We start from the raw sequence: 115,343 nt of genomic DNA on the forward strand, positions 1-115,343 counted from the left end.
ATAACTGCCATCCTTTGCTAAGGTTTGTTGTGCATGATGTGACCATTGTGATGCCACTGTTTGTAGACCAAGCTGACGGCAAAGCTGTTCAATACGCTCATACTGTAAATTCATTAAGAAACCTCCAGTAATTCATCATAGATTGATAAGGGGTGTTGAACACTCTCATGAGGTATGAGTGATGATGGGCTAACATCATCAATTACAGATTTTTTAGAACCATCATTAAATAAAGGTAATGAAGAAAAATATTGTTGTTCTTCAAGCAAACGAGTACTTGGTTTTTCTTTAGTTGTTGCATGAATGCGTTGATTTGCTGTTTCACTAAGCCATCGACCAATATAGGCATTTGCCATATCAACATCTAAGCTAAGGTCAACCACCTTTAAACTTGCTTTTAATGGCACGATAAAACTTGATTTCAAATAACTATTAAAGCGTTCTACTTTACCTTTTGTTTGCGCACGATATGGCTTACAAACACGTGGTCGGAAGTTATATTTCTTAGCACAATCAAGTAATTTAGCATTCCAGCGATGTTGACCATCTTGATAAGCATCACGTTCAATCATAATGGCCTTAGCATTATCAAATAATACATCTTTAGGAACACCACCAAAGAACTGAAAAGCACTTTCTAAGCCATCAATCCATGCATCAGAACGTTCATGATCATAAAACTTAACAAAGGTTGCTCTAGAGTATCCCAAAGTTGCAACAAATGCTTTTAATGTGGTGTGATGACGTCGAATTTTTGTGAAATCAACCTGCATTTGTTGACCTGGTTGAGTCTCAAATCGCTTAATCGGCTCTGGTTGTTTAGTTGGCTTTAATGTATTGAGATAATTTTGTAGTGTTCTAATTTTCCCCGTGTAGCCTTTTTGCAAGATTTCTTGATACAACACTGCAGCCGGTATCCATTCTGGATCGGCGGCATTTACACGTTTGATTAAATACGGTTTATAAGGCTCAAGAATACTCACTTTAGATTGTGTTCGTTGATATTTAGGTGTTACTTGAGATCGTAAATATTTACGCACAGTATTTCTAGAAATACCGAGTTCGCGGCTAATTGCCTTAATAGATTGACCTTGTTGATGAAGTATTTGGATTGTCACTGCTTGCTCCAAAGTTAACATGTTGAGCAGTCCAAAAAGACCACTATATTAACCAAGGGGGTCAATTTTCAAATGCTGTTGGGGGGTCATTTTTACATTGCCGCTAACAGCAACAGCGGGTGCTGCATGCAGATGAAACACCGGTCACCATCATGCGGATGGGTGAGAATGAGAAAAAACCGAAGAAAGGTTATGTCTGGGCCTATGCCACCACACAGTACAATCCAGTTCAGGCGGTGATCTATGACTTTCAGGATAGTCGTTCAGGCCAGCATGCTGCAGAGTTCTTGAAAGGCTGGCAGGGCAATCTAGTCTGTGATGATTACAGTGGTTATAAAGCACGCTTTAAATCAGGCCAGGTCATAGAGGTCGGCTGCATGGCCCATGCACGTCGTAAATTCCATGAACTGCATGTGACCGGGAAAAGTCAGGTCGCTGAACAGGCATTGGTGCTGATTCAGAAACTGTATGCGATAGAAGCAGAACTCAGGAAAAAGACCGATGGTACAGCGGAAGACCGCCGCGAATACCGACAACAGCATAGTCAACCAGTGATGCAACAACTATATGAATGGCTCAACCAACATCATCTGACAGTGCCATCGAGTTCTCCCACCGCCAAGGCCATCAATTACACTCTGAAGCGTTGGCCAGCCTTAAGCCGCTATCTGGATGATGGCAATCTACCGATATGCAACAATTGGGTAGAGAATCAGATGCGTCCCTGGGCGTTGGGGCGCAAGAACTGGCTGTTTGCAGGTTCGCTGCGCAGTGGTCAGCGAGCGGCAAACATCATGACTTTAATCCAGTCAGCAAAGCTGAATGGGCTGGATCCGTATGCCTATTTAAGTGATGTGCTGAAAAGGTTACCGACACATAAAGTGACCCAGATTGAAGAGTTACTGCCGCACTGCTGGAAACCTAAATCGAATTAAAAAATAGGTATGGGATTCAGCGGACGCTTACGCATAACCTCCATATTTTCTTTTAAGATCTTCTATTATTGAATCATATTAAAAATCAAAAACGGTTAAATAATGTCTTATCCTGTATACATAAGTTGAATCTTATTTAGAGCTTATTTAACTTTATACTTAACCTTAAATTTATAAAATTCAATAGATTAAATCAAAGCTAGTCTGCTTTAGTTCAAATTTTATTGTTTTTAAAATGTAAAATTTTTATTTTATAAAAGTCGACAAAAAGATTTTTTATGTAAAATTAAAGAGTTAATGAAGGTTGAAAATTTAAAACTTTGGAAAATTAAAAGTTATTTATCGACCTTAATGATTGTTGTAGGTTAATATTTCTCAAGAAAAGAAAAAACGACTGATGCGTAAACAAACCTGCGTGTGTCTGTCGTTTTTTTTCATGTATGCTGTCCTTAGTTCAAGAGTTGATTTGAAATGCACTGTGATATTTATAGATCGAGCAAAAAAGATGAAATGTATATTTATATTGCTCGTCCAAACTATCCTGATGAGACGGAGCAAGCCGATCCGTTTGAAAAAGTTCCAGAAGCTGTTTTACAAGCCTTTGGTCGCGCAACGTTTGTCATGCATTTAGAATTGGCTCCAACACGTAAATTAGCGCGTGTAAATGTTTTACATGTTCTAGACTCATTACAAACAAAAGGCTTCTTTATTCAGATGCCGCCAGAAGGGTTAATTAACCCAAATGCAGTTGAACCAGAGGGCTTACGTGGTGCGTGAAGATCAAGCTGGAATTTTAAATCAATTACTTTCTTCTCTCGATGCAATTCCTGAAGAGATTATTGCTTTAACAGCTTATGGCGTTGGCGCTATTATTGCCTTGTGGTGCTGGTGGCGTTTAATGCGCCGCTTACCTACCACTTTGGGCGCAATAAGCTGGTTAGTTGTTTTTGCTATTTTGGTGACACCGACTGTTTCGGAAGGGCCTAATGCATCTGTAGCGCCAGCTATTTTTGGACTACTATTTGGTGTTTTAACTAAAGACAGTCCTTTAATCTGGTCAAATTTATCCTTAATTCTGTTTGTAATCGGTCTAGGTTTGGTTATTGGCTATTGTTGGTCAAAATATATAACAAACAAAAGCATGCGTTCCATCTAACCATTGAAATAGAAAAATAAGGTCTCTACATGTCTGCTGATACCCAACATTTTACCGGTACAGATCAATATATCGCGACTGATAGTCTTAAACTTGCTGTAAAAGCAGCTCGTGCTTTGCAAAAGCCTTTATTGGTTAAAGGTGAGCCGGGTACAGGTAAGACTTTACTTGCCGAGCAAGTGGCAGAAAGTCTTGGTTTAAAACTCATTACTTGGCACATCAAGTCAACGACTAAGGCACAGCAAGGCTTATATGAATACGATGCTGTGTCTCGTTTGCGTGATAGCCAACTTGGTGATGATCGTGTTTACGATATTAAGAACTATATTAAGCCCGGTAAATTGTGGGAAGCTTTCACCAGTGAAGAGCGCTGTGTGCTTTTAATTGATGAAATTGATAAGGCAGACATTGAATTTCCAAATGACCTGTTACATGAACTTGATAAAATGTCTTTTTATGTTTATGAAACAGGCGAAACAATTACGGCTACTCAACGTCCAATCGTAATTATTACTTCAAATAATGAAAAAGAATTACCAGATGCTTTCTTGCGTCGCTGTTTCTTCCATTACATTGAGTTCCCAGATGAAGCAACGATGCGCGAAATTATCTCGGTACATTTCCCGAATATCTCTGCAACTTTGGTAAATGAAGCGCTTCAAGTTTTCTTCAAGCTCCGTGAAATTCCTAACTTGAAGAAACCACCATCTACATCTGAACTGATCGATTGGTTGAGTCTGCTTATGGCAGATGATATGCCTGAAGATGTACTACGTAATCGAGATACATCAAAAGCTATTCCACCTTTGTATGGCGCACTCATTAAAAACGAACAAGATGTGCAACTGCTTGAACGTTTGGCTTTCATGTCGCGACGTTAAAGGAGGGAATAACCCATGTTTGTGCGGTTATTTTACACCTTACGAAAATATGGTGTTCCAGTCACGACTCGTGAACTGATTGACTTAAATCGTGCAGTAAGCGAAGGGCTAGTTTTTGCCGATCAAGAAGATTTCTATCAACTTGCTAAAACCATTTTAGTTAAAGATGAACGTTTTTTTGATAAGTTCGATCGTGCCATGAAAGATTACTTTGATGGCATAGAAACCTTTGATATTGATGAGTTACTCAAGCAAGTCCATAAACTTCCAAAAGACTGGTTCGACTTAGAACTTCTAGAAAAGCATTTAACACCAGAGCAAAGAGCTGAACTTCAAAAAGCAGGTTCTTTAGAAGAACTGATGAAAATGCTAGAAGAGCGTTTACGTGAACAGCATAAAAAACATCAAGGTGGTAACCGTATGGTTGGCACGGGTGGAACTTCACCTTTTGGTGCTTTTGGTGACCATCCGGAAGGCGTCAGAATTGGTGGGCCGGGCCGTAAACGTTCAGCGGTTAAAGTTTGGGAACAGCGTAAATACCAAAATCTAGATGATGACCAAGTTCTTGGTACCCGCCAAATGCAAATTGCTTTACGACGTTTACGTAAATTTGCAAGACAAGGTGCTGCCGAAGAGTTAGACGTTGACGGTACAATCCGTGAAACGGCCAAGCAGGGTATTCTTGACGTCCAAATGGTGCCAGAGCGTCGAAATCGAATCAAAGTGCTCATGTTGTTTGATGTAGGCGGTTCGATGGATGCACACATTGCCCAATGTGAAAAGTTATTTAGCGCAGCTAAAACAGAATTTAAAACGCTTGAATACTTTTATTTTCATAACTGTCTTTATGACTATGTTTGGAAAGATAATTACCGAAGAACAGCGACCCGCATGAATACGTGGGATTTGTTTCATACTTACGGACGTGACTATCGTGTAATTGTCGTAGGTGATGCCAGTATGGCACCGTATGAGCTGAAATCGGTAGGTGGCTCGGTTGAATATATGAATGATGAAACAGGTGAGGTTTGGTTGCGTCGCCTACGTCAACATTTTGATAAAACAGCATGGTTAAACCCTGAAACTGAAGGGTATTGGCATTACACTCAAACTATTGGTTGGATTAAAGAGATTTTTGAAAACCACATGTATCCAATGACTCTAAAAGGCATTGAGGATTTGACGCGTTACCTTTCTCGATAAACTTGATAACTTTAATAATTTAAAAAGAGGGATAATATGCAACATCAAATTAATGGTATTGCTTTACCAAATGAACAAGGATTTTTTGGTGAGTATGGAGGTCAGTTTATTCCTCCGCATTTAAAAGAAGCAATGGATGAAATTAATATTGCTTATGAAGAAATTCGCCATACACCAGAATTTCAAAATGAATTAGCAGACCTCTTTGCAAATTATGTCGGCCGTCCAAGTCCTTTATTTCATGCAAAACGCCTTTCAGAACAGTTAGGTGGCGCGCAAATTTATTTAAAACGTGAAGACTTAAATCATACCGGTGCCCATAAAATTAATCACTGTTTAGGTGAGGCTCTACTTGCTAAATATATGGGCAAAAAGAAAGTTATCGCCGAGACTGGTGCGGGTCAACATGGGGTTGCTTTAGCAACTGCTTGTGCTCTAGTGGGTATTCCATGTGAGATCCACATGGGTCAAGTTGATATTGAAAAAGAACATCCAAATGTGGTCAAAATGAAAATTTTGGGCGCTCATTTGGTGTCAGTAACTCGCGGTACAGCAACCTTAAAAGATGCGGTTGATAGCGCGTTTGAAGAATATTTAAAAGATCCTAAAAATTTTATTTATGCGATTGGTTCTGTGGTTGGTCCACATCCATTTCCTAAAATGGTTCGAGATTTTCAATTAATTATTGGTAAGGAAATTAAAGAGCAGACGCATCAACGATTTGGTAAAAACCCAGATTATGTTGTCGCATGTGTCGGTGGCGGTTCAAATGCAATCGGTGCGTTTACAGCTTTTTTAAACGATTCAGATGTGAAACTTGTAGGAGTTGAACCTGCTGGGCATGGGCTAGATACAAATATGCATTCGGCAACCCTAACATTAGGTAAACCGAGCCAAATTCATGGTATGGCATGTTATGTTCTTGAAAATGAGGCTGGTGAACCTTTACCTGTGCATTCTATCGCTTCAGGATTGGACTATCCTGGTGTTGGGCCACAACATAGTTTCTTAAAAGATTTAGGCCGTGTGGAATATAGCACTGCAACTGACCAAGAATGTTTAGATGCGTTTATGACCTTATCACGAGTTGAAGGTATTGTTCCTGCGCTTGAAAGCTCACATGCTGTCGCATGGGCAATACGTGAAGCGCCAAAACTGCCGAAAGAAACCATGATCGTGGTGAATCTGTCGGGTCGTGGCGATAAAGATTCTGATTATGTGGCAGAAAAACTTAAGCTTTAAACTAAATATACTTAAAGAGCGGCCCATTTTAAAAGGCCGTTTTTTTATTTTATAGGCTAAGTTTCACCCTACTTAAAAGTTCATTATTTCTTAATTAAAACAAAGTATTTTGTTTTTGAGGCGTGACTGTTCAAGATAGATATGTAAAACACTGGTTCACAAGGCAAAGCGTTGCTTTGCACTACCTCACTCAGTAGAATAGTCACTTTGCAAAATTTGCCTTTGGAGACGCCTAAGTGGAGCGACCGACGATTAGCCCTGAACATTTACAGGAAGCTGCTGAAAATTTATCAACAATTCGAGATTTTATTCGTTTTGGGGTGTCAGCATTACGTCAATATGATGCACATTTAGGACAAGGTACTGAAGATTATTTCGCAGAAAGCTCTGCATTAGTTTTACAAACCTTATCTCTTGAATGGTCTGCAGATTCAGAGATTTTAGATGCGAAGCTTTTACCAAGTGAAAAAGCAGAATTCTTAAGCTTGTTGGAGCGCCGTATTAATGAGCGTATTCCGACTTCTTATTTATTAAATTTAGCTTATTTCTTTAATAAGCCATTTTATGTGGATGAGCGCGTACTTATTCCTCGCTCACCAATTGCAGAGTTAATTGAGCAACGTTTTGCGCCCTATTGTTTAGATGAAAATGGCCAAATGCGTGAAGCGCTTAATAACTTACCAGAAAATACCAAGCCTAAAACTCCACAACGTATTTTAGATATGTGTACAGGTTCTGGCTGTATTGCGGTAGCTTTAGCTTATGCTTATCCAGATGCAGAAGTAGATGCAACAGACATCTCTAAAGAAGCTTTAGAAGTAGCATCAATTAACGTTGAACATCACAATAAACAATACCAAGTTGCATTACTTGAGTCGGATTTATTTGAAAAAATTCCAGCTGAAAACCAGTACGATTTAATTGTAAGTAACCCTCCGTATGTTGATGCCGAAGACATGGCTGACTTGCCGGAAGAGTTTTTACATGAACCTGAACTTGCATTAGCAGCAGGTCAGGATGGTTTAGACTTGGTTCGTAAAATGCTTGCTCAAGCGGCAGATTACTTAACGGAAGATGGTCTTATAGTTATTGAAGTCGGTAACTCTGAATGGGCTATGCGCCAAAACTTTAATACAGTTGATTTCAATTGGCTTACTTTCCAAAAAGGTGGTTCAGGTATTTTTGCTTTGACTGCTGAACAATGTCGTCGTTATAGAAAATTATTTGAAGAACAAGTTTAAGGAGTTGTACATATGGCAGGGAACAGTATTGGACAACTCTTTCGTGTGACTACATGCGGTGAATCGCATGGGGTTGGTTTAATGGCAATTGTTGATGGGGTGCCACCAGGCCTTGCATTAACCGAAGAAGATTTGCAAAAAGATCTGGATCGCCGTAAGCCGGGAACCTCGAAATTTGCGACGCAGCGTAAAGAGCCTGATCAGGTTGAAATCATTTCTGGTGTGTTTGAGGGTAAAACTACTGGTACGCCAATTGGTTTACTCATTCGCAATACAGACCAAAAATCGAAAGATTATGGAAATATTGCACAAACTTTTAGACCGGGTCACGCAGATTACACTTATACGCAAAAATATGGTTTTCGCGACTATCGTGGCGGTGGCCGTTCCAGTGCTCGTGAAACTGCTATGCGTGTTGCAGCGGGTGCTATTGCGAAGAAATATCTAGCAGAAAAATTTGGTGTTTTGATTCGCGGTCATGTGACTCAAATTGGTAATGAAGTTGCTGAAAAACTGGATTGGAATGAAGTTCCAAATAATCCATTTTTCTGTGGCGATGTAGATGCTGTTCCTCGTTTTGAAGCATTAGTTACATCTTTACGTGAGCAAGGTACAAGTTGCGGTGCTAAGTTAGAAATTTTAGCCGAAAAAGTTCCTGTAGGTTGGGGTGAGCCTGTCTTTGATCGTTTAGATGCTGATATTGCACATGCAATGATGAGTATTAATGCGGTTAAAGGTGTTGAAATTGGCGATGGTTTTGCTGTAGCAGGACAGTTCGGACATGAAACACGTGACGAATTGACTAGTCATGGCTTCTTGGCAAATCATGCTGGTGGTATTTTAGGTGGTATTTCAAGTGGCCAGACCATTCGTGTGGCGATTGCACTAAAACCAACAGCAAGTATTACTACTCCGGGTAAAACGATTAACTTAAATCGTGAAGATACTGATGTGTTAACTAAAGGCCGTCATGACCCGTGCGTGGGCGTTCGAGCAACTCCAATTGCGGAAGCAATGTTGGCAATTGTACTAATGGATCATTTCTTACGCCACCGTGCTCAAAACGCGGATGTTGTTCCTCCATTTGCGCCAATTGAACCATAGTTAGTTCTAATCAGCGTATTAAAAAAGCCACATAATCAAAATTATGTGGCTTTTCTATTTTTATTGAAATCACATGATTACCTTAAAAATAAATCATTAAGTTAGATCTACAATTTGTTCTTCATTCAAAGCAATTTGATATTGGTTGCGGCCATTTGTTTTTGCCTGATAGAGCGCATGATCAGCACGACTAACAAAAGCAGAAATTGAATCATTTAAACGTGGAATTGTGGTCGCCACGCCAACACTAATAGTTACGTATGGTGAAACACTACTACATGGATGAACAATAGCAATTTTCTTAATTGCATTCATTAATCTTTCGGCCTGAATTTTAGCTTGTTGTGCATTTGTCATCGGGAACAAAAGTAAGAATTCTTCACCGCCATAACGGGCAACCAAATCGCCACTACGAGCAGCGATTGAGGAAATTGCAGTCGCAATATCTTTTAAACACTGATCACCCTTGAGATGGCCTAAGCTATCGTTATATGGTTTAAAGAAGTCTATATCAACCATCATAATAGTAAGAGGGGTCTCATGGCGTAATGCGCGTCGCCATTCATTATCAAGTGTTTCATCAAGATAACGTCGGTTAGCAAGCCCGGTTAAAGCATCTTGTTGAGAAAGCAGTGAGAGTTGTTGAGCTTGTTGCATGAGTTCAATACGGTTGAGCTCAATCATACAGTTTTGTAAATAGTTTTCACGGTGCTGACGATCCGTAGCATAGGCAAGGGTCATGCCTAAGAAACTACTAAACGTATAGGTACGGTTTAAGAAGGTCCAGTCTATGTCTCCGTTCAAATAGGTACTTACCAAAATACCAATAAGACCGCCGACCCATCCTGCAATAATGGCAGTATAAAAACGCATGCCTACCGCACCATAGATAATCACAATGGCATACATCATTGCTGCATGAAAAAGTACATTATCTTGGCCATTTTCTAAAACGTTAATTAAAATAAATGTTATGGCAACGGCAGCGGAAGAACCAATTCCGACATAATAATCAAACCACTGATTTAATTTTTTAATAAATGATAAAATCCAGGCGATTAAAACAATTATGCCTACCCAAGAATAATAGCTTAACCAGGATAAAACTTGTTCGGTTGGTAAAACTTGGTATATACCAAAGCTTAAAAATAAATATAATATTAAAATAATAGGTGCTCTATAGCGAAACTCATAGGCTGCACCATTTTGATATTGAAAACGATATATCGTTTCAAGTTGCTTTGGAAACCATACGAAATTTAATCCGCGTGTGGTTAATAAATCTATTTGTTCCTGTCCCAATATATTGGAACCTTGCAACTTCATAATTAATGCTCTCTATATTGGAAGTTGGCATAAAATGAGACTAGTTTTATTAAAGTTCCATCTAAAAGTATTGGTTATATAATGTGTGGTTTATTTAAAATAATAATACAGATTTTTTAAAAAAGTAATGATTTTTACACCCCCTAATTGTGATAAAAATCACGACATTTCAATGATTGGCGTCACAATTATCTAAAGATTCGAAACCTTTGAGAAAAAATTACAAATGGTCGATTAAAGATTGTATCTTTATCATTTTCGGATAGACTTATAGCCGTGAAGTACAGATGATTGCTGTCATATAAATAGGAAAATTAGCAATGACTGCTCTAAATCAATATGGAATGAGTTTAGAAATTACGCCGCATAATGGATGGTCTCAGCGGTTTTGGGAGGATCTTTTACCAGTGAAGGAGCGGGTGAGTAAACATCCGTTTTTTACTGAAATGGCCAATGGGGGATTGAGCCTAGAAAGTTTCCGTTATGCTTTACTTAATTTCTATCCATTAGTAGCGCATTTCCCGTCATATATGGCTGGTGCGTTAGCTAAAGCAACTGCTTTTGCAGAACCTGGCGTTACTGAAACAAGAGATTGGTTAATTCAAAATATTAAGGTCGAAGAGCGCCATTTACAGTGGTATCGGGATTGGGCTAGAGGTTTTGGATTAACGGTAGAACAACTCGATAGTGTTCGCCCACCAGCTTCGATGAATGCGGTGAATCATTTTCTTTGGAATATGAGTCACCGTGGCAACTTGGCTGAATGTTTAGCTGCGACCAATTTGGCAATTGAATGGGCGACAGGTGACTGGTCTATTCAAGTCTATAAAGGCATACATGCTTATACGGATCATCCGGAAGTTACCATTGATAAGCGTTCTTTAGCCTGGTTACGTGCACATGCTCATTATGATGATTTACATCCTTATGAAGCCATGGAGCTGATTAAACGTTTGTGTAATGAACGTCCTGATTGGCAGCAAAAAGCATTTCATGCGGCGGAAGAAGGGCTGCGGTATTATGAATTAGCTTTAGACGATTGCTATAGAGTACAGCTTCAAGCCTCTGCTTGATCTCATCTTAAAAAGGGAGAATATTCTACATATTCTCCCTTTTATTTTATTCAAGCAATTTTAAGAGCTTTGCCCGATAAGGTGTTTCTTCAGGCAGAAGCTCAAGTAAGCGTTCAACGGCATCAACACGGTCGGGAACACGGCTAACCACACGTAATAGTTGGTCTACATCATCAATTTGATAAATCACATGACTCAAGCGGGCATCAAAGCAATCTCTCCAAGCACACAAAAATGGACTTTCTGACTTGGCTAAAAAACTACCTCTATACAGTGTTAAAGTGGTTGCAGTAAAACCTAAGTTTAGTGCTTGCTCAGCCATGAGAAAGTCACATTGAATTTCACAGTTAAGTCTATATGGTCGTGACTCGATCACATCGGGAATCAGGTTTCGAAGCTGTGAGAGCTCAGCTTTTAGTGTAGTGGTACTCACTGGTCGATCGCCATATAAGGCATAGTGAAGCTCTTCTAAGTTTATGCCTTCCGGACATAAAGCAAGAATACATAAAATTTCGATTTGGCGCTGCGTGAGTGTCAAGCCATGTTGATTGTATTGAACTTTAGGCGTGCCTAGCGCCTTAATATATAAAATGTTCTTTTGATGAAGTTGAATGGCTTGTTTTACAATATCGGCGCAGCGTTCAACAGCTAAAATTCCAAGTGAATTATGCTTTTGATATTTAGTTGATAAGTTCATAATGCCATAAAACTGGCCTGTATTTGCGTCAGTGATTGGGGCTGCATAACATACCCAGTCTCTAACGCTGTTCATCTGGTTTTCATGTGAATAAACACAGCTTGCAGAATGTGTATTTAGGGCAAGACCAATTGCATTTTGACCAACCGCTTGAGTTGACCATTGCCCACCTTCAACAAAATGGACTTGTTCAGCAGATGAACGCATAGGTGTACTACTCCATGTCCAGAGTAAAGTACCGTGAGGGTCAGTCACCCCAATTGCCATATCTGCATCTTCAGCAATGTGCATCAAATTTCTATGGCACTCTTGGATTGAACGACCAAATAAGGAATGTTGCCATTCATGATCTAGATCAAATATAGGAGCCGCATCTAGATCGAGTGACGGCTTTTTTCCTAAACAAGGGGTTTCAGAGATTGTTTCCGGTCTAAAGAAAGACGGAAGGTTGTCTGTAGAAGGCAATAATAATTGTTTTGACATATCCATATCGAAGTTCCTTTATCGTTGAAATGGCGTATCCGTGGCCGCTCAACAGGTTTAGCTTTCTTATTGTGACTATTTCCTCGTTATTTCATTTACCTTAAATAATTTTAAACGGTTTGACTATTATCCTATTGGGTAAGTTTTGTTATTTCGCCTCGCCCTATGACAAAACATCCTCTCTTGAAAATGGCTTTGGGGCAGGTTCTCCGAAATATTGCCGATCGGCAAAATAGCTAGAACGGACCATCGGCGCACTCCAGATATTTTTAAAGCCTAAACGCTGACCATGCTGAGTGTATCTTTCAAATTCTTGTAAATTCACAAACCGGTGAATAGGGGCATGTGATTTAGAGGGCTGTAAATATTGTCCAATAGTCACTAAATCTACATCATGATCTTTTAAATCGTTGAGTAGAGCAATAACCTCAGCTTCAATTTCTCCTAGCCCTACCATTAGACCGCATTTAGTTTTGATATCAGGACAGTATTTTTTAAAACGTTTTAATAAATTTAATGAATGCTGATAGTCAGAACCGGGACGCATTGCTTTATATAAACGCGGTACTGTCTCAATATTATGATTAAATACATCGGGTGGTGATAAGCTTAATGTAGAGAGTGCTGTTTCTAAACGGCCACGAAAGTCCGGAACTAAAATTTCAATTAGCGTATCTGGACAACGGTTTCTGATTTCTTCAATACACTTCACAAAATGTGCTGCGCCCCCATCATGTAGATCATCACGGTCTACAGAGGTAATGACTACATATTTTAAGTTTAGGTTAGCGACCGTCTCAGCTAGATGTTTAGGTTCATTTTCATCTAAAGGCATTGGACGACCATGTGCTACATCGCAGAAAGGGCAACGTCTTGTACAAATATCTCCCATAATCATAAATGTTGCCGTACCACCACCAAAACATTCAGGTAGATTTGGACATGCAGCTTCTTCGCAAACACTATGTAACTTTTGTTGGCGTAATAAATTTTTGATACGTTGAATTTCTTCGAAATCAGTTATTTTTGCTCGAATCCATTCAGGTTTTTTAGGTAGTTCTTCGGTAGGTAAAATTTTAATAGGAATACGAGAAACTTTATCTATTCCTCTTAACTTAATACCTGTCTCTATTTGCCTTTTTAAGTCCATATATAAAATTCCATTTTATATTAAATAAATTTGCAACTAGACTAGTTATAATAAAAAACCTTATTTCTATAAATAAGAAATAAAGAATTTATTAATGCGTATAGTGCACAGCAAATATTATAAATTAATAAAGGTTGGTTAAAGGTTTGTTTTACAAGTATATGAAATGAATTAAAATTTTTTAATTTTATTTTTGTGGCGTAAGTTTGTGAAAAATAAAAATTAATAGCTAAAAAACTTATTTTAAACTTTTTAGTCTAATAGCATATTAAATTAAATTGAGCTTTATTATTTATAGCGAAATATATAAAACTCGCTGAAACTTGGTTGATTTTTAATAATCAAGATAATAAAGGAAAAGGATATGCAATTAACGGAAGAGCAATTACTCGCAGCATATAAACGCATGCGTGATATTCGTGAATTTGAAGATCGACTTCATGAAGAAAATACCAATGGTGATATTCCAGGCTTTATTCACTTATATAGCGGAGAAGAAGCTGTAGCAGTCGGGATTTGCGAAAACTTAACCGACAAAGACTATATCACTTCAACACACCGTGGACATGGACACTGTATTGCAAAAGGCTGTGATATTCACGCCATGATGCTGGAAATTTTCGGTAAAGATGACGGACTATGCCGTGGAAAAGGCGGTTCTATGCATATTGCCGATTTAGATAAAGGTATGCTCGGTGCCAACGGGATTGTGGGTGGTGGGCCTCCTTTAGCAATTGGTGCAGCGTTGACAGCGAAAACCTTAAAGACTGGTGGCGTCGGACTGTCTTTTACAGGTGATGGTGGTTCAAACCAAGGCCTTACTTTTGAAGCGATGAACATGGCTGTTGTTCTTAAACTTCCAGTAATTTTCGTTTTTGAAAATAACGGCTTTGGCGAAGGTACTGGTCATGATTACGCAGTAGGAAGTAAAGACATTGCTGGTCGTGCAGCAGGCTTTGGTTTACCGGCAGTTAAAGTTGATGGTACAGACTTCTTTGCCGTCTATGAAGCCGCTCAAACTGCCATTGAACGCGCGCGCCGTGGTGAAGGTCCAAGTGTGATTGAAACCATCACAAACCGTTTTTATGGCCACTTCGAAGGTGATCCTGGCTTGATTCGTTCTAAAGAAGAAGTCGAGTTCATCAAAGAAAATAAAGATCCTTTGAAAATTTTCCGTGAGAAAGTCAAAGGCAAAATTGATGAAGCCAAACTAGACGAGATTGATGCAGCTTCAAAGGCAAATGTTGATGATGCCGTTGCTAAAGCCCGTGCTGCGGCATATCCGAAACCAGAACAACTCCTTACTGACGTCTATGTCTCTTACTAAAGGAATAGTAAAGATGCCAAATAAAAGTTTTCGTAATGCAATTAAAGAAGCCATTGGATCAGAAATGCGCCGTGATCCAACCGTATTTGTTGTTGGTGAAGATGTTCGCGGTGGGCACGGCGGTAAAAACACTGAAGAAAACCAATTAGAAGGTTTCGGTGGTGTATTGGGCGTAACCAAAGGTTTATGGACAGAATTTGGTTCGGAACGTGTTATTGATACGCCAATTACCGAGTCTGCAATTATCGGTATGGCTGCGGGTGCTGCAGCAACAGGTTTACGTCCTGTTGCCGATTTAATGTTTATGGATTTCTATGGCGTGTGTCATGACATGCTCTATAACCAAGCCGCTAAATTCCGTTATATGTTTGGCGGAAAAGCAAAAGCACCCATGGTTGTACGTGGCATGATTGGCGCAGGTTTCTCTGCGGCAGCTCAGCATTCTCAGTCACCATATAACGTATTTGCTGCAGTTCCGGGCTTAAAAGTTGTAGTTCCATCTAGCCCATATGATGTCAAAGGGCTGTTAATTCAGGCTATTAGAGATGATGACCCTGTAGTGTTCTGTGAACATAAAATGCTTTATGACATTAAAGGCGAAGTTCCAGATGATGCATATACCATTCCTTTTGGTGTAGCAAATTACACCCGTGAAGGGACAGACGTGACCATTATTGCTTTAGGTTTGATGGTACACCGTGCCAATGAAGTGGCAGACAAACTTGCAAAAGATGGTATTTCAGTTGAAGTGGTCGACCCTCGAACAATTTCACCTCTTGATGAAGAAGGAATTTTAGAGTCTGTTGCATCGACTGGGCGTGTGGTTATTGTGGATGAATCAGCAGCACGCTGTGGCTTTGGTCATGATGTGGCTGCACTGATCGCGCAAAAAGGTTTCCACTATTTGAAAGCACCCGTTGAACTCGTAACGCCACCACATACGCCTGTTCCATTCTCTCCAGTTTTAGAAAAAGAATGGATTCCAAGTGTAGAGCGTATTGAGCAAGCTGTGCGAAAAACATTGGAGGCTTAGGATGAGCGAAATTAAAACGTTGGAGATCCCGAAATGGGGATTATCCATGGAAGAAGGCACGATCGCCCAATGGTTGATTAAAGAGGGTGATAGCTTTAATAAGGGCGATGAAATTTGTGAAATTGAAACCACAAAAATCGTCAATGTGTTAGAAGCGCCTTTTGCTGGAACGCTCCGTAAAATTTTAGCGAAAGATGGTGATACTTTACCTGTTGGTGGTCTTATTGCCGTATGTGCTGATAGTGAAGTTTCTGATGCAGAAATTGAAAGGTTTATCGCATCACTAGGTGGTTCAGCAGCTCAAGCACCTGAAGCACCTTCGGAGCAAAGTAAAGCGGAAACATCTGCACCTGTTGCTGAAAAAGCAGAACAACCACAGACTGTAGCAGTTAGTGCTTCAGCTCCTGTAAAGGTAGCGAAAGATGACTACGCTGTACCAGAGTCATTACAAGGCTATCAAACATCTGATGAGTTGTTTGCAACGCCGCATGCCTTGAAGCTTGCAGAAAAACACAATGTAAACTTGGCAAAAGTCACAGGTTCTGGTCGTGAAGGACGTATTAGTGTTCAAGACATTCAGAAGGCTGTACAGGTTGCTGGTGGTCAATGGCCTGATGTTAAGCAGCAAACTCAAGCTAAAGTAGTTAAATCTACGGCCGATGATAGCCAAGTTTTAGCAACGCCTGTAGCACGTCGTTTAGCAAAGCAATGGGGCATTAACCTAAATGACTGCCGTGTTTCAGGCACTCGTGGCCGTGTCTGTAAAGAAGATGTTGAGGCAGTTTACTATCGTAATAACCCAACGTCGGTAAATGAACAATCTGCTCAATGTGCTGTTGCTCAACCACAATCAACCGTTACGACTGTGGCGATGAATGGTATGCGTAAAGCGATTGCTTCACGGTTACAGGCTGCAAAACGTAATGCACCGCATTTCCGCTTAGTGGTCGATCTCAACGTAGAGGCTTTGCAAAAACTACGTAAGCAGATTAATGAGACTGTTCCCCAAGTGAAACTTTCTATTAATGACATGCTAATTAAAGCAGCTGCCGCCGCGCTGATTAAAGTACCTGAGGTGAATGTTCAATTTGATGAGGCGACTCAATCAATTTTACAGTTCTCTCAAGCGGATATTTCGGTGGCCGTAGCGATTCCAAACGGTTTAATTACACCCATTGTAAAAGCAGCAAATCAGAAGTCTTTAGCACAAATTTCCGATGACATGCGTGATTTGGCAACGCGTGCTAAAACTGGCAAGTTACAACCTGACGAGTTTCAGGGAGGCAGCTTTAGCATTTCAAATTTAGGAATGTTAGGCATTAAACAGTTCGACGCCATTATTAACCCACCGCAAGGTGCAATTATGGCATTAGGTGCTTCGGAATCTCGCGCTGTTGTTGAAAATGGCAATGTAGTGGTTCGTGAGATTGTCACAGCGACGTTGTCATGCGATCACCGAGTTATTGATGGCGCAGTTGGGGCGAAATTCTTGGCTAGCTTTAAGCAGTTTGTTGAAAACCCTGCTTTAATTTTGGTGTAGGAGAACCCGCATGTCAGAAGCTCAATTTGATTTAATTGTGATTGGCGCGGGACCGGGTGGGTATGTGGCTGCAATTCGTGCAGCCCAGCTCGGGTTAAAAACCGCAATTGTAGAAGAGCGACATTTAGGCGGAATTTGTCTAAATTGGGGCTGTATTCCAACCAAAGCTTTGCTTGCAGGGGCAGAGCTCGCAACCCAGTTTAAACATGCCGGACAGTTTGGTTTTCAGGTATCGCAACTCGATTTTGATATTCAAAAGCTTGTGCAACATAGCCGACAAGTGTCAGCTCAATTAGTACAAGGCATCGATTACTTACTGAAAAAGAATCAGGTGACGGTTTTTAATGGTCGTGCTCAGCTTACGGCAAAAGAAAAACTTGAAGTGACAGATGCTCAAGGTAATAGTCAGGCTTTGAGTGCACCACATATCATTTTGGCAACTGGAGCTAAAGCTCGACATGTTCCTCAACTTCCTGTCGATGGAACATATGTCTGGAGCTATAAAGAAGCGCTTGTTCCAGAGCAGTTACCGAAAAGTTTGCTGGTTGTAGGTTCTGGTGCAATTGGTAGCGAGTTTGCTAGCCTTTATCAAGACTTGGGTTGTCAGGTGACATTAATTGATTTAGCCAAGCAGATTTTACCAACTGAAGATGCGGAAGTTGCCCAATTTGTCAGAAAACAATTTGAACAAAAAGGTATGAAAGTCTTAACCGATGCTGTCGTTCAAAGTATTCAGATTGAAAATGAGCAAGTCCACTGTGTGGTTGAAACGGCAAATGATGTTCAAACTCTTGTTTTTGACCGCGTGCTTTCGGCAATTGGTGTACAGCCGAATACCACGGGGCTAGGACTAGAACGTTTAGGTGTAGAACTCAACCCACAAGGTTTTGTGGCAATTGATGACTATTGTAAAACCAACGTAGCAGGGCTTTATGCGATTGGTGATGTGGCTGGAGCACCGTGTCTTGCCCATAAAGCAAGCCATGAAGCCATGATATGTGTTGAGAAAATTGCTGGTGTGGCAAACGTCCATTCACTCGACCGTAGCCAGATACCCGGTTGTATTTTTACACATCCACAAGTGGCGAGTATTGGTTTAACAGAAAACGCAGCAAAAGCTAAGAATCTACCTATACGTATTGGTAAGTTTTCTTTAACTGCAAATGGTAAAGCTTTGGCAATTGGAGATGCGTCAGGTTTCGTTAAAGCGGTGGTACATGCAGAAACGGGTGAGTTACTTGGTGCACATATGGTCGGCCATGAAGTGACCGAACATATCCAAGGATTTGCCATTGCGAAATATCTAGAAGCAACTGATGAAAGTTTAGCTCAAGTGATTTTCCCACATCCAACATTATCAGAAGCCATGCATGAATCTATTTTGGCTTCAATGCAACGAGCGATTCATATGTAGAAATTCTACATTTACAGGAGTTGAACATGGTTAAGGGATTAAAAAATAAAGTCGCTTTAGTGACTGGGGCAGCCCAAGGCATTGGCCGTGGGATTGCCCTGCGCTTGGCGCAAGAAGGGGCACATATTGCATTAGTTGATATGAAACAAGATCGACTGAACGATGTGCAGCAGGAAATTCAAGCTTTAGGTGTAAATGCGAGCACATTTATTGCTGATGTAAGTGACCGCGAGCAAGTGTATGCTGCTATAAATCATGCTGAGCAGACACTTGGTGGGTTTGATGTCATGATCAATAACGCTGGAATTGCACAAGTTCAAGCGATTGCTGATATCACACCTGATGAATTCCAAAAAATTGTTGATATTAATATTGGTGGAGTGCTGTGGGGAATACAGGCTGCTGCTGCAAAATTTAAACAACGCGAACATAAAGGTAAAATCATTAATGCTTGCTCAATTGCAGGCCACGACGGGTTTGCTTTACTCGGTATTTACTCGGCAACCAAATTTGCGGTACGAGCACTTACCCAAGCTGCGGCAAAAGAATATGCCAGTCACGGTATTACGGTAAATGGATATTGCCCCGGAATTGTCGGAACGGACATGTGGGTTGAAATTGATAAACGTTTTGCTGAAATTACCGGTGCCGCTATAGGTGAAACTTATAAAAAATATGTGGAAGGCATTGCTTTAGGTAGAGCCCAAACACCAGATGATGTAGCTGCATTAGTTGCTTTTCTGGCAAGTGAAGATTCGGACTATATTACGGGTCAATCCATTTTAACGGACGGCGGCATTGTCTATCGCTAAAACAACATCCTGATTTGAGGGAGATAATAATGAAAGCAGCACGTTTTTATGACAGAGGCGATATTCGTATTGAAGATATCCCTGAACCAGAAGTCACTCCCGGCACTGTAGGCATTAAGGTAGCTTGGTGTGGAATCTGTGGTACAGATTTGCACGAATTTATGGAAGGACCAATTTTTATTCCACCGTGTGGACATCCGCACCCTATTTCAGGTGAATCTGCACCGATTACCATGGGACATGAATTTTCAGGTGTGGTTTATGCCGTAGGTGAAGGTGTTGATGATATTGAAATTGGCCAGCATGTAGTCGTAGAGCCTTATATTGTGGCGGATGATGTACCGACTGGACCGGGCGATAATTATCATCTTTCCAAAAATATGAACTTCATTGGTTTAGGCGGTCGTGGCGGTGGTTTGTCGGAGAAAATTGCGGTTAAACGCCGTTGGGTGCATCCAATTTCCAATAAAATCCCACTCGATCAGGCAGCCTTAATTGAACCGTTATCGGTGGGTCACCATGCTTTCGTACGTAGTGGTGCAAAGGCTGGTGATATTGCACTGGTTGGCGGTGCGGGGCCAATTGGTTTATTGCTTTCGGCAATTTTAAAAGCGAAAGGGCTTAAGGTCATCATTACCGAACTAAGTGCCAAACGTAAAGAAAAAGCCAAAGAGTCGGGTGTTGCAGATTATATTTTAGACCCGTCTGAAGTTGATGTTGTTTCTGAGGTCATGAAAATTACTAATGGCGATGGTGTTGATGTTGCATTTGAATGTAGTAGCGTTAACAAGGTATTAGATACTTTGGTTGCGGCAGTGAAACCAACAGGCGTTATAGTTATTGTTTCGATTTGGAGCCATCCAGCATCAATTAATGTGCATAGTGTGGTGATGAAAGAGCTTGATGTACGAGGCACAATTGCCTATGTAAATGACCATCAAGAAACTATTAAACTGGTCGAAGAAGGTAAAATAAATCTGGAACCTTTTATTACGCAGCGCATTCAACTTGATGATTTGATTTCACAAGGTTTTGAAACCTTAATTCATAACAATGAATCAGCCGTTAAGATTATCGTACATCCCTAAATAGACACTCAAGCCTTAAAAAAGAGCGATGATTCGCTCTTTTTTATTAAAGTAAGTTGTTGTTTTGAGCTTCAATAATAGGGGGTAATGGCTGTCCTAAAGAACTTAGAGACTCACGTTCAATCAAACGCACAATAGAATCGAGCGGTAAATCATTTTCTTGCAAACCAAAAGGTTCTTCAATTTGAGCGCTTAAGGCATCTAAACCTAAAAACATATAAGCGATTAAGCCGACAATAAGCGGTGTCCAAATACCTAAAGCTGCTTCAAGGCTAAATGGTAGAATGAAACAGAAACAGTAAACGGCGCGGTGCAAAAGTACTGAATATGAGTAGGGTAAAGGTGTCCCAGCAATACGGTCACAACCCGCTTGAATATTACCTAGCTCAACAATATGGCGTGTCAGAGTGCCATAGATAATGTCACTAATTTCGCCGTCTTTTAGAGCTTTGACTAAATCTTTTTGAATATTTTCGAGTACAAATTGAGGTGCATTAATATGCTCATTTAAATAATTAAGTGAAGAGTTATTTAAATAGGCATGCTCAAGAAATTTGGTGGGTTCGACTGTTTGTTGACGTAGTCGATCACGCAACAAGTTACTAAAAATTAAGACCTGATGAATTAAATGTTCACGTTGTTCATTAGATAAAACATGGCTATCTCTAACAATATGTCTGGCATTGGCAATTAAAGCACCCCAGAGCTTGCGGCCTTCCCACCAACGGTCATAACATGCGTTATTTCTAAAGCCTGTACAAATGGACAGAATCACACCAAAGATGGTAAATCCGATCGCGGGTACGGTAGGAATTTGAATCCAATGATAATAAGAGAGCCAGACCACACATGCTGAAATAAAGACAACAAAACTCAGTGCTGGCAAGACCTTCGGTAAAATTGTTCCTTTCCAAGCAAATAAGAGTTTAAATACATTGCTTTTATCACGAACAATCATATAAAGCCTTTGAACTAACGAACCTAACCAAGTGCAATATGATACGCCTTAGATGAGCTAAATACCTAGCTAAAGCTTATGCTTTTGTCTATATCGCCAAAGCGTGGTGCGGCTAATTCCAAAAATATTCGCGACCATATTCAAATTATGGTTATATTTTTCTAAAGCAGCTTGTACATTTTCAGGGGTAAGCTCTGTATTTGACTCCGGTAATTTAACGTAATCTTCAGCATTTAAGAGTTCATTTGGTAAGTCTTCGATTTCAATTTCATCTTTACCATTTGCCATGGTTAAAGCATAAAGCAGAGTGTTTTTAAGCTCACGAACATTTCCTGGCCAGTCATAATTCAATAAAACTTGCATGGCTTTTTGATTGACATGACGGGGCATTGTGTCGAGTTGAGTTGAGCTTTCTTTTAAAATCTGATCGACAATGAGTGGAATATCGACTTTTCTCTCTCTGAGTGGTGGTATGAAAATTGGAATTACGCGTAGACGGTAGAGTAGATCATGACGGAAACGCCCAGCCTTAGCCTCTTCGCGTAAAGCTTTATGTGTTGCTGTAATAATGCGGATATTGGCCTGAATCGGTTTTTCACCACCAACTGGCGTAAATTCACCTGTTTCTAACACCCGTAATAATTTAGATTGAAGCTCTAAAGGAATCTCGGCAATTTCATCCAGAAACAGCGTTCCGCCTGCGGCACGTTCAAACACGCCTTTATGGTCGCGAATTGCTCCGGTGAAAGCACCTTTCACATGCCCAAATAGTTCACTTTCTAGAATATTGGCATTGAGGGCCGCACAGTTAATCGCTACAAAAATCTTATTTTTACGTTGGCTATAATCATGAATTGCTTGTGCCACCAGTTCTTTACCGCTACCAGATTCACCGCGTACGAGCACTGGAAACTCAGTAATTGCCACTCGTTGAATAATTGAAAACATACGAGTCATTTCTGGTGAACAACTATTGAAAACTTTAGCCAAGTCTTGCAATTGTTCTGTTAGCTCTACTTCATCAACAATATCATTCTCTATGCTAACGGGCTGTAGAATATGCAATTTCCCGATAATTCGATGCTCTGCGATGTAAATATCATGTTCTTGATAGATAAATCGCTTTCTCATTTTAGGAGTATTGATCTCAAGATATTGATTGTGATGGTCTTGAGTAAGCGCTGCTATGTTCTCTACAGAAATGTCATCTGTATTAAATTTATAGTGAATTGCTTGAGTCGTTGTGTCTGCTAAAAACAGGCTCGCATTTGGGAAGAGAGCCTTAAGCTGCTCAAATAAAATATAAAAATTCTGTTCTGACTCAAAATTTAGCTTTGCCATTTTATATGTTTCACAATCGTTTCATTGAAACATACTTGAGTTTCATAGGAACATCAAGCTGAGTTCATTTTCTAAGTTTAGTTTTACTTATTATTTTAAGTTTTTGATTTTTATATTTATTATTTAATTTTGAATAATTGGCATCTTATTTGCAAAATATAGGAAAGAAATAAATTATTAGGGTATAAATCATGTTCTTTAAGCAGTTTTTTGAAAAAGAAAGTTCGACTTATACATATATGCTTGGATGTGAAGAAACACGAGAGGCTGTTTTAATTGATCCAGTCGCATCAGATTTAGAGATTTATGCAAAAGAATTAGAGCAGCATCAATTTACGCTCATCTATACCTTAGATACTCATGTTCATGCAGACCATATTACCGCTGCAAATTTACTTCGTGAACGGTTTCATTGCAAATCAGTTTTACACAGAAACTCAGAAGTAAATTGCGGAGATATTTTAATTACTGATGGTTGCATACTTAAAGTTGGCAACCTCAGTATTGAAGCACGTTATACACCAGGTCATACCAATGCTTGTACGAGTTATCTAGTTGGAAACATGGTTTTCACTGGTGATGCATTATTAATTGATGGCTGCGGTCGAACTGACTTCCAGCAAGGTAATGCAGGTACACTTTATGACAGTATTCATAAACAACTTTTTAGCTTACCTGACAACACTATTGTATATCCGGGACACGATTATAAAGGTCGTTTCTCTTCAACAATTGGTTATGAACGCTTAAATAATTCACGTCTAGGTCAGAATCGCTCGCGTGAAGATTTTATTGAATTAATGAATAACTTAAATCTGCCATATCCAAAACAAATTGATAAAGCACTTCCTGCTAATCAGGCTTGCGGCTCAATTTCACAATTATAAGGTGGCAATATGGAACTTAAACGAGTTAATCAAGATTTTTATGTTGCTGGCCAGATTACTGCCAACGATATTGTAAAAATTGCAGACCAAGGAATAAAAACTCTGATATGTAACCGTCCAGATGGGGAAGGTGCAGATCAACCCAATGTGATTGAAATTGAAGAAGCAGCTCAGCGACATGGCCTAAACGTAATCTATCAGCCTGTTATCAGTGGTAAAATTAGCGATCAACAAGTTACCGAGTTTAAGCAGCTTTATCAGAATGCTCAGAAGCCCGTTTTAGCATATTGTCGCTCTGGTATGCGTGCAATCAGTTTGTGGGCTTTGGCTGAAGTTGCTCCACAAGATGCAGCACTGTTAGTTGAGTCGGGTAATAAGCTTGGGTTTAACTTAAAAGGCTTGGTGCCACGTATTTTAAAACGTGATCATGAACCAGCCACAATTCCTTGTTATAGCGTTGTGATTGTTGGCGCTGGGGCAGCAGGAATTTCTGTAGCGTCGAGTCTTTTATGTCGTGAACCTCATTTAGATATTGTCATTATTGATCCCGCAGATACACATTATTATCAACCGGGCTGGACCATGGTCGGTGGTGGTATTTTCAAACCACAAGTAACCGCACGCTCAATGACAAGTGTGATACCTTCAAAAGTAAAATGGATGAAAGCTGCGGTTGCTGGATTCGACCCTGAGCATAATCAGGTTATTTTGGAAGGATGCCAACCTATTCAATATAAAGCTTTGGTCGTGTGTCCCGGTTTAAAACTGAATTGGCATGGCATTGAAGGTTTAGTCGAAACCTTAGGAAAAAATGGGGTGACGTCTAACTATCGTTATGATCTAGCGCCGTATACATGGGAACTGGTGCAACAATTAAACGGTGGAAAGGCGATCTTTACCCAACCGCCTATGCCGATTAAATGTGCAGGTGCTCCTCAAAAAGCGATGTACCTTTCAGCCGATTACTGGTTAAAGCAAGGCCAACTTAAAGATATCTCTATTCATTTTTATAACACTGGCGCTGTTTTATTTGGTGTTAAAGAATATGTACCTGCACTAATACAATACGTTGAAAAATATGGCACTGAACTTCATTTTAACCATCAACTTGTCAAAGTAGACGGGCCTGCAAAGAAAGCATGGTTCAAAGTGGTGAATGATGAAAATGCAGCATTGGTCGAAACAGATTTCGATATGTTGCATGTTGTTCCACCGCAACAAGCGCCTGATTTTATTCGTGCAAGTACTCTTACTGATGAAGCCGGCTGGGTGAGTGTGAATCCTCAAACCCTACAACACACACAGCACGCCAATATTTTTGCTTTAGGTGATGTGATGAATGCGCCTAATGCCAAAACTGCTGCTGCGGCACGGGCACAAGCTCCGATTGTTGCTGTAAATGTTCTCGCACAACTGAACGGTGAGCAAAACTTCTGCGAGTACAACGGCTATGGCTCATGTCCACTCACTGTCGAGCGTGGAAAAATTGTTCTGGCTGAGTTTGGCTACGGCGGCAAATTACTTCCAAGTTTTCCAAAATGGGTAATTGATGGGCAAAAACCTTCCCGTTTGGCTTGGCTGCTTAAAGAGCAGATTTTACCGCCAATTTACTGGCAAGGCATGCTCAAGGGCCGTGAGTGGATGGTCAAACCTGAGCGAGGATAAACAAAGCAACGCTTTGTCCTGAGAAGCGACTAAAGCTTCGCAAGAAGACGAGATCAACTCACTCATTAACCAGCAGTCTACTGCAAACGATGTATATGCAATTTTAGGCTTTTAATATGTTATTACTTGTCGTTGAAGGCATTGTGATTGGCTTTTTACTTGGTCTTACCGGTGCGGGTGGTGGCATTCTTGCTGTACCCGCGCTTATGACCAGTCAAGGCTGGAGCGTGGCGCAAGCTGCACCGATTGGGTTGTTGGCGGTTGCGCTATCTACTCTCATTGGAACCATTGAAGGCTTATTTAAAAAGATTGTTCGTTATCGCGCTGCGATCTGGATTGCCTTAATTGGTGCTCCTATGGCACATATCGGTATTTTAATAGCTAACACAATTTCACCTATTTGGCTCATGTTAATGTTTAGCTTGGTCATGTTTACAGTGGGCTATCGACTTATCAGTAACCGAGTTTCGGATTTTCATAACCCGCCGTGTCAGGTCAACCCAAGTACGGGACGCTTTATCTGGAATTTTAAAACTGGTGGTGTGCTTGCAAGCATCGGGATTATTGCTGGACTTTTAACTGGTATGTTAGGGGTTGGAGGCGGCTTTGTAATTGTACCCGCGCTTAGAAAAGTCACAAATTTGGATATGCATAGCATTGTTGCAACCTCACTTATGATTATTTTCCTTATTAGTGGCATGAGTATTGTGATGCATATTGCAGAGGGCTTTCACTATCCAGTCGCCATTACTAGTGCGTTTGCACTCGCATGTGCATTCGGTATGTTATTAGGACGCCGAGCTATTCGGTTTATTCCGTCTGCAATTGTACAAAAGGTCTTTGCTTTAATGGTTTTTGCTGTCGCAATTTATATGGTTATTAAGATTGTTAATCTAACAAATATCTGAGCGATATAGTATTTTAACCTTCTCTATAAGTAGCAATTTTTCCAAGATGAGATATTAAAATTATCTTTGGAAAATTGATTTAAACCATTTAAATTTTTGAGAAAGTGAAATGAAGCGAATTAATGTGGCAATTTGTGGTTTCGGACGGATTGGGCAACAAATTGCAGAGCTTCTTTTAAATCGATCGACATACTATAAACAAAAATATCAAATTGATGCCCGTTTAGTGGGTGTCTGTAACTCATCATCAGGCTTAATTGATCAAGAAGGTTTACAAGCTTCAAAGTGGCTAGATAAAACACAATATCAAGCAGGCCTAACTGAGCAAAAGTTTTTAGAACAGGTTCAAGCAGATGTCATTATTGAAACTGGACCAAGTGATTATGTGACAGGTGGGAAAGGCCTATTTTATTTAAATTATGCTTTAACACATAGCATGCATGCGATTGCGGTATCTAAAGGTGCTTTAGTCGTAGAAGGTAAAAAACTAATTAACTTGGCGCATCAGCACAATAAAAAACTATTTTTTAGCGGTGCCACTGCTGCAGCTTTACCGACTGTTGATTTGTTTGAATATAACTTGGCTGGTTGCCAAATTTTAGAAATAGAAGGTGTGTTTACAGGTACCACAAATTTTATTTTAAATGATATGTTGCAACACGAATGCGCATTTACAGAATCTCTTGAAAAAGCTCAAGCAAAAGGTATTGCTGAACCGAATAGTTCTTTCGATGTAGATGGATGGGATACTGCTGCAAAAATTACGATACTAGTCAATACTGTTTTGGGAGCTGATATAAAAATTCAGGATATTCCAAGACAAGGAATCAGTCATGTAACTGCCGATCATATTCGTGATTGGAAAAAAGAAAATGTAATTCCTCGTCTGGTCGGTTTTATCCATATTAAAAATCAGCAAATTCAAACAGGTGTTGAATTAAGGTTAGTCCCAGCAAATCATCCGTTTGCTCATCTGCAAGGTTCTAATAAATGTATTCGGGTGTTAACGCAAGAAATGGGGGAATTTGTTGTCAGTGGAGGGGCATCTGCGCCATTAGCCACAGCCGCTGCAGCTTTAAAAGATTTCGAGTTGATACTAAAAACGGGCTGCTAAAATTAATTATGATTTATAAAAAAGCAGGCTTTTATGCCTGCTTCTCACAATTTTTTTGACTGCTAAATAACTTCTTTCCAATTTCAAACTTACTAAACATTAAGTAGTTACCAAGTAAGATGAGTAAAATTCCAAATACAGCATTTAAAGTCCACTCATATCCTTCAAAGAAAGTAGAAACTGTTAAAGCAACTAAAGGAAAGAGCAACGTGCTATAGGCTGCTTTGGCTGCGCCAATTCGTCCGACTAGAGAAAAATAAGCAGAGAATCCAATAACCGTACCAAATACAGCTAAGTATAGTACCGAGCTTAAGAATGGGAAATTCATCGGCGGCATTAAATCTTGTCCTGTAAATAAAGCCAGAATTAACATCACCAATGCGCCGTAAGTCATGGCATAACAGTTTGTTGAAAAGATATTTAGACCACGTTTTTGGTGTCTAACACTAATCATGTTCCCTAAAGAAAAGCCGTAAGTGCCTATTGCACATAGCCCAATACCCATTAATAGCTGCGCATTAAACTGGCTATTAATCAGATCGTGCCAAAATAGTAAAACAATACCACTTAGGCCCAAAAGTGCAGCTGGCGCAAAGTTTGGGGAAGGTTTCTGCTTAAAAAAGATAAGTGCATTAATGGCATTAAAGAAAACCGCCATCGAAAAAATGACAGACTCTAAACCGCTATTTACATATTTAACCGCAGTATAAAAACAAATAAAGTTTAGGCCAAAAACACAAAGTCCTTGCAGCATACAGAACAAGTGATCTTTTAAAGCAATTCGCTGTAATTTTCCTGAAAATAGTAAAACAACCCAAAGTAATAAGGCTGAAATAGCAAAACGCCATAAAATTGCGACAACGGGTGTTGCATAATGGCTTTGAACGGCAATTCCAATCCATGTTGTTCCCCAAATCAACACCACCGCAACATAGAGTAAAATATTCATAACTTCATCCTCGATTACCAAGCTTAAGTATCTAGGAATCCTTAATTTTTCACGTATATATTCTTGTGTTGTACATGCAAGATCTTGCGTTTTTTATAGATCTAAACTAGCTGAATTTTGCTGAATATGGTTAACTTAAGCTCAATCATATTCGTTTTAATTTTGCATGGCTTATCAAACTTTAGAACAGCTACAGCAGTCTAAAGCCAAGCTTCACGAAACTGTGGTGCTTGATGAAAATATGCAACTTGCATTTTGGTCTAATCAGCAAGATCGTGTAAGTGTCTGTAGCGATCACCACACTTTAAGTCTTTATATTCAAGATGGCTATGAAAGCTATCAAAAAACACCTGCGGGCTGGAAAAACGGCGGTGGGCCGGGTCGTTTTTGTTTGTTGCCTGAACATCAGGAGTCTACTTGGGACATACGTGGTGGGCTTAAATTTGTCCACTTGTACTACACCGATCAACATTTGCGTGATGTTGCTGAAAAAATATGGGACAAAGAACCGAATCAAATTGAACTAAACGAAGTTGTTTTTAACGATGACGAAAAGATTCGAGCGCTTTATCAATTCTTCTTGTTAGATTGCGATTGGCAAGATTCTTCAAATCATTTGCAAATGAGTACAACGGCAAGTTTATTGTTGAATCACTTAATTCGAAAATATAGCAGTGTTCAATGGCAACAGCCTACTATCAAGGGTGGGCTGGCACCTCATAAACTCAAATATATTCAGGAATGGATTGAAGATCATCTAGATCAGGCACTCACTTTGTCTGATTTGGCAAATATTGTGAATTTAAGCGAATACCATTTTGCTCATATGTTTAAACAGTCCATGAATATGGCGCCTCACCAATATGTCATGCAAAGACGCTTAACTAAGGCCAAAGGACTAATTCAGTCATCTCAGCTTTCTTTGCAAGATATTGCCCTAGTATGTGGGTTTAGTTCAGCAAGTCATTTAAGTCATCGCTTTAAACAATTTTATGGCATGAGTCCTTCGCAGTTACGTTAAGTGTCTAATGTAATTGGTTTCTCCTGAGCTGCATCAAATGCAGCTCTTGCCGCATCAATATCCGCAATATGCTGCTGAGCCCATTGGCCTAAAGCAATTACAGGCTCTGTAAGTGAATGGCCCAATGGAGTTAATTCATATTCAACATGAGGTGGAACTACAGGATAAACCGTACGTTTAACCAACCCATCTCGTTCTAAACCACGCAAACATAAGGTAAGCATACGCTGCGATATTCCATTGATACGTCTCTTTATTTCAGAAAAGCGATGAGGATGTGATGCAAGTGTCATTACAATGAGTATACTCCATTTCTCTCCAACTCTAGCCAACACTTGACTGACTCTTTGGCAATCTGAACTCTGAATATCATGAGGTATGGTTACAGTCATATTACTTGGTTCCCTAAATGTGCCTTCTTGTGCATAAGAATAATAGTAGTAACATAATTAGCTCAAGTAACAATTTTATACTGTAGGTATAAGCGATGAAACTACTTCAAATTGACACAAGTATTTTAGGTGAGCAGTCTGTTAGCCGCCAACTCACCTCATCTGTTATTCGTCAGCTCAGCACAGCTTATCCAGATGCAGAAATTATTCATCACGATTTTGCTTTAGAGCCAATTCCTCATTTGTCTGATGCTGAGTTTTTAGCATGGCAAGGTGTTGAACCTAATAATGAAACAGCGCAACAACGTGTTGCAAGAAACACCCAATATTTGGATGAGTTCTTATCGTCAGATATCGTTGTAATTGGCGCACCTATGTATAACTTTAGCTTCCCATCACAGTTAAAAGCGTGGCTTGACCGCCTATCTGTTGCTGGAAAAACATTCCGTTACACGGAAAACGGCCCTCAAGGTTTAGTAGAAGGTAAACGTGTTATTATTGCTTCTTCGCGTGGCGGTGTGTATTCAGAAGGTTCACCAGCCGAAGCTTTAGACTATCAAGAAACTTATATCAAAGCGTTTTTCAATTTTATTGGGGTGACTGATATCACTTTTGTGCGAGCGGAAGGGATCGCTTTTGGACCAGAAGCACGTCAAGCTGCCTTAGATAATGCAGCAGCGCAAATTGCCCAGTTAGCGGGTTAAAAATATAAATAGCCGAACAGTAAAGGAACTGTTCGGCCTTATTGAGATTATGATTTTGAAAAATCAATTCAATCAGTAAATAACTAGAAGCTAGAAGAAAGTGACTGCGAGCCCAACCAGTGCCGAAGCAAAAATGACATACAGCACGTTAATGTTAAATCGGAATAAAGCAATAAATGCAGCAACAGTAATGAGGGCCGCGACAATATCAAAATGGCCTGAAAAACCCTGTGGCCATAATACGTGATAACTAAAAAATAGTGCTAAATTTAAAATGACACCGACCACAGCCGCGGTAATTGCAGTGAGGGGGGCAGTAAATTTAATTTCGTTATGTGTAGATTCAATAATCGGTGCACCCGCAAAAATAAAGACAAATGAAAATAGAAAGGTAAACCAAGTCACAATGACTGCACCGAGTGCTCCAGCAAAAAATAAATGCTCAGAGCCAAGTAATGAATGATTGACGCCTCCTAAAAAGCCAACAAAGGCAACGACCATAATTAGTGGACCGGGTGTAGTTTCACCAAGTGCCAATCCATCAATCATTTGTGTAGGTGAAAGCCATCCAAAATGATTGACAGCCCCTTGATAGACATAAGGTAAAACCGCGTAAGCGCCCCCAAACGTAAGCAGCGCAGCTTTAGTGAAAAACCAAGCCATTTGGGTATAGGAATGATGCCATCCAAAATATGCGCCTAAAGCTAAAATTGGCAATAGCCATAAAGCGATTGCCACAAAAATAAGTTTAGCTAACCGCAACCAATGGAATTTAGCATGCTCTGGTGTCGGGGTATCATCATCAATATATGCCGGACCATAATCTTTTTGACTGGCTTTATGTCCAGCCGCTGAGGAAAATAGTTCTGGGTACTTTTTACTCGCTAAATAGCCAGTAATACCAGCTGATAAAACGATAAGCGGGAAAGGAAGCTTTAAGACAAAAATGGCAAAAAACGCTGCAATTGCGACGACCCATAAAAACTTATTTTTAAGCGAACGACTACCTATACGGTAAGTTGCATGAAAGACAATTGCAGTGACGGCAGGCTTTATCCCGTAAAAAATACCTGCAATAACAGGCACATCTCCAAATTTTATATAAACCCAAGATAGCCCAATTAAAATAAATAAAGAGGGTAATACAAATAGAATACCTGCAACCAATCCTCCCGCAGTTCTATGCATAAGCCAACCAATGTAGGTTGCTAACTGCTGTGCTTCAGGACCGGGTAACAACATGCAGTAGTTCAGTGCATGTAAAAATCTTTTTTCGGATATCCAGCGCTTTTGCTCAACGAGTTCCTGATGCATCACAGCGATTTGTCCAGCTGGCCCCCCAAAGCTAATAAAACCAAGCTTGAGCCAAAATAAGAAGGCTTGCCAGAAGGTGACTTGTTCCACTGAATCATCAGGGGTATTTAATTGTTTTTGTTGCATATTATCCCCTAAAAAATAATATTAATTTTTACGTTTATGGCATAACGGAGTATGTTTTATAGCATAACAAACACAAATGTATTTTTTATGATAACCATTCAACTTTTATAGATAACTATTTATTAATTTATTGATATTAAATGAAATTATTTTTTTAACTAAAGTTATCGCTTTAAATTATTTCCAAAGCTGAAACATTTTAAACATTATTTGCTCAAGTTGTTATAACAGGTTGTGAGCCGTGAGCCAGCTACCCCAAGATCCCAAAAATCACAAGCCTCTTTACGATCAATTAAGGGAACTCATCCTTAACAAAATTGTAAATGGTGAATATGCCGTACTGAGCCAAATTCCATCTGAAAACGAGTTTGCTGAAGAATTTGGTGTAAGTCGAATTACAGTTCGGCAAGCGCTCAACCAATTACAGTTGGAAGGCTATATTTTTAAGGTGCCAGGTAAAGGGACCTTTGTAAGCAAGCCAAAAACGTTCCAGAACATCTCAAGTTTGCAAGGTTTTGCAGAAGCAATGTCATCTGCTGGTCACGAAATTTTAAACCGTGTCATCTCCGCCGAGCTTAAGCAGATCCCGATGCACGTTGTGCCCAAATTAAAGTTACCTGTTAAAGCCAATGTGTATGAAATTCAACGTGTCCGTTTACTCAACCGTCAGCCAGTGTCGTATGAGTTGACTTATTTGCCTGAACATATTGGTTTGAAGCTTAAAGAGAAAGCGATTGATTTACGTACAACCGATATTTTCAAGGCATTAGAACAAGAGTGCGATATTCCTTTGGGACATGCGGATTTAAGCATTGATGCCACGGTAGCAGATGAAGAGTTAGCGGCTTTGTTGCAAGTCGAAATCGGAACTCCGGTATTACGGGTCGAACGTTTGACTCATGACGCAAATGGCCAACCAATTGACTATGAATATCTCTATTTCTCGGGCGATACCTTCCAGTACCGTTTACGTATTCATCGTTAATAACTCAAATAAAAATAAGGAATATTCAATGGAAACTAAATATCTTGAGTTTGATATTGTGGTGATTGGTGGTGGAACTGCAGGGCCAATGGCTGCGATTAAAGCCAAGCAAGAAAACCCGAATTTAAAAGTCTTGCTCATTGAAAAAGCGAATGTAAAGCGCAGTGGGGCGATTTCAATGGGAATGGATGGGCTGAATAATGCTGTCATTCCGGGCTATGCAACACCTGAGCAATACACCAAAGAAATTACCATTGCTAATGATGGGGTAGTTAACCAAACCACTGTATATGCATATGCAAAGCATAGTTTTACAACCATTCAACAACTCGATCAATGGGGTATTAAGTTTGAAAAAGATGAGACAGGCGAATTTGCAGTAAAAAAAGTACATCACATGGGTGCATATGTTTTACCAATGCCCGAAGGTCATGATGTTAAAAAAGTTTTATATCGTCAGTTAAAGCGTGCTCAAGTCAAAATTAATAATCGCATTGTCACCACAAAGCTTTTAAAAAATGAACAAGGTGCAATCAATGGTGTACTCGGTTTTGATTGTCGTAGTGGTGACTTTTATGTCATTAAAACGAAAGCTGCCATTTTATGTTGTGGTGCCGCAGGGCGTTTAGGTTTGCCAGCTTCCGGCTATTTAATGGGCACTTATGAAAACCCAACCAATGCAGGTGACGGCTATGCAATGGCATACCATGCAGGTGCTGAGCTTGCTAACTTAGAATGCTTCCAGATTAATCCATTGATTAAAGACTATAACGGTCCGGCTTGTGCCTATGTGACTGGTCCTTTAGGAGGTTATACCGCTAACAGTAAAGGTGAACGTTTCATTGAATGTGACTACTGGAGTGGTCAAATGATGTGGGAGTTTTACCAAGAACTGGAAAGTGGTAATGGTCCTGTTTATTTAAAAGTAGATCATCTGGCCGAAGAAACCATTCAAACCATCGAAGAAATCTTGCATACCAATGAGCGCCCAAGCCGTGGACGTTTTCATGAGGGCCGAGGAACCAATTACCGTCAAGATATGGTGGAAATGCATATTTCAGAAATTGGTTTCTGTAGCGGGCACAGCGCTTCTGGCGTATGGGTCAATGAAAAAGCTGAGACTTCAGTTAAAGGATTATACAGTGCTGGCGATATGGCGGCTGTACCTCATAACTATATGCTTGGTGCATTTACCTACGGATGGTTTGCGGGTGTAAATGCCGCGCAATATGTGAATGCAATTGAAGATAGCGAATTAAACCAAAGTGAAATAGAAGCAGAAAAAGCTCGAATATTTGCGCCACTGGATTGCTCAGAAGGTTTACCTCCAGAACAAGTGGAATATAAGCTGCGCCGTTTTGTAAATGACTATTTGCAACCGCCTAAAACTCGCCAAAAAATGGAAATTGGGCTCAAGCGCTTTGAAGAAATCAAACAAGATATTAAGAGAATTTCAGCAAGAAACCCTCATGAGCTGATGCGTGCCGCTGAAGTTTCTTTTATTCGAGACTGTGCTGAAATGGCAGCAAGAGCTTCATTGTTTAGAGAAGAAAGTCGCTGGGGACTGTACCACTATAGAGCTGATTTCCCTCAAAAAAATAACTCGGATTGGTTCTGTCACACGCATTTGAAAAAAGATGAATACGGGAACATGGTCAGTTTCAAAAAGCCAATCGAGCCTTATGTGGTTCCGATTAATCAAGATGAAGCTGTGTCGTATGACCGTTTACGCATTCAAAAAGATGTTGCTCTAGCAGACTAAATAAATCAGGAATTCAAATCATGGCTTTTATTTTTAAAGAAGTACAGCACCGTACTGCCGCACCCGTCATTATCGATGAAGATAAATGTATTGCTGATAAAGGATGCACTGTCTGTGTAGATGTTTGTCCAATGGATTTATTGGCAATCGATCCAACAACTCAAAAAGCTTATATGCAATTTGATGAATGTTGGTATTGCATGCCTTGTGAAAAGGACTGCCCAACAAATGCAGTCAAAGTAAATATCCCATACCTACTCAAATAATTAATTTGGAATACGTAACATGAGACAAAATAAATTGATCAATAAAAAACTATTACTCAGTAGCTTAATTGGTGCCATGGTACTCGGCACTTTGGGGTGCGGCAGTAAAACAGAAACTGTGCGTGTCGCCATTGGTACACAAGACACGACCATTAACTGTGCAACAGGTGGGTTGCTGATTCGTGAATTGAATTTATTACCAAAATATTTACCCAAAGATGGTGAATACAAGAATGTTAAATATGACATTCAATGGAAAAATTTTACCTCTGGTGCACCACTTACCAGTGAGATGGTGGCTGGACGTCTAGATTTGGGAGCAATGGCAGACTTTCCTGCTGTTAATAATTTAGCAGCATTTAAAAAAGCTGGGAAAGAAAGCATATTTTTAGCCCCTTTGTCAGGCAGTATTAATGGTAGTGGGAATGCGATTGTTGTTCCAATTGACTCAAAAGTAACATCACTCAAAGAACTAAAAGGACAAACCATTTCCGTACCTTTTGCTTCAACTGCTCATGGACTTTTGCTACGAGCAATTCAGGCAGAAGGCTGGCAACTTGATAAAGATATTAAAGTGATTGCTCAGGCGCCAGAAGTGGCGGGACCTGCATTAAAAAGTCATAAGATTGCTGCACATGCTGACTTCGTACCATTCGGAGAGTTATTTGCTTACCAAGGTTTTGCTAAAAAAATCTATGATGGTTCACAAGCAAAATCACCTACATTTCATGGATCACTTGCGAGCAAGGATTATGCACAGCAGCATCCAGAAGTTATAAAAGCCTATTTACAAGCAACTATTGAAGCGAATCGTCTAATTCAGGAACAGCCAGAAAAATATAGTGAACTTATTGCTGAAAAAACAGGTATTCCTGCCGAAGTTGTTTATCTATTTCATGGCCCTTTAGGTCTGCAAACTCGTGACTTAACGTGGAAACCTGAATATCGAAAAGCGACTCAAATTGCGATAGATACCTTAAAAGTTTTAGGAAAAAACGACGGTACGCTTGATGTAAATAAATTTATTGATGACCAATATATTAAGGACGCATTTCAAGCATCTGGACTTAATTACAGCCAGCAATTGGCTGACTATACAAAATCACCTTTGGTTGCCAATGACGCTTTAACTGGCCAACCCATCAAAACATTTGATCGGGTGACTCAAATTTGGGTAACGGGTGAAGAAAAAGTTCGTAGCTACGAAACGCCTGAGCATGCTTTTTCTGATTTAAAGAAAATACAAGCCGATGGAAAAACGGTGCGTGTGGTTTATAGCCAAGATCATCAGTCCGACATTAAGTTACTTGCTAATTTAGCATGGTATGCCACAGACAAAGCAGGACAAATTCAAGCCTTTTTATTAAAAGATGATGCTGAAAAATGGGCTAAACAACAGGGCGGAAAAGTATATGACTTTAAAGCTATTCAGCTTGTAACACAGAGCTGATGTGTTGTCTTACCTAATGATCAGGAGGTGACAAATGAGTAGTTTAGCCCAGACAAAACCTAATAACCAAAGTACATTTTTGACTAAATTTTTTCAGCAGTTGAGATCATATCCGGCGCGTTTAAAAAGCTACGTGATTGCTTTTACATCCATAGCTTTTTGGATAGTCATTTGGCAAGGACTTGCTCAGTTTAAAGTAAATTTAGGCTTTGTGAACTTTAGCAATGTCCCGACACCTTTAGATGTCATTCATGCGCTATGGGCTTTTTTTCAACTCAGCGCTGCATTTGAACATGTTGAATCTAGTGTGTTTCGTGTAGTGATTGGTTTTGTGCTTGCGGCTCTAATTGGTGTAGGTATTGGTTTGTTGGCAGGACGTTACCAAAAACTGGCTGCCTTTCTAATGCCACCATTAGAAGTATTACGTCCAATACCAGCAGTTGCATGGATTCCTTTAGCAATTCTGATTTTTCCATCCTCAGAAGCTTCCATGATTTTTATTACCTTTATTGGGGCTTTATTTCCAATTTTATTAAACACCGTACATGGCGTTGGTGCAGTTGACCCAAGGCTCGTTGCGTCAGCGAAAAGTCTGGGTGCTTCTGATCTTGCCATTATTCATGAAGTCATTATTCCGGGCGCATTACCGAACATTATTACGGGTTTATCTATTGGAATGGGCACTTGTTGGTTCTGTTTAGTGACTGCGGAAATGATTTCTGGACAACACGGAATTGGATATTTCACATGGGAGTCTTTCACCTTGCAAAACTATAGCAATATCGTGGTTGGCATGGTGCTGATCGGAGCGTTAGGTATGTTTAGCAGTACATTGGTGCGTGTGATTGGAAACCGATTTACTCCATGGTATCAACTAAGGAAGTCTTAAAATGTCAATTACACAAGGCCATGTACGTATTCAAAATCTATCTCTACATTTAGGGCAAGCTAAAAATCGTTTTCAGGCATTAGATCGGGTTAATTTCGAAATACAACCGGGCGAGTTTATATGTCTACTTGGCCCGTCGGGTTGCGGTAAATCAACATTATTAGGTGCTTTGGCAGGGCATTTACCGATTAGTTCCGGGTCTTTAACGGTCGATGATGAATCGATATTTGAACCGCATCCAGATAGAGGTTTGGTGTTTCAGCAACATACCTTATTTCCTTGGAAAAGCGTGCTCGAAAATATTGCCTTTGGTTTAAAAATGAAAGGCATCGCCAAGCAAAAGCGTATTGAACAAGCTCAGAAAATGATTGATCTGGTCGGACTTAAAGGTTTTGAACATAAATTTCCAGCCGAACTTTCTGGTGGCATGCAGCAACGAGTTGAAATTGCGAGAGTATTGATTAATCAACCTCGCATTTTATTAATGGATGAGCCTTTTGGTGCCTTAGATGCTCAAACTCGTTTGAAAATGCAAATGCTATTACTCGAAATTTGGCAAGAAATCCAAACGTCGGTTTTATTTATTACCCACGATATTGATGAGGCACTTTTTTTAGCCGATCGAGTGTTGATTATGAGCCATCGACCAGGGCGAATTATTGAAGAAATTCCACTTAAGTTTGAACGTCCACGGGATGTTGAGCTTGTAACGAGTAGTGAATTTACAGCCATTAAAAAACATTGCATCCAAACGTTAAAAGAAGCCACTCAACAAGAAGAGTTAAGCCGTTTAAATCCATTAGGGCTTGGAAAGAAATCACAAATTAAGGAATACGAATGAGTTTTTATTATCAAGCTTTAGATGATATCGATGAATATAATCAGGAATTTCTTGCGCAGCTCAATCATGCAGATGAAAAGATACGCTTTGTCGCTTTAATGAATATTGGTGATGAAGAAAATCCGAGTTTACTTCCGTGGCTGCATGCAGCACTACAACACGACTCTTCAGCTTTAGTTCGTGAAGAAGCGGCAAAAAAACTAGAAAGCTGGGAAGACCCAACCAGTTTGCAAGTATTGGCTCAAGCCTTATTTGATGTTGATCTGAATGTGAGACAAGCTGCCAGCCAGAGTTTAAGTGAAGTCAAAAATGCGGCATCGGCCCAGATACTGGCACCGTATTTAAAGCATACGGATACTTTTGCTCTTGGTGCAATTCTGCGTGCTTTAAAAACTTTACGACCACAGCAATTATTTGAAGAGATATCTGCTTTGGTACACCACGAAGATGCATTTGTACGCCGTGAGGCAGTCAGTGCATTAAGTTGGTTACAACAAGACCAAGCAATTACGATATTGGCAAAAATTGCCGAAACAGATACAGATGATGAAGTCCGCCGTATTGCAACAGGTGGTTTAGCTTATGGTCAGAGTATATCTGCAGAGGTAATCCAAGCACTTCAACATTCTTTAACTTCGGAAAGTTGGCAACTAAGAGTTGAAGCTGCACTTACGATTGGAAAATTACATATCGTTCAGCTTGAAACTCCCTTAATTCATGCTTTATCTGACTTATATTGGCAAGTACGTATTGCTGCAGTTCGAAGCTTAGGATTACTCAAGTCGCGTCTGGCAGTAGCTCATTTGACTGATAACTTTAAACATGAAATTAGTAACTTGCGTAAAGAAGTCGCTTTAGCACTCGGTGAAATTGGTACAGCAGAAGCTCAGAAGCTATTGGAACAACATCAAAATGATCCAGATCCTGAAGTACGAAAAGCGATTCGTATTGGATTAAATCAAATTGGTGAGGTGAAGTATGCAAATCAGACCTGATATCCGTGTCGACACTATAAATAAGCAGGTTCACTTTATATGGACCGATGGCTCAAGCGTATGTCTGAGTCATCAAAGTTTAAGGGAAATTTGCCCATGTGGCTTTTGCCGAGCGAAGCGGATTAAACAAATTAAAATAGAGCATCAAAATGTTGAAGTGACAGCTATGTTTGATCAAGGTTATGGTGCCCAAATTTGCTTTAGCGATGGGCATGACAAAGGGATTTTTCCGTGGGCTTTTTTAAAAGAATTTGCTAAGAGCTAAAAGATGCCTTCTGCTTGGGACAGAAGGCATCTTATTTAATTAATGATCATGTTCTAAATAATCTGGTTTTTTCGGAAGCGCAAGGCTACATAAGAAACAGATAACCAGCATGACAATCACATATATAAAGAAGGTATTTTCAATTCCGGCAGCTTTAAACTGTAAGGCAACCGAAGGCGCAGAACCACCAAACAGCGCATTACCTACTGCATAAGAGAAACCTACACCTAAAGCTCGCACATGAGGTGGGAACATTTCAGCTTTTACCAAACCACTAATAGAAGTATAGAAGCTGAGTAACATCATCATAAAGATGAGTAGCAATGTAATGATGATCGGAGAATCTATATAGGCACGCATCCCGATCACCATGACGGGATAAATAAAAATGGCGGACAATAAGCTAAATGCCAACATTGAAGAGCGTCGCCCAATACGGTCCGAAATTGCACCAAATACAGGTTGAGCACACATATAGACAAATAGGGCGAAGGTCATGATATAACCAACTGTTTTTCCGTCCATCCCTAAGTTGGTTAAATAGGTTTTTGAATAAACGGTCTCTACATAAAACGTTAATGAACCAGCAGAAGTGTATCCAACCACCAATAAAAAGGTTTTCCAGTGCTTTTTAAAGAGTTCTCTTAAGCTACCAGACTCTTTTCGTTCGCTGTCTTGATGAGAAAGTGTTTCTTCTAAACGACTACGTGCAAGCAAAGATAAGATTGCTGCGATACCACCAATAACAAATGGAATACGCCAGCCGCCATCATGTAATTGTTGTTCACTTAAGAACGTCAACAAAATAACGCCCAGTAAGCTTGCAAGCAATTGACCACCAGAGAGAGTGACATATTGGAAAGATGAGTAAAAACCACGCTGACCTTTTAAGCCTAATTCACTCATATAAGTGGCAACGGCGCCATATTCACCACCCACTGATAAGCCTTGAAGCAAACGAACAAGGAGTAACAGAAAAGGGGCAAATAAACCGACTTGATCATAAGTAGGCAAAGCTGCAAATAAAAAGGAGCTTAAAGCCATCAGACAAATTGATATGATCATCGACTTCTTTCGGCCATGTCGATCTGCAATACGACCAAATAGCCAGCTTCCAATCGGACGCATAAAGAAGCTTGCGGCAAACACCCCCCAAACATAAATAGACTTGGTTGTGCTATCCATATCTGGCGCGGTTAAAGCTTGAGTAAAGTAAGCAGCAAATACTGCATAAATATAAAAATCAAACCATTCAACTAAATTACCAGAGGCTGCGCCTACAATCCCACGTATCCGGCTACGTTTTTCTTCCTGAGTATATGTCATATTACTTCCATCATTTTGTAGACAAAAACTAGGAACTTTTAGGTGGGCTAAACAGAAAATAGAATGAACTTTTTAAAAATCACTCAACCCTGAGCACGTCCTTAGAATTCCTAACCATTCATTTTTTCTAATTTTAAAATTCGATTCTAGTGAGATTACGCCCTTTTGTTCGATTTAAAGAGATTTTTACCAATGATCGAACACTTCCTTTTATTTAACTGAATAATTAATTGTTTTTAAAATCAGTAAGCTAATTTAATACCAGTATTTTTCTATTCTGTTTCTCCTTTTAAGTACTATTTTGAGCTTAAGTGTATTTTGAATATTTGATAATACTTAAAAAGTTATAGTATCAATTCCTAAGAAAATAAATGAAATTCATAGAATGATAAGTTGAAAAAAGTCGAACTAAATTCACTTAATCGAAAAAATACAGAATATGTTGTTTCTCAATATATGTAGCTGTATTCTTGCGTGGCTAAAAATCGGCTCAGCACTTATTTCTAGCGCTTCAAATTATGCACGGTATGGCAGGTAGTTATTCAATGGAAAGACGTTCGTTAAATCTTCACTTCATGACATGCTCTAAAACAGCATTGGCTTCATCTATTGCACTCATAACATCTGTCGTCTATGCAAATGAAGCGGAGGTTTCGCAGCTCCCAACCATTACTGTGAACGCTACACAAAATAGTGATGCACTATACACATCAAAAAAAGTGAGTTTATCTGGTTTTCAAACTGGTGATGTAAAGAAAGTCCCTGCATCTATTACCACCATTACATCTGAACGTATAGCAGATCAACACGCAAAAACACTGACCGATGTGATTAAAAATGATTCATCCTTAGGCGATGGTTATGCCGCTATTGGTTACTATCCAAACTTTGTAGCACGTGGTTTCGCACTCGATTTAGGCTCAAGCTATCTCATTAATGGCCATACCATACGTGGCGAACAAAATGTAGCTTTAGAAAATAAAGAACAAGTTGAAATTTTAAAAGGCATTTCTGCAATTCAAAGTGGAATGTCGACACCAGGTGGTGTGGTTAACTATGTAACCAAAAGGCCTGCCGATATTAAAACTATTACAGTCGATGCAAATTCAGAAGGTGGTTATACACTGGCAACGGATGTAGGCGGCTTTGTTAATGATAGTTTTGGTTATCGAATCAATTTAGCCCATGAAAGCATCCATCCAAATATTGATCACGCAAATGGTAAGCGTGAGTTTGGTTCAGTAGCTTTAGACTGGAAAATTAATGAGCGTTCTAAATTACTGTTTGATATTGAAGCTCAGCATCAAAGTCAACGTTCAGTACCCGGTTATCAACTGCTTGATGGGCAAGAAGTACCAACAAATGTAGATCAAGACCGTTTATTGGGTTACCAGTCTTGGAGTAAGCCTGTTGTAAATAACAGTCTAAATGCGAGTTTGAAATATCAATATGCATTTAACGATCAATGGAATGGTAGCTTAAGTGCGTCTCAAAGCCGTGTTGTGATTGATGATTATATTGTATTTCCTTATGGAAGTTATTACTCATCAGGTAATGAACTTGCAGTATTCGACAAAGATGGCAACTATGACATTTATGATTATCGCAGTCCAGATGATGCACGTATAACCAATCAGTTTGCTGCTGGGTTAAATGGTCAATTCAATACTGGCAATATACAGCATCAAATCGCTTTCGAATTACAACATACTTATAAAACTCTAAAACACCATACACCACTTAATGGATTTCTCTGTACACGACAAATTTCACAGAACCCTTATCCTATCAGGGTTCTGCCTTCTTAAAATTGCCAAAATTTCCTTAAACTCTTCTTTTTTCCCAAAACCAATTAAACGCTGAATCGCCATTTGAACATAGTCTAAACCATAGCGAAATAAACTCATTGAGAGTCGTCCATGCTTCTTTATTTTTATCGCTTTTTTTTGATCATGTTGCCATTCACCCGTTAAGTAACACCAACAGAAGCTTATAGCTAACACCGCAATCAATTTTTTCACTCGTCTAGGGTCTGTCAAGCGCGTATTTTCAAGATTAAACCCGCGTCCTTTGAGACAACTGAATAAGGTTTCAATTTCCCAGCGTAATGCATAATCCTGAATAGCATTGGCATTAAACTGAGGAGAAACGACGAGTAAAAGCTCTCCATTTTCTAACTGTAGTGCACTTATATATAGTTTCACCCGACCAACCAAAATCCGTCGTTTACGACATTCAATTTGACCAACTTTAAGATGGCGAAATAAATCACTAATTTTATGATTCTTTCCTAAATGATTGGTGACAATGAAGTTTTTTTAACACGAATGCAGAAGTTGATGTCTTGTTCAATTAACCATGTAAACCACTGCTCACCGATAAACTCTCTGTCTGCGAACACATTCACAATACGGTCTTTACCAAAAATGGCTATAAAGCGTTGAATCAAAGCAATACGCTCTTTCGTATCTGAATTTCCACGTTTATTAAGCAATGTCCAAAGGATAGGTATCGCTATTCCACGATAAACGATTGCGAGCATCAGGATATTAATATTTCGTTTTCCCCATTTCCAATTGGTTCTATCTAAAGTCAGTTGCACTTGGTCGAATGAAAACATATTGAAAATCAACTGAGAAATTTGACGATAATCAAAATACTGACCTGCAAAGAAGCGCTGCATACGTCGATAAAATGATTGTGGTAAGCACTTGATGGGCAAGGCTTTAGATGCAGAAGAAAGATTACATGTTTGCTTTAAAATAATCACAAGCATGATGAGCGCAAAGCACTTTAAATGTGACTTGTTCCATTTTAGATATTTGTTTAAGATAAGATATAACTCATTGAGATGTGTCATAGTATTCGTCGTTAGAAAACAATTATTATGACATTATTTCAATGAGTTATCTATTTTTATCGTGTACAGAGAATGGATTTATAGGAACAGGCAATATCTATGAAAATACGGTCGACTACAATCCGTCATTGGAAAGTCCAGGCGATCGTTACAAAGCTCTACAGAGTGATCAGACTGCATTTACTGTATCTGACCGAGTTCAATTTAATGATCACTGGTCAACCTTACTCGGTGGGAAACTGATTCATCTTGATGAGCAAGCTTATAATTCAGATGGGCAGCAAAGCCGTGATACGGATTTAAACAAGTTCTTGCCACAATTAGCGCTCATGTATAGCCCAACTGCTACGACTAATCTATATGCTTCATATGCTAAAGGTTTATCAGACGGTGGCGAAGCTCCGTGGTATACAAATAATATTAAAAATAATATAGGCCCTTCAGTACTATCACCTAGAAGCTCTGAACAATATGAATTTGGTATTAAGCAACAAATTCGGAACTTCTTGTTAACAGCAGCTATTTTTGATTTAAAACAAGACAATCAATACAGCAAGATTAATATTGATAGTCCTCCAGATTTTATTGAGCAAGGCGAACAACACAATCAAGGTATTGAGTTAGGTTTAACAGGTGCCTTAACCGATACACTTGACGTAAGTTCTGGCATTACCTATACCAAATCTCGTCTTGTTGATATTGATACTGACAGCTACAAAGGTCATCAAACTCAAAATGTGCCGAAAGTACGTGCCACAGCCCAGTTATCTTATAAAGTACCGTCAGTTGAAGGTTTAAGATTATTGAGTGGTATGCAATACAGTAGCAGTAAATATGCAAATAAAGAGGGAACTGCAAAAGTAGGCGGATATAGTGTCTTTAATATTGGTGCTGCCTATAAAACAAATTTTGCTGGGCATGACACAACTTTTAGATTTAATATTGATAACTTATTTAATAAGAAATATTGGCGTGATGTAGGCGCATTTATGGGAGATGACTATCTGTTCTTAGGTAATCCTCGCACGGCTCAATTTTCTACAACTTTTAGCTTTTAATAGTTGTTATGGAACAAATAAAAAAGGAGCTTTAAAAGCTCCTTTTTTATTTCAGGAATTAAGCCGACATTTTTGGTTTAACCATATTATTAATCGACAAGATATCATCAAGTACTTGTGCTGATAATAAACCTTCATTTTGAACTAAAGCCAATACGCTTTGCCCAGTTTCGTTTGCTGTTTTAGCAATACGAGTTGTAGTTTCATAACCTAGGTATGGGTTAAGTGCAGTCACAATACCAATTGAATTTTCAACCAAAGCTTTACAGTGTTCAGGGTTCGCCGTAATCGTATCAATACACTTAGTTTGGAACATTGCCATTGCTTTACCAAGCAAGTCCATCGATTCAAACAGTTTGAATGCAATAAGTGGTTCCATTGCATTTAACTGTAATTGACCAGCTTCAGCAGCTAAAGTTACAGCCAAATCATTTGCAATGATCTGGAAGCAAGCAAGGTTCATTGCTTCAGGAATAACTGGGTTTACTTTACCCGGCATAATCGAGCTACCAGGTTGACGTGCTTCTAAATTAATTTCATTAATACCAGTACGTGGACCACTTGAAAGTAAACGCAAGTCATTGGCAATTTTTGAAAGTTTAGTTGCAGTACGTTTTAATAAACCAGATAAAAGAACAAAGTCACCCATATCAGAAGTGGCTTCAATCAAATCTGGAGCTGACTTAATTTTCTTACCAGAGATTTTTCCAAGTGCTTGAATCGCGAGTTCACGGTAACTATATTCAGTGGTAATTCCTGTACCAATCGCTGTACCGCCAAGATTCATATAAGCTAAAACATTTGGAATAAGCGTATTAATTTGCTCAAGGTCTTTTTGTAGAGTTACCGCAAAAGCACCAAATTCCTGACCTAATGTCATTGGCACCGCATCTTGTAACTGAGTACGACCCATTTTTAAAATGTGTGCAAACTCTTGAGATTTATTCAAGAAGCTAAGAATCAAATTGTTAAATGGAAGGTTTAACTCATCTAAGCTAAGTAATAAACCTAAACGAATTGCAGTAGGGTATACGTCATTTGTTGACTGCGACATGTTAATGTCGTTATTTGGATGTAAATATTGATATTGACCTTTAGAATGTCCCATATATTCTAAAGCAACGTTTGCCAATACTTCATTTGCATTCATATTGGTTGAAGTACCCGCACCGCCTTGCAACATATCGATTGGGAACTGATCGTAGAAATTACCACGAATAAGCTGATTACAGCTGTATTCAATCGCTTCAAATTTAGTTTGATCTAAGTTTTTAAGATTATAGTTTGCTTCAGCACAAGCTAGTTTAACCATAGCTAATGCTTTAATTAAATTAGGGAAATTTCCAACTTTGCTATTTGTTAAGTTGAAATTTTCTAAAGCACGTAATGTTTGAACTCCGTAATAATGGTCATTGTTGATTTCTCGATGACCAATAAGATCCTTCTCAATACGGGTAGTAATATCAGCGTTCATCATTAAACTTCGAATTAGTTAAGATGATTCATCTTAGAATTCGAAATGCTTCACTTCTAATGCATTTATTAAAGCAATTATGCATTTTTTGCATAACAAAAAAGAAGGTAGTCGAGAAATAATCGTTGGTATATGAGCGTATATAGAATGAATACTTGTTATAAAGTTTAATATATTCAAATATTTATTTAATTTTATAGATTGGTTAAAGGTGTGAAAATTTAAGTAAATCAAAATTTATACAGAAAACTAAGTAATCATTTCCGTGTATTAAAATCAAAAAAATATTTGATTTTTCATGTGAAAGTTAATTTATATAAGCAGATAATGAGTTTTGTTTAATAAATTTTAATAAAATTGTGATGCATTTCACATAAAAATACTTATAATACAGAAAATTTTGATTTATTAAGTTTATGTTAAAAGTAACTGCTGCTTTATTAATATTGGGAAGTTTTGCTTGTTATCTCCTTTGGGGTAATGAAGAAAAAGCTGAAACTAAAAGTTCGCACATGCTTAAAGAAGCTGAGCAATCAATTAAGAATGCTGAGTTATCTATTCAAAAAGCTAAACAAAATATCCCTACTGCATCGTATCAATAATTTAGGCATTCAAGATTATTGTCTGTTAAATAATCTTTTGACTGAAATTTTATAAGGTGTAAGCACGCTGTAAAGAGACAAATGCATGAGAATGAAGTTTATTGCATATGACCCTAACTCTGGTGAGAAACTCAGCTTGAAAGAGCATATTCATCACATGGATAAATACACAACTTATGTTTTTTTTAGTGATGAAAAAGACAATATGGTTTTCAATCCACAGAAAAAACAGATATTTGAAATCAGTCAATATACTTCTAATATGATGGTTGAAATTTCAAGAAAGTTATACTACTTGATTGGTGAATATTAGGTCATTTTGATCAACCCGTCTGCGAAAATCGTCACCGCTTTTAAAGGGAACTCAATACGTTTGCGTACACCCAAATAGATACTTTAGTATAATAGTCGGGATTATCTTTTTATCTTATACTCTTTTCAAATATTGTATTTAAATACAATCAATTATTATGACTGCTTAAATCCTGAAATGAGGTAAGGTAATCATTTTCTTATCAATTATTACCTTACCAACCCATTGAGTGAGTAAAAAAAATCATTTTTCATATTTTTTGGGTTAGGCAAAGTAAAAAGGATATGAAAATAGATTTTTTAACTACCGTTTATAGTGGAAAAGTATCTTAATTAAGATTCTGAAAAATTTAATCAATAACATAAGGATTGGTTATTGAAACAGTTTACAGTCCGCATTCTTCCCCAAGGTGCGGACTTTTTTTATCAATAAAATGTACAAATATAAGTTCGTGCTTATTTCTAAAAGTTATCTTGTTAAGATCACTTATTTATTTTTATGATGGCTTTTTATTGTTTGATTTAAATAATTTTTTTAGCTGAATTGTACTTATGTTCATCTCTTGTCTCGTGAAAACAAAACCTATTATTTTCTTATCTTCTTTTCTATGTCAGAATTATTAAATACTTAATTTTATAGATTGGCTTTGTCCTTTCACTTCTCGCATTTTTGCAGGTACTCCCTATGTTTTATCATTCTTTCTCATCACTAAATTTATTTATGCTACTTCCCAAAAATATCAATTAATAAAATTACAAATCTAAAAGGGAATAGATAAGATGAATTTAGAAGTCCGTTGGGTAGAGGATCTCCTCACATTAGAACGTGAACGTTCAATCTCAAAAGCAGCAGAGAAAAGATTTATTAGCCAGTCTGCATTTACTCGAAGAATTCAACAAATTGAAGAAATGATTGGTGCTGAAGTCATTATTAGGAACAACAAAAACAACATCGAATTTACAGACATTGGTCGAATTTTATTAGTGATGTCTAAAAATATTGAAAAACAGGTAGAGGAGACCGCAAAACTAATTAAAAATATTAAAAATGAAACTGAATCGACCATTCGTTTCTGCGTTGTTCATTCTTTAGCCTCTGGATTTTTAACTACTTTTTTAAAGAAATTTCCTACACTTATTCGTGATTTAAAAATTGAAATTGTCGCAACGAATAGTGGAGAAGGCCTGTCTTTGTTAAAAGAAGGTGCTTGTGACTTTATGATTTGCTATGCAGATAAAAGCAATATTAGAAAAGTTGGGGATGATATTTTAAGTGGTATCAAAATTGCTGAAACGGTTATTGTACCGGTTTCTGCAACTGAACCTGACCACAGTCCTAAACATACAATACAAAGTAATTTTGCTCTGCTAGCGTATAGTAAACACGCGTACTTAAGAAAATTGGTAGATCAACTGATTGAAGGTAAGCTTGTATATAAAACGTTATATGAAACAGATAATGCCACCAATTTAAAAGAGCTGGTTTTACAAGGTTTAGGAGTTGCTTGGATTCCAAAAATTAATGTTGAAGAAGATCTTGCAGCCGGAAAATTAGTCATTTTAGACCAACAAGAATATTGCCTTGCTCAAGATATTTATATCTTCAAAAATAATTTGAGTGATAATAAGTCGGTACAGAAAATATGGAATGGTTTTAAAGGCCAGCAAGACCTATAACGTCTACTCATTTGAAATGATGAAGTACACGATATTTATATATAAATTAAGCAAATAAGTAGATTATGCTTTGGTCTTTACGATGAAAGGCAGTATAAAGCATTGCCCCTTGTCTAAATTCTTTGATAATTTAGAGTAAATTTCAATAAGTCAAAAGTAGAGTATAGGAGTATTTATCTCTTTCATACCTACTTTGAACTTATTTCAATGGATTATTGAGTCCAAGCGGAGACAATTTTGTTTGATCTAGACAGTAGATTATTAAATATTTTTTATCATATTTATCGGTTCAAAAGTGTTTCAATGGCTGCAGATGCCATTGGTTTGACACAGCCGAGCGTTAGTAATGGTCTAAACAAAATCCGCCAACATTTTAATGATCCTTTGTTTATTCGAGTCGGTAATGAAATGATTCCGACTGAACTGGCAAAGCAAATTTTTCCACTCATTAGCGAAGTTATTGATAAGGTTGAAAGCATTAATAATTTTAATGTGAACTTTGATCCGTTGACCTCAGATCAGTTGTTTACGATTGCGATGACTGATGTGTCTCATTTGGTTTTATTGCCGCAACTGACCAATTATTTAAAAGAAAAAGCTCCTTTGATTCGTTTAAATATTAGGCCGATTACACCAGAAACTAGCTATCAAATGGCAAACGGTGAAATTGATCTAGCCATAGGTTTTTTACCGCAGTTAGAAGAAGGTTTTTATCAGCAGAAGTTTTTTCGTCAACACTATGTCGTAATTAGCTCAAAAAGCCATCCACGTTTAGACCCAAATAATTTCACTTTAGAGGATTATATGCGTGAATCTCACATCGATATTGATGCGGGTATTGGGCATTATCACATCAAAAATGAGCTACAAAATAAAGGGCTGGATCGAAATATTTTAATTCGCTTACCAAGTTATTTAGGAGTGGGATTGGTCGTTCAGGAAACAGATGCTATTGCCACTGTGCCATATTATTTAAGTCAGGTTTTATTGGTTAGAGAGAACTTACAGATTTTACCGGCACCGCTTGATTTTCCAACTTATGATGTTAAGCAACATTGGCATATGTCTTGTCACCACAAGAGTAGCCATAAATGGTTCCGTCAAACCTGTTATGAGCTATTTAAAACTGCTTAAGAGTTTTAATTATAAAAAAGAAGATGTAAGAAAATCCTTACATCTTCTTTTAATTTTAAATTAAATTTCAATCGCAACGGCTGTTGCTTCACCACCACCAATACATAGGGCAGCGACACCTTTCTTTTTACCTAAGCGTTTTAATGCATAAATAAGAGAAAGGATAATTCTTGAACCTGTAGCACCAATTGGATGGCCTAATGCACATGCACCACCATGGACGTTTACTTTTGCTTCATCAATTCCTAGCTCATGAATTGGTGCCATTGCCACCATCGCAAAAGCCTCATTAATTTCCCAAGCATCTACTTCATCAACAGACCAACCAGCACGCTCAAGTACTTTCTGAATTGCACTAATTGGAGCAATAGTAAATTCGCTTGGATGCTGAGAGTGAGTCGAAGTTGCCACAATTTTTGCTAAAGTATTTAACCCGTGACTTTGAGCATATTCTTCAGTGGTAAGTACTAATGCAGCAGCACCATCAGAAATTGAGCTTGAGTTAGCGGCTGTAATTGTCCCATCTTTACTAAAAGCTGGACGCAATGTTGGGATCTTCTCAAGATTAGCTTTTAATGGTTGCTCATCTTGATCAACAACTTCGACACCTTTACGGGTTTTTACTTCAACAGGAACAATCTCTTCTTTGAAGTAACCTTCCGTAATCGCAGTTTGCGCTTTTTTAAGTGAAGAAATTGCAAAGTCATCCATTTGCTCACGGGTAAAGCCTTTGGTATTTGCCATGTCTTGAGCAAAAGACCCCATTAAACGACCTGTTTCTGCATCTTCGAGACCATCTAAAAACATATGATCCTTAATTTCGCCGTGTCCCATACGATAACCACCGCGAGCTTTAGGCAAAATATAAGGTGCATTCGTCATAGATTCCATGCCGCCAGCCACAATAATATTGGCACTGCCTGCTTTTAAGGTATCTGATGCCATTAACACAGCTTTCATTGCAGAGCCGCAAAGTTTATTAATGGTCACAGCTCCGACATGATCAGGCACGCCAGCTTTACGCATGGCTTGACGAGCAGGGCCTTGACCAATACCTGCACTGAGTACGCAACCGAAAATCACTTCATCTACCTGTTCAGGTTTAACACCTGCACGTTGGATCGATTCACGGATGACAGCAGCGCCAAGTTCTGGAGCAGTTAGAGAAGATAAACTACCCTGAAAACCACCCATTGCAGTACGGCTACCTGAAACTATAACAATTGAACTCATCTTAATATCTCTTATTGGTGTATTTGCTAAATTTGCCTTTAGCCTAAACTAAAGGCGCCACTAAATTAAAAAGTTGGAGGGGTATAGCTGAGCGTTCTACCAAAGAACCACAGCAAGAATAAAACTAAAGGAAAATGCACAACGAGCTGTGTCACTGTAAAACCAATCACATCTTTTGCTTTTAGTTTTAAAATGCCTAACATTGGAAGCATAAAGAATGGATTGATTAAGTTTGGTAAAGCTTCGGCTGCATTATAAATTTGTACAGACCAGCCTAAATGAACCTTTAAATCATTTGCTGCTTGCATAACATATGGGGCTTCAATAATCCATTTTCCACCACCTGACGGTACAAAAAATCCAAGTACCGCAGAGTAAATTCCCATCACAATTGCAAAGGTTTCTTTTGAAGCGATTGAAACGAAAAACTCGGCAATATAATGTGACAGCGATAAGTCTTGGCTATTTAAAGCTTGGGTCATAATAAAGGCGATACTTCCGTACAGTGGAAATTGAATTAAGATGCCCGATACTGCCGGAACTGCTTTTGCAACAGCATTTAAAAAGTTCCGTGGTGTGCCATGTAAAGCTAACCCAAGCATTAAAAACACGAAGTTGTAGGTGTTGAGACTTGAAATGGCAATGATGGGATTGCTTTTTGAAAATTCAAAAAACATCCAGATTAAGCCTAAAACCACCACAATAATCGTTAAGATAGGCGAATTTTCTAACCAGTCACCTGGGCGAGTAGATTTCGCTTCATTTGTTTTTTCTACTTCAAATTGCACATCAAAACTATCAATGGTTTTAACGCTATTGCCTTTTGGGGCAGACCAATATGCAATAGCGATTGAAACAATCACTAAAATAATGGTCATTGCAATTGATTGCCAAAGGAAAATGGTTTCGGTAAATGGAATAACACCAGTCAGGTTATAAATTGACTCAGGTAAACTGGTTTTATTTGCCTGAAGCTGTGCTGCTGATGAACTAATTCCAAGAGCCCAAGTTGCGCCCATACCAATGATTGCGGCTGCCGCAGCAGCACGATAATCCATATTCAGCTCTTTACGTTTTGCTAATGCAATCACTAAAAGTGCAGTAAGAATCGTACTTATTGCCCAATTGACTAGTGAAATTAATAAACTAACGGTTGCCACCAAAACAATAGCACCACGTCCAGAACTTGGAATACGCGCCATTTTTTGGATCAGGAATTTTACGGGCTTAGATACAGAAACGACATAACCTACAATAATGAGCATAGTCATTTGCAGGGTAAAGGGAATAAGACTCCAGAAGCCATTACCAAATGAGGTCGCTACATCATGGATTGGAGCACCAATACCCAAGGCGGCAACAGAGACAATAATGACGCCAAGCAGAGCAAAAATATATGAATCAGGAAACCATTTTTCAGACCAGTCACTAATCCGAAGAGCAAATCTTTCAAAAATTCCTTGCTGTTTTTCCATAGCTGAAAAAATCCTTCTCATTCTTATTTATAGACAGCACATCCGGTGCTTGATAGGGCTAAGACTCAAGCTCACTTACTAACTTGAGTCTTGTACAGCTAACTAAGCCTTAGAATTTACGCGACTAAGGTTTTATAAAACTCGACACCTGTAGCAGCTTGAATTTGTTCGAGCGTTACGTCTTTAGCAAGTTCAATGAGCTCTACACCTTGTGGCGTAATATCCATTACGCCTAAGTCTGTAATTACGCGATGAACAACACCTTTACCTGTTAAAGGCAAACTACAGTTTTTCACGATTTTTGGTGTACCGTCTTTTGCGCAGTGTTCCATAAGAACAACAACTTTTTGAACACCAACAACCAAGTCCATTGCACCGCCCATACCTTTGACTTTTTTACCCGGAATCATCCAGTTCGCTAAGTCTCCTTTTTCAGAAACTTCCATTGCACCTAAAATTGCAATGTTGACATGGCCACCACGAATCATGGCAAAAGATTCTGAGCTTGAGAAAAAGGCTGCACCAGGGCGAGCAGTAACTGTTTGTTTACCGGCGTTAATTAAATCAGCATCGACAGTTTCTTCAGTCGGGAATTCACCAATACCTAATAGGCCATTTTCAGATTGAAGCCAAACATTAATATTTTCAGGAATATAATTGGCAACAAGGGTAGGTAAGCCAATACCTAAATTGACATAAAAACCATCTTCAAGTTCTTTTGCAGCACGTTGTGCCATTTCATTACGTGACCAAGCCATTTTATACTGCCTCCGTGCTTAAAGTTTTATGCTCAATGCGTTTTTCAGGTGATGTATTTAATACAATGCGGTTCACATATATACCTGGTAAATGGATTTCATCCGGATCCAATTCACCAATTTCAACCACCTGTTCAACTTCTGCAATTGTAATTTTTCCAGCCATTGCACATTCGGGATTAAAATTCTGAGCAGTTTTACGAAATACTAAATTACCTGCCTTGTCTGCCTTATATGCTTTAACAAGAGCTACATCGGCTGTTAAAGATTCTTCTAAAATGTAATTTTTGCCGTTAAAAATACGTTCTTCTTTACCTTCAGCAATGAGTGTACCTACACCAGTTTGTGTGTAAAATGCTGGAATTCCAGCACCTCCAGCACGTAACTTTTCAGCTAAGGTGCCTTGTGGGGTTAGTTCAACTTCTAATTCACCATTTAAATATTGGCGCTCGAATTCTTTATTTTCACCCACATAAGAAGAGATCATTTTTTTGATCTGTTTGGTTTGAAGCAATATACCTAAACCAAAATCATCTACACCTGCGTTATTCGAAATACATGTGAGACCAGTCACACCACTTTGCTTAACTGCAACAATTAGTTTTTCCGGAATTCCACACAAACCAAAACCACCAACAGCAAGTGTTTGATTGTCTGCAATTACATCTTTCAGTGCTGCCTCTGCGTTGGCATAAACTTTATTCATTCTGTTGTTTTCCTATATCCCTTAGTGTTTCTAGTTTTAGCATCACATTTTGTGTTATAGAAGTTAATTTTTTTAAATGATTAATAAGTATAATCAATGAATAATATCAAATTAATAACAAAACTTAAGACGCATACAAGCTAAAAAATTTAAAAATTAATCTACAACATATTGAAACTTATAAGAATTAAAGAATTTAACTAATCCATAAGCTTAACTTATACAAAAAGACAATCTTTAATTTTTTAAAATTTATATTGAACCAGTGCCTCAATAAATTGAGCAGAAATATTTGAAATTTCAAAGTTCTTTTTATAAACAATTCCTACTGTTTTATGAATGGCTTCGTCTTTTAAATCAATCAGTACGTTATGTTCTTTATCAATGTGTTTAGCAAAATGCCTTGGAATTGCACTTACCCCAATTCCATAAGCAACGAAACTTGAAAGAGATGAAATTTGGTGGCATTCAACTTTTAAATCAAGCGTTATATTATTTCGCAAACAATTTTGCTCAACTAAATATCGAACAATTGAGGGTTTTTGCAAGGTTACAAATGGATTTGAACAAAGCTCATGCCATGTAATAGAAGATGATTGAGCGAGTGGGTGACTCTTAGGTAATAGAGCTAAGAAGTCTTCTTCAAACAACGGTTTAAACTCTAAACCTTCGGTGAGATCAGGTTCAAAACAAATACCAAGCTCAAAAATACCGTCTTGTACTTTTTCTATAATGGTCTCATTTGGAATATCGTGAATTGAAAAATTAAGATTGGGATGGACTGCTAAAAATTGATGAATCACCTCTGGCAAAATTGCATGGGTCACAAAGGGCATAGATGCAATACTTAAGGTTCCACGATTGAGTTTAAAGCGTTGTTTAACATCGTTTTCCATTTCATCCCAATTGGCGAGTAATTTTTTTGCATATGGAATGAGTGATTTGCCTTCTTGAGTAAGCTCAACTCGGCGTGTATTACGGTTAAAGAGCTTTCCGCCTAATTCTTCCTCTAAGCTTTTGATGGTGAGACTTAAAGCAGATTGGCTGAGATGTAACTCTAAAGAAGCATTGGCATAGTTGAGTGTACGCGCAAGGGCCAAAAAAGCTTTTAGTTGTTTAAGCGTCATTTCTTTCCTTTAAATTACTCAACTTACCTAGAAGAGTAATTTATACGAAAATTTGCCTAATATGATGTTTTTTGACAAAAAATTATGAAAAATAAAAATCATGGACTTATTTAATAGAGAGCTAGAAATAAATGTAAAAATCTTGAATTACTTTAATAAATTGTCCCAACAAAACTCGTCTCTATTATTAGAAAAATATATAAACACGCCAATTACATGGAAAAACAAATAACCTAGCCAAATTGCTTGAGGAGCAACTTTCAAGCCTTCTAATAAAACAGTTGTTGAATAGATTGCCAATAAAAAGGTGAAGAGAATGACGTATGTAGTACTCACTACAAATTTATATTTCGGTGCTAGATGAGGGATTTTATAACCAATAAGAATTTGCATCCCGCAATTTATGATCAATGAAATTATACCTATAAAGACTTGTGGCATATTTAGAGATGTTAAAGAGAGTTGCGTAATTATAAAAATAGCTTGCCACAGTACAAACATCCCCAAAGGATACAGTATAAATTTAATCCACATCATATTTTGCTTTCTTATCAATATCTTACTTCGCTATTGTATTAAATAATTTAAATTAAATAAATATTATTTTTTCAAAATTTATTTTCAAAAAATATCAAGATATAAAGTCATTCTAATTTCAATTAATATATCTATGAATTTTTAAATTCTTTAAAATTTAATTTAAAAGATAAATAAATTATGTAAGGGTATAATTGATGAATAAAACTATTCTTGGCTTAATGGTAGTACCACTTGTATTGAGTAGATGTATAAAAAAAGCAGAGGAAAAACCAACAGAAAAAACGGAAAAAACCTCTACTATAAAAGCAACTGAACAGCCCCCAAAAGAAGAAAATATAATTCCTGCTATGCTAGTACGTAATTTTCTTGTGAAGTTTCAACAACCCAAAATTTGTGCTCCAAATCCAGATGTTGATGGAATTGTATGTACCTCTAAAGAAGCGATTGCACTTAAAAGTAATATTGAATGGATTGATCAAGTAATCGATAAGGAAATCCGTAAAGATTATGCAGATGCTCTTACACCTTCTTCAGAAAAGCAAAAGCAACTAAATCAAACCCAAGCTGAAGGGTTTAATAACTGGTCACAGAGTGTGGTTTATCGCTTTAATGGACAGTTTGGCCAATATGTGCAAATTTCGAAAGTAAGTTCAGAATATTCTGGCGGGGCTCATGGTATAGCAACTTTTGAAGATTATATTTTTGACTTGAAAAATAAAAAACGCATTGAATTAAAAGATATTGTTATCAATGGAAAGATGAATGCGCTTAAAGAAGAATTGTGGAAACAATACGGATATTGGTGTCAAGAAAAAGATATGCAGCCTTATATTAGTAAAGAAGACTTTAAAGTAAGTGAAAATTTCTATATTAATCAATCAGGCGGGATTACATTTGATTTTCAGCTTTACGAATTGGCACCATATGCCGCAGGTCCTGTGAGTTTAGAACTCTATGATACAGATCAACTGATAAAATCAGATTTTTTACCGCCAATGCCTACTTTAAAAACTGAAATGTAAAAATAACTCCTGCCTAATCCGATAAAGATAGTAGAGCAAAATTTTTATATTAATTTACAATCTCTAGTAAATGGTAATAGTCACAATGGCACAGAATTTTTTGAGGAAGAGGATTATTCGGAGTCTCTATTAAAGAGCCCTGTGAAGACAGAACTCACTATTTATGTAACACAGAAGATTTTGAGTTTTTGATTATCTCAACTTATTTCTTGGTGGCTATTGCTGCTAATAGAAGCCCTCCACTTAAAGCAATATGTTCTAATACAATTTGGAAATCCTGAGTTCTTTGTGGTTCAGCTAATTTCCAAAAAGGATGTCCAATAGGAATACAAAGTAAAGTGAAAATGGCTAGTATTCCTGCACCCAACCATGTAAGCCCTGCAAAATTTGAAATAAGTAGAATTGATCCTATAAGTTGAATGGCTATAGTTGCAAAAGCAAATAATTCAGGAAGTGGTAAATTTGCTCCAATCATTTCATTAACAACAGTATCAAAGTTAAACACACCAAAAATACCAGCGATTAAAAAGAATGAAGATAAAACTATTCGCCCAATAACTAATGTGTAATTACTTGATAAAGTATTATGAATTAAGGATGCCATAAGAAGATTATTCCTATATAGAGTTGATGGTAACGATCGTTACCATCATACTTTTGTACATGGTAATGTCAATAACCATGGCACGCCTTTTATTTTGTAGGAAAGAATTGTGATAAGTGAAAGTACCAAAACCAATCAAATTGATAATAAAAATCGCCTTATAATTCAAACAGTAGGTGATCTTTTTCTAGAGTATGGTTACTCAAGAGTTTCTATTAATTTAATTATTTCCAAGATCGGGGGGTCTAAAAGAGATCTATATGCTCAGTTTGGAGATAAGGAGGGGCTTTTTAGGAGTGTGATTGCGGATGTGTGCCAGCAAGTACTTGATCCACTAAAAGCCTTACCAGTAGAAGGTGGCTCAATTGAGCAAGCTCTTACTTCTTTTGGAAGAATATTTTTATCAGTACTTTTATCTTCTCGCGTAATTGCTTTACAGAAACTGGTACTTTCAGAAGCGACTCGTTATCCAGAGTTTGCAAAAACATTTGTACAATTAGGTCCAGTTAGTGCATATAACTTAGCAGCAGAACTTTTAATGAAAAGGGCTGAGGTTGGGGAGATAAAAGTTTCAAAACCGAAAGTCATGGGTGCTTTATTTTGCGATATGCTCATCTCAGATCTACAATTTAAAATTATATCTGGTGAAATAGTTACTGATAGTCAAATAGATGAACGTGTTGAAATGGCAGTTTTAACTTTCCTAAATGGTATAAAAAGCTAAAGTTCGGTTCAACTGAGCGAATACAATTGCTCAAAATCCGTAAAATTAATGAAAAAGATCTGAACTGTTAAATTTTACACATTATTAAAATGGATAATTTCATGAAAAAGATTATTTTATTTGGGATAACAGTTTTATTAAATGGATGTTTAAATCTTGCTAATCAACTGATTAATAATAAATTTATTGAAGTAAAACCATCCATATCTTCAGTGTCAGGTATATGGACGTTTTCGAGTGGCCCTAACATATCAACAATAAAACTTTACTCAGATGGGAGTGGAATAATTTGTGATGATATTAGTGGACATATTGTATTTAACAAAGTTAAGTATGCAAATAATATGATTTACATTCAAAATGGTATGGTTCTAGAAGTTAAGCTTCTTAACAAAGATATACTCAAAGTTAGAACAATTTTAAGTGCCTCTACTTCAAATATGATCTATAAAGCTGATAACGACTTAAAGGCAGCTTCATTAAAATGTGTTAAAGAAATATAAATACCACTTTATAAATAAGAATTGGCATGACTTTACAACAGCTGATACAGCTTCTTTTCAATAACCTAAGGGTTATTATTCCTAATAATATTTAAAACTATTTATTTTAAATCAACATATCGCATTCAGAGTCTCAGCTAGCCAGTAACCATGATTTGTACAAGTATAGGGAATAGAAGGGGTGACTTGTGGGGATTTTACTCATATATTTTATTTGTGCTTTAGGTAAAAGAAATTTCTCATATTTAAGTCTCATTTCTTTAATTTAAATGTAGATTAGTTAGTTCACTTAGAGGGAAATTTTATCTGGACAATATTAAAAAGAATCAAGTGAAGAGTATTTATAATATTGTTTTAAAAAATATATTATTCAATTGGCTTTATTAAATAATATAGAAACATTAATTTAATTTACTCAATAATTAATAAGTTTTATAAAACAATAATATTTTTTTAATAATTAAATTTTACCAAGAGAGCCAAATAAGTTCTTGTAATTTATTGTTATTTAAAAATTTCAATAAATTACATTGTTTTTAAATATTTTAGTGATATTTTATTTTTAAGCTCATTTACCTATTACCACACATGGATATTGTGATTTTTATCATTATAGGTTTGGGATAACCTAAATATCTTTTGGTAATTTTATTGAACCTAATATCTATTCTTTAGGGAGAAAGAATATATGTGGGAATTATTTGTAATTCTACTTTCGCTTGGGCTGTTGATGTATACAGCTTACAAGGGCTTTTCTGTCATTCTCATGGCACCAATTTGTGCCTTACTTGCAGTTTTACTCATTAATCCAGCCAATGTTTTACCGTTTTATTCGGGTGTTTTTATGCCCAAAATGGTGAACTTTATTAAAGATTACTTTCTTGTGTTTTTGCTGGGGGCAATTTTCGGTAAAGTCGTTGAAATGTCAGGAATTGCTGAGTCTATTGCTCGAACCATTGTAAGATGGATTGGGGCAAAAAAAGCAATTTTAACGGTTGTATTACTAGGTGCAATTTTAACCTATAGCGGTGTAAGTTTATTTGTTGCTGTATTTGCAATTTATCCCTTTGCAAACCAGCTTTTTAGACAAGCGAATATTCCAAAACGTTTAATTCCAGGAACCATCGCGCTGGGTGCATTTACATTTACCATGGATGCATTGCCTGGTACACCACAAATTCAAAATGTAATTCCAACTACATTCTTTGGCACCAATATTTATGCCGCACCATTTCTAGGAATTATTGGTGCTATTTTTGTTCTATGCATGGGTTTGGCTTACTTAGAATGGCGTCGCCGAGCTGCTGCAAAAGCTGGCGAAGGTTTCTCGGGTTTTGGCGTAGACAATACGTCATCTCAAGAAATTGAAGCCGATATGAACTTGCAAAATAATGGAAGTACGGCTCGTCAGTTTTTAGCGTTTGTGCCTCTCATTCTTGTTGCCGTAATGAACAAATATTTGTCTAAAGCAATCAAAGAGTGGTATCCAAATGGTTTTGATTTTGCCGCAGTTGGATTAGCGGATTACACCGTAGATGTTGCAAAAACCGGTGCGATCTGGGCAGTTGGTCTTGCGCTGATTGTCGGGATTATTACTGCAATTTTATTTGATTACCAACGTGTAGTGACGAACTTTAAAGAAGGCATTAATGCCAGTATTGGTGGCTCACTTTTAGCTGTGATGAATACAGCTTCTGAGTATGGTTTCGGTGCAATTATTGCGTCATTACCGGGCTTTGCCATGATTAGTCATGCAATGAGCAGTACTTTTACAAATCCATTAGTCAATGGGGCTGTGACGACAACAGTTTTAGCAGGTATTACCGGTTCAGCTTCTGGTGGTATGAGTATCGCTTTAAGTGCGATGGCTGAACAATATAACGCCGCGATTTTAGCTGCGGGTATTCCACCAGAAGTCATGCACCGTGTGGTTGCAATGGCATCAGGCGGTATGGATACCTTACCGCACAATGGTGCTGTTATCACTTTACTCGCTGTTACAGGCTTAACCCATAAACAATCCTATAAAGATATTTTTGCAGTCACGGTAATTAAAACGTTAGCGGTATTTGTGGTCATTACGGTCTTTACCGTAACAGGTATTGTTTAAATCAGCACGTTATAAGTATTAAGGAGTAAATAAATGACAAAACTTTTAGACGGTAAGGTCGCTTTTATTACAGGTTCTGCAAGTGGTATCGGTCTAGAGATTGCTAAGAAATTTGCTCAAGAAGGTGCCAAAGTTGTTATTTCTGATATGAATGCCGAAAAGTGCCAAGAAACAGCGAACGCACTTAAAGAGCAAGGTTTTGATGCCTTATCTGCACCATGTGATGTGACTGATGAAGATGCTTATAAACAAGCCATTGAGCTTACTCAAAAGACCTTTGGTACGGTTGATATCTTAATTAATAATGCTGGTTTCCAGCATGTTGCGCCTATTGAAGAGTTTCCAATTGCTGTTTTTCAAAAGTTAGTTCAAGTCATGTTAACGGGGGCATTTATTGGAATTAAACATGTTTTTCCAATTATGAAAGCTCAAAAATATGGCCGTATTATTAATATGGCTTCAATTAATGGCTTGATTGGTTTCGCTGGAAAGGCAGGTTATAACAGTGCTAAACACGGCGTAATTGGCCTAACAAAAGTTGCAGCTTTGGAATGTGCACGTGATGGTATTACGGTAAATGCTTTATGTCCGGGGTATGTAGATACACCATTGGTCCGTGGTCAAATTGCAGATTTGGCTAAAACCCGTAATGTAAGTTTAGACAGTGCACTTGAGGATGTAATTTTGGCAATGGTTCCTCAAAAGCGTTTGCTATCTGTTGAAGAAATCGCTGATTATGCAATTTTCCTTGCGAGTAAAAAAGCAGGTGGGGTAACAGGCCAAGCTGTCGTGATGGATGGCGGTTATACGGCCCAATAATTTAATTGTTTTATAAAAACCGCTTATTCTATATAAGCGGTTTTTTATTCGTTAAAAATTTATGATTATCTACTGTTAAAAATAATGCTTTATCTCTACTATAACTTGTTATAAAAAAACTAAGAAAATAAGTTCGTTAGGGTATAAATTTATACTTTAAAGGTATTTAACTTATTTCCATTTTTAAAATTTAATAGAGTATGAGAAAGTAATATTTACGCTATTTCCTGATTAGATATTTTTCAGGAAAACTCGTCAATTAAAGGATATTAATTGGCATACAAGTTGCTTTTTTAGCAATAAGTTTTAGCTAGGTGAAAAGGATATGATATCACTCAGCCAACAGATGGAACTCAATCATTATTCACGCAAAGCTGAATTTGCGCAGAATCTAATGTCCACAATTTGTGGTGAACACCGTCTAGACACAATTTACAAAGATAATCTCGATTTCCACTATGACGGAATGCGTTTGCCCAATAAAAAAATGGCAATCGGCACAATCAGTTATGGTGCAAACGTCGCTATCAACATCTCAAATTTAAAAGCGTATAGCATTAGTTTACCTATACAGGGGCGACAAGCTCTCAACATTCGTGGTGCACATTATCAATCTGATGAAAACAGAGGCCTAATTGTTTCAAATAATGATCAACAAGATCTGATTATCGATAAAGACTGTAGAAAATTTCAGGTGGTTATTCCTGAGCGAAGTATGCAGATTGTCCTTGCAGATTTACTGAATAAACCTATAGAAACGCCTATCATTTTTAACCCTGAAATGCACTTAGACTCTGAGCAACTGATTGGAGCGTGGTGGAAGAATATTCAGAATTTTTTGCAGCTAAAATCACAATATAGCAATTTTTATGGTTTACAGATGTTATCTGAAGACTATGAAAATTTTGTAATTAAAGCCTTACTATTATCTCAAGAAAACAACTACTCTGAAGCTTTAAAGTCACTCTCACATCAAGATGAGCCAGCTTATATTCGAAAGGTTCGTAATTTTATTATTGAACATGCTCATGAAGAAATCTGTGCAGAAGACTTGCAGCGTTTGGCTGGGGTTTCAAAATCAAAATTGTATGATGAATTTCAGCAATACTACGGCACCAGCCCAATGTCGTATTTGAAAAAATATCGTCTTCAACAAATTTACAAAATCTTGAGCACTACAGGAGCAGATAAAAAGGTTTCTATTTCAAAGCTTGCGTATGACTGGGGCTTTAACCATTTAAGCCGTTTTTCTCAAGAATATCGTGAAGAATTTGGAGAAAACCCAAGTGAGACCAAAGGCAAAATTCTCTGATATTTAATTTTCCAAATAAAAAACTGATTTAGGCAACTAAATCAGTTTTTTATTTATCGATTAATATTTATAGGCTTTCTTCGAGCTTTAACACTTGTTTGTGTTTAGATTTCTCATAAATTACTTTTAGGCTAAGTGCAATAAATGAGATGAAGGTTGGTATTGCTAGAATAAAGAAAATACCGCTTAAGCCTAGGTTGAAAGTGAAAATGAGCGAGCCAAAGAAGGCGCCTAAAATTGCACCGATACGACCAATACCATGCATCCATGAAACACCAACCGCGCGGCATACTGCTGGATAGAACATAGCTGCAAGTGGCAGTAATGAAGACTGTGCACCAGCGAGTAATGCACCAATTAAGAAGATAGTAAGACCCAATAAGAAAATATTTGAGCTCACCAAACCTGCAACAATGAATAGGACGAAAGCAATCAGATATGAATATTTAATAACTGTAGTTGGGTTCAGTTTATCCATGTACCATCCCATAATGGTTGCGCCAATTACACCACCAAAAGGGAAAATCGCGGCAATTAAACTAAACTGTTGGGTACTGAAACCTGCTGTTTTTAAAATCGTTGGCATCCAGCTTGTTAAAAGATAGAACACCAAAAGACTGGTAAAGCAGCAGAGCCAAAGCATGCTTGAACCCCACAGGTATTTTCCTAAAACCACTTTAACCGGATTTTCATCCGATGCAGTTTCTGCTTGAGTTAAAACAAGTTTTACAGGCTCTTGGAAAGCATAGCCTTGAATGTTTTCTAAGATACGCTGTGCTTTATCTTGTTGATGACGTGTAATTAAGTATTGCGTTGATTCAGGTAATTTAAGCAATAAAGCAACCACTAAAATTAGGGGAATGCTTCCACCAATAATAATAACCTTAGCCCAACCATAGCTTTCTAACAGATAAGCGGATAGCACACCGCCACAAGAAATACCCAGCATAAAACCACAGCCAGCAAGACCTGTAAGGAATGCTTTACGTTTTACGGGCATATATTCAGAGACAATCGTACTGATGTTTGGCATGGCTGCGCCTAAACCAACACCTGTAATAAAGCGATAAATCATTAAGTCTTGGGTTGAATTGGCAAAGCCACACAAAATCGTAAATATGGAAAATAAAAGGCTTGTAAAAACAATAACGCCTTTGCGGCCAAACTTATCGGACAGAGGCCCAGAAATGATTGCACCGATCGACATGCCGACTAAAGCAGCACTTAAAACGGGAGCAAGCTGAGGCTTGGTAATTCCCCAATCATCTAGTAATGCCGGAGCAACAAAACCAATAATTCCTGTGTCTAGACCATCACAGAAAAAGACAAAAAAGCCTAGAATAAAAACCACCCACTGTAAGGGAGACAGTTTTTCGCGATTGATAATCGTATTCGCATCTATCGTTTTCATATGTATTCCTTCTTAAAATTATTTAATTCCCTGAGTAATTCAATGTATTCGTTACAAAACCTGTATCTTTGATTGAACTATTTTTAGCCAGTCTTCACTATCCAATAAGTCCTAATCTTCATCCATATTTTCCAAATTAGATAAAAGCAGTAATTTAATTTTTTAATTTAAGTTTTTGAAATATAGATGTTTCTTTGTTTTTAATTTTTATCCAGTTTGATTGATTTTGATAATTGCGCAGAGATTGGATAATGCTTGCAGCTTTTGGACAGTCTAAAAAAAATTTCAGATAGAAAATAAAGCCATAACAATGTCAGGAGTTGACACTATGGCTGGTCAAACCATTCAAATTAAAACTGCATCTGGAAAGCAGTTCAGTGCGTATCTAGCGACACCAGAAACAGGAAAAGGACCTGGAGTGGTGCTTTGTCAGGAAATCTTTGGGGTGAATGCAGCAATGCGGGAAAAGGCAGATTTTCTTGCAGAAGAAGGCTATACCGTTTTAGTTCCTGATCTATTTTGGCGTGTAGCACCTAATATTGAACTCGGTTATACACCAGATGATTTTCAAAAAGCTTTTGAACTTTATCAGCAATATGACGAAAACCTTGGTGTTGAAGATATTCAAGACAGCTTAGCTTTTTTAAAGACACGACCAGAATGTGATACCTCTACAGGTCTCGGCGTGGTGGGCTATTGTTTAGGTGGAAAGCTAGCTTATTTGGCAGGCTGTCGACTTTCTGACGTGGCATGTGCCGTAGGTTATTACGGTGTAGGCATTGAAAAAGCGTTAGATGAGTTAGCTAACGTAAAAGGACGTTTGGTTTTACATATTGCAGAACTGGACCAATTTACACCGCCAGATGCGAGACAAGCGATTGTCGATGCAGTTAACCAATATTCAAATGTACAAGCTTATGTTTACGAAGGTGTTGATCATGCCTTTGCGCGACCAAAAAGCAACCATTACCACAAACCTTCAGCACGCTTTGCTCACGAACGTACAGTAACAGCACTACATGAAACGATTGGGCCGAAATATGACCTAGTTGCACTATGGGAAGAGCATATTCGTCATGAGTTCGATACGCGTGACGTGCCAGCAACCATGGCAACAATGGTTGCTGAACCTTATGTGAACCATATCCCAACCTTAACTGGCGGTGTAGGCCAAAGCCAGCTTGCTCGTTTTTATCAGTATCACTTTGTTCATCAAAACCCGAAAGATATCAAGATCACTTCGATCTCTCGTACGGTTGGCTCAACGCAAGTGGTAGACGAGTTCATTATGAGCTTTACCCACGACGCTGAAATTGACTGGTTATTACCGGGTGTAAAACCGACTGGTAAATATGTCGAAATTCCAATGTTAGGTGTAATTCAGTTCAGAGGTTCAAAGCTGTGCCATGAGCATATTTACTGGGACCAAGCATCGGTGCTCGTTCAAATTGGTTTATTAGACCCAACAGGCTTACCAGTTGCAGGTGTCGAGACAGCGCGAAAACTTCTTGATGAAGATCTTCCTTCCAATACGTTGATGCCATCTTGGTCAAGTAGTGAAGGCAAGCCAGTTAGTTAAGGAGGATCTGCAATGAATATAGATTTAAAAGGAAAAGTTGCTGTGGTGAGCGGCGGTGCAACACTGATTGGTAAAGCTGTTGTACAAGCCTTGGTGAGTGCAGGTGCTCATGTCGCTATCTTAGATATTGATGCCAAAGGTAAGGCGATTGCCGAAAGCTTTAACCATGACGTGATGTTTATTCAAACCGATTTAACCAGCGATGCGGCTATTCAACAAGCTGTGGCGGATATTCACCAACATTTAGGTGAAGTGAGTTACTTGGTCAATCTGGCATGTACCTACTTAGATGACGGTTTTAAATCTTCACGTCAGGATTGGTTACAAGCACTCGATATTAATCTGGTCTCTACAGTTGAGCTGAGCCGTGCTTTATACAATGACCTAAAAAAGCAACAAGGTTCAATTGTTAACTTTACTTCCATTTCAGCCAAAGTGGCACAAACAGGACGCTGGTTATATCCGGTTTCTAAGGCCGCGATACGTCAACTCACACAAAGCATGGCAATGGATTTTGCTGCCGATGGTATTCGCGTCAATTCGGTTTCTCCGGGTTGGACATGGTCTCGTGTCATTGCAGAAGTCAGCGGTAATAACCGTGAAAAAGCCGATAGCGTGGCAGCCGATTATCACTTACTAGGTCGATTGGGTCATCCCGAAGAAGTCGCCAATGTTGTTTTGTTTTTATTGTCATCCGCTGCCAGTTTTGTCACCGGAGCAGATTATGCGGTCGACGGTGGCTATTCAGTGATGGGCCCTGAAGGATTACAGCCCGCTATTCCACGTTTAGCTGAATAGCACAGCGTTTTAAAAGCACATTTAGAAAATTATGGAGAATATTATGCGCCGTATTGCAATTGTTGGAGCAGGACAGTCTGGTTTACAGCTTGGTTTGGGGTTATTAGATATAGGTTACGACGTAACCATGATTACCAACCGAACTGCTGATGAAATCCGTCAAGGTAAAGTCATGTCAAGCCAGTGTATGTTTCATACCGCTTTACAAACTGAACGTGACTTGGGACTAAATTTCTGGGAAGAACAATGTCCAGCCGTAGAAGGCATTGGGCTAGCTTTAGTGAACCCTGAAAATGGTGGTAAAGCATTTGAATGGAGCGCTCGTCTTGAGCGCTATGCTCAATCGGTCGATCAACGCGTCAAAATGCCATATTGGATGGAAGAATTTGAACGCCGTGGCGGTCGACTAGTGATTCAAGATGTGGGTATAGAAGAGTTAGAACAACTCGCAAACGACTATGAGCTTGTATTACTCGCCGCTGGTAAAGGTGAAGTTGTTAAACAGTTTGAACGTGATGATGTACGAAGTGTTTTTGATAAACCGCAGCGCGCTTTGGCTTTGACCTACGTCAAAAACATGAAGCCAATTTCACCTTATTCACGTGTGACTTTTAACATTATTCCTGAAGTCGGGGAATACTTTTCATTTCCGGCACTGACTGTGAATGGGCCTTGCGACATTATGGTGTTTGAAGGTATTCCAAATGGGCCAATGGACTGTTGGCAAGATGTGAAAACACCAGAACAGCACCTGCAATGTAGTCTGGACTTACTCAAGAAATTTGTGCCTTGGGAATATGAACGCTGCGCAAATGTTGAATTAACTGATGCTGGCGGTTATTTGGCAGGGCGTTTCCCGCCGACGGTACGTAAGCCCGTTTTAACCTTACCCTCTGGCAAAAAGATTTTTGGCATGGCAGATGCCTTAGTGGTCAATGATCCAATTACCGGTCAAGGCTCAAACAATGCGGCTAAGTGTAGCAAGATCTATTTTGATGCCATTTTAGCCAATGATAATCAAAGCTTTAGCGAACAATGGATGGTTCAAACTTTTGAACGCTATTGGGCTTATGCAGAAAAAGTCGTGGCTTGGACCAATAGCTTGTTATTACCACCAGAGCCTCATGTCGTTGAACTCCTAGCAGCTGCAAGCCAGAACCAGAGCATTGCTTCAATTATGGCCAATAACTTTGATGACCCGCGCGCCTTTGCTCCGTGGTGGTTTGATGCAAATCAGGCTCAAGCATTCTTAGCTTCAAAAAACACAGCAAAAGTGGCCTAAGGTCAAAATATCAAAGGGAGATTTAAAAATGGACACAATTGAAACTTTAGCTTTACAAGCGATTAATGCCGAAAACCCAAGAGAAATTCGTAATTTGCTTGGTCAGTTTGCAACTGGCGTTACCGTGATTACCACTCGTGGTAAAGATGGCCGGAAAATAGGCATGACAGCCAATTCATTTTCATCTCTGTCTTTAGATCCGCCATTAATTTTGTGGAGCCTTTCAAAAACCGCGCCAAGTTTACCTGATTTTGTAGAAGCTGAATATTTTGCCATTCACATGTTGGCACAAGAGCATCATCAGCTTTCGGGGCATTTTGCTCGAGGTGCTGAAGACAAATTTGCAGGCATTGCCCATCAACAATGTAATGCAGGCGTTCCAATTTTGACGGATGCACTCGCAACCTTGGTTTGTCGTAATGTAAATCAGTATGAAGGCGGAGATCACCTGATTTTTATTGGTCAAATTGAACAATACCAACAGCGTCAAGGTGAGCCTTTAGTATTCCACGCAGGAAAATATCGGATTGCCGCTGAGCATCCAGAATTAGCACATTAATTCACCCCAATCACGATCAATCCGGTCGTGATTTTTTTTATAGGAAATAAGAAGATGAAAAGCACTTTAATTAAACATGGCTTTTTAGCAGGGACATTATTAGGTTTGCCGTGGGTTACACATGCCTATGATTTACCGACCGTAAATTTAGGCATGACCAGCTTTCTCGATGGTGGATTACCTGCAGGGCCCGGCTGGTATACTCAAACCTATTTTCAAAATTACGATAGCAATAAACTAGTCGATGCCAAGGGACAAAAACTTGGTTTACCTAAAACAGATTTAAATTATCAAGTACTGGTTGAACAGGTTAGTTATTTATCGAATGTTCGAGTAAAAGATAAAGCCAGTCTAGGCATAAATTTTTTAATTCCTTTTGTCAGCAAAATGGACATGGATGATGGCTTGAATAATGCTGCAATTAAGGCCCAAAGCGGCTTTGGGGACATTATGGTCGGACCTTTTATTCAGTTCGATCCAGTCATGGGTGCGCAAGGGCCGAAGTTTGTACATCGTTTTGAGTTTCAGGTGAATTTACCTACTGGCGAATACGACCAGCAAAAAGATATTAACCCAAGTAATAACGCTGTTTCATTTGACCCGTATTGGGCTGCCACATATTGGTTTAATCCCAAATGGACTGCGTCAACACGTATCCATTATCTCTATAACTTTAAAAATGATGACCCAAGCTATGCCTTTGCTGGAGCAAATGATATGCAAGCTGGGCAAGCAATTCATGCAAACTTTGCAACAGACTATGCCATTACTGAACAGTTCCGTTTAGGACTAAATGGCTATTGGTTAAAACAAGTCACAGACACCGAAGTTGATGGTGAAAAAGTTAAAGGTCGACGTGAACAAGTGTGGGCAATTGGTCCGGGTGCGATGTATAGTTTTTCTAAAAATGATCACTTGGTTGCAAATGCCTATTTTGAGCAAGATGCTGAAAACCGCCCAGAAGGTACGCGACTACAAGTTCGTTATGTCCATCATTTTTAAGTCATAAAAAAAAGCCTTTTATATCAACAAATATAAAAGGCTTTTATCTATTTTTTAATTTAAGAAAAAATTGAAGTAATGATGCCTGACCCTTCACTCTGTCCAGATCGGCGAGTAGACGAAGGTAACTCACCATAACGGCGTTTGTACTCTTGTGAAAAACGGCCTAAATGGGTAAATCCCCATTTAAATGCAACGTCAGTGACCGATAGATTTTCATTGTGCATGAGCTCTAAATGGGCTTGTTCAAAACGTAATTCTTTTAAATAAGACATTGGGGTTGTCCCCAAATAATTTTTAAAACCAGTAAATAGGGTTCTTACGCTCACGCCTGCATGCTCGGCCAGAATTTCGACATTAAGCGGCTCATGCAAATGTTCTTTAATATAGGCTTCTGTGCGCTTCACGAAATAAGGAGAGACTGTTTTTTCTTTATGCTGAACTATTTTGTGTAATGCGTTATTGGGTTGACCATAAATGAGAGCATTAAATAAATTTGACTCAAACTGTTTAAAGGCTAAAGGATGATGGAGAGGGTGTTGCTCGCATGTTAAAGCATCCATCAATGTTCTAACCAGCTGCAAAAAATAGGCTCCACCTTGGGTAGAAAAATCTAATTTAGGGTCAAAAACGAGTAAGTTATTCTCGGAATCCGCAATGTGTTAACGGCAATGGTAAGTAAAATCATCCTTTGACACTTTTAGAATAAGCTGGGGTGAGTTTGCATGCCAGCGCATACGTAAAGATTGCTGAGGAGAAATAAGAGAAGCAACTTGAGAATAAGAAATAAACTTTTGCGAACCAAACTCGATTTCTGCATAGCCCTGAGTTGGAATCTGAATTAAGTAAAAGTTATCCAGATGATCTGGTTCAATAATGACATCTGCGCCATATTCCAAGCGACTAATAGACAATGCGCCTGTTTTAACATGGTGCATAGTTGCACTGAAATCTCGCTTCTGATGAGAGATTTTAAGATCATGCGGTTTAAAAATTTGGCCTACATTTCGGCAGGTTTCGCTTAAATCGTGGTGATCGAACACCAAATTATGATCAGTAAAGATCGGCTCATTTTGAAAATGACGTCCATTGAGTTCGTGGGAGTTGGCTTGGTTCATATTTATCCCTTTTGGCTCACTCCTGTATTTACCTATGTTGCAAAAGCTTTAAACTTTCACTGTGCAATAAGTAAATACGGCACTTAAAAATTAAGTTAAGCGTAAAATACAATGAGATATAAGCAAGATATAGACCAATCTAACCGCTAGTTATTGTGATTTTCTCAAATTTTTAAGTCGGATTTTGACTATCAATTTAATACATTCGAGAAATAGAATAGGGGGATATAAAAGGTGCTATAAGTTAATCTCATCATGATCTTATTCCTTAAGATCTATCAAAATTTATAGCAAATCCGAGTGAGCTGGTCAATTTATTTTGTCGGAATTCATTATTTTATATTATTGATATATAAAAACTTTTAATTTAAATGCAAAAATTCAATATACCCTTTATAAGAGTATATTGAATGATTTCAGGTTTAGTGGTTTTTAAATTATTTATACTTCAACGTGATGTATTGCTCTGTAAAAACTTCTCGCTATAAATACGATAGTTTTGCAAAGATTGTTCATCTAACCAATTTTTCACGGCTTCAATCATTGGCGGTGGACCACATAAATACATATCAAAAGCTTGCTCGGCCAGTTGATCTTTATTTAAGTGCTCATGGATATAACCGGCTTTACCTTGCCAAGTTTCCGTTGCCTTAGTCACAATCGGGTGATAGCTAAAGTTTGGTAACTGTTCAGCATAAGCATGTAAACGCTGTTGTTCACACAAGTCGGTTTCACTATTTACGCCGTAATATAACTGAACTGCAGGCGAGTTAGGCTGATCAACCAAGTTATCAAGCATTCCCAAGAAAGCTGATAAACCAGTTCCACCTGCCACAAAAACCAGTGGTCGCTCTACTTCACGTAAATAGAAACTACCAAGCGGTGCTTCAATAAGTAAGCTTTGTCCAACCTGACAACGGTCACGTAAGTAATTACTCATCACACCGTCTGGTAAGAGACGAATTAAAAATTGTAATTGATTGGTCGCATTTGGTCTGTTTGCAAAAGAATATGAGCGCCAATCTTCAGTATCTGGTATTTGCAAACGAGCGTATTGACCTGGCAAAAACTGAAGTTGTTCAGCATGACTGCTCGCATCAAGATGTAAAATTGCTGTTGTTTCTGAAACCAGCTCAACCGCAGTCACTTTGGTTTCAATTTTTAAGGTATCACCAGCATTGCAAATAGCAGAATCATGATCGAAATAAAAAGCTGCATCTGATTTTACACGCGTCTGGCAAGCTAACATTTTTCGCTCGGCCAAATCACGTTCACTTAATGCATCTTCATCAACATATTCTTGTTCATAAATGCCGGTTTCACACTGTCCCTGACAGGTACCACAAACACCTTCGCGGCAGTCTAACGGCAGGTTAATTCCTTGACGAACTGCTGCATCAAGCAACAATTCGTCGTTATTTACCGAAATGAAAAAGGTTTTGCCATCGGCAAAGTTAAGTGCAACTGAATGTCCCATTTTCATTCCCCTTAAACGTGATAGAAGTCTAAAACGGAATCAATTTTGTCATTCAGCAAAATGCTGTGCTGACGACGAATACGGAAACTCTCTGCTGTTTGGCGTAAAAGATAGGTTGCGTGTCCGTAAAAACAGCCTTCTAAGCCTTGACGGTTATAAAGCGTTTGCCATGCAACTTTTGCTTCAATTAATCCATCATCCAGTGTTTTAACTCGGATGTTGTTTATGCTATGCAAAGTACGTGGTAACGGTGTTGCAGACGCTGCTTTTCCGGTACGAATACGGAATACACGGTCTTCAAGGCCTGTACGGTCCGCATAATAAATATAAGACAAGCCCTGATTTGGATCTTGAACATAGTTATGGTCATCAATCCACTGTGGAATATGATATTCACTATCTTCATCGTAAAGCTCTAGGTAGGCATCCCAGTCATAAGCATCACAAAGTTCTGCTTTTTTGTACAAAAACTGAGATACAGCAAAATGTAGTTCTTGTGACATGGTTACACCTCATCCATTACGGCATTGTTTTCAAAAGTAATATCCTGCATTTTCAAGGCTTTTTTATTTAAGCCGTCGAGCATGAGACGTTGCCAGTGTCCATGCTGGTTTACATAGAGTCCTTCATGGGTAAATTCACGGCCAGTAATAACGGGTTGAATGCCTAAATCTTGTGAGTTTTTGGTCGCGCCATATTCCCACGACTGACAACCACGTGAAATATCGCTCCAACGTTCCAGCCGTGCCTGAAAACCTTTTTGCTGTTCACGGAATTCAACTAAATCGTCTGGTGTACCAAGGCCTGATACGTTAAAGAAATCTTCAAACTGGCGAATACGATTACGGCGTGCTTCAGTAGATTCACCTTTAACACCAATACATTGGCTAATGACTTCAGTTTTATTCCATGCCACAGGGCGAACAATACGAAGCTGTGAGCTAATTTGATCCATAAAAAATAGGCTAGGGTACAAGTTCAAATTTCTTAAACGATGCATTGCCCATTCAGCATATTTTTCGCCGTATTTTTCAACCATATATGGCATAACTGTGCTGTAACCCGGACGAACTGTCGGATTTGGCATGTCACTAAATAAAACACTATGGCCATTCTTAAAACTAAACCAGCCATCGTCAGTTTCTGAGTCACCTGCACCTAACTTGCTATAGTCAAGCGTGTCGAGTTCGGCACCTTTTGATGCATTGACTTGCTGACGGTGTTGAACTGTAGAGACATAGTTATAGTGAACAGTGCTGACATGATAACCATCTAGACCATTTTCATTTTGTAGCTTCCAGTTACCTGCAAAGGTATAAGATGACTTACCTTGTAATACTTCGAGTTCACCTGTTGGCGACTGGTTAACCATTAAATCAAGGAACAGTTTTGCATCGCCCAAAAAGTCTTCTAGGGAATCTGTTGCTTGAGTATCAAGGCTTACAAATACAAATCCACGATAGCTGGCAATACGGCCTTGTTTTAAACCACGGCTTGATTTATCAAAATCTTCACAGTACTCACTAGGCGCTTTGACTTTAACCAAACGGCCATCTGACTTATAGCACCATGCGTGGAACGGACAGGTAAATGTAGATTGATTGCCTTTAGCAACACGTGTTAAGGTCGCACCGCGGTGTTCACAAGCATTCACCATGGCATGTAGTTCGCCTTTACCATCACGGCTTACAATAATCGGTTGGCGGCCAATTTGAACGGTTAGGAAATCATGATTGTTTGGAATTTCACTTTCGTGACATGCGTAAATCCAAACCTTTTCAAAAATAAATTCCATTTCCAAGTCAAATAGTTCTGGCTCGGTAAACATGTCGCGTGCAATACGGAACACGCCATCGTTAGGACGGAAGTCGATACATCCATCTATAAAATCATTCCATTGTTTTAAATTAGATGAGGTCATTTACTCAATCCTCCAATCAATCAGCTTTTAACTGATTGAACCGCGATTAAGCATTGCTCTCTATCCGTTTTTTCCAGATCTTTATCCACTTTGTGCAGTTTTGACTTTTTAATCGAACTCTTTTGAAGAAAGAGTAGAGATTTAAATTTGTATGTGTTTTAAGCTATTAAAGTTCCCTATAATGTCAAGCAGCATAAAAATGAAACTTTGTGAACTAAGTCTATGAAAGAACAAAACTTAAAATTACAAATTAGAATTCTTTTAGAGCAAAATATTGCATTTGGTCCAGGTAAAGCAGACTTACTTGAAGCAATTGCGAGAACTGGTTCAATCTCACAAGCTGCAAAATCTATGAATATGAGCTACCGCCGTGCATGGCAGTTGGTCGACACCATGAATCAGTGCTTTGAAACAGCTTTAGTGGAAACACAAACGGGCGGAACACATGGTGGTGGGGCAGCCGTTACAGCTTTGGGCCAGAAAGTCTTACAGCATTACCGCCAAATGGAAATCAATGCTCGACAAGCCTTAGAACATGATTATCAAATCATGAGTAGCTATTTAAAACGTTAAATAAAAACTTTCATAGCGACTGAATTTTTTAATGTGGTATAGCTTTTGCTTCATATAAATTGCACGCTGAAAAAGCACTGCTGCATTCCAGACATCTATAGTTAATGAATTATGCTTTTCATAATCTTCATGTAGCGCTATATTCTTGGGTATATATCGCTGCAAAAACGACAAAAAGGTAAAAATAATGGTAAGTGATACAAAGATAAAAAAATTGGCTTTAGCCTGTTCAGTCCTCAGCATCGGATTGGTCTTTAATATCTCAGCCAAGGCTGAATCAGTTACTGTTTATGCAGCAGCAAGTTTAACGAATGCAATTAACGATTTAGAAAAAATTTACGAAAAACAGAATAAAGTAGAAGTTAAAACTTCGTATGCAGGATCATCGACCTTAGCTAAACAAATTGAAGCTGGAGCACCAGCTGATATTTTTATTTCAGCAGATACCCAGTGGATGGATTATCTACAAAACAAAAAACGAGTTGCAGCAAATGACCGTATAAATTTATTAGGTAATCGTTTGGTGCTAATTACCCCAAAAGGGCAGTCACTAAACGTAAAATTAGATAAAACTACTGACCCAAATAAAGTATTTACAGGCAAGATTTGTACAGGAGATACCAAAAGTGTGCCTGTAGGCAAATATGCTAAACAAGCTTTTACTAATTTAGGTTGGTGGAGTCGTATTGAGCCAAAATTAGTTGAAACAGAAGATGTTCGAGCTGCTTTAAATTTTGTTTCGCGTGGCGAATGTCAGGTTGGGATTGTCTATGCAACCGATGCAGCGATTAGCAAAGACGTGAAGGTAGCAGGCGTATTTCCAGAAAATACACATTCGCCAATTATTTATCCTTTAGGGTTGATTAAAAAGAACTCAAACTCAGCAAAGTTCTATCAATTTTTACAAAGCAACCAAGCTAAAGCTGTCTTTAAAAAATATGGCTTTAGTGTGTTGGCTCCAGTCAAGCCATGATGTTTTCTTTAACCCCAGAAGAGCTCAGTGTACTGCAACTTTCTTGTAAGGTGGCAGCGAGTTGTCTTGTGGTCAGTATTATTCCTGCAATTTGTGTGGGGTGGTTTTTGGCTCGTAAAGACTTTTGGGGTAAGTCACTCATTGAAACATTGGTGTTTTTACCTTTAGTGCTACCGCCAGTGGTTCCTGGTTATTTGCTTTTACAAGTTTTTGGGAGCCGCGGCATTATTGGGCAATATTTGGCGCCACTCGGAATTAATTTTGCATTTAACTGGAAAGGCGCCGTTCTTGCTTCGGCAGTGATGGGTTTTCCACTATTAGTGCAATCTATTCGTCTAGCGATTGAACTGGTCGATCAGCGTTTAGAAATGGCAGCAAAGACATTAGGAGCTTCATCTTTAGGGGCATTTTTTCACGTCACTTTGCCTCTTGCCAGCAGTGGCATTTTAATTGGCGCTATTTTGTGTTTTTGCCGCAGTTTAGGAGAGTTTGGGGCCACCATTACTTTTGTGGGTAATATTTCAAATGAAACACGGACTTTGCCTCTAGCCATGTATAGCTTAATGCAACAACCCGATACAGAAGCTGCTATTCAAAGGCTTATTGTTTTATCGTTAAGTGTAGCTTTTCTGGCATTATGGTTTGCCCAGTGGTTTCATCGTTATCAAAAGAAGCGTTTAGGGCGGTAAAATTATGTTGATTGATTGCCGTTTTGAGCTACAAATGGGTCAGTTTCATATTGAAGCTAGTTTCCAGTCAGATGCTTCTGTTATTGGGCTATTTGGTGCCTCAGGATCAGGTAAAACATCAGTTTTACATGCCATTGCAGGGCTGAACACTCCGCGTAGTGGGCTCATTAAAATACAGGATCAAACATGGTTTGATTCAGATCAAAAAATTAATGTCAGCACGCAAAAACGGCATATTGGATTGGTTTTTCAAGATGCTCAGCTTTTTCCGCATAAAACAGTCAAGCAAAATTTATTATTTGGTCTTAAGCGTCTATCCCAACAAGAACGTCACTTTGAAGCAGATTACATTATTGAATTATTAAAGTTAGGGCATTTATTACAACGTATGCCTATCAAACTTTCTGGTGGAGAAAAGCAGCGCGTGGCACTAGGTCGAGCATTGTTATATTCACCTAAACTGTTACTGCTTGATGAACCTTTATCAGCATTAGATGCGAATCATAAAGCTGAAATTATTCCTTTTTTTCAGAAAGTAAAAGAGGAAATTAAAATTCCGATGATTTATGTAAGTCATGATATTCAAGAGATTAAACAACTGACCGAAACAATGTGGATTTTATAATTTTTCATTTTTTATACGCATTTCCAAACTTACGAGAGTCGGAGTTATAGAGAACTCATTCTGAGCCTGCGGGAGATTGAACCCTAAAAAGTTACTAGGTGTGATAAACCATAAACCTGATTTTAGCCGAATAAATCAAAACCTGTCTTATTGAAAATGGTTATTAATAACAAAATATTCTTGACCTTTAAATTTTATAAACTACATATAAAACAATATTTTAGCTTGTAATTTTAAGCTGTAACTCATTTGTATAAGATCATAATTTGAACTTTTATATCCATTTACTCTTGATAAGAATGATAATTATTTGCAATTGTATTTATAGATTTCTTTATAATATAAATTGGAGTATTAACATGCGCTCTACCATCGTGGTCACAGGTGCTGCAAGAGGGATAGGAGCGGCTATCGCCAAGCAACTACTAGATCAGGGGTATCATGTTATTGGTATTGACTGTCAAAAAAATCCTAAACAATGGGATATCAGTAAAACAATGACGTCAGATCAATCTTCACAATGGCAAGGCATCTCACAAGACATTACCCATCAACAAGAAACACAAACTTTAATTTCAGAGCTGTTAGAAAAATACGAAATTACGGGGTTAGTAAATGCAGCAGGAGTATTAATTATGCGCTCCATGCTTGAAGCAAAAACGGAAGATTGGGAAACACTTTTTGCGGTCAATGTCATGGCGCCTATCGCGATTAGTCAACAAATTGCTAAACATTTTTGCGAAAAAAGGCAGGGTAGTATTGTCACTATTAGTTCAAATAGTGCGCGTATGCCGCGTATGCAACTTGGTATGTACGCCACCACTAAGGCTGCACTGAGTCATTTTTGTCGCAATCTGGCACTTGAAATCGCCCCTTATCAAGTCAGGCTGAATATTGTTTCACCTGGATCTACTCTCACTCAAATGCAGCAACAACTCTGGACAGATAATGCACCTCCACCTGCAGTAATTGATGGTGATTTGAGCCAGTACCGAACAGGAATTCCATTAAGAAAACTCGCGCAACCAGATGATATTGCCAATACCGTGAGCTTTTTACTTTCGGACCGAGCGGCCCAAATTACTATGCAAGAAATAGTGGTAGATGGAGGAGCTACACTTGGGGTTTAAAGCTTACTTCAGCACAACAATACACTGAAATTAAAGAACAAATATTTTTAAAGATAGAAAAGGAAAATACCAATGAGTATTCCAAAGATTGCAAGTTACAGCATGCCCCAAGCGTACGAATTTACTCCAAACAAAACAAATTGGCCATTGCATACCAGTCGTGCTGTTTTATTGGTTCATGATATGCAGCAATATTTTTTAGATTTCTATGATCTAACCCAAGAACCTATTCCAGAACTAATTCAAAACACTAAGGCATTAATTGATGCTGCTCGCCAGTCTAATATTCCCGTTGTTTATACAGCACAACCTGGCAACCAGTCACCTGAATATCGGCAGTTATTAACCGACTTTTGGGGGCCTGGTTTAAAGGATGAGCCAAGCATCACACAGATTTTTCCGAAAATTTCACCTCAAAAAAATGATACGGTGCTTACTAAGTGGAGATATAGTGTTTTTAAATTTTCCCCGCTCGAACAACTCATGCGGGACTCTGGTCGTGATCAACTCATTATCTGTGGTGTATATGCACATATTGGTTGTTTAATGAGTGCTGCGGAAGCATTTATGCTAAACATACAGCCATTTTTATGTGGTGATGCGCTGGCTGACTTTAGCAGAGAAGAGCACGATATGGCATTAAAATATGCCAGTACACGATGTGCTCAAGTCATGACAACACAACAAGTAATCCAAGCATGGATACAAGAATAAGATGCACTACCTCTAGAATAAAAATCATTTAACTTTATGTATTTAAGATATAAAGAGCAGGTCATTGATCTGCTTTTTATATGGGTCGAAATGAATACTTATAATAGAGGATGGATGCAATTCATCACTATTTAATCAATAAAATATAATGGTTATCATTATGTATTTGATAATTACTTAATATTGAATATTAAAACTTATGTGTATATGATACACCGTTAAACACAAATGATAATAATTATCATATGTTAACCATTATACAAAATAATGTTGAAGAGTGACATTAATGAAGAGGGTCGCCATATGGTTCAGTTCAAGAATGCATCTATTCGCAAAGTGCGCACATGTAGAAAGCAAAGAGAGGGATAATATAGGAGTTATTTTAAAACGTAATAATTAGCTCAGAGCTTATTTATAGGGTAGTAAGTTCTAATTTATAGATCAAATCATTTCCATAATTTTCAGGTAAATATAGTCAAAATAATTTTAAAAAATTCCTATATTTCTAGACATTAAGGTTCAGTAAGATGACGACAATATCAAAATCATTATTAAATGGATTACCGATAAAAAAATCGAGGGTACAAGTTTTTGAGATTTTAAATCAGAACCCACAAGGCTTAAGCGCGGTAAGTATCTATGCGCAAATTAAAAATGAACATAAAATTACGTTAGGTACCATTTATCGAATTTTATCTGAGTTTGAAAACCGTAAAATCATCAAAAGGGTGTTTTTAGGAAAAAGTAAAAGTATTTATAAGCTTAGAAAAGACAAGATGAGCTGTAACCTCATTTCGCTCAAAACCTCTGAAGCCTTGAACTTTGAAAATGAGAAAGTTAAAGAATTACTTCATGAGGTTACGGATATTATTTTTGCAAACACCGGAGTCGACATTAGTAGTGTTGAACTTAATCTTTATACCGAATAAAAATCTTTTAAACTGTTATAAAAATAAAGGACAGCTTCATGCTGTCCTTTATGTATTCTTAAATGAGTTATTTAATGACTTTAATACGAGTCGTAGCCGGAATAATTAACGGTGAGTTCTTAGCAACATAGCTTTCAAGCGCATCGATATCTTGACCACCACCGACACGGTTTTGACCTTCTTTTAACACCGTGAAGTTGTCACCACCATCTGCCAAGAAGCTATTTACCGTCACACGGTATACTTTAGTGTCAACTAATGGTGAACCAGCAACCATGATGTTACTTGCTCGTGGTGAAACAGATGTATTTGCCGCATATTGATAACTCAACTCTTTAGACGGCTGTAAAATTCTAGGCGAATTTGCATTTGCACCAGACCATTGCTGTTCAAGCACATCTCTAATCTGTTTACCGGTTAAGCTCAAAGTCACAATCGAGTTACCGAAAGGTTGAACTGCAAAAATATCACCAAACGTAATCTGGTTACTGCTGTTAATCAGTAGGTCAGCACGTACACCGCCCGGGTTCATTAACGTAAAATCCGAACCTTGATTACTTGCTTGAAGAGCAGCAGCTTGCTGTGCATCGGCAATCATATCACCTAGTGGGCTTTCACCACTTTCGACTTGTGTACGGCTCACAACGGCAGTAGAAGTTCCAACAACACGTCCAGAAATTGTGGTTACCGCTTGACGGTATTTATCTAAAATCGCTTCGATACTTGGCGTTTTACTAAATTTTTGATAGAGGTCTGTCAGACTTACAGTGGTTGTACCCGAAGTATAGGCCTCACTTTGAACCGGAATTTGTTTAGCATCTTTTTTAATGATATCGCCAGTTTTACCATTCAACTCCACCTTAATATCGGTAATAAGCGTGCCGTATTGGCCAGCTGAGGTTAGTAAAAACGGTTTAGCCGGATTCTTGGTTGCATAATCACAAATATAAGACTGATGTGTATGCCCCGAAACAACAATATCAACTGCAGGATTTAACCGATCTAAAATACCTAAAATTGGCCCACTTAAGCCATCACATGTTTTTTGATTGAGTTTCGTACTTGGCGCTGCACCTTCATGGACAACGACGACAATGGCTTCAATACCTTGTTTTTGGAGTTCAGGAATTAACGCATTTACCGTATCCGCTTCATCACGGAATTCAACATCCTTAATACCCGCCGCTGAAACAATACTTGGAGTCGCTTTGAGTGTTAAACCAATAAAAGCTACAGGAATCCCGCCATAAGTTTTGACTTTATAGGCAGGAAAAATCGTTTTACTTGTATCATTTTTCATTGCCACGTTAGCTGCAAGGAAATTGAATTTTGCGCCGCTAAAGTTTTTATTAATTTGGCATGGGGCAGTGCTGGTATATTGTTGACAACCGCCATTTTGTAAACGACGCAATTCATCTGTACCACGGTCAAACTCATGATTTCCAACCGCATTAAAGTCAATTTGAATATCATTCATGACTTCAATAGTAGGCTCATCTAGAAATAACGAAGAAGTGAGCGGGGAAGCACTAATTAAGTCACCTGCTGACACAACAGCATTATTGGGATTTTGAGCTTTAAGTTTCTTAATCGCATCTGCAAAGTAACTCACACCACCGACAGGAATACGTACAGTTTGAGATGCATCATTTGGATTCGCTGCTTCAACGTAACGTTTAGGTGGTTCTAAATTTCCATGGAAGTCATTGAAAGCTAAAATATTTACAGTTTGGTTACTTCGCGGTGCTGGTGTGCTTGAATCATTGTCATCGTTATCATTACAGCCTACCAATAAGGCCATTGCCAGACATAAAGATGTTGTCTTAAATAGTATGTTTAAAGTCGTCATTTTTTTATCAATTGATGAATTAAGATGCATAAAAAATACGCATAGAGTATGAATATTTGATGAAAATTGAAACTGAATCAAAATAGAATGATCTTTAAAAAATTAATGTTAAGATGATGGTAGATATGGATGACTAGAAGGAAGTAAATAAGGCAAAAATAAATATTAATTTTAAGGTTTTCATAAAAAATTCATGAATTTGCAATAAAACAGTTACAAAATGTCCGGTGGATAAAATCGGTTATACATTATTAAATTAATCTTTTTTATTCATTTTAACTTTTTTACCCAGTATAAGAGTCAAGAATGACATCATTGCCCACTTTAGCTAGCTCAAACCAGCACAATTTAGAAACGTATATTAATAGAGAACTCTCTTTATTAGAGTTTCATAAACGGGTGCTTGCTCAAGCCAAAGATATTGAACACCCATTACTGGAACGTTTGAATTTTTTAATTATTTTTTCACGTAATCTGGATGAGTTTTTTGAAATTCGTGTGGCAAGTTTAATCCAGAAAATTAGCTTGATGAGTCAGGCAACCGGACCAGAAGGTTTACCGTTAGTAGAAGTATTAAAGCAAATTTCCAAAAATGCTCATGAGGCGGTTGAAGAGCAATATAAAATCTTAAACTATACTTTGTTACCGCAACTCCAAGGCTATGGCGTTCATTTTATTCAGCACGGCGATATATTAGAAAAGCATAAAGAATGGATTAAAGAATACTTTTTTAAAGAAGTACAACCTGTAGTTACGCCAATCAGTCTAGATCCAGCACATCCATTTCCACGGCTGGTCAATAAAAGTCTAAACTTCATTGTAACTTTAGAAGGTAAAGACGCTTTTGGACGTCAAATTGATTTAGCTATTGTGCCGGCACCGCGTTCGTTACCAAGACTTGTTAAAATTCCAGAACATATTTCTGGCGGTGCAGAGCATTACATTCTGCTCTCTGCTATTATCCATCAGCACATTTCGGATTTATTTCCGGGCATGAAAGCGACGGGCTGTCATCAATTTCGTGTAACTCGAAATGCCGATTTAACCGTTTCTGAAGATGTAGAGGATTTGGCTGCTGCTTTAAAAGGTGAATTATCTTCACGCCGTTTTGGCCAAGCAGTTCGTTTGGAAGTAGCAAAAAAATGTCCTGAAGAAATTGCTAACTATTTATTAGAGCAATTCGATTTAGATGCAGAACATCTTTACTACGTCGATGGCCCTGTTAATTTAGCCCGTTTTATCTCAAACTTTGATTTACCAGAGTTACGCTATAAACCATATCAACAAGTATTACCTCAGCTTTTGTACACTAAAAAACCGATTTTTGATGTGTTAAAAGCAGGAGATGTTCTACTTCATCATCCATTTGATTCTTTTGCACCTGTTATCAAGTTCCTTCGGGAAGCTGCACAAGATCCAAATGTCTTGGCAATTAAACAAACCTTATACCGTAGTGGTGCCAACTCGGAAATCGTACAGCTACTTGCAGAAGCTGCGCGTAATGGTAAAGAAGTAACCGCGGTTATTGAGTTGCGGGCACGTTTTGATGAAGAATCAAATATTGAAGTCGCAAACGTTTTACAAGAAGCTGGCGCAGTCGTGGTGTATGGCATTGTTGGCTATAAAACTCACGCTAAAATGATTTTAGTGGTCCGCCGTGAACAAGACAAAATCAAAAGATATGTGCATTTAGGTACAGGCAACTATCATGCAGTGAATGCCAAAATCTATACCGATTTTGGTTTGCTGACCAATGATGCGGAAATTTGTGAAGACGTCCATAAAATTTTCCAAGAACTGACCGGTATGGGCAAAATGGCAAAGCTTAAAAAGCTTTTTCATGCGCCATTTACCTTACATTCTCAGCTGTTAGAACTTATTGAACAAGAAATTAAAAATAGCCTTGCTGGTAAAAAAGCACACATCATCATTAAAGTGAATGCGCTTACTGAACCACAGCTCATCAGCGCGCTTTATAAAGCATCACAAGCTGGTGTAAAAATTGATTTAATTATTCGTTCAATTTGCTGCTTAAGACCACAAGTTGCAGGACTTTCAGAGAATATTCGAGTACGTTCAATCGTTGGTCGTTATTTGGAGCATACGCGGGTTTACTATTTTTATAATGATGGCGATACAAAAGTTTATTGTGCAAGTGCAGACTGGATGGAACGTAATTTGTTCTCTCGTATTGAAACCTGCTTCCCAATTGAAAATAAAAAATTAAAGAAACAAGTCATTGAAGATGGCCTAAACAACTATTTGAAAGACAATCGTCAAGCATGGGAATTACAAGCTGATGGAACATGGGTTCAATGTCATCCTAAGCCGGAAGAAGAACTTTATATTGCACAGCAACACTTGATGAACTTAACTGGGTAAGGCATAAGTCATAACAGAACATTGACCTGTTATGACTTTTCAAATGCTTTTGAAAGATCAGGATTTATTAAAATTTGGACAAAAAACACAATTATCGAACAATATCTTGTTCCGAGCTTATCTACAAACGTGGCATTTTTAATTAGAATAAATTTTTAATTGCCTTATGTGATTTAATCAAGTGATTCATTTCACGAGATTAATACTGACTGGAGTAAAATTTATGCAATGGACAAAACCAGCTTTCACTGATTTACGTATTGGTTTTGAAGTAACAATGTACTTTGAAGCACGTTAATCATTTCTATTCAAATCTGTCATAAGCCCTAGTCTTGTTCTAGGGCTTATGTCTTTCTAATAAGATATTAATTTTATGCATATTTATATTTTAGGTTCAGCAGCTGGAGGCGGTTTCCCTCAGTGGAACTGTAATTGTCCTAATTGTCATGGTGTTCGTACAGGTACGATTAATGCCAAAGTGCGTACTCAATCTTCAATTGCAATTTCAGAAAACGGCGTAGACTGGATTTTATTAAACGCATCACCAGATATCCGTCAACAATTATTTGATTTTAAAGCGGCTCAACCAGCGCGAAAATTACGTGATACTGGTATTACCAATGTTATTTTAATGGATAGCCAACTTGACCATACCACTGGACTGTTAACTTTACGTGAAGGCTGCCCAATGAATGTGTGGTGTACTGAAATGGTCTATCAAGATCTCACCACGGGTTTTCCGGTATTCAATATGCTGAAACACTGGAATGGTGGTCTTCAATATCACCAAATTGATCCTAAACAAGCTTTTAAAATTGATGGTTTCGAAAATTTAGAATTTTTCCCCTTAATTATTCAAAGCGCGGCACCCCCATATTCTCCACATCGCCATGACCCGCATGAGGGCGATAATATTGCCTTGATTATTAAAGATCATAAAACGCAAAATCAGTTATTCTATGCGCCAGGTTTGGGAAAGATTGATGATCAAATCATGCAGATTATGCAAGATTCTGACTGCGTCATGATTGATGGCACATTATGGACAGATGATGAAATGCAGCAAACCGGTGTAGGGAAAAAAACTGGCCGTGAAATGGGGCATTTATATATTAGTGGTGAAGGCGGTTCGTTATCTTACTTAAACCAACTCAATACACCAAAGAAAGTGCTAATTCATATTAACAATACCAATCCGATTTTAAATGAAGACTCTGCTCAATTTGCTGAACTAAAAGCAAATGGTGTAGAAGTTGCCTTTGATGGCATGCAAATTGAACTCTAAGGTGAAACATGACTCAAACACCTGAAGCTTTAACGACCGAACAATTTAAACAGGCCATTATTGATAAAGGTCAGTATTATCATATCTATCATCCATTTCATGTGATGATGTATGAAGGTAAAGCCACTCAACAACAAATTCAGGCTTGGGTTGCAAACCGCTACTACTATCAAATCAATATTCCGCTCAAAGATGCCGCGATCATGGCAAATTGTCCTGATCAACGTGTGCGTCAAGAATGGATTCAACGCATGATTGACCAAGATGGCGAATATCCTGATGGCGGTGGACGAGAAGCATGGTTACGGTTAGCCGAAGCTGTAGGCTTGAGTCGTGAGCAAGTGATTTCCGAAGAATTGGTTTTGCCGGGTGTACGATTTGCTGTAGATGCCTATGTAAATTTTGCACGCCGTGCGTCATGGCGTGAGGCAGCAAGCAGTTCTTTAACTGAGCTATTTGCGCCTCAAATTCATCAGTCTCGACTTGAATCATGGCCACGGCATTACCCTTGGATTGATGACAAGGGCTATGAATATTTCCGCTCTCGTTTAAGTCAAGCACGCCGTGATGTTGAACATGGTTTAACAATCACGCTTGATTCATTTACTACTCATGAACAACAACAAAGAATGCTGGAAATATTACAGTTTAAACTGGATATTTTATGGAGCATTTTGGATGCTTTAACACTGGCATATGTACACAATGAAGCACCGTATCATAGCGTGACTCAAGAACGAGTATGGCACAAAGGACTATTTAAATGAATAAAGAACAATTTGATGTAAATCTTGTGCCTACCTGGCGCCAAGGTTATCGCTTTCAATTTGAGCCTGCTCAAAATGGTTTTGTCATTTTATATCCTGAAGGCATGATCAAATTAAATGAAAGTGCAGGGGCCATTGGACAATATATTGATGGGAAAAATAATGTTTCTGCAATTATTGCCCAGCTCAAGCAACAATTTGGTGATATAGCCGAAATTGACAACGATGTTATTGATTACATGTTAGTTGCCCAGCAACAACACTGGATTGATTTAGTATGACAGAAGGTGTTGGTCTACCTTTATGGTTATTAGCGGAGTTAACTTATCGTTGCCCGCTACAATGTCCATATTGCTCAAACCCTTTAGACTACGCACAGCATAAAAATGAACTGACCACACAAGAGTGGTTTGATGTTTTTGATCAAGCGCGTCAAATGGGGGCAGTACAACTCGGTTTTTCCGGTGGTGAACCTTTGGTGCGTCAAGATCTGGAACAGCTTGTGGCGCATGCACACCAACTAGGCTTCTACACCAACCTGATTACCTCAGGCATGGGACTTACCGAACAGCGTATTTCGCATTTAAAGCAAGCTGGCCTAGACCATATCCAAATCAGCTTTCAAGCGAGTGATCCGGTCGTTAATGATGCTTTAGCAGGGTCGAAACATGCTTTTGAACAAAAGTATGAAATGTGCCGACTTGTTAAGAAATATGATTATCCGATGGTCCTCAATTTTGTAATTCATCGGCATAACATTGACCAGATCGATAAAATTATTGAGCTTTGCCTAGAACTTAATGCAGATACAGTCGAACTAGCAATTTGCCAGTTTTATGGTTGGGCGTTTTTAAACCGTCAGGGTTTATTACCGACACAAGAACAACTCATACGTGCTGAACGTATTACCAATGAATATCGGGAAAAGTTAAAAGCGCAAAATCATCCTTGCAAACTTATTTTTGTAGTGCCTGATTATTACGAAGAAAGACCAAAAGCCTGTATGAATGGCTGGGGTAAAATTTTCTTTACAGTTGCTCCAGATGGTATGGCACTGCCTTGTCACGCAGCAAGACAATTACCGATTTCTTTCCCAAATGTTCGTGAACAAAGCCTATCAAGAATCTGGTATGAGTCTACCGGTTTTAACCACTTCCGTGGTGATGCATGGATGCCAGAAGGATGCCGTAGTTGCCCAGATAAAGACCGCGACTTTGGTGGCTGTCGTTGTCAAGCTTATATGTTAACAGGTGACGCAAGTAACGCAGACCCTGTTTGTAGTAAATCGCCGTATCATCAACTCATTGAACAGGCACGTGCCGAGAGCGAAATTGATTCCTCTCTGGAAAAATTGGTGTTCCGTAATAGCCGAAATTCAAAGCAATTCACGGTTCAACAAAACATTCCGGTTCAAAATATTGTAGATGATTAGCTATGAGAAAACCGATATGAACCATAGCACATTTCCTGTTTTTGATGGCCATAATGATGTACTAACCCGATTGTGGTTAAGTGATCATAACAATCCTGCTCAAGCTTTTATTCAAGAAGGTTTAGCCGGACATCTCGATTTAAAACGTTGCCAACAAGCCGGTTTTGTTGGCGGTATGTTTGCTATTTTCTTGCCGCCTTTTCATTATGTTAAGCAGCATCATCCCAACAAACTATTTGACCAAGACGCATCTGACTTCACGCAACAGCAAATTGAACACATTTGTTTGGCACAGCTCGATTTAGCAAAACAACTTGCCGAGTACTCTAACGACATTCAAATTTGCACAACTGTTCAGGATATCCAGCTCTGCCTAACACAGCAAAAGTTAGCCATTGTATTGCATATGGAAGGTGCTGAAGCATTACAACATAATCCAGATTTACTCGATGTATTTTATGATGCCGGGCTTCGTAGCATCGGTCCACTTTGGAATAGACCAAGTCGTTTTGGACATGGTTTAAATGCCAAGTTTCCGCATTCACCTGATACCGGAGCAGGGCTTACAAACGAAGGTAAAGCATTTATAAAGCGCTGTGCTGATAAAAAAATGGTGATTGATGTTTCCCATATGAATGAACGAGCTTTTTGGGATACAGCTAACATTCTTCAGCAGCCAATTGTCGCAACTCACTCAAATGTTCATGCTTTATGTCCACAAGCCAGAAACTTAACAGATAACCAACTTAAAGCAATTAAGGACTCTAAAGGCATAGTCGGGTTAAATTTTGATGTCGCATTTTTGCGTAAAGACGGGCAGCGTGATGCAAATACATCCATTGAGGTACTTTTAGAACATCTTGAATATTTAATAGATCAAATGGGAGAAAATCATGTCGGTTTTGGTTCTGACTTTGATGGAGCACTGATTAGTCATGAAATTGAAGATGTAAGGGGACTACACCTACTGATTGAAGCAATGCAAAAGCGACATTATTCGAATGAGATTATAGAAAAAATTTGTTTTTCTAACTGGCTAACCGTGCTCAATCGCATCCTAAGTAAATAATTTATTGCTAAATATATTAAAAATAGCGAATTATTTTACATTTTTTATTGGCCGAAATGACTAAAAAAAGTACAACTAGTTTAATTGTCAACCAATTGCTAAGTTAATTAGAATCAACATTACTAAATGTAAGAACATTTGGTATTTCAGGTCTTTAGTGGTTTTCACTTACGCTCATTTCTTTTTGAGAAGTAGAAATGGGCGTTTTCTTTTGCTTAATTACAAAATGAGAACCTCATCACAAGAATAGCCAATTAATTGCAAATCATCGCTTTCCTATCTTGACTAAAAGTTCAGCATTAAATACATTGGAATTGTATTTAAATATAAATAAGATTGCTTAAAGCAATTAATAATACTGCTTAATCCTGAAATACAGTAGAAAGCCTATTCTGTTTTGAGAATAGGCTTTTTGCTTTGTATCAAAATTTATTTTCTCAAAATATTATACTTTTTAATTAACATAAAAATTAAATACCTTACAAAAGCGGCTCAAATGAAAGCCCTTAAATAACAAAGAATATGCTATTAATTTAAGTTGATTTCTCAGAAGTTTCTCCGTCAATTGAAGAGGTGCAAAATGTTAAAGTCAATTTTAGTAGTAGGAACAGGTATTGCGATTGGCATGTGTATGTACAAGAAAAAGCAAAAGAATAGTAAGAGCTTCTCTACTGATAGTAATACTGACTCATTGATTAGTAAGGATAATAATAAGAGTAAAGATGACAATTCACTCGATAATGCTGTCCAGGTTTAAAGTTAAATGCAAGGGTTCATACGTGAGCCCTTTAAATATTATTTTTTATAAAATTAATTTTACTTAAAATAAAGATAGCTTTAATAAGTTAATTTAATAATAAAACTTATTTTTAAAGATATTCCACTATTCATTTAATTATTAAATAAATATGTTTAAAACAAAAAAAACACTTCAAATGTTAAATTTTACACATTGTAGCAAAACACCCTTTACTATTTTTTATGTTAAGAATAAAAAAATGGAGATTAGAATGTCAAAGCGCCATATTTTAAAAGAAGTTAATGCGAAAAGTATGTGTGGGATGGAAATTGTGGTAGAGCAAATTTTTGAAAATACATTGGAGAAAAATTTAGCTTCGGCTGAAATCGAACAAAACTGGTTACCGCTTTCCAAGATTGTGATTTCAGATAAAGTTATCAATTTAGACCAAGATAATACCTTTGCTCATCCCAGAACAGGGAAAGTCTTTAAAGTTTTAAATTCTTAAATATTTTGGTTTTTAGCATGAATATAAAATTAGAAATGATTGAGGCGAAACAACAAAACGTTTCGCCTCAATACATTTAATTAAGATAATTTGCACTTCTTGACTCGTGATTAACCTTAAAATACGTTAAGTTATTTATAAATTTTGAAGTAAATACTGATTTTTTATGATAATTGAGATAGAGACCCATCCACTGCAACCGTTTTTGCCAGAAAATGCCCGTTTATTAATGTTAGGAAGTTTTCCACCACCACGTAATAAATGGAAGATGGACTTTTACTATCCGAACTTTCAAAACGATATGTGGAGAATTTTTGGTTTAATCTTTTTTCAAGATAAAACTTATTTTTTAAGTGAGAATCAAAAAAGCTTTAACGAAGAAGCTATCCGCAGTTTCCTGATTGAGACAGGCATTGCTATTTTTGATACGGCGTATCAAATTAAACGCCTAAAGGGCAATGCTTCAGATAAGTTTCTTGAAATTGTCACTCCGACAGACTTAGCGGTTTTATTGAAACAGATTCCTCAATGCCACACTATTATGACTACGGGCGATAAAGCCACAGATACCTTAATCTCAGTTTTACCTGAGAACACGGAAAAACCTTTAATTGGGACATCTACATCAACTTATTTTGCAGACCGCGATATTAATTTATATCGATTACCGTCATCTTCTAGAGCATATCCATTAGCTCTCGAGAAAAAAGCAGAAGCCTATCAGAAATTCTTCAAGGAAATCGGTTTCTTGTAATAAGAAAATTACATCATCCACTCAATTGGCAAATAAGAGACAGCTTTAATCATTGTTCTCTGAAAACGGCTGGTTCCCGGGTCTTTATCATATTCAATGACTTGTCCGTTGGGTTGGTAATCTAGCCAAGTAATTTGGCCTTGGCTATTTAGCTTAAGTTGATATGCTACTTGAGGTAAATGTTGATCTAACATGACAGAAATCTGAGTTTGTAATTGACTGGACTCAATCACCAAACCTACTTCGGTGTTTAAATAGGTAGAGCGGGGGTCAAAGTTAAATGATCCTATAAAGACTTTGCCATCTACATCAAAAAACTTGGCATGCAAGCTCGACTTATTTTTTCCTTTTGCTGGTATAACGCTGCCTGTTACGATTTCGTACCACGTTCTACGTCGTCGTTCCAGAACAGGTTTAAACTCATACAGTTCAATACCATTCTTAAGCATTTCTACACGGTATTGGCTATAAAAGGCATGTACGATCGCAACATCATTTGCAGCAAAAGAATTTGTTAAAGCGCGGACTTTTATACCTTCAACTCGTAGTTGCTTTAAGTAATAAGTGCCTTGTTGGGTAGGTACAAAATAAGCTGAAGCTAATTCTAAATGTTGCTTAGGTTTACCCATAATAGACATGACTTGGCCATAAAGCATTTCATGTTGAGTTGCAGTGCCCAGTATTTTCTTCGGAGAGTCAGCAACAAAATGGGCCTTAGACCATTGAATAGGGTTATGCTCTAAAAGCTCTTTTAAATAGCTCTGTGCATCGTAAAGCTTATCTTCAGTGAGGCTATGGTCTTCGTGGTGGAGTTGTTCATAGTGCTCTCTTAAAGCTTTTAAATGGTGCTCAGCACAAGTTCCGATAATCTCAGTTGCATTTACACTTAAGGTACTTTCCCAAAAATCAGCAAATACAGCTTGGGCATGGCGTACTGCATGCCCGTAAAATAAGATATCCATATCCGTAAATTGAAACTTACTACTTGCTTCAAAATATTCACTACTAATATTTCTACCGCCTGTTACTGCAATCGATCCATCTGCAATAATAAGTTTATTGTGCATACGATGATTTACTTTTTTAAATCGGAACAGATAATCAAAGATACGTAAGTATCGAAATTTATAAGGATTAAATAATCTAATTTCAAAGTTGGTATGCTGTAAAAGGCTTCTTAATATACCATCGAGCTTTATACCGTTTTGATCATCAATTAATAAGCGAACTTTGATGCCACGATCCGCTGCCTTGAGCAGCTCATGTAAAATAAGGTTCCCCACAAAATCATTGGTCCAAATGTAGTATTGTAGATCAATCGTTTCCTTGGCATTTCTAATTAAATAAATCCGTGATGCAATACTCATGAATGCGTCATCAAGAGCTACAAAGGCAGTAAGACCTTGCTGAGTTTTTTCCTCTGCTGCCTCATCATTCAACCAATTATTTGTCTTTATCACTATATCTTTCTCATTAGGATCATATTTATCTGTATAAGAAGGTAAATCAGTAAAGCCCCAAGCACTTAAGGCCATAGTACTGTACTGCTCATATAGCCGATTGATCATGTAAGCATTTAATTTGCATCCAAGTTAGAGCTATAAGAGCATTCTTATATGCAATTTATATGTCAAAATTCACAATAACTGTATGATTTTGTTATAATCTAAGAAGATTAAAATTTAAAATATAATAAAAACAGAGGCTTATAAAATATTTTTTAAATTTTCTATAGTTATATATGACTAATCAACCTAATTATGTGAGCTGTATTTTATTGCAAACAATTATTTCGATAGTTTACGTTTTTTATAAGTAAAACAGTGACGTAGTTCTCTTTGTCGGTATAAGATGCGTTTTATTAGATACTCATATTTCATAACTTTACATTACTTACAATTAAGTTACCAACAACTACATTACAACACATGATTTCTATCATACTTCCTTAAAAAGCTGAGTAAGCAACCAGCCAGAAAGAGGAAGGAAGGAGATAGGAAATGCCACAATATTTAATGATTGCTGAAAAGGTGTATAAAAAAATTAAAGAAGATGATCTTTTCTCTGATACTCCGACCGAGCATTTAAATAACTTAATAGGTGTGATTCGTAAGGAAATCAAAGGCACAAAGTTTAAGCTTAAATATAATTTTATTGACTTTGACGAATGTTTAACAAAGCCACTAGATGAATGTGCCGTCAAAATTGATATTAGCCTCATGCCTAGTCATAAAAATAAAGATGAATATATTTTATGGTTAGCTGGATTTATAGAACGAATGACGACAGGCGGGGAAACCCATCTTCCACCTATCTCAAAATTTATTCCGCCCGATTTTAAGTTTAATTGCGAATTTGACAACGCTAAGACACCAGCAAAATCTACACATCCAGATGATGAAGGTGAACTGATCATTAACTATTTTAAATCTGAAGCTTTTATGAAAATTATAAACGAAGAAAAATAATGTGATAAGAAATATAGAAGGGTTTCTGCCGTACTTCTATTCATAGCTGTTAAAATTCAGCAACCGCCTTTTGGGGCGGTTTTTTGTGGCTTAATCTCTTTTTTATCTCAATCTCTTCACATAAGTTTTCATTGTAAACAGAACTCACTTGTTCCCTATAAAAACAGATACATAGATTAGTGCTACCTTTTACTTATATTCATTGAGTAAGGAGATAAGATATTTTGAAATATTTTCTTTTTGCTTCAACTTAATCTTTTTCACATACCTTTCAAAAAAGATATGGTGAAAAATTTCCCTTTTAGACAATTGAGTCTAGAAGAATTCTGAATTTCTAAAAAACTTCCATAATTGTTGGTTTTTTTAAGGAGGTGTCTATGCTCCATAATATTAGACAATTTTTCTGCATGCACATCTGGGAATATGATTTTGATATTTCACATGATGAAGTCAGAGAATGCAGAAAGTGTGGGAAAATTCATAAAATGAAGAGTTCCCATAAAATGACTTAAGTTTAAAGTGAAATACTTCAGTCATACTAAGCCAATTAAAGATAGGCTCAATAATTAAAAGTGTTGAGCTTATTTATTTTAAAGAAGAGCATAGTTTAATTCAGTAATCATATAAAACCTATTAATTTACTCAGAATATAATTCAAAGTAGTCCACACTTTAAAATAATAAAAAGTTGCAACTTACATAAAACTCTATTAATTTTAAAAAATAAATAACACTTCAATAAAAACTGAAAACTTAAATTTATAACTTTAATTTTATACTCATATTTTATAAAAAATTGATAAGGAGATAGAAATGCCAAAATACTTACTATTAGCAGAAAAAATTTCTAAAAATATTAAACAAGATTCTTCAAGCAATTATCTAAAAAGCTTAAATAATTTAATTATAGAAATAAAAAAAGCCATTACAGGAACAGAATTAAAATTTTTATATAATTTTTTAGATTTCAGTGGTTCGCTGCTTAACCCTCAAGATGAAGTATTGCTCAAATTTGATAGCAGTCTGATTCCTAGCTATAAAAATGAAGAAGAATTTATTTTATGGTTAGCAGACTTCATTGATCGGATCACCATAGATACAAGTAAAGGAGATTATCCAATAAAAAAGAATTTAGCCAACCTAAGCTCTATTGCTGAGAAATTGATGTATAGAAATTAGAAAATCTATGGCCATCCTCATCAAATACTGAACTATAAAGAACTGCTTTGATTATTGGCAGTTCTTTTATACTTAAATTAGTTTTTGGGTTCTTGTCGGGGAGCTGAGTTGATATCGTGTCTAACTCTGCTTATATTTTCATAAATAATTTTACGCATTCTATTTATTGCGCCAAGCGGTTTATGCTCAGGTAAAGCATGCCACGGTGTAAAAGAGAGATTTTCACAAAATTGATTCTGTTCAGGTGTATCAAAGCTTTGCTTTGGAATATGAATGGTCGCAACTTGATAAAAAGGTGCTTCATTTTCTTTCCACTCGGTCATTGCATCTTCAACCAGCATTTTAGTCGAAGTTCTTGGCTGTATAAGAAATTCCATACACACGTCTTGCTTTTGCAATGTATCTTTTAAAGCATCTCGCAAAAAATTATAGCTAGGATGATCAGGTAGAGCTGTAGCCACTGTAGAGCAATTTCTTACGGAGTATTTAATCGCTTGACGGTCGACACCTAAACCTAATTGATAGGGCACCATAGACCAGTACCGTGCATATAATGGATTTGCAATTTTAGAATTACGCGCGCCTAAAGCATTCATAGTACCTTTAAAACCTAAGGCAAATGGAATATGAAGCTTTCTGATCATATTATGGCTATTTAGATCGTTCATAAAAGAAAGGTATTTTTGCCCGTCATTTACAAAAAAGACGGGGTGATTAATCATAATAAAGTCTTGAGTTGTGGCCACTTTTTCATTTTCTAAAATTTTCTGACCTGATACACCTAAGATTTTTATTGCCATTCCACGTGCGTCTTTTTCAATATCTGCTCTAGAAGCATCATTAGAAGCATTCGAAAAACGAATCCATGCTTCATAGTTTTTATCTGGAATAAAAATACCTTTTGCAAGTTGAGCTGGTATATTTTTAAGTACATGAAATTCAGCACGAACACATCCATGCGCTTTAGTGTGTGCATCACGTAAAGCATTTCCCGCCGTATACTGTTCACGAATCGACTTCTCAATAACTTGAGTTATTTGATGAGCTATTACTTCCTCATTTGGTTGTAACTTTTCTCCTAATGCTGTATCGATCTCTGGATAGTCTATATTCTCTGAAGAAGAGTTTACTGATGGGATTGTTTGGGAATATAGCGTTTCACTACAACCTATTGATACAAACAGAAGAGGAGCAAATATAAACAAAGCCTTAAAATTGATAGGCTGTATAAATTTTGACATTTATAGTCTCCTCGGTAGAAAAAATATTTTAGAATAATATTAAGTTTTTTGTTTAAGTTTATTTTGGGCTTTTTAAAATTATTCACTGTAAATAATTTAAACGTCATTGTTACTTATCTGAACAGTAAAATAAGAATACTTATTTAATATAAAACTTCTTAATACATTAAGAGAATGACGTCATGATAACTAATCGACAAAATATGCAAAATAATACTAATACATCACCTCATCCAATTACCCAAAATACACTTATTGATCGGTTTAGTCCTATTTACTGGAGAATAGACGGCCCACAAACCACGTCTTTTGCCATTACAAATTATGGAAATGGATTTGAAGCATCTTTTAGATCACGTATGACAAATGACTTGGTAGGGATTAGCCGTTTCTCAGATCCCAACTCAAGATTTAGGTTATCCGGCAAATAAAGTTGCTTATTTATCTGGATTTGTACCAGATGCATCTATTGCTTATATCTATGGATTCGACAATAACAAACCTTATCGGACTCCAATTTGGCAGAGGATTTTTGGCTATATGAAAAATAACGTATCTCTTGGCCTAATGAAGCAGTTTATCTGGGCCTATCCGCAAGTCATGTTCGATTCAATTACAATTGATACGACCCAAGCCCCAAATGGCTTCTTTGTTGAAAATACGCTTTACTCACCAATTAGTGATAACATACCGTATCCACCAGATATTTACCTCTAAGTAAACATAAGCTGTTTATAAGAGAAGTAATCTGATAGAAAACCTCTTCATCTAGGAGGTTTTCTTCTTTTTTTAGTACAGGCTTGCTTAGACGTTTCTGACTGGCTATGCTGTGATGGATTGTCATGAAAGCCAATTTTAATTTAAGCAAAATTAAGCTCTTGTATTACGGTTACATAATCTATTTTGCTCGACTATAAGTACCGAATGATATAAAGGAAACCCAAAGATGAAATCTCGTGCAGCTGTCGCCTTTGCCCCAGGAAAACCTTTAGAAATTGTTGAAGTTGATGTTGCACCACCCAAGGCTGGTGAGGTTTTAATAAAAATTACCCATACAGGGGTATGCCATACCGATGCTTTTACATTATCTGGCGATGACCCAGAAGGTGTTTTCCCAGCGATTTTAGGTCATGAAGGTGCAGGTGTTGTAGTTGAAGTAGGCGAGGGCGTAACAAGTGTTCAACCTGGCGACCACGTGATTCCACTTTATACAGCTGAATGTAAAGAATGCTTATTCTGTAAATCCGGAAAAACTAACTTGTGTGTTGCGGTACGTGCGACGCAAGGTAAAGGTGTAATGCCGGATGGAACTACACGTTTTTCATATAACGGCGAACCGATTTATCATTACATGGGTTGTTCAACCTTTAGTGAATATACAGTAGTTGCGGAAGTCTCTTTAGCTAAAATCAATCCTGAAGCGAATCACGAACAAGTATGTTTACTGGGATGTGGGGTGACTACTGGTATTGGCGCCGTGCATAACACAGCAAAAGTACAAGAAGGTGATTCAGTTGCTGTATTTGGTCTAGGCGGTATTGGTTTAGCTGTTGTACAAGGTGCACGTCAAGCGAAAGCAGGACGCATTATTGTCGTAGATACAAACCCAGATAAATTTGAACTTGCTAAACAGTTTGGTGCTACCGATTTCTTAAATCCAAAAGATTATGACCAACCTATTCAGCAAGTGATTGTAGAAATGACAGGTTGGGGCGTAGATCATTCATTTGAATGTATTGGTAACGTCAATGTTATGCGCTCGGCTCTAGAATGTGCACATCGTGGGTGGGGACAATCCGTTATTATTGGTGTTGCTGGTGCTGGTCAAGAAATCTCGACACGCCCATTCCAGTTAGTGACGGGCCGTAAATGGTTGGGTACTGCGTTTGGTGGAGTAAAAGGCCGTTCACAACTTCCTAAAATGGTCGAAGATGCTATGAAAGGTGAGATTCAACTTGAACCTTTTGTAACACATACCATGCCTCTACAAGACATTAATACTGCTTTTGATTTAATGCATGAAGGTAAATCAATTCGTACTGTCATTCATTTCTAAACGAAAGAAAAGGGCTGTGATTCAGCCCTTTTTTACACTTGATAGTTTTATATCTTAAATAGCATTACACAGATATCGGTTGTACTCTGAGGGTAGTTAAACTGTAATGCATTACGGTCAGTAATGAGTTTGTTAGACAACTCTTGTCCAAATAATTGTTCAGCATCTATTGATATTGCACTTATGATGAAAAGTTTTTAGATGTGACTTTTTGGCTAGCCTCATTATGCGTTACTGTATTGGTATTATCAAAAGACATCTCATACATAGCCCAATATAATGTAATTGCACTAACAGTTACTATACCTATTTTTTCATAAATATTCCTATCGAGTTAAGTATGAAATTTTTAGAAAGTAAAAGTTATTATTAATATTTAATTATTTGAAAATTATTAATTTTATTAACTATTGAATATGATTAATCATATTCAATAGTTACAGTAGCCATTGCACGTACTTTACCCGCCGTCACATTTGCTGCTGTTTGATAGTAGCGGGCAGTCATTGGTACATTATATTGAAGTGTCTGGTTAGAAGACAAAGTACCTAAGGCTAATTTGTCACCTTTTTTGATAACCTGATTTTTATTTTGATAATTCCAGAGTAACTGTACACCTACACCATTTGCTTTTTCAGATGTCGGAGCAGTATTTGCTAGGACCTGATTATTTGTTCCGTCTTGGGTAAAGTCGTAAGTTAAGCTAATGAGGTTTTTCTCTTCATAACCTGTTGGGTTAATACCACCATTACATAGAATGTTCATATCAAAGGTTTGGTCGCCTTGAGTTGAGCCAACACCTTTAAAACCTGCCTTTGTAACTGTTGGCAGCTGTACAACTTTATTGATATTACCCTGAATTTCACATGAAGAAGAAGCAATGGTAATTGCATTACCATACACAGTACTTGTTAACCAAGGAACAGCTGAATAGCCAGAGGCATTATAAGTACTATAACGACCGGGTACTAAGGTACCTGAGCCAGTCTGTGTTTCAGTTTTAACAATCTCCACTACAAAATACCCTGTTGCTAGCGTATACCTTCTACTTCTTTGAGTGGCCGCTCTATAAGGATAATAACCAGAGAAATTTGTAGCATTTTCTGCTTCACGGTATAAACGAATACCAATCCCAGGAATATTTGTTGAATAGACATTATTTCCGATGGAGCTAATAGGATAATTTTGTGTAAGATTAGCTTCTAAATATCCTCCATATGAATCACACCAGTAAGTTGAGCCATTGGAAGAAATAGGGAAGGTAGCTTTCCTTAATACCTTTCCAACTTCATCAGTTGGGCGAACTACCACACGTCCAACTGCCATAGGAACGTCTAGAGTCTTAAATCCAGTTTCAGGAGTACAAGCAGCATTAGCTTCACCATATACACCAAGGCCTGCCGTAAATAAAAAACCCGTTAATAATATTCTTTTCATTTGCATACAGCCTCAGTCATAACTATGCTTTGTTGTTTATTTTGCAACTCATTACTGATGTTGTACTCAACCGAACAACGTTCATTACTTTCATCGCCCCATTTAACATAGAGACGATCTTGAGCGAGGGGTGTACGTAAGTAAATCATACTCCCTTGTGCAACAATACCTACAGCTTCATCTTTCTGGTTAAAAACTTGCGCTGCAAACGGTAAACTGTTGCCATCTGCAGTTTTACTATTAATATAAACTGCATAGCCTGTTTTAGTTGCAAAATCTACTTTAGCAATTGCACCAGCAAATGGGGCAATACGTTGACTTGTTTCTTCAAGTTCAACTTCGCTCGACATTTCTTGTGGGTCAAGAGTAATGTCATTCAGGCGGTATGGCGTAACATAAGGAACTACTGCATAACCCGCTTTATTTACACTTAGACCAACCGTGTTATTCACTTTTGCTCCAGCAGCATCAGGTGCATGCACAAGTACCATGGTTTGGCCTTGTTCAGGTCCAAATAAAATACCATCTGAGTGAGCAACAACACTACCGCTTAAACTTACCATTGCTTGTTGGTAAGAATCAGCAATACTATAAGAGCCGCCAACAGTTGCATAGTTAGTACGGTAACGACCATTTGCGTTAAATGTTGGGTTCGCATAGTCTTGATGTGACACAGAAGCGCCATAACTAAAGCGATCACCCACCATTCCACTTGCACCAACAGTACGGCTGTCTTCAGAAGCAGTAACGTTGACGTTGACTGAATTCTTCTTAAAGTTAATTGGGAATGAAAGCGTCATTAAATATTCAGTATCATGCGACGCATCATTTGAGCCGTACTCAACCTTACGGTTAATTGCAGATAAACCATAAGTTAAACCATGGTAGTTATTACTATAACCAATCTGATACTGCTTAGTACTCTCGCTACGATTCCAGTAATCTACCCATGAACCTACCACATAGAAGTTACCCCAACCCTCAGGTAACCCTTGGTTTAAAGTAATCTGGAACTCACTACGTTGACGACCAGCAGCATAAGTGTTTACACCTTTTTCTTCCAAGTCACGTATAAGCAGGGCATCGCGCAATTTATAGAAGTTTTCGGTTGAATAACGGTAAGCTGCAAGTGTTAAGTTTGTGTTAGTCGGCGTAATTAACTTACTATAACTTAAACGGAAACTTTGACCTGATTGTGAAGCCTGTTTTTCAAACTCGGCTTCAGAGTGAGTCACGTCGAATGCAATTGCTCCAATTGGTGTAGCAACGGCAGCACCAAGCAATATTGCAGCGTAATTCTCAGATGCTTGAATTCCGGTATAGCCAGTTAAATAGTTATTAATACCTTGTTGGTATTTACCCTGAATAATCCAAGGGTCCAGATCAATGTCTTGATCACGGAACTGACCTACAGTTAATGAGTAACGGTTCATGCCTGGGCGTAACATCTGTACAACAGAGGCATAAGGCACAGAAAATTTCTGTATTTCACCATTCGCTTCGATAACAGAAACTTCAATTTCACCACCAAAGCCGGTAGGGTAAAGGTCATTAATTTCGAAGTTACCTGGTGCAACAGTTGTTTGGTAAATCAATTGGCCCTGTTGACGTACTTCAACTTTTGCATTGGTTTTTGCATTACCACGGATACGTGGAGCATAACCAAGCATACTATTCGGTAGCATTCGATCATCACTTGAAAAATCGATACCACGATAACCATATGAGTCAAATACTTCGCCGTTTGTAAAACTATCCCCGAGTGTTAAAACACCACGATATTTAGGGAAAGCTCTTTGTAAATAGGTGCTTGTTTCTTGATAGTCTGATTTAGATTGATTTTCCGCAGGCGTATCTTGCCATTGCCACTGACCATTATGACGTAATTGCCAACCTGCTAAATTTAGTCCAGCCGTAACCCCCATAAAAGCATTGGTCGTTTCGCTTCGGTCACCAGACTGATTAAAAGTTTTATACGCACTACCACTATAAGACAAAAAGCCGGCATTAATCCCACGATCCCATACGCTTGGGTCGACATAGCCTTGAGCATTTTTTTGTAATGCGACTTGAGGAATTGAAATATCTACACGTAAACGAGACGTATCGAATTCATAAAATGCGTTTTCTACCCATTCTTCAATTTTATAACAACTATTATTTTCTTTTTGAAGGGGAGCATGCTTGGTTAAAATTTCTTGTTTTACGCCGTATTCAAGAAGGTTCATTCCAGTAAAACAAGTTACGGCATTTTGATTTGGATCTAATGCCTTGAAAATCATGCGGCGTTTACCAAACCATTGACCATTTACATAAACGTCAACGTTATATTCACCTGGTAAAACAGGGTTGCCGTACTTAAATCGAGAAATATCGACTTTCTGAGCGTCACCAATTAAAAAAGCAGAATCAAATTCAGCTTCTACAGGCGCACTCGCAGCTGCTTCTTCAGCATGCACGAACACAGGCATTGTCATTGTAACAACGCCAGAAGCCAAGTAATAACAAATATGGCGTTTTAATAATTTATAAGATTCTTGCCTTTTTTTTGGCATAGCTAAGTCCGCCTACTCACATAATAGGTGCTTAAATTTATTAAAAAGATAATCTGATTACTGAAGTTTTATTTGGTGTTCGACTCGACCACCATAGTCGTTGACATTAATAAAACTCATATCCTGAAGGTTGCTATTCTTAAGCTGAACAGGCTCTTCAGAAAAAGGCTTAACCATTAGCCCTTGAGGCAATAAATCAACTTTTTTATCTCCAACCTTTTGATAAACAGAAGTCATCGTAATGTGGAAAGGAGTTGGATTTTTTACCGTTAAATTCTGACCAGATTTAACCCATTGAAGCTTATCTGCTGCTAAATTCGCATCTTCTTTAATTGAAGCCGGACGATAGAAGAATTTGATCCGGGAACGAATTGCAAGTTGTAAGAAGTTATCAGGTGTCGTATCTGCATTTTTTGAGGTAGGTCTTGGTGGAATATCCAAAACGTTTAACCACAAAACAGTTTCTTGCTTCTGGTTAAATTGAGAAGCATTTGGAAGGGCAGTAATACGAAGCGTCTGACTTTTTGTCGCTTCAACACGAGAAATTGGAGGAGCAATCATAAAAGGAACTTTTGATTGATCCGGAGTACTTTTTGGATCACCTTCATCAATCCAAGCTTGGACAAGTGCTGGCTTTGAACCGTTATTGCTAACTTGTAGCGTAACTTCTCTAGCATCCGACGGATAAATTACACGGGTACCATGAATTACAATTTCTGCTTGAGCGGCAGGAGCAGCAACAGATGAAGCAAATGCCAAACCTAACAAAAAATTATAACTGTTCAATTTCATTTTTCGAGTTCTCAACCAAGAAAGATTCAGGAAAGTGCTACACAAAACAGGGTTTCCATGCAGACACAGAAACCCCGCTATCAATTAATTATTGATAGATAATTGTGTATTGAACAGAAGTAGTTACTTTACCAGCAGTAGAAGCGCCAGTTGCATAGTATTCAGCATAGTAGTTAAGGTCAGCAGTACCAGTTGCACTTACATCAACCCATTGAGAATTAGCTTGAGCACCATTTGTACCCGCAGCAAGTACAGGGATGAAATTATTGTTACTACCTAAAAGTTGAACATTAACGTTTTTAGCACCAGTAGCATCTGTGTTAATTAAACGACCAGTATTGAAGTCAACAGTTGCACCTGGCTCAAAGTAAGTAGCTACTTTACCTTCAGAACATTTATCTAATTTAATTTGGAAAGGAGTACGACCAGCAACATTCCCAGCAGCAGCTAAAGTTTGTTTAGAAACAGTTGGAAGAGTCACTGTGAAATCTTTACCAGCTGGAGTAGCGATGTTACAGGTTTTGTCTGTAACTAAACCATTAATTGTAATTGTACCATCAGCAGCTTGAGCATTCGCAATCCCTACAACCGAAAGAGCAGCGATCAAAGCAAGTTTTTTCATAGTGTTTTCTCAAAAGTCTGGATAAAAGTTTAATTCCTTACTTTTCCAGTGTTTGACATCTTGAAAAGTAATGTAACAATGCTAACACTTTTTAAACAAAATGCAAACTATGTCACATTATTTTTTTATAGTTTTAATTGTGTCGCACTTTTAGGATGGAGTTACAGCTAGTTAACACAGCTTATATAACTGTTTTATAGATAGTTTTTATTGTTTAGAAGAAAGGAATCATAGAGATAAGAAAATTACATAAGGCTACTATGTAATTAGAAAAGAATTAAACAATTTACGTGAAGAATAAGCTTAAATTCTTACAATACAATTATATAGAATAAATTATGCAGATGTATATAGAAAAAACATACAAATAGACATTTTTGCAGAAAAAGAGTGACTCAATACCCAATTCATAAAAAATTATGTTGAATTGTATGAAACACTCTTTTGCCAGCTTCTATAGTAATATGATGAAATGAGCTTAATGATAATTGATAAGTATAATCTTTCGATTAGAACCTAGACTTTCAATGCTAGTGTCCATCTTCTCTGTATGTTGAGCTAATTTATAGAGACTATCTTTATTTAAATATTCACTATCAAGTTTAATATTCAAATTGTTGACTTCGTTACATTCTATCTCATTACTTTTTGTTGAGCATGTGTCTTCAACAATATTTCCTTTAATCATTATTGTGTTATTTGCATAACAAAATAGTGGGGAAGTAGAAAATACCGCCAAAACCAAAATTTTAAATATATTATTTTTCATTTTATAAGTACCTATTTATTAAATAGTTAATATAAGTGATACAATATTTTTTATTTAAAAACAATATATAAATCAATTTCAATTAAAAAATACAAAATAATATGTGACCCGTATCTCACTAATTATTTAATTTGTTTAAATAGGTTTTATTTCTACATCTATTTTATTAAAACGATAATTAAATCACACTTTATAAATATTAATGTATCTTAGTTATTGTAAAATTAAATTATTGATAATAAATGCTTTAATTAAAATTATAAAAATTTAAACTAAAATACCAAGCTAAAAAACAATTTAATTAATTATAATATTTATTGAAATAATATATATTCACAAGTATTAAAAGTGATGGTTTAGCTCAGATTTTTTATTTATACGAATTAAAATATGAAAAACAAAATCACTTTTGAATAGGTTATAAATAATTCTCGTATTTATTTAATTTTACTTAAGAACTTAAGGTAATAATAAGACGAACTAAATTAGAAGATTTAATCTTTAAAGTATTTAAAAGGAATAAAGGAAGTTGAGTATCAGAATGATTATTTTAAAATTTCTGTAATGATAAAGTTGTTTGAATTTAATTGAGTAGTAAGGAGCATAGTAAAGCTAAATAGAGAATGATGAATGTCATATTTTTGCTCAGATATTGATGTTTAGCCAAATAACTTAAACCTACATAAAGAGAGCTTTAGATCTGAAACGTATGTTTAACTCAACTTGTTCCTTTTTGGTCTTATAAAATTCAATAACTTAAGTAATAAGGTAACAAGTTGAGTTAATTTTTTTTTAACTGAACTTGTTACCTTAATGAGCAGTAATATAAGGATATTTTTTAATGAAGCCTATGTAGAATTGATTTCAGTCCATAGTATTAGTGAGATGAGATAACTGATGTTTTTTTATATATAAACATTGAATCCTTAGCTTTCTGATACTTATATCTAGAAGATAGTGTTCTGGCATCCTAAAAAAATCATTGAATTAAAAAGTGGTCATAACAAATATATAGAAAGTTATATTTGTCTAAAATAATTGTTGATAAAACAACACTAGCCTTGAAAAATGATGAAATATAAACATTTCCAATCCTACTATATTTGCATAAACATTTGAAAATAAATAATAAATTAAATTGGCATAAAAGCTGCTCAATGTAAGTGATGAAAGTGGAATTATCCTAAGGAATCCGTATGTCACTTGTAGTAGATAAAAAAGAAAATTCTAAAGAATTTGTAAAAAACATCCTGTCTGAAATTTGGGTCACTCGATGTCCAGTACCCACAGCAACAGGTATTTCATTAAAACGCGGTACTTTAGTTAAAAAGTTTGAAAAACACGGCATTGATGTTGCTGTCTTGCAAGATGCGCGTAAAGGTTTATCGGTCCATCATTTTGATCATCAATTGCCAGCTCTGTTCCGAGAGGGTGGAAATGTACCTGCGTTAGCCGCACGCTCTGAAGGCGCGCCAAGCCGACTCATTGGATTGACTTGGATTGATGAGTGGCAAGTCATTATTGTGCGACCTGATTCAGATATTAGCCAGCCAGAGCATTTAAAAAATGCGAAAGTAGCTTTACCAGAATATGCTGACAAACGTGCTGGCAGTATTTTTAGAGCCATGTCATTGCAAGGTATTCGTGGTGCTTTACAACTTGCCAATCTCACTTTTCGTGATGTGAATTTTATTGAAGTACCTGAACGTGCTGGATCTAAAGAGAATCGTGATGCGAGTACGTATTGGTCAGGTCTTGATGCATTAATTACAGGTGAAGTTGATGCCGTGTATGTAAAAGGAGCTTCTGCTGTTGAAGCTGCAACTAAACGTGGCCTAAAAGTTGGGATTGATTTAGATAAATTTGAAGATGTGACTTCTCGTGTTAATAACGGTACACCTCGTCCCATTACGGTCCATGAAGACCTATTAGAAGATCATTTTGATGTGGTCGTCGATTTTCTTGAAGAGTTGTTTGATACCGCAGATTGGGCACAAGATCATTTAGATGAGGTCTTGGTCATTTTAGAAGATGAAACGATTGCAGGAGCAGAAAGTGTTGCAACAGCCTATCGAAATAATTTTCATAAGTCTTTACATCCGTCATTAAGTGAAGACCGTTTAGAGCTATTAAAACAACAAAAAGATTTTCTTTGGTTGCATGGCTTCTTAGAGCGCGATGTCGATATTGAAACATGGGTTGATCATCGTCCTTTACTCGAAGTTTTAAAACGCCGTCAAAATAAAAATTTTTAAAGAGGATTTGACCATGACAACACTTATTCAAACGCCATTATCTCGTGAACTCAATGACTTTATCGAATTGAACCGTGAAAAAGCTGAATTTGCTTTTGAAGTATTCCGTGAAACAAGAACAATTACTGCAAATGGAACAGTTAATTTTGTTGAACGTGGACCTGAAAATACCTTAGTCACTTTTAACTATGCAGGACCGTGGTCTAAAGATAAAAAAAGCAAAGTATTGGTGGAGACAATTGATGGTGAAGTTTTATTGGGAAGAAAAAGTGCAGGTGGGCGCTATAACAAGCTTTTTAAAGAGCATGCAGATGTCACCACAATATCTCATGTACACGCGCCGAATTTAGGCGCATGGGCTCAAACCCATCGTACTTTACCGATCCGCTATGTGCCTGTTCAGCGCTTCCATTTATTTAAAGAGTTGCCGATTTACATTGATCGCCGTCAAGCTGAAGTGGATTTTATTTTAGATCAACTCAAAGTTGATATTGAACATCGGGCCATTTTGGAAGCCAATGGTGGAGCAACTGTATGGGGACGCCAAGGACTACAGGAAACTGCTGAATTTATTTTATTGCTTGAAGAAGGTGCTCAAATTCAGCTGCTGGCTGAATTAGTCGGTGGCAGCCGAGAATACGGGCAAGGGGTTTTACATCAGCAATGGAAAATGAGCGGATTGACTGAAAAAGCAAAATCGCTGGGTTTACTTCCCCTGAATTAGATAAAGATTAAAAAATAAAGATCGAGAATACTATGGCTGTAAAACTTTTATGGTATCTCACTTCTCCAGATGGACCATATCCTTGGTTGGAATCTGGGCAGTGGGATACCGATTATGAACACTTGCAACAGATTGCGATTACCGCAGATCGACTTGGTTTTTACGGTTCACTCATGGGTACAAGTGAGTATGAAACACTTGCTGTTGCTGCAAGTTTAATTCCATTTACTGAACGTTTAAAGTTTCTGGTTGCCCAACATCCTGGAGAAGTCCAACCAGCAGTTTTGGCAAAATATGCGCAAACTTTTGATGCATTTTCTAAAGGGCGTTTGTTATTTAATGTCGTCAATGGAAATGATAAGGGTTTGGCAGCTTTAGGCATTCACTATACTCATGATGAGCGTTATGACTTTAGTAAAGAATACTGGAATGCATTTCAACAAAACTACTTAGGTGATACCTCGGGATTTGAGGGCGAGTTTATTCAAATTGCTCCACGCTTAGAGGGTGGATCTCCAATGTCCAAATGGCGTGGTCCAACTCAAAAGCAGGGTGTTCCTTTGTGGGGAGCAGGAACTTCTGCCAAAGGCGTTCAGCATTCTGTTGAATTATTAGATGTGTATTTAAGTTTTGCGAATACACCACCATTACTTGGAAAAAAGTTTAGCAAGGTTGCGGCTGAGGCAGCAAAAATTGGCCGAACTTTAGAATTTGGGACTCGATTACAAATTATTGTTCGGGAAACAGAAGAAGAGGCTTGGCAATATGCTCAGTCGTTACTTGACAAGATTGATGTAAATTATGCAATCGAAGCTGTTAAACGACAGCTTCCTCCAAATGAAAGTTTTGAGAGTTATCAAAGCAACAACCCATCTATTCAAAAGAACTTAGAACAATTACGTCGAGGTGATTTGCCTCAAGCTAAAGATTTTGAAATTTATCCTAATGTTTGGACTGGCCCATCTTTATTTGGTTTCGATATTTTAAACCCAGCCGCAGGAACTGCCTTAGTTGGTAGTGCTGAAAATATTGCCAAGCGGATTAAAGAATACGAAAGCTATGGTGTATCAACCTTTATCTTGTCTGGTTTCCCTTTAATTGGAGAAGCCTATCGGGTAGCAGATTTATTGTTTCCATTATTAGAGCTAGATCATGGTTTTGAGTTACCTAAGCTAAATAAAAATTCATCCATTGATTCCCTCTTGAATCAAGAAGTCGTGGTTTAAGGGAGAAGGCATGAATAAAATTACACGTAGAGAACTCATTAAACAGACGGGATTAGGTGTTGGCGCTTTTGCTGCAATTAGCCTTATAGGATGTTCTAAACCTGACTCTTCATCGTCTGAAAGCGCTACTGCCGCTACCCCCCAAAATGATACGCCGAAAAAAGGTGGTGTTATCAAAATTGGAGTGATCAATGGTAACCAAGCAGGCAATTTAGATGCACATAAACCTATTGGTATGTCTAGTGCGTTTAGAGGCTGGCCTTTATATGCAAAGTTATGGGAATGGGGCAGAGATATTCAGCCAAAACTTGCCCTTGCTGAATTTGCTGAACCTAATAATGACGGAACGAAATGGACCATTCGCCTTAAAAAAGGACTCGAATTTCACCACGGTAAAACCATTACAGCCGATGATGTTATTTTCTCTTTACGCCGTTTGACCGACCCAAAACTTGCCTCGCCATTCGCAGCTTATCTTTATTCTTTGCAAAGAGATGCAATTAAAAAGCGCGATGAATACACCGTTGAAATTCCTTTTTCTCAAGGAAAGGGATTGGTTGCTTTACCAGAAGCATGGATGAGCTGGGGTGGTATTGTTCCTACAGATTATGACCCAGTTAAAAATGTAGTTGGTGCTGGTCCCTTTAAGCTTGAAAGTTTTACACCCGGCCAGCGTTCACGTTTTGTACGTTTTGAAAATTACTGGAAAGAAAATCAACCTTATGCCGATGCAATAGAAATTATTGATTTTAAAGATCAAACAGGGCGTCTTGCTGCTTTGCAATCTGGTCAAATTGATATTGCATCTGGAGTAAGTGCTGAGCATATTTCTTTAATTCAATCTAATAAACGGCTAAATCTTGTTTCATCAGAAACCGATGCTTGGCAATCATTTGATATGAATACGGCTAAAGCGCCGTTCAATGATCTTCGGGTACGACAAGCTTTTAGATTGATTGCTAATAGAGACGATTTGGTCAAACGTGCTTTAGCTGGGCAAGGACGAGTTGCAAATGACCTTTATTCGTTTAGTGATCCTGTATATGACCACAGTATTGCGCAGCGCAAGCAAGATTTAAATAAAGCAAAAGCGCTACTCAAAGAAGCTGGTTTTAATAATAGTTTGACTGTCGATTTATATACAGGCCCAGATAGCAATGCTGCATTAGTTTTTGCTCAACATGCTGCTCAGGCAGGTGTCATTATTAATGTTAAACAGGTTGAGGCTGCTACCTTTGCGGATGCAGTAAAACAAGATTGGGCATTTAGTACAGGCTCGAACGTTTCACGTCCTTTCTTATTAACAGTTTTGCAAATTGATGGACCAGGTGCGGCAAATAATAAAACTCGTTTTAAGAATGAGCGTTTTACGGAACTAGTGCATGCAGCATTGCAACAACCCGATTTGGAAAAACGAAAAGTTCTTGTTCATGAAGCACAGCATATTCAACATGAGCAAGGTGGTTTACTCATTTGGGGCTTTAATAATGTCCTTGATGCACATTCGAACCAAATTGGTGGTGTAACCCCTGATCGCACTGGTTTTGCTGCGTGGCGTACAGATGAATTCTGGCGTAGAGGGTAACCAATATGACAATTCAATCCAGCAAAATAGAAGCATCTATTCAACAACCAACAATTGCCAAGTCATTTGAATTTCCTGCATGGTTACCTTGGTTTTTGACACGTTTGGTGTCAGGGGTATTGGTTGTATTTGTTATTAGTCTCATTGTTTTTATTGCAACACAAGCACTTCCATCTGACCCGGCTCGCGTCATTTTAGGACCAGAAGCACCTGAAGCGACGGTACAAATACTTCGTGAACAATTGGGATTAAATGATCCGATATTGCTTCAATACTGGCATTGGTTGAGTCAATTGTTACAAGGTAATTTTGGACGCTCGATTGATTCCAATGTGCCTGTTTTAGAAATTATTCAGAATTATTTTGGTAATACAGTTGCACTCACGAACCTCGTGATTGTTGTTACTGTACCGATTTCAGTCGTGTTAGGTGTGTGGCTCTCGCTTCATCGCGATAGCAAACTCGATCGTATTATTGTCTCTAGCTCTATTGTGTTTAAAGCGGTGCCGGGGTTTGTTATTGCGATTTGGTTAATGATGTTTTTTTCAACATCGGTTTTACATATATTACCAGCGGCCTCGTTACTGATTCCTAATGAGTCTCCTTATAGCCAACTAGAGTTTTTAATTTTACCAATTTTAACTTTAGCTTTATCACTCATTCCATATCTGATGCGTTTAGTACGTGGTTCAATGATTGATGCACTAGAGTCGGAATATGTGACCTCTGCACGACTGCGTGGTATTCCTGAGCGCCGGATTATTTGGAAACATGTTTTACCAAATGCATTGGTTCCTGTGGTGCAGGGTACAGCATTGACCATACGAGTTTTGCTGAGTGGTGCTCTCATTATTGAGGTTGTTTTCAGTTACCCCGGTATTGGTAATGCACTTAATGCAGCAATCGAAATGAGGGATATCCCGACCATTCAAGCAATCGTTTTATTGCTCACCATTTGTGTGGTCGTTGTTAATTTAATTGCAGATTTAATCACGACTTTACTCACACCAAAAATACGAACTGCAAAAAGACATAAAGCACGTTCACCAGGGCGACGTCAGGCATTACGTTTATGGAAGTCTGGCCGACCAATTACGGTAAAACCTGTCGATCGTCGCAATGCGTTAAAGAATATTCAGCAAGGAGGTGGGAAATGAGCTCACTTCATTGGTACCAAAGAAACTTTTTTCAAACATTAATCCGTGAAAGACAAGTACGTTTTGGATTTGTAGTCACAGCCCTAGTTTTGATTTTCGCATTGGTTGGACCGTTATTTGTTGCATTTGAACCTACGGCATTGGTCGGCATGACTTATGGACCACCCGAAGGAAAATCATTTTTAGGTTATGACTATATTGGTCATGATGTTTGGTCACGTGTTCTTGCTGGCGGTGCTTCAATTATCTGGATGACGCTAGCTGCCAGTTTGGTCGCATTAGTTATTGGTTCTAGTTTAGGCATATTAGCTGCTTTTGCCCGAAATAAGATTGATCAGTTCGTAACTTGGCTGACTGATGTTTTTATGGCCTTTCCTGATCTTATTTTGGTCTTACTTATCGTTTCGATGTTAGGTCGACAGCCTTGGCTCATTGTTTTAACGGTTTCAATTGCTTTTATTCCAGGAGTCGTGCGTCTTGCACGAAGCGTTGCACTTAATTTAGTGGAACAGGAATATATCGAAGCTGCCCGAATTCTTGGTTATTCAAAAACTTATATTTTATTCCGTGAAATTTTACCCAATATATTGACGCCATTACTCATTCATCTTGGTGTGATGCTGACATGGGCAGTGGGTATGTTATCTGGTTTGGCTTTTCTAGGTTATGGCGTGGCACCTCCAGCAGCAGATTGGGGGCTCATGATTAATGAAAATCGCGCTGGTTTATTAGTTCAACCATGGGCCGTGTTTGCTCCTGTCATCTTAATTGCCTTGTTTGCGCTCGGAACGAATGTATTGGCTGAGGGCGTTGGACGTGCAGCAGCTCGGATTGAGGAAAAATAAATATGGCAAATACATTTAAAAATACAGTATTGACCGTAACAGACTTAACCGTGGCATTGGTAAACACCGGCAATCACATCGTTTCTAATATTTCATTTAGCTTGCGAGAAGGTGAAGTTTTAGGTCTGGTCGGAGAGAGTGGTTCTGGTAAAACGACATTATCGAGTGCCTTATTGGGCTATGCACGACATGGCGCCAAGATTATTCAAGGAACTATTGAACTGGATGATGAAGATATTCTCAGTTTAGATGATCATGCTTTACGTCAGGTTCGTGGCTATAAAATTAGTCATGTCGCTCAAGATCCTGGAACGGCACTCAACCCAGCATTAAGTATTGGTCAACATTTATTTGAATTATTAGAAGTCCATCAGGCCCAGTTATCAAGCGCTGAAAAATACCAGAAAGTAGCCAAAATTTTAGATGAAGTGGGGTTACCTCATGATGAGCTATTTCTCAAGCGTTATCCTCATCAACTTTCAGGTGGACAGCAACAACGAATTTTATTGGCCTTGGCATTCTTATTACAGCCACGTTTGATTGTTTTAGATGAGCCAACCACCGCCTTAGATGTGACGACACAGACATTGGTGTTGAACATCATTCGTAAATTATGCCGTGAATATAATGTTGCTGCTATTTATGTATCGCATGACTTAACGGTTGTAAAAGATATTGCAGATCGGGTGATTGTTTTATATTCAGGGCGAATTGCTGAAGATGCGGTATTAACCCAACTATTTGAAACCCCTAAACACCCTTATACGCAAGGTTTACTTAACGCCATTCCCGATGTGGCCATTCGTAAATATTTATCTCCAATTGAAGGACACGCACCCTCACCAAATGAGCGTCCAGCCGGATGTGCTTTTGCAGTACGTTGTACTTTCGCCACAGACATATGCCGTCAAAAACAACCTGAATTAACTCAATTAAAAGATGAGTTTGACCCGCATTTTGTTGCTTGTCACCATTCGGATCATGTTGGCGTGATTAATTTTAAAGAGCTTGATCATCAGGTTATTGAACGAGAAACTGATCGAGAAGCACTGCTGAAAGTTGAACATATTAATGCGTGGTATGGGCAGCAACAGGCTCTTTTTGATATCTCATTTCAACTCAAAAAAGGTGAATGTTTAGCATTGGTTGGTGAATCTGGCTCAGGTAAGACAACTTTATCACGTGTGATTGCTGGCCTGAATGAAAATGCAGATGGACAAATTACATTAGCAGATGAAGTCTTGTCATTGCGTGGACAACAGCGTCATTTACGGCAACGACATAAACTGCAATATATCTTTCAAAATCCTTATAAAGCCTTGAATCCAGCGCATACGATTGGACAGACCTTAATTAAAGTTGTGCAGCATTTCTTTGGAGCATCTCGACAAGAAGCCATAGAAAAAGTCACACAGGTACTTAAACAAGTCTCTCTACCTATACAAGTTCAGGAACTCTATCCAAGAGATTTATCGGGTGGGGAGCGACAACGAGTGGCGATCGCGCGAGCTTTATTGTGCCAACCTGATGTTTTGATTTGTGATGAGATTACCTCTGCTTTGGATGTTTCAGTTCAGGCATCTATTTTAAAACTGTTACAAGACCTTCAGCAGCAAGGTGTGACCTTACTATTTGTGACTCATAACCTAGGGGTTGTTCGTGCAATCGCAGATCGAGTCGCCGTATTAAAAAATGGACATATTGTTGAATACGGTGAAACAGATCAAGTGCTTAGTCATCCTCAACATATATATACCAAAACTTTGCTTACCCATGCGCCAAGCTTGTTTAAAAACAACGTATTAGAAGTTAGCGCATAAAAAAGAACAGATTTTTCGGAGTTAAAAATGAACGATATTAACCAACACAGTTTTTTAGAATTAGGTAGCGTAAGACATATTCAAAGCGAGCAAGAAGCACTTGAGATTGCAAATGAGGTGGCAGATCAACTGAATCAATTTGCTCAAGATCCAAGTTATAACAAGACTGTCCCTTATGATCAGGCGCGTTTAATTTCAGAAGCTGGTTTAACCGCGATTATTGTGCCCAAGCAATTTGGAGGCTTAGGTGCCAGTATTTCAACCTTGGTCAATGTGGTGAAAATTATTTCATCTGCCGATGGTGGTGTAGGGCAGTTATTACAGATTCACTTCACTATGTTCCGAGGAATTTTAACTGGCTATGACAATGAAATTCGTGATCAATTACTTGCCGATGTATTAAGTGGAAAGCGTTTAGGCAATGCACTTGCAGAAGTGGGAGGCAAAGATAAGTTCCAGCATAAAACACGCGTAGAAAGGAATGCAGAAGGACAATTAATTCTAAACGGGAGTAAGTTTTATTCTACGGGCTCTTTACTTGCAGAATGGATTTCTTTATTTGCGGGTAGTGATGATGGACCAGTCTCGATTTTAATTCATCGAGATACAGAGGGAGTAGAGTTGCTTGATGACTGGGATGCAATGGGACAAAATAATAGCGTCAGTGGCACTGTTAATTTTAAAGATGTGATTGTTGATGAACGTTATATTGCTAAGCGGAATACTGGTGGTTTAGGCACGGTTTTACGTACGGGACTCACTTGGCCTCAGATTTTACACGCTGCAATGGACACAGGAATTGCCAAAGGGGCATTACAAGGCGGGATTGATTATTTACAACATCATGCTCGACCTTGGGTAGAAAGTGGGGTCGATTCACCTACACATGAATCTCATATTATTAAACAAATTGGTGAGTTTGCTGTTTTGGTCCGTTCGGCTGAGGCATTGTTAGATCGTTCAGCACAAATTTTTGAACAGCATTTGGCAAATGTAGAAGATGAAGACTTACAAACGGAACTGATTTTATCGGTTGCTGCTACCCGTAGTCAGTCTGATCATGCATCTTTAAAAATTTCGAGTGAAATTTTTGGATTACTCGGCGCAAGTTCAACCTTATCGAAATGGAATCTAGACCGTTTCTGGCGTAACGCACGAACCCACACCACGCATGATCCAATTCGCTGGAGGCTATATCATGTAGGAAATTATTATTTAAATAATATTCCACCAGGAGAATACAACTCGGTACTTCTGAAGAAACAGGCGGAAAATGTGACTAAATTTAATAAATAACCCGAGTTCGAAAGTAAATATGATACTCGGAAACGTCATCTGCAACCTGCATGGTTTAAACAAGAGGCTGTTTCTACGAGAGGTTTTAATAAATCCAAGAAAAGAACAGGTTTTGCAGATGACAATGCCTTTGGTTACTTTGGGCGAAACCAAAGTAACTCCAGCTGAAAGCTAATCCTAAAATTGGATAAAACTCGATAAGACTCCGTTAAAATAATTGTTGTTAAAGAGATTAACATTACCGATGCTAACTACTACGATAGTTTAGGGTTACTTGAATTTGGATGCTAAAAATAAAAAAGGTTGTCATCAAGACAACCTTTTTGTTTTGAAGTATTAAGCCACTTGAGCTTGAATAGAAATATCCTGCGCCAGCCATTCACGAACATTAATCTGTGCAGGAATAAAGTTCCAGCGGTATAGAAAGTCACTCAGGTCTTGTAAAGCAACAATAGAAGTCTCATCAAAGTTAGTGTTGAGTTTCAGATGCGCATCTGCACCATACGCCGCATGAACCCATTGTTCACTGCTATTACACTCTTTTGCCAAATAACGATGGGTTTCATCGGGATGGGCATGAGCCCATTGTTCTGCTTGTAAAACAGCATCGACAATCGCTTGGGCTTGCTCTGGATATTGCGTTAGAAAATCTTCATCAACAGTGAGCGTTCTTGGTGTTCCATTATTAGAGCGTAGAATAGGGTCTGGATGTGAGCCAATA

103 protein-coding genes and 8 pseudogenes (2 of these 111 running past the window's edge) are annotated in these 115,343 nt (G+C 37.9%); 75 read left to right on the forward strand and 36 right to left on the reverse strand.

Going from position 1 to position 115,343, the window contains the following annotated elements; translation table 11 throughout:
* Window positions 1-114, reverse strand: a pseudogene (istB, locus tag EGS71_RS02015) (IS21-like element ISEc57 family helper ATPase IstB) (it extends 659 nt beyond the left edge of the window).
* A complete protein-coding gene (istA, locus tag EGS71_RS02020) occupies window positions 114-1,139 on the reverse strand; it encodes an IS21-like element ISEc57 family transposase (RefSeq protein ID WP_002009888.1) in 1,026 nt (341 codons plus the stop codon). Before istA ends, istB begins: the two are co-directional and overlap by 1 nt.
* Window positions 1,140-1,228: 89 nt before the next feature.
* Here istA and EGS71_RS02025 point away from each other — a divergent pair.
* The 8 genes and pseudogenes from EGS71_RS02025 to aroC all read left to right on the forward strand — a co-directional run.
* Window positions 1,229-2,053: pseudogene (locus EGS71_RS02025) on the forward strand (IS66-like element ISAba25 family transposase); the annotation flags it as partial.
* A 471-nt stretch (window positions 2,054-2,524) separates the two neighbouring features.
* Window positions 2,525-2,830 (forward strand): YcgL domain-containing protein, encoded by a 306-nt coding sequence (locus EGS71_RS02030; RefSeq protein WP_000543500.1) that lies wholly within the window; start codon window positions 2,525-2,527, stop codon window positions 2,828-2,830.
* Window positions 2,823-3,209, forward strand: coding sequence for a hypothetical protein (locus EGS71_RS02035; RefSeq protein ID WP_001206390.1), 387 nt, complete (start codon window positions 2,823-2,825; stop codon window positions 3,207-3,209). Before EGS71_RS02030 ends, EGS71_RS02035 begins: the two co-directional genes overlap by 8 nt.
* Before the next feature lie 29 nt (window positions 3,210-3,238).
* On the forward strand, window positions 3,239-4,090 hold the full coding sequence (locus EGS71_RS02040; RefSeq protein WP_001271636.1) for an AAA family ATPase: 852 nt from the start codon (window positions 3,239-3,241) through the stop codon (window positions 4,088-4,090).
* Window positions 4,091-4,105: 15 nt separating this feature from the next.
* Window positions 4,106-5,293, forward strand: coding sequence for a vWA domain-containing protein (locus EGS71_RS02045; RefSeq protein WP_000498051.1), 1,188 nt, complete (start codon window positions 4,106-4,108; stop codon window positions 5,291-5,293).
* A gap of 36 nt (window positions 5,294-5,329) precedes the next feature.
* The gene (trpB, locus tag EGS71_RS02050) at window positions 5,330-6,535 is read left to right on the forward strand and encodes a tryptophan synthase subunit beta (RefSeq protein WP_001164632.1); all 1,206 of its coding nucleotides are present in this window, start codon (window positions 5,330-5,332) and stop codon (window positions 6,533-6,535) included.
* A 236-nt stretch (window positions 6,536-6,771) separates the two neighbouring features.
* Window positions 6,772-7,776, forward strand: coding sequence for a 50S ribosomal protein L3 N(5)-glutamine methyltransferase (gene prmB / locus EGS71_RS02055; protein WP_000441019.1), 1,005 nt, complete (start codon window positions 6,772-6,774; stop codon window positions 7,774-7,776).
* 12 nt (window positions 7,777-7,788) lie between these two features.
* The gene (aroC, locus tag EGS71_RS02060) at window positions 7,789-8,880 is read left to right on the forward strand and encodes a chorismate synthase (RefSeq protein ID WP_000918444.1); all 1,092 of its coding nucleotides are present in this window, start codon (window positions 7,789-7,791) and stop codon (window positions 8,878-8,880) included.
* A gap of 96 nt (window positions 8,881-8,976) precedes the next feature.
* Here aroC and EGS71_RS02065 read toward each other — a convergent pair whose 3' ends face one another.
* A complete protein-coding gene (locus tag EGS71_RS02065; RefSeq protein ID WP_000775755.1) occupies window positions 8,977-10,206 on the reverse strand; it encodes a GGDEF domain-containing protein in 1,230 nt (409 codons plus the stop codon).
* Between the two features lie 320 nt (window positions 10,207-10,526).
* Between EGS71_RS02065 and EGS71_RS02070 the strand changes: the two genes are divergently transcribed.
* Window positions 10,527-11,279, forward strand: coding sequence for a TenA family transcriptional regulator (locus tag EGS71_RS02070; protein ID WP_000126114.1), 753 nt, complete (start codon window positions 10,527-10,529; stop codon window positions 11,277-11,279).
* A 46-nt stretch (window positions 11,280-11,325) separates the two neighbouring features.
* Here EGS71_RS02070 and EGS71_RS02075 read toward each other — a convergent pair whose 3' ends face one another.
* Both EGS71_RS02075 and lipA read right to left on the reverse strand, forming a co-directional pair.
* A complete protein-coding gene (locus EGS71_RS02075) occupies window positions 11,326-12,465 on the reverse strand; it encodes a helix-turn-helix domain-containing protein (protein ID WP_000367581.1) in 1,140 nt (379 codons plus the stop codon).
* Between the two features lie 157 nt (window positions 12,466-12,622).
* On the reverse strand, window positions 12,623-13,609 hold the full coding sequence (lipA, locus tag EGS71_RS02080; RefSeq protein ID WP_000364554.1) for a lipoyl synthase: 987 nt from the start codon (window positions 13,607-13,609) through the stop codon (window positions 12,623-12,625).
* Window positions 13,610-13,973: 364 nt separating this feature from the next.
* On the opposite strand from lipA, the gene EGS71_RS02085 reads away from it, so the two are divergent.
* From EGS71_RS02085 to EGS71_RS02110, 6 genes are read left to right on the forward strand one after another with little or no spacing between them, the layout of a single operon-like run.
* Entirely contained in the window at window positions 13,974-14,936 is a 963-nt protein-coding gene (locus tag EGS71_RS02085; RefSeq protein ID WP_001177517.1) for a thiamine pyrophosphate-dependent dehydrogenase E1 component subunit alpha, read from the forward strand.
* A 13-nt stretch (window positions 14,937-14,949) separates the two neighbouring features.
* Complete coding sequence (locus EGS71_RS02090; protein WP_001133055.1) at window positions 14,950-15,969, forward strand: alpha-ketoacid dehydrogenase subunit beta; 1,020 nt, start codon at window positions 14,950-14,952, stop codon at window positions 15,967-15,969.
* Between the two features lies 1 nt (window position 15,970).
* Window positions 15,971-17,509: a 2-oxo acid dehydrogenase subunit E2 gene (locus tag EGS71_RS02095; RefSeq protein WP_001289742.1), complete on the forward strand. Its 1,539-nt coding sequence runs from the start codon at window positions 15,971-15,973 to the stop codon at window positions 17,507-17,509.
* A 10-nt stretch (window positions 17,510-17,519) separates the two neighbouring features.
* Complete coding sequence (lpdA, locus tag EGS71_RS02100) at window positions 17,520-18,923, forward strand: dihydrolipoyl dehydrogenase (RefSeq protein WP_001287526.1); 1,404 nt, start codon at window positions 17,520-17,522, stop codon at window positions 18,921-18,923.
* 26 nt (window positions 18,924-18,949) lie between these two features.
* On the forward strand, window positions 18,950-19,735 hold the full coding sequence (locus tag EGS71_RS02105; protein ID WP_000238436.1) for an acetoin reductase: 786 nt from the start codon (window positions 18,950-18,952) through the stop codon (window positions 19,733-19,735).
* Window positions 19,736-19,764: 29 nt separating this feature from the next.
* Window positions 19,765-20,823, forward strand: coding sequence for a 2,3-butanediol dehydrogenase (locus EGS71_RS02110; RefSeq protein ID WP_000642313.1), 1,059 nt, complete (start codon window positions 19,765-19,767; stop codon window positions 20,821-20,823).
* Between the two features lie 46 nt (window positions 20,824-20,869).
* Here the strand turns inward: EGS71_RS02110 and EGS71_RS02115 are convergent, their stop codons facing one another.
* Both EGS71_RS02115 and EGS71_RS02120 read right to left on the reverse strand, forming a co-directional pair.
* The gene (locus EGS71_RS02115; protein WP_000636996.1) at window positions 20,870-21,781 is read right to left on the reverse strand and encodes a bestrophin family protein; all 912 of its coding nucleotides are present in this window, start codon (window positions 21,779-21,781) and stop codon (window positions 20,870-20,872) included.
* Between the two features lie 69 nt (window positions 21,782-21,850).
* On the reverse strand, window positions 21,851-23,122 hold the full coding sequence (locus tag EGS71_RS02120) for a sigma-54 interaction domain-containing protein (protein ID WP_001096448.1): 1,272 nt from the start codon (window positions 23,120-23,122) through the stop codon (window positions 21,851-21,853).
* A gap of 191 nt (window positions 23,123-23,313) precedes the next feature.
* Between EGS71_RS02120 and EGS71_RS02125 the strand changes: the two genes are divergently transcribed.
* From EGS71_RS02125 to EGS71_RS02140, 4 genes are all read left to right on the forward strand, one after another.
* Window positions 23,314-24,009 (forward strand): MBL fold metallo-hydrolase, encoded by a 696-nt coding sequence (locus EGS71_RS02125; protein ID WP_000465446.1) that lies wholly within the window; start codon window positions 23,314-23,316, stop codon window positions 24,007-24,009.
* A 9-nt stretch (window positions 24,010-24,018) separates the two neighbouring features.
* Window positions 24,019-25,674, forward strand: coding sequence for a TIGR01244 family sulfur transferase (locus tag EGS71_RS02130; RefSeq protein WP_000421175.1), 1,656 nt, complete (start codon window positions 24,019-24,021; stop codon window positions 25,672-25,674).
* A gap of 116 nt (window positions 25,675-25,790) precedes the next feature.
* Window positions 25,791-26,582: a sulfite exporter TauE/SafE family protein gene (locus EGS71_RS02135; protein ID WP_000925653.1), complete on the forward strand. Its 792-nt coding sequence runs from the start codon at window positions 25,791-25,793 to the stop codon at window positions 26,580-26,582.
* A gap of 109 nt (window positions 26,583-26,691) precedes the next feature.
* The gene (locus tag EGS71_RS02140; RefSeq protein ID WP_000822390.1) at window positions 26,692-27,696 is read left to right on the forward strand and encodes a homoserine dehydrogenase; all 1,005 of its coding nucleotides are present in this window, start codon (window positions 26,692-26,694) and stop codon (window positions 27,694-27,696) included.
* A 31-nt stretch (window positions 27,697-27,727) separates the two neighbouring features.
* On the opposite strand, the gene EGS71_RS02145 is transcribed toward EGS71_RS02140, so the two are convergent.
* A complete protein-coding gene (locus EGS71_RS02145; RefSeq protein WP_001023744.1) occupies window positions 27,728-28,645 on the reverse strand; it encodes a DMT family transporter in 918 nt (305 codons plus the stop codon).
* A 166-nt stretch (window positions 28,646-28,811) separates the two neighbouring features.
* On the opposite strand from EGS71_RS02145, the gene EGS71_RS02150 reads away from it, so the two are divergent.
* Window positions 28,812-29,666 (forward strand): helix-turn-helix domain-containing protein, encoded by an 855-nt coding sequence (locus EGS71_RS02150; protein WP_000331394.1) that lies wholly within the window; start codon window positions 28,812-28,814, stop codon window positions 29,664-29,666.
* On the opposite strand, the gene EGS71_RS02155 is transcribed toward EGS71_RS02150, so the two are convergent.
* Window positions 29,663-30,058, reverse strand: coding sequence for a winged helix-turn-helix transcriptional regulator (locus EGS71_RS02155; RefSeq protein ID WP_001983845.1), 396 nt, complete (start codon window positions 30,056-30,058; stop codon window positions 29,663-29,665). The two genes, EGS71_RS02150 and EGS71_RS02155, sit on opposite strands and share 4 nt — an antisense overlap.
* Before the next feature lie 95 nt (window positions 30,059-30,153).
* Between EGS71_RS02155 and EGS71_RS02160 the strand changes: the two genes are divergently transcribed.
* The gene (locus tag EGS71_RS02160; RefSeq protein WP_000771649.1) at window positions 30,154-30,762 is read left to right on the forward strand and encodes an FMN-dependent NADH-azoreductase; all 609 of its coding nucleotides are present in this window, start codon (window positions 30,154-30,156) and stop codon (window positions 30,760-30,762) included.
* Window positions 30,763-30,852: 90 nt separating this feature from the next.
* Here the strand turns inward: EGS71_RS02160 and chrA are convergent, their stop codons facing one another.
* Entirely contained in the window at window positions 30,853-32,202 is a 1,350-nt protein-coding gene (gene chrA / locus EGS71_RS02165) for a chromate efflux transporter (protein ID WP_001186391.1), read from the reverse strand.
* A 241-nt stretch (window positions 32,203-32,443) separates the two neighbouring features.
* Between chrA and EGS71_RS02170 the strand changes: the two genes are divergently transcribed.
* The 8 genes from EGS71_RS02170 to EGS71_RS02205 are packed head-to-tail and all read left to right on the forward strand — an operon-like array spanning window position 32,444 to window position 39,655.
* Window positions 32,444-33,187 (forward strand): GntR family transcriptional regulator, encoded by a 744-nt coding sequence (locus EGS71_RS02170; RefSeq protein ID WP_000080813.1) that lies wholly within the window; start codon window positions 32,444-32,446, stop codon window positions 33,185-33,187.
* Window positions 33,188-33,215: 28 nt separating this feature from the next.
* Window positions 33,216-34,949: a fumarate reductase/succinate dehydrogenase flavoprotein subunit gene (locus EGS71_RS02175; RefSeq protein ID WP_000448791.1), complete on the forward strand. Its 1,734-nt coding sequence runs from the start codon at window positions 33,216-33,218 to the stop codon at window positions 34,947-34,949.
* 20 nt (window positions 34,950-34,969) lie between these two features.
* Window positions 34,970-35,215: a 4Fe-4S dicluster domain-containing protein gene (locus EGS71_RS02180; protein WP_000864072.1), complete on the forward strand. Its 246-nt coding sequence runs from the start codon at window positions 34,970-34,972 to the stop codon at window positions 35,213-35,215.
* Between the two features lie 19 nt (window positions 35,216-35,234).
* Window positions 35,235-36,665, forward strand: coding sequence for an ABC transporter substrate-binding protein (locus EGS71_RS02185; protein ID WP_001249628.1), 1,431 nt, complete (start codon window positions 35,235-35,237; stop codon window positions 36,663-36,665).
* Window positions 36,666-36,699: 34 nt separating this feature from the next.
* Window positions 36,700-37,554 carry an ABC transporter permease gene (locus tag EGS71_RS02190; protein WP_000096310.1) on the forward strand — a complete coding sequence of 285 codons (855 nt, stop codon included), beginning with the start codon at window positions 36,700-36,702 and terminating at the stop codon, window positions 37,552-37,554.
* 1 nt (window position 37,555) lies between these two features.
* Window positions 37,556-38,395, forward strand: coding sequence for an ABC transporter ATP-binding protein (locus EGS71_RS02195; protein WP_000028991.1), 840 nt, complete (start codon window positions 37,556-37,558; stop codon window positions 38,393-38,395).
* The gene (locus EGS71_RS02200) at window positions 38,392-39,390 is read left to right on the forward strand and encodes a HEAT repeat domain-containing protein (protein ID WP_000011851.1); all 999 of its coding nucleotides are present in this window, start codon (window positions 38,392-38,394) and stop codon (window positions 39,388-39,390) included. The genes EGS71_RS02195 and EGS71_RS02200 overlap by 4 nt, the downstream gene beginning before the upstream one ends.
* Window positions 39,374-39,655, forward strand: a complete 282-nt coding sequence (locus EGS71_RS02205; RefSeq protein ID WP_001167102.1) for a gamma-butyrobetaine hydroxylase-like domain-containing protein — start codon at window positions 39,374-39,376, stop codon at window positions 39,653-39,655. The genes EGS71_RS02200 and EGS71_RS02205 overlap by 17 nt, the downstream gene beginning before the upstream one ends.
* A 39-nt stretch (window positions 39,656-39,694) precedes the next feature.
* Here EGS71_RS02205 and EGS71_RS02210 read toward each other — a convergent pair whose 3' ends face one another.
* The gene (locus EGS71_RS02210) at window positions 39,695-40,981 is read right to left on the reverse strand and encodes an MFS transporter (protein WP_000222733.1); all 1,287 of its coding nucleotides are present in this window, start codon (window positions 40,979-40,981) and stop codon (window positions 39,695-39,697) included.
* A 518-nt stretch (window positions 40,982-41,499) separates the two neighbouring features.
* Between EGS71_RS02210 and EGS71_RS02215 the strand changes: the two are divergent.
* A pseudogene (locus tag EGS71_RS02215) lies at window positions 41,500-42,759 on the forward strand (TonB-dependent siderophore receptor); the annotation flags it as partial.
* On the opposite strand, the gene EGS71_RS02220 reads toward EGS71_RS02215, so the two are convergent.
* Window positions 42,751-43,841 (reverse strand): IS4-like element ISAba1 family transposase gene (locus tag EGS71_RS02220; RefSeq protein WP_085940413.1). Its coding sequence is split into 2 segments (ribosomal slippage): window positions 42,751-43,301 and window positions 43,301-43,841, totalling 1,092 coding nucleotides; the frame shifts between segments, so codons are not numbered across the junction. The pseudogene EGS71_RS02215 and the gene EGS71_RS02220 overlap by 9 nt on opposite strands.
* Before the next feature lie 71 nt (window positions 43,842-43,912).
* On the opposite strand from EGS71_RS02220, the pseudogene EGS71_RS02225 reads away from it, so the two are divergent.
* A pseudogene (locus tag EGS71_RS02225) lies at window positions 43,913-44,899 on the forward strand (TonB-dependent receptor); the annotation flags it as partial.
* A 58-nt stretch (window positions 44,900-44,957) separates the two neighbouring features.
* Here EGS71_RS02225 and EGS71_RS02230 read toward each other — a convergent pair.
* Window positions 44,958-46,376 (reverse strand): aspartate ammonia-lyase, encoded by a 1,419-nt coding sequence (locus EGS71_RS02230; RefSeq protein ID WP_000980440.1) that lies wholly within the window; start codon window positions 46,374-46,376, stop codon window positions 44,958-44,960.
* 413 nt (window positions 46,377-46,789) lie between these two features.
* Here EGS71_RS02230 and EGS71_RS02235 point away from each other — a divergent pair, with 413 nt between their 5' ends.
* The 4 genes from EGS71_RS02235 to EGS71_RS02250 all read left to right on the forward strand — a co-directional run bounded on the left by EGS71_RS02235 (window position 46,790) and on the right by EGS71_RS02250 (window position 50,098).
* Complete coding sequence (locus EGS71_RS02235; RefSeq protein WP_000922092.1) at window positions 46,790-46,975, forward strand: hypothetical protein; 186 nt, start codon at window positions 46,790-46,792, stop codon at window positions 46,973-46,975.
* A 91-nt stretch (window positions 46,976-47,066) separates the two neighbouring features.
* A complete protein-coding gene (locus EGS71_RS02240; RefSeq protein ID WP_000668585.1) occupies window positions 47,067-47,288 on the forward strand; it encodes a hypothetical protein in 222 nt (73 codons plus the stop codon).
* A gap of 779 nt (window positions 47,289-48,067) precedes the next feature.
* Complete coding sequence (locus EGS71_RS02245; protein WP_001047847.1) at window positions 48,068-48,964, forward strand: LysR substrate-binding domain-containing protein; 897 nt, start codon at window positions 48,068-48,070, stop codon at window positions 48,962-48,964.
* Window positions 48,965-49,201: 237 nt separating this feature from the next.
* A complete protein-coding gene (locus tag EGS71_RS02250; RefSeq protein ID WP_001983834.1) occupies window positions 49,202-50,098 on the forward strand; it encodes a LysR family transcriptional regulator in 897 nt (298 codons plus the stop codon).
* A gap of 60 nt (window positions 50,099-50,158) precedes the next feature.
* Here the strand turns inward: EGS71_RS02250 and EGS71_RS02255 are convergent, their stop codons facing one another.
* From EGS71_RS02255 to EGS71_RS22535, 6 genes are all read right to left on the reverse strand, one after another.
* Window positions 50,159-51,331, reverse strand: a complete 1,173-nt coding sequence (locus tag EGS71_RS02255) for a thiolase family protein (RefSeq protein WP_000095311.1) — start codon at window positions 51,329-51,331, stop codon at window positions 50,159-50,161.
* Window positions 51,332-51,396: 65 nt separating this feature from the next.
* Window positions 51,397-52,806, reverse strand: a complete 1,410-nt coding sequence (locus EGS71_RS02260; protein WP_002010276.1) for a short-chain fatty acid transporter — start codon at window positions 52,804-52,806, stop codon at window positions 51,397-51,399.
* A gap of 116 nt (window positions 52,807-52,922) precedes the next feature.
* On the reverse strand, window positions 52,923-53,564 hold the full coding sequence (locus EGS71_RS02265) for a 3-oxoacid CoA-transferase subunit B (RefSeq protein WP_000312583.1): 642 nt from the start codon (window positions 53,562-53,564) through the stop codon (window positions 52,923-52,925).
* A gap of 1 nt (window position 53,565) precedes the next feature.
* Window positions 53,566-54,270 carry a CoA transferase subunit A gene (locus EGS71_RS02270; protein WP_001045564.1) on the reverse strand — a complete coding sequence of 235 codons (705 nt, stop codon included), beginning with the start codon at window positions 54,268-54,270 and terminating at the stop codon, window positions 53,566-53,568.
* A 245-nt stretch (window positions 54,271-54,515) separates the two neighbouring features.
* Entirely contained in the window at window positions 54,516-55,397 is an 882-nt protein-coding gene (locus tag EGS71_RS02275; RefSeq protein WP_000172956.1) for a LysR family transcriptional regulator, read from the reverse strand.
* Between the two features lie 147 nt (window positions 55,398-55,544).
* Complete coding sequence (locus EGS71_RS22535) at window positions 55,545-55,934, reverse strand: hypothetical protein (RefSeq protein WP_000989975.1); 390 nt, start codon at window positions 55,932-55,934, stop codon at window positions 55,545-55,547.
* A gap of 197 nt (window positions 55,935-56,131) precedes the next feature.
* Between EGS71_RS22535 and EGS71_RS02285 the strand changes: the two genes are divergently transcribed.
* Entirely contained in the window at window positions 56,132-56,959 is an 828-nt protein-coding gene (locus EGS71_RS02285) for an RsiV family protein (RefSeq protein ID WP_001044080.1), read from the forward strand.
* Window positions 56,960-57,161: 202 nt separating this feature from the next.
* Here EGS71_RS02285 and EGS71_RS02290 read toward each other — a convergent pair whose 3' ends face one another.
* On the reverse strand, window positions 57,162-57,563 hold the full coding sequence (locus EGS71_RS02290; RefSeq protein ID WP_000157576.1) for a DoxX family protein: 402 nt from the start codon (window positions 57,561-57,563) through the stop codon (window positions 57,162-57,164).
* Window positions 57,564-57,672: 109 nt separating this feature from the next.
* Between EGS71_RS02290 and EGS71_RS02295 the strand changes: the two genes are divergently transcribed.
* The 5 genes from EGS71_RS02295 (at window position 57,673) to EGS71_RS02315 (ending at window position 63,031) form a co-directional block, all read left to right on the forward strand.
* Window positions 57,673-58,287, forward strand: coding sequence for a TetR/AcrR family transcriptional regulator (locus EGS71_RS02295; RefSeq protein WP_000622631.1), 615 nt, complete (start codon window positions 57,673-57,675; stop codon window positions 58,285-58,287).
* Window positions 58,288-58,388: 101 nt separating this feature from the next.
* Complete coding sequence (locus tag EGS71_RS02300; RefSeq protein ID WP_000720506.1) at window positions 58,389-58,790, forward strand: J517_1871 family lipoprotein; 402 nt, start codon at window positions 58,389-58,391, stop codon at window positions 58,788-58,790.
* A 688-nt stretch (window positions 58,791-59,478) separates the two neighbouring features.
* Window positions 59,479-60,900: a GntP family permease gene (locus EGS71_RS02305; RefSeq protein WP_000263725.1), complete on the forward strand. Its 1,422-nt coding sequence runs from the start codon at window positions 59,479-59,481 to the stop codon at window positions 60,898-60,900.
* Window positions 60,901-60,933: 33 nt separating this feature from the next.
* Window positions 60,934-61,719 (forward strand): 3-hydroxybutyrate dehydrogenase, encoded by a 786-nt coding sequence (locus EGS71_RS02310; RefSeq protein ID WP_000163842.1) that lies wholly within the window; start codon window positions 60,934-60,936, stop codon window positions 61,717-61,719.
* Between the two features lie 325 nt (window positions 61,720-62,044).
* Window positions 62,045-63,031, forward strand: coding sequence for an AraC family transcriptional regulator (locus EGS71_RS02315; protein ID WP_025464663.1), 987 nt, complete (start codon window positions 62,045-62,047; stop codon window positions 63,029-63,031).
* A gap of 67 nt (window positions 63,032-63,098) precedes the next feature.
* On the opposite strand, the gene EGS71_RS02320 is transcribed toward EGS71_RS02315, so the two are convergent.
* Window positions 63,099-64,442 carry an MFS transporter gene (locus tag EGS71_RS02320; protein ID WP_000848268.1) on the reverse strand — a complete coding sequence of 448 codons (1,344 nt, stop codon included), beginning with the start codon at window positions 64,440-64,442 and terminating at the stop codon, window positions 63,099-63,101.
* 328 nt (window positions 64,443-64,770) lie between these two features.
* On the opposite strand from EGS71_RS02320, the gene EGS71_RS02325 reads away from it, so the two are divergent.
* From EGS71_RS02325 to EGS71_RS02345, 5 genes are read left to right on the forward strand one after another with little or no spacing between them, the layout of a single operon-like run.
* Window positions 64,771-66,021 (forward strand): dienelactone hydrolase family protein, encoded by a 1,251-nt coding sequence (locus EGS71_RS02325; protein WP_000918636.1) that lies wholly within the window; start codon window positions 64,771-64,773, stop codon window positions 66,019-66,021.
* Between the two features lie 12 nt (window positions 66,022-66,033).
* On the forward strand, window positions 66,034-66,819 hold the full coding sequence (locus EGS71_RS02330) for an SDR family oxidoreductase (RefSeq protein WP_001017889.1): 786 nt from the start codon (window positions 66,034-66,036) through the stop codon (window positions 66,817-66,819).
* A 43-nt stretch (window positions 66,820-66,862) separates the two neighbouring features.
* Complete coding sequence (locus EGS71_RS02335; RefSeq protein ID WP_001252575.1) at window positions 66,863-68,101, forward strand: styrene monooxygenase/indole monooxygenase family protein; 1,239 nt, start codon at window positions 66,863-66,865, stop codon at window positions 68,099-68,101.
* A 28-nt stretch (window positions 68,102-68,129) separates the two neighbouring features.
* A complete protein-coding gene (locus EGS71_RS02340; RefSeq protein WP_000379652.1) occupies window positions 68,130-68,660 on the forward strand; it encodes a flavin reductase family protein in 531 nt (176 codons plus the stop codon).
* Window positions 68,661-68,714: 54 nt separating this feature from the next.
* Complete coding sequence (locus EGS71_RS02345) at window positions 68,715-69,662, forward strand: SphA family protein (protein ID WP_000843239.1); 948 nt, start codon at window positions 68,715-68,717, stop codon at window positions 69,660-69,662.
* Between the two features lie 59 nt (window positions 69,663-69,721).
* Here the strand turns inward: EGS71_RS02345 and EGS71_RS02350 are convergent.
* From EGS71_RS02350 to antA, 4 genes and pseudogenes are all read right to left on the reverse strand, one after another.
* Window positions 69,722-70,780 (reverse strand): annotated as a pseudogene (locus EGS71_RS02350) (AraC family transcriptional regulator).
* Between the two features lie 448 nt (window positions 70,781-71,228).
* A complete protein-coding gene (gene antC / locus EGS71_RS02355; protein WP_085944065.1) occupies window positions 71,229-72,263 on the reverse strand; it encodes an anthranilate 1,2-dioxygenase electron transfer component AntC in 1,035 nt (344 codons plus the stop codon).
* A gap of 5 nt (window positions 72,264-72,268) precedes the next feature.
* Window positions 72,269-72,760 (reverse strand): anthranilate 1,2-dioxygenase small subunit, encoded by a 492-nt coding sequence (gene antB / locus EGS71_RS02360; protein ID WP_000076812.1) that lies wholly within the window; start codon window positions 72,758-72,760, stop codon window positions 72,269-72,271.
* Between the two features lie 2 nt (window positions 72,761-72,762).
* Window positions 72,763-74,178 carry an anthranilate 1,2-dioxygenase large subunit gene (gene antA / locus EGS71_RS02365; RefSeq protein ID WP_000204402.1) on the reverse strand — a complete coding sequence of 472 codons (1,416 nt, stop codon included), beginning with the start codon at window positions 74,176-74,178 and terminating at the stop codon, window positions 72,763-72,765.
* A gap of 222 nt (window positions 74,179-74,400) precedes the next feature.
* Here antA and EGS71_RS02370 point away from each other — a divergent pair, with 222 nt between their 5' ends.
* From EGS71_RS02370 to EGS71_RS02400, 7 genes are all read left to right on the forward strand, one after another.
* Window positions 74,401-74,751, forward strand: a complete 351-nt coding sequence (locus EGS71_RS02370) for a winged helix-turn-helix domain-containing protein (protein WP_000664117.1) — start codon at window positions 74,401-74,403, stop codon at window positions 74,749-74,751.
* Between the two features lie 187 nt (window positions 74,752-74,938).
* Window positions 74,939-75,724, forward strand: a complete 786-nt coding sequence (modA, locus tag EGS71_RS02375; RefSeq protein WP_000253134.1) for a molybdate ABC transporter substrate-binding protein — start codon at window positions 74,939-74,941, stop codon at window positions 75,722-75,724.
* Complete coding sequence (modB, locus tag EGS71_RS02380; protein ID WP_000971581.1) at window positions 75,721-76,413, forward strand: molybdate ABC transporter permease subunit; 693 nt, start codon at window positions 75,721-75,723, stop codon at window positions 76,411-76,413. Before modA ends, modB begins: the two co-directional genes overlap by 4 nt.
* 4 nt (window positions 76,414-76,417) lie before the next feature.
* A complete protein-coding gene (locus EGS71_RS02385) occupies window positions 76,418-77,038 on the forward strand; it encodes an ATP-binding cassette domain-containing protein (protein ID WP_000903969.1) in 621 nt (206 codons plus the stop codon).
* Between the two features lie 359 nt (window positions 77,039-77,397).
* Window positions 77,398-78,168: an SDR family oxidoreductase gene (locus EGS71_RS02390; protein ID WP_001257958.1), complete on the forward strand. Its 771-nt coding sequence runs from the start codon at window positions 77,398-77,400 to the stop codon at window positions 78,166-78,168.
* Window positions 78,169-78,240: 72 nt separating this feature from the next.
* Entirely contained in the window at window positions 78,241-78,882 is a 642-nt protein-coding gene (locus EGS71_RS02395) for an isochorismatase family protein (RefSeq protein ID WP_000026870.1), read from the forward strand.
* Window positions 78,883-79,409: 527 nt separating this feature from the next.
* Window positions 79,410-79,811, forward strand: a complete 402-nt coding sequence (locus EGS71_RS02400) for a transcriptional repressor (protein ID WP_000207886.1) — start codon at window positions 79,410-79,412, stop codon at window positions 79,809-79,811.
* 67 nt (window positions 79,812-79,878) lie between these two features.
* On the opposite strand, the gene EGS71_RS02405 is transcribed toward EGS71_RS02400, so the two are convergent.
* Window positions 79,879-81,660: a bifunctional metallophosphatase/5'-nucleotidase gene (locus tag EGS71_RS02405; RefSeq protein ID WP_031946206.1), complete on the reverse strand. Its 1,782-nt coding sequence runs from the start codon at window positions 81,658-81,660 to the stop codon at window positions 79,879-79,881.
* Window positions 81,661-81,966: 306 nt separating this feature from the next.
* On the opposite strand from EGS71_RS02405, the gene ppk1 reads away from it, so the two are divergent.
* The 10 genes from ppk1 to EGS71_RS02455 all read left to right on the forward strand — a co-directional run bounded on the left by ppk1 (window position 81,967) and on the right by EGS71_RS02455 (window position 90,596).
* On the forward strand, window positions 81,967-84,042 hold the full coding sequence (ppk1, locus tag EGS71_RS02410; RefSeq protein WP_000202699.1) for a polyphosphate kinase 1: 2,076 nt from the start codon (window positions 81,967-81,969) through the stop codon (window positions 84,040-84,042).
* 223 nt (window positions 84,043-84,265) lie between these two features.
* Window positions 84,266-84,340 carry a pyrroloquinoline quinone precursor peptide PqqA gene (gene pqqA, locus EGS71_RS02415; protein WP_001982218.1) on the forward strand — a complete coding sequence of 25 codons (75 nt, stop codon included), beginning with the start codon at window positions 84,266-84,268 and terminating at the stop codon, window positions 84,338-84,340.
* Between the two features lie 75 nt (window positions 84,341-84,415).
* Window positions 84,416-85,327 carry a pyrroloquinoline quinone biosynthesis protein PqqB gene (gene pqqB / locus EGS71_RS02420; RefSeq protein WP_000548475.1) on the forward strand — a complete coding sequence of 304 codons (912 nt, stop codon included), beginning with the start codon at window positions 84,416-84,418 and terminating at the stop codon, window positions 85,325-85,327.
* Between the two features lie 8 nt (window positions 85,328-85,335).
* Window positions 85,336-86,094: a pyrroloquinoline-quinone synthase PqqC gene (gene pqqC / locus EGS71_RS02425; RefSeq protein WP_000195113.1), complete on the forward strand. Its 759-nt coding sequence runs from the start codon at window positions 85,336-85,338 to the stop codon at window positions 86,092-86,094.
* Window positions 86,091-86,375: a pyrroloquinoline quinone biosynthesis peptide chaperone PqqD gene (pqqD, locus tag EGS71_RS02430; protein ID WP_001031360.1), complete on the forward strand. Its 285-nt coding sequence runs from the start codon at window positions 86,091-86,093 to the stop codon at window positions 86,373-86,375. The genes pqqC and pqqD overlap by 4 nt, the downstream gene beginning before the upstream one ends.
* Window positions 86,372-87,526, forward strand: a complete 1,155-nt coding sequence (gene pqqE / locus EGS71_RS02435) for a pyrroloquinoline quinone biosynthesis protein PqqE (RefSeq protein ID WP_000134723.1) — start codon at window positions 86,372-86,374, stop codon at window positions 87,524-87,526. Before pqqD ends, pqqE begins: the two co-directional genes overlap by 4 nt.
* A gap of 16 nt (window positions 87,527-87,542) precedes the next feature.
* Entirely contained in the window at window positions 87,543-88,595 is a 1,053-nt protein-coding gene (locus tag EGS71_RS02440) for a dipeptidase (protein WP_001016767.1), read from the forward strand.
* 580 nt (window positions 88,596-89,175) lie between these two features.
* The gene (locus EGS71_RS02445) at window positions 89,176-89,352 is read left to right on the forward strand and encodes a hypothetical protein (protein WP_000920233.1); all 177 of its coding nucleotides are present in this window, start codon (window positions 89,176-89,178) and stop codon (window positions 89,350-89,352) included.
* A 253-nt stretch (window positions 89,353-89,605) separates the two neighbouring features.
* Complete coding sequence (locus tag EGS71_RS02450) at window positions 89,606-89,842, forward strand: hypothetical protein (RefSeq protein WP_000044010.1); 237 nt, start codon at window positions 89,606-89,608, stop codon at window positions 89,840-89,842.
* A 166-nt stretch (window positions 89,843-90,008) separates the two neighbouring features.
* On the forward strand, window positions 90,009-90,596 hold the full coding sequence (locus EGS71_RS02455; protein WP_000582742.1) for a uracil-DNA glycosylase family protein: 588 nt from the start codon (window positions 90,009-90,011) through the stop codon (window positions 90,594-90,596).
* Between the two features lie 8 nt (window positions 90,597-90,604).
* Here EGS71_RS02455 and EGS71_RS02460 read toward each other — a convergent pair whose 3' ends face one another.
* Complete coding sequence (locus EGS71_RS02460; protein WP_031946207.1) at window positions 90,605-92,164, reverse strand: phospholipase D family protein; 1,560 nt, start codon at window positions 92,162-92,164, stop codon at window positions 90,605-90,607.
* 432 nt (window positions 92,165-92,596) lie between these two features.
* On the opposite strand from EGS71_RS02460, the gene EGS71_RS02465 reads away from it, so the two are divergent.
* Complete coding sequence (locus EGS71_RS02465) at window positions 92,597-93,064, forward strand: hypothetical protein (protein WP_001136787.1); 468 nt, start codon at window positions 92,597-92,599, stop codon at window positions 93,062-93,064.
* Between the two features lie 812 nt (window positions 93,065-93,876).
* Window positions 93,877-94,242, forward strand: a complete 366-nt coding sequence (locus EGS71_RS02470) for a hypothetical protein (RefSeq protein WP_001127350.1) — start codon at window positions 93,877-93,879, stop codon at window positions 94,240-94,242.
* A gap of 77 nt (window positions 94,243-94,319) precedes the next feature.
* Here the strand turns inward: EGS71_RS02470 and EGS71_RS02475 are convergent, their stop codons facing one another.
* Entirely contained in the window at window positions 94,320-95,483 is a 1,164-nt protein-coding gene (locus tag EGS71_RS02475) for a catalase family protein (RefSeq protein WP_000032774.1), read from the reverse strand.
* A 384-nt stretch (window positions 95,484-95,867) separates the two neighbouring features.
* Here EGS71_RS02475 and EGS71_RS02485 point away from each other — a divergent pair.
* Both EGS71_RS02485 and EGS71_RS02490 read left to right on the forward strand, forming a co-directional pair.
* Window positions 95,868-96,200, forward strand: a pseudogene (locus tag EGS71_RS02485) (phage capsid protein); the annotation flags it as partial.
* A 229-nt stretch (window positions 96,201-96,429) separates the two neighbouring features.
* Entirely contained in the window at window positions 96,430-97,539 is a 1,110-nt protein-coding gene (locus tag EGS71_RS02490; protein WP_000842124.1) for an S-(hydroxymethyl)glutathione dehydrogenase/class III alcohol dehydrogenase, read from the forward strand.
* A gap of 47 nt (window positions 97,540-97,586) precedes the next feature.
* On the opposite strand, the pseudogene EGS71_RS02495 reads toward EGS71_RS02490, so the two are convergent.
* The 7 genes and pseudogenes from EGS71_RS02495 to EGS71_RS02525 all read right to left on the reverse strand — a co-directional run.
* Window positions 97,587-97,709, reverse strand: a pseudogene (locus EGS71_RS02495) (DUF4882 family protein); the annotation flags it as partial.
* Window positions 97,710-97,723: 14 nt separating this feature from the next.
* Window positions 97,724-97,861: pseudogene (locus EGS71_RS02500) on the reverse strand (DUF4882 domain-containing protein); the annotation flags it as partial.
* Between the two features lie 98 nt (window positions 97,862-97,959).
* Window positions 97,960-98,976, reverse strand: coding sequence for a fimbrial protein (locus EGS71_RS02505; RefSeq protein WP_000821740.1), 1,017 nt, complete (start codon window positions 98,974-98,976; stop codon window positions 97,960-97,962).
* On the reverse strand, window positions 98,973-101,531 hold the full coding sequence (locus tag EGS71_RS02510; RefSeq protein ID WP_001124961.1) for a fimbria/pilus outer membrane usher protein: 2,559 nt from the start codon (window positions 101,529-101,531) through the stop codon (window positions 98,973-98,975). The genes EGS71_RS02505 and EGS71_RS02510 overlap by 4 nt, the downstream gene beginning before the upstream one ends.
* A gap of 57 nt (window positions 101,532-101,588) precedes the next feature.
* Window positions 101,589-102,323: a molecular chaperone gene (locus EGS71_RS02515; protein ID WP_000774088.1), complete on the reverse strand. Its 735-nt coding sequence runs from the start codon at window positions 102,321-102,323 to the stop codon at window positions 101,589-101,591.
* A gap of 88 nt (window positions 102,324-102,411) precedes the next feature.
* Window positions 102,412-102,945, reverse strand: coding sequence for a fimbrial protein (locus tag EGS71_RS02520; protein ID WP_000731824.1), 534 nt, complete (start codon window positions 102,943-102,945; stop codon window positions 102,412-102,414).
* Between the two features lie 478 nt (window positions 102,946-103,423).
* A complete protein-coding gene (locus EGS71_RS02525; protein WP_000794351.1) occupies window positions 103,424-103,714 on the reverse strand; it encodes a hypothetical protein in 291 nt (96 codons plus the stop codon).
* 1,196 nt (window positions 103,715-104,910) lie between these two features.
* On the opposite strand from EGS71_RS02525, the gene EGS71_RS02530 reads away from it, so the two are divergent.
* From EGS71_RS02530 to EGS71_RS02565, 8 genes are read left to right on the forward strand one after another with little or no spacing between them, the layout of a single operon-like run.
* Window positions 104,911-105,969, forward strand: a complete 1,059-nt coding sequence (locus EGS71_RS02530; protein ID WP_000060709.1) for an ABC transporter substrate-binding protein — start codon at window positions 104,911-104,913, stop codon at window positions 105,967-105,969.
* 13 nt (window positions 105,970-105,982) lie between these two features.
* Window positions 105,983-106,693 (forward strand): class II aldolase/adducin family protein, encoded by a 711-nt coding sequence (locus EGS71_RS02535; RefSeq protein WP_000209266.1) that lies wholly within the window; start codon window positions 105,983-105,985, stop codon window positions 106,691-106,693.
* A 32-nt stretch (window positions 106,694-106,725) separates the two neighbouring features.
* Complete coding sequence (locus tag EGS71_RS02540) at window positions 106,726-107,919, forward strand: LLM class flavin-dependent oxidoreductase (protein ID WP_000279314.1); 1,194 nt, start codon at window positions 106,726-106,728, stop codon at window positions 107,917-107,919.
* A gap of 10 nt (window positions 107,920-107,929) precedes the next feature.
* A complete protein-coding gene (locus EGS71_RS02545) occupies window positions 107,930-109,504 on the forward strand; it encodes an ABC transporter substrate-binding protein (protein ID WP_001033950.1) in 1,575 nt (524 codons plus the stop codon).
* Window positions 109,505-109,509: 5 nt separating this feature from the next.
* The gene (locus EGS71_RS02550; protein WP_000155280.1) at window positions 109,510-110,661 is read left to right on the forward strand and encodes an ABC transporter permease; all 1,152 of its coding nucleotides are present in this window, start codon (window positions 109,510-109,512) and stop codon (window positions 110,659-110,661) included.
* A complete protein-coding gene (locus EGS71_RS02555; protein WP_000096368.1) occupies window positions 110,658-111,506 on the forward strand; it encodes an ABC transporter permease in 849 nt (282 codons plus the stop codon). The genes EGS71_RS02550 and EGS71_RS02555 overlap by 4 nt, the downstream gene beginning before the upstream one ends.
* 2 nt (window positions 111,507-111,508) lie before the next feature.
* Window positions 111,509-113,326 carry a dipeptide ABC transporter ATP-binding protein gene (locus EGS71_RS02560; RefSeq protein ID WP_000024065.1) on the forward strand — a complete coding sequence of 606 codons (1,818 nt, stop codon included), beginning with the start codon at window positions 111,509-111,511 and terminating at the stop codon, window positions 113,324-113,326.
* Window positions 113,327-113,353: 27 nt separating this feature from the next.
* Complete coding sequence (locus tag EGS71_RS02565; protein WP_000997919.1) at window positions 113,354-114,622, forward strand: acyl-CoA dehydrogenase family protein; 1,269 nt, start codon at window positions 113,354-113,356, stop codon at window positions 114,620-114,622.
* Window positions 114,623-114,958: 336 nt separating this feature from the next.
* On the opposite strand, the gene EGS71_RS02570 is transcribed toward EGS71_RS02565, so the two are convergent.
* Window positions 114,959-115,343, reverse strand: the end of a protein-coding gene (locus EGS71_RS02570) for an ABC transporter substrate-binding protein (RefSeq protein ID WP_000209743.1). The gene runs 668 nt beyond the window's last position; 385 of the gene's 1,053 nt are visible here — the last part of the coding sequence; its start codon lies beyond the right edge, outside the window; it ends in the stop codon at window positions 114,959-114,961.

This window comes from Acinetobacter sp. FDAARGOS_559, from assembly GCF_003940475.1.
Taxonomy (GTDB): domain Bacteria; phylum Pseudomonadota; class Gammaproteobacteria; order Pseudomonadales; family Moraxellaceae; genus Acinetobacter; species Acinetobacter baumannii.

Bases quoted from the DNA above. Each gene is read 5' to 3' on its own strand.
- EGS71_RS02545 (WP_001033950.1), top strand. From the start codon at position 107,930: ATGAATAAAATTACACGTAGAGAACTCATTAAACAGACGGGATTAGGT.
- pqqE (WP_000134723.1), top strand. From the start codon at position 86,372: ATGACAGAAGGTGTTGGTCTACCTTTATGGTTATTAGCGGAGTTAACT.
- EGS71_RS02330 (WP_001017889.1), top strand. From the start codon at position 66,034: ATGAATATAGATTTAAAAGGAAAAGTTGCTGTGGTGAGCGGCGGTGCA.
- EGS71_RS02205 (WP_001167102.1), top strand. From the start codon at position 39,374: ATGCAAATCAGACCTGATATCCGTGTCGACACTATAAATAAGCAGGTT.
- EGS71_RS02460 (WP_031946207.1), bottom strand. From the start codon at position 92,164: ATGATCAATCGGCTATATGAGCAGTACAGTACTATGGCCTTAAGTGCT.
- EGS71_RS02550 (WP_000155280.1), top strand. From the start codon at position 109,510: ATGACAATTCAATCCAGCAAAATAGAAGCATCTATTCAACAACCAACA.
- EGS71_RS02180 (WP_000864072.1), top strand. From the start codon at position 34,970: ATGGCTTTTATTTTTAAAGAAGTACAGCACCGTACTGCCGCACCCGTC.
- pqqC (WP_000195113.1), top strand. From the start codon at position 85,336: ATGACTCAAACACCTGAAGCTTTAACGACCGAACAATTTAAACAGGCC.
- EGS71_RS02315 (WP_025464663.1), top strand. From the start codon at position 62,045: ATGATATCACTCAGCCAACAGATGGAACTCAATCATTATTCACGCAAA.
- EGS71_RS02305 (WP_000263725.1), top strand. From the start codon at position 59,479: ATGTGGGAATTATTTGTAATTCTACTTTCGCTTGGGCTGTTGATGTAT.
- EGS71_RS02095 (WP_001289742.1), top strand. From the start codon at position 15,971: ATGAGCGAAATTAAAACGTTGGAGATCCCGAAATGGGGATTATCCATG.
- EGS71_RS02385 (WP_000903969.1), top strand. From the start codon at position 76,418: ATGTTGATTGATTGCCGTTTTGAGCTACAAATGGGTCAGTTTCATATT.
- EGS71_RS02450 (WP_000044010.1), top strand. From the start codon at position 89,606: ATGTCAAAGCGCCATATTTTAAAAGAAGTTAATGCGAAAAGTATGTGT.
- EGS71_RS02240 (WP_000668585.1), top strand. From the start codon at position 47,067: ATGAAGTTTATTGCATATGACCCTAACTCTGGTGAGAAACTCAGCTTG.
- EGS71_RS02110 (WP_000642313.1), top strand. From the start codon at position 19,765: ATGAAAGCAGCACGTTTTTATGACAGAGGCGATATTCGTATTGAAGAT.
- antA (WP_000204402.1), bottom strand. From the start codon at position 74,178: ATGACCTCATCTAATTTAAAACAATGGAATGATTTTATAGATGGATGT.
- EGS71_RS02475 (WP_000032774.1), bottom strand. From the start codon at position 95,483: ATGTCAAAATTTATACAGCCTATCAATTTTAAGGCTTTGTTTATATTT.
- EGS71_RS02275 (WP_000172956.1), bottom strand. From the start codon at position 55,397: ATGACGCTTAAACAACTAAAAGCTTTTTTGGCCCTTGCGCGTACACTC.
- EGS71_RS02155 (WP_001983845.1), bottom strand. From the start codon at position 30,058: ATGACTGTAACCATACCTCATGATATTCAGAGTTCAGATTGCCAAAGA.
- pqqB (WP_000548475.1), top strand. From the start codon at position 84,416: ATGCATATTTATATTTTAGGTTCAGCAGCTGGAGGCGGTTTCCCTCAG.
- EGS71_RS02395 (WP_000026870.1), top strand. From the start codon at position 78,241: ATGAGTATTCCAAAGATTGCAAGTTACAGCATGCCCCAAGCGTACGAA.
- EGS71_RS02490 (WP_000842124.1), top strand. From the start codon at position 96,430: ATGAAATCTCGTGCAGCTGTCGCCTTTGCCCCAGGAAAACCTTTAGAA.
- EGS71_RS02445 (WP_000920233.1), top strand. From the start codon at position 89,176: ATGTTAAAGTCAATTTTAGTAGTAGGAACAGGTATTGCGATTGGCATG.
- EGS71_RS02260 (WP_002010276.1), bottom strand. From the start codon at position 52,806: ATGGAAAAACAGCAAGGAATTTTTGAAAGATTTGCTCTTCGGATTAGT.
- EGS71_RS02150 (WP_000331394.1), top strand. From the start codon at position 28,812: ATGGCTTATCAAACTTTAGAACAGCTACAGCAGTCTAAAGCCAAGCTT.
- EGS71_RS02270 (WP_001045564.1), bottom strand. From the start codon at position 54,270: ATGAATAAAGTTTATGCCAACGCAGAGGCAGCACTGAAAGATGTAATT.
- EGS71_RS02525 (WP_000794351.1), bottom strand. From the start codon at position 103,714: ATGAAAAATAATATATTTAAAATTTTGGTTTTGGCGGTATTTTCTACT.
- EGS71_RS02510 (WP_001124961.1), bottom strand. From the start codon at position 101,531: ATGCCAAAAAAAAGGCAAGAATCTTATAAATTATTAAAACGCCATATT.
- ppk1 (WP_000202699.1), top strand. From the start codon at position 81,967: ATGACATCATTGCCCACTTTAGCTAGCTCAAACCAGCACAATTTAGAA.
- EGS71_RS02045 (WP_000498051.1), top strand. From the start codon at position 4,106: ATGTTTGTGCGGTTATTTTACACCTTACGAAAATATGGTGTTCCAGTC.
- modA (WP_000253134.1), top strand. From the start codon at position 74,939: ATGGTAAGTGATACAAAGATAAAAAAATTGGCTTTAGCCTGTTCAGTC.
- EGS71_RS02160 (WP_000771649.1), top strand. From the start codon at position 30,154: ATGAAACTACTTCAAATTGACACAAGTATTTTAGGTGAGCAGTCTGTT.
- EGS71_RS02065 (WP_000775755.1), bottom strand. From the start codon at position 10,206: ATGAAGTTGCAAGGTTCCAATATATTGGGACAGGAACAAATAGATTTA.
- EGS71_RS02235 (WP_000922092.1), top strand. From the start codon at position 46,790: ATGTTAAAAGTAACTGCTGCTTTATTAATATTGGGAAGTTTTGCTTGT.
- EGS71_RS02105 (WP_000238436.1), top strand. From the start codon at position 18,950: ATGGTTAAGGGATTAAAAAATAAAGTCGCTTTAGTGACTGGGGCAGCC.
- EGS71_RS02555 (WP_000096368.1), top strand. From the start codon at position 110,658: ATGAGCTCACTTCATTGGTACCAAAGAAACTTTTTTCAAACATTAATC.
- EGS71_RS02540 (WP_000279314.1), top strand. From the start codon at position 106,726: ATGGCTGTAAAACTTTTATGGTATCTCACTTCTCCAGATGGACCATAT.
- modB (WP_000971581.1), top strand. From the start codon at position 75,721: ATGATGTTTTCTTTAACCCCAGAAGAGCTCAGTGTACTGCAACTTTCT.
- EGS71_RS02390 (WP_001257958.1), top strand. From the start codon at position 77,398: ATGCGCTCTACCATCGTGGTCACAGGTGCTGCAAGAGGGATAGGAGCG.
- EGS71_RS02040 (WP_001271636.1), top strand. From the start codon at position 3,239: ATGTCTGCTGATACCCAACATTTTACCGGTACAGATCAATATATCGCG.
- EGS71_RS02085 (WP_001177517.1), top strand. From the start codon at position 13,974: ATGCAATTAACGGAAGAGCAATTACTCGCAGCATATAAACGCATGCGT.
- EGS71_RS02325 (WP_000918636.1), top strand. From the start codon at position 64,771: ATGGCTGGTCAAACCATTCAAATTAAAACTGCATCTGGAAAGCAGTTC.
- EGS71_RS02070 (WP_000126114.1), top strand. From the start codon at position 10,527: ATGACTGCTCTAAATCAATATGGAATGAGTTTAGAAATTACGCCGCAT.
- EGS71_RS02115 (WP_000636996.1), bottom strand. From the start codon at position 21,781: ATGATTGTTCGTGATAAAAGCAATGTATTTAAACTCTTATTTGCTTGG.
- aroC (WP_000918444.1), top strand. From the start codon at position 7,789: ATGGCAGGGAACAGTATTGGACAACTCTTTCGTGTGACTACATGCGGT.
- EGS71_RS02335 (WP_001252575.1), top strand. From the start codon at position 66,863: ATGCGCCGTATTGCAATTGTTGGAGCAGGACAGTCTGGTTTACAGCTT.
- EGS71_RS02135 (WP_000925653.1), top strand. From the start codon at position 25,791: ATGTTATTACTTGTCGTTGAAGGCATTGTGATTGGCTTTTTACTTGGT.
- EGS71_RS02345 (WP_000843239.1), top strand. From the start codon at position 68,715: ATGAAAAGCACTTTAATTAAACATGGCTTTTTAGCAGGGACATTATTA.
- EGS71_RS02455 (WP_000582742.1), top strand. From the start codon at position 90,009: ATGATAATTGAGATAGAGACCCATCCACTGCAACCGTTTTTGCCAGAA.
- EGS71_RS02245 (WP_001047847.1), top strand. From the start codon at position 48,068: ATGAATTTAGAAGTCCGTTGGGTAGAGGATCTCCTCACATTAGAACGT.
- EGS71_RS02285 (WP_001044080.1), top strand. From the start codon at position 56,132: ATGAATAAAACTATTCTTGGCTTAATGGTAGTACCACTTGTATTGAGT.
- EGS71_RS02520 (WP_000731824.1), bottom strand. From the start codon at position 102,945: ATGAAAAAACTTGCTTTGATCGCTGCTCTTTCGGTTGTAGGGATTGCG.
- EGS71_RS02190 (WP_000096310.1), top strand. From the start codon at position 36,700: ATGAGTAGTTTAGCCCAGACAAAACCTAATAACCAAAGTACATTTTTG.
- EGS71_RS02130 (WP_000421175.1), top strand. From the start codon at position 24,019: ATGGAACTTAAACGAGTTAATCAAGATTTTTATGTTGCTGGCCAGATT.
- EGS71_RS02265 (WP_000312583.1), bottom strand. From the start codon at position 53,564: ATGGCTTGGTCACGTAATGAAATGGCACAACGTGCTGCAAAAGAACTT.
- EGS71_RS02535 (WP_000209266.1), top strand. From the start codon at position 105,983: ATGACAACACTTATTCAAACGCCATTATCTCGTGAACTCAATGACTTT.
- EGS71_RS02320 (WP_000848268.1), bottom strand. From the start codon at position 64,442: ATGAAAACGATAGATGCGAATACGATTATCAATCGCGAAAAACTGTCT.
- EGS71_RS02290 (WP_000157576.1), bottom strand. From the start codon at position 57,563: ATGGCATCCTTAATTCATAATACTTTATCAAGTAATTACACATTAGTT.
- EGS71_RS02560 (WP_000024065.1), top strand. From the start codon at position 111,509: ATGGCAAATACATTTAAAAATACAGTATTGACCGTAACAGACTTAACC.
- EGS71_RS02470 (WP_001127350.1), top strand. From the start codon at position 93,877: ATGCCAAAATACTTACTATTAGCAGAAAAAATTTCTAAAAATATTAAA.
- EGS71_RS02255 (WP_000095311.1), bottom strand. From the start codon at position 51,331: ATGAGTTCAATTGTTATAGTTTCAGGTAGCCGTACTGCAATGGGTGGT.
- pqqD (WP_001031360.1), top strand. From the start codon at position 86,091: ATGAATAAAGAACAATTTGATGTAAATCTTGTGCCTACCTGGCGCCAA.
- antB (WP_000076812.1), bottom strand. From the start codon at position 72,760: ATGTCACAAGAACTACATTTTGCTGTATCTCAGTTTTTGTACAAAAAA.
- lpdA (WP_001287526.1), top strand. From the start codon at position 17,520: ATGTCAGAAGCTCAATTTGATTTAATTGTGATTGGCGCGGGACCGGGT.
- EGS71_RS02145 (WP_001023744.1), bottom strand. From the start codon at position 28,645: ATGAATATTTTACTCTATGTTGCGGTGGTGTTGATTTGGGGAACAACA.
- EGS71_RS02185 (WP_001249628.1), top strand. From the start codon at position 35,235: ATGAGACAAAATAAATTGATCAATAAAAAACTATTACTCAGTAGCTTA.
- EGS71_RS02200 (WP_000011851.1), top strand. From the start codon at position 38,392: ATGAGTTTTTATTATCAAGCTTTAGATGATATCGATGAATATAATCAG.
- EGS71_RS02125 (WP_000465446.1), top strand. From the start codon at position 23,314: ATGTTCTTTAAGCAGTTTTTTGAAAAAGAAAGTTCGACTTATACATAT.
- EGS71_RS02230 (WP_000980440.1), bottom strand. From the start codon at position 46,376: ATGATGAACGCTGATATTACTACCCGTATTGAGAAGGATCTTATTGGT.
- trpB (WP_001164632.1), top strand. From the start codon at position 5,330: ATGCAACATCAAATTAATGGTATTGCTTTACCAAATGAACAAGGATTT.
- EGS71_RS02465 (WP_001136787.1), top strand. From the start codon at position 92,597: ATGCCACAATATTTAATGATTGCTGAAAAGGTGTATAAAAAAATTAAA.
- EGS71_RS02340 (WP_000379652.1), top strand. From the start codon at position 68,130: ATGGACACAATTGAAACTTTAGCTTTACAAGCGATTAATGCCGAAAAC.
- EGS71_RS02440 (WP_001016767.1), top strand. From the start codon at position 87,543: ATGAACCATAGCACATTTCCTGTTTTTGATGGCCATAATGATGTACTA.
- EGS71_RS02405 (WP_031946206.1), bottom strand. From the start codon at position 81,660: ATGACGACTTTAAACATACTATTTAAGACAACATCTTTATGTCTGGCA.
- antC (WP_085944065.1), bottom strand. From the start codon at position 72,263: ATGAAAATGGGACATTCAGTTGCACTTAACTTTGCCGATGGCAAAACC.
- EGS71_RS02530 (WP_000060709.1), top strand. From the start codon at position 104,911: ATGTCACTTGTAGTAGATAAAAAAGAAAATTCTAAAGAATTTGTAAAA.
- EGS71_RS02030 (WP_000543500.1), top strand. From the start codon at position 2,525: ATGCACTGTGATATTTATAGATCGAGCAAAAAAGATGAAATGTATATT.
- EGS71_RS02175 (WP_000448791.1), top strand. From the start codon at position 33,216: ATGGAAACTAAATATCTTGAGTTTGATATTGTGGTGATTGGTGGTGGA.
- EGS71_RS02140 (WP_000822390.1), top strand. From the start codon at position 26,692: ATGAAGCGAATTAATGTGGCAATTTGTGGTTTCGGACGGATTGGGCAA.
- EGS71_RS02195 (WP_000028991.1), top strand. From the start codon at position 37,556: ATGTCAATTACACAAGGCCATGTACGTATTCAAAATCTATCTCTACAT.
- EGS71_RS02370 (WP_000664117.1), top strand. From the start codon at position 74,401: ATGAAAGAACAAAACTTAAAATTACAAATTAGAATTCTTTTAGAGCAA.
- EGS71_RS22535 (WP_000989975.1), bottom strand. From the start codon at position 55,934: ATGATGTGGATTAAATTTATACTGTATCCTTTGGGGATGTTTGTACTG.
- EGS71_RS02075 (WP_000367581.1), bottom strand. From the start codon at position 12,465: ATGGATATGTCAAAACAATTATTATTGCCTTCTACAGACAACCTTCCG.
- EGS71_RS02505 (WP_000821740.1), bottom strand. From the start codon at position 98,976: ATGAAAAGAATATTATTAACGGGTTTTTTATTTACGGCAGGCCTTGGT.
- EGS71_RS02210 (WP_000222733.1), bottom strand. From the start codon at position 40,981: ATGACATATACTCAGGAAGAAAAACGTAGCCGGATACGTGGGATTGTA.
- EGS71_RS02120 (WP_001096448.1), bottom strand. From the start codon at position 23,122: ATGGCAAAGCTAAATTTTGAGTCAGAACAGAATTTTTATATTTTATTT.
- EGS71_RS02515 (WP_000774088.1), bottom strand. From the start codon at position 102,323: ATGAAATTGAACAGTTATAATTTTTTGTTAGGTTTGGCATTTGCTTCA.
- EGS71_RS02400 (WP_000207886.1), top strand. From the start codon at position 79,410: ATGACGACAATATCAAAATCATTATTAAATGGATTACCGATAAAAAAA.
- EGS71_RS02310 (WP_000163842.1), top strand. From the start codon at position 60,934: ATGACAAAACTTTTAGACGGTAAGGTCGCTTTTATTACAGGTTCTGCA.
- EGS71_RS02300 (WP_000720506.1), top strand. From the start codon at position 58,389: ATGAAAAAGATTATTTTATTTGGGATAACAGTTTTATTAAATGGATGT.
- chrA (WP_001186391.1), bottom strand. From the start codon at position 32,202: ATGCAACAAAAACAATTAAATACCCCTGATGATTCAGTGGAACAAGTC.
- EGS71_RS02565 (WP_000997919.1), top strand. From the start codon at position 113,354: ATGAACGATATTAACCAACACAGTTTTTTAGAATTAGGTAGCGTAAGA.
- istA (WP_002009888.1), bottom strand. From the start codon at position 1,139: ATGTTAACTTTGGAGCAAGCAGTGACAATCCAAATACTTCATCAACAA.
- EGS71_RS02090 (WP_001133055.1), top strand. From the start codon at position 14,950: ATGCCAAATAAAAGTTTTCGTAATGCAATTAAAGAAGCCATTGGATCA.
- lipA (WP_000364554.1), bottom strand. From the start codon at position 13,609: ATGGACTTAAAAAGGCAAATAGAGACAGGTATTAAGTTAAGAGGAATA.